Annotated in this window: 78 protein-coding genes, 1 tRNA gene, 1 rRNA gene, 1 pseudogene and 1 CRISPR repeat array; of the genes and pseudogenes, 41 read left to right on the forward strand and 40 right to left on the reverse strand. The window is 27.7% G+C overall.

From position 1 onward, the window contains the following. The 3 genes from fusA to rpsL all read right to left on the reverse strand — a co-directional run. A partial coding sequence (gene fusA, locus Q0K19_RS04010; protein WP_297245573.1) for an elongation factor G occupies positions 1 to 1,988 on the reverse strand: 1,988 nt, incomplete at its 3' end. Positions 1,989 to 2,007: 19 nt separating this feature from the next. Continuing rightward, positions 2,008 to 2,478: a 30S ribosomal protein S7 gene (gene rpsG / locus Q0K19_RS04015; protein ID WP_297245576.1), complete on the reverse strand. Its 471-nt coding sequence runs from the start codon at positions 2,476 to 2,478 to the stop codon at positions 2,008 to 2,010. A gap of 14 nt (positions 2,479 to 2,492) precedes the next feature. Further along, positions 2,493 to 2,867 carry a 30S ribosomal protein S12 gene (rpsL, locus tag Q0K19_RS04020; RefSeq protein WP_020064458.1) on the reverse strand — a complete coding sequence of 125 codons (375 nt, stop codon included), beginning with the start codon at positions 2,865 to 2,867 and terminating at the stop codon, positions 2,493 to 2,495. Positions 2,868 to 3,403: 536 nt separating this feature from the next. On the opposite strand from rpsL, the gene hisIE reads away from it, so the two are divergent. The 8 genes from hisIE (at position 3,404) to Q0K19_RS04060 (ending at position 9,009) form a co-directional block, all read left to right on the forward strand. After that, complete coding sequence (gene hisIE, locus Q0K19_RS04025; protein ID WP_297245581.1) at positions 3,404 to 4,066, forward strand: bifunctional phosphoribosyl-AMP cyclohydrolase/phosphoribosyl-ATP diphosphatase HisIE; 663 nt, start codon at positions 3,404 to 3,406, stop codon at positions 4,064 to 4,066. Between the two features lie 378 nt (positions 4,067 to 4,444). Then, the gene (locus tag Q0K19_RS04030; RefSeq protein WP_297245582.1) at positions 4,445 to 4,987 is read left to right on the forward strand and encodes a hypothetical protein; all 543 of its coding nucleotides are present in this window, start codon (positions 4,445 to 4,447) and stop codon (positions 4,985 to 4,987) included. 18 nt (positions 4,988 to 5,005) lie between these two features. Beyond that, entirely contained in the window at positions 5,006 to 5,914 is a 909-nt protein-coding gene (locus Q0K19_RS04035) for a hypothetical protein (protein ID WP_297245584.1), read from the forward strand. A 12-nt stretch (positions 5,915 to 5,926) separates the two neighbouring features. Further along, entirely contained in the window at positions 5,927 to 6,637 is a 711-nt protein-coding gene (locus Q0K19_RS04040) for a hypothetical protein (RefSeq protein ID WP_297245586.1), read from the forward strand. Positions 6,638 to 6,667: 30 nt separating this feature from the next. Next, complete coding sequence (locus Q0K19_RS04045; RefSeq protein ID WP_297245587.1) at positions 6,668 to 7,333, forward strand: cell envelope biogenesis protein OmpA; 666 nt, start codon at positions 6,668 to 6,670, stop codon at positions 7,331 to 7,333. Between the two features lie 5 nt (positions 7,334 to 7,338). Then, entirely contained in the window at positions 7,339 to 7,596 is a 258-nt protein-coding gene (locus Q0K19_RS04050; RefSeq protein ID WP_297245589.1) for a hypothetical protein, read from the forward strand. A gap of 12 nt (positions 7,597 to 7,608) precedes the next feature. Then, a complete protein-coding gene (locus tag Q0K19_RS04055) occupies positions 7,609 to 8,247 on the forward strand; it encodes an outer membrane beta-barrel protein (RefSeq protein ID WP_297245591.1) in 639 nt (212 codons plus the stop codon). A gap of 30 nt (positions 8,248 to 8,277) precedes the next feature. After that, positions 8,278 to 9,009 (forward strand): OmpA family protein, encoded by a 732-nt coding sequence (locus Q0K19_RS04060; RefSeq protein WP_297245593.1) that lies wholly within the window; start codon positions 8,278 to 8,280, stop codon positions 9,007 to 9,009. Between the two features lie 524 nt (positions 9,010 to 9,533). Here the strand turns inward: Q0K19_RS04060 and Q0K19_RS04065 are convergent. The 7 genes from Q0K19_RS04065 to Q0K19_RS04095 all read right to left on the reverse strand — a co-directional run bounded on the left by Q0K19_RS04065 (position 9,534) and on the right by Q0K19_RS04095 (position 19,674). Beyond that, on the reverse strand, positions 9,534 to 11,798 hold the full coding sequence (locus Q0K19_RS04065) for a BspA family leucine-rich repeat surface protein (protein WP_297245595.1): 2,265 nt from the start codon (positions 11,796 to 11,798) through the stop codon (positions 9,534 to 9,536). Between the two features lie 532 nt (positions 11,799 to 12,330). Further along, complete coding sequence (gene argH, locus Q0K19_RS04070) at positions 12,331 to 13,719, reverse strand: argininosuccinate lyase (protein WP_297245597.1); 1,389 nt, start codon at positions 13,717 to 13,719, stop codon at positions 12,331 to 12,333. Positions 13,720 to 13,725: 6 nt separating this feature from the next. Further along, positions 13,726 to 14,946 (reverse strand): argininosuccinate synthase, encoded by a 1,221-nt coding sequence (locus tag Q0K19_RS04075; protein ID WP_297245599.1) that lies wholly within the window; start codon positions 14,944 to 14,946, stop codon positions 13,726 to 13,728. Between the two features lie 602 nt (positions 14,947 to 15,548). Next, the gene (gene argF, locus Q0K19_RS04080; protein WP_297245601.1) at positions 15,549 to 16,490 is read right to left on the reverse strand and encodes an ornithine carbamoyltransferase; all 942 of its coding nucleotides are present in this window, start codon (positions 16,488 to 16,490) and stop codon (positions 15,549 to 15,551) included. Positions 16,491 to 16,698: 208 nt separating this feature from the next. Beyond that, complete coding sequence (locus Q0K19_RS04085; RefSeq protein ID WP_297245603.1) at positions 16,699 to 17,646, reverse strand: Rpn family recombination-promoting nuclease/putative transposase; 948 nt, start codon at positions 17,644 to 17,646, stop codon at positions 16,699 to 16,701. Positions 17,647 to 17,758: 112 nt separating this feature from the next. Then, positions 17,759 to 18,268 (reverse strand): flagellar export chaperone FlgN, encoded by a 510-nt coding sequence (gene flgN, locus Q0K19_RS04090; RefSeq protein WP_297245605.1) that lies wholly within the window; start codon positions 18,266 to 18,268, stop codon positions 17,759 to 17,761. A gap of 107 nt (positions 18,269 to 18,375) precedes the next feature. Continuing rightward, complete coding sequence (locus Q0K19_RS04095; RefSeq protein WP_297245607.1) at positions 18,376 to 19,674, reverse strand: hypothetical protein; 1,299 nt, start codon at positions 19,672 to 19,674, stop codon at positions 18,376 to 18,378. 192 nt (positions 19,675 to 19,866) lie between these two features. Here Q0K19_RS04095 and Q0K19_RS04100 point away from each other — a divergent pair. From Q0K19_RS04100 to Q0K19_RS04115, 4 genes are all read left to right on the forward strand, one after another. Continuing rightward, a tRNA-Val gene (locus Q0K19_RS04100) sits at positions 19,867 to 19,939 on the forward strand. A gap of 148 nt (positions 19,940 to 20,087) precedes the next feature. Next, positions 20,088 to 21,176, forward strand: a complete 1,089-nt coding sequence (locus tag Q0K19_RS04105; RefSeq protein WP_297245609.1) for a M15 family metallopeptidase — start codon at positions 20,088 to 20,090, stop codon at positions 21,174 to 21,176. Between the two features lie 23 nt (positions 21,177 to 21,199). Continuing rightward, entirely contained in the window at positions 21,200 to 22,897 is a 1,698-nt protein-coding gene (locus Q0K19_RS04110) for a 6-hydroxymethylpterin diphosphokinase MptE-like protein (RefSeq protein ID WP_297245611.1), read from the forward strand. Between the two features lie 115 nt (positions 22,898 to 23,012). Continuing rightward, the gene (locus Q0K19_RS04115; protein ID WP_297245613.1) at positions 23,013 to 23,552 is read left to right on the forward strand and encodes a hypothetical protein; all 540 of its coding nucleotides are present in this window, start codon (positions 23,013 to 23,015) and stop codon (positions 23,550 to 23,552) included. Positions 23,553 to 23,908: 356 nt separating this feature from the next. Here the strand turns inward: Q0K19_RS04115 and Q0K19_RS04120 are convergent, their stop codons facing one another. Continuing rightward, positions 23,909 to 24,541, reverse strand: a complete 633-nt coding sequence (locus Q0K19_RS04120) for a lactate utilization protein (protein WP_297245615.1) — start codon at positions 24,539 to 24,541, stop codon at positions 23,909 to 23,911. Positions 24,542 to 25,026: 485 nt separating this feature from the next. Between Q0K19_RS04120 and Q0K19_RS04125 the strand changes: the two genes are divergently transcribed. Then, a complete protein-coding gene (locus Q0K19_RS04125) occupies positions 25,027 to 25,866 on the forward strand; it encodes a hypothetical protein (protein ID WP_297245617.1) in 840 nt (279 codons plus the stop codon). 473 nt (positions 25,867 to 26,339) lie between these two features. Here Q0K19_RS04125 and Q0K19_RS04130 read toward each other — a convergent pair whose 3' ends face one another. Then, entirely contained in the window at positions 26,340 to 27,197 is an 858-nt protein-coding gene (locus Q0K19_RS04130) for a flagellin (RefSeq protein ID WP_297245619.1), read from the reverse strand. 1,331 nt (positions 27,198 to 28,528) lie between these two features. Between Q0K19_RS04130 and Q0K19_RS04135 the strand changes: the two genes are divergently transcribed. From Q0K19_RS04135 to Q0K19_RS04155, 5 genes are all read left to right on the forward strand, one after another. After that, entirely contained in the window at positions 28,529 to 28,909 is a 381-nt protein-coding gene (locus Q0K19_RS04135; protein WP_297245621.1) for a PepSY-like domain-containing protein, read from the forward strand. Between the two features lie 269 nt (positions 28,910 to 29,178). Further along, a complete protein-coding gene (locus Q0K19_RS04140) occupies positions 29,179 to 29,463 on the forward strand; it encodes a hypothetical protein (RefSeq protein ID WP_014488971.1) in 285 nt (94 codons plus the stop codon). 22 nt (positions 29,464 to 29,485) lie between these two features. Beyond that, positions 29,486 to 30,748, forward strand: a complete 1,263-nt coding sequence (locus tag Q0K19_RS04145; RefSeq protein WP_297245624.1) for a tetratricopeptide repeat protein — start codon at positions 29,486 to 29,488, stop codon at positions 30,746 to 30,748. A gap of 167 nt (positions 30,749 to 30,915) precedes the next feature. Continuing rightward, the gene (locus tag Q0K19_RS04150; RefSeq protein ID WP_297245626.1) at positions 30,916 to 32,895 is read left to right on the forward strand and encodes a GerMN domain-containing protein; all 1,980 of its coding nucleotides are present in this window, start codon (positions 30,916 to 30,918) and stop codon (positions 32,893 to 32,895) included. Between the two features lie 289 nt (positions 32,896 to 33,184). Further along, a complete protein-coding gene (locus tag Q0K19_RS04155; protein ID WP_297245628.1) occupies positions 33,185 to 33,502 on the forward strand; it encodes a rhodanese-like domain-containing protein in 318 nt (105 codons plus the stop codon). A gap of 124 nt (positions 33,503 to 33,626) precedes the next feature. Here Q0K19_RS04155 and Q0K19_RS04160 read toward each other — a convergent pair whose 3' ends face one another. Continuing rightward, positions 33,627 to 35,216 (reverse strand): peptide ABC transporter substrate-binding protein, encoded by a 1,590-nt coding sequence (locus Q0K19_RS04160; RefSeq protein WP_297245630.1) that lies wholly within the window; start codon positions 35,214 to 35,216, stop codon positions 33,627 to 33,629. Between the two features lie 164 nt (positions 35,217 to 35,380). On the opposite strand from Q0K19_RS04160, the gene Q0K19_RS04165 reads away from it, so the two are divergent. Further along, the gene (locus Q0K19_RS04165; protein WP_297245632.1) at positions 35,381 to 36,058 is read left to right on the forward strand and encodes a hypothetical protein; all 678 of its coding nucleotides are present in this window, start codon (positions 35,381 to 35,383) and stop codon (positions 36,056 to 36,058) included. A gap of 349 nt (positions 36,059 to 36,407) precedes the next feature. Here the strand turns inward: Q0K19_RS04165 and Q0K19_RS04170 are convergent, their stop codons facing one another. Together Q0K19_RS04170 and Q0K19_RS04175 are read right to left on the reverse strand one after the other, a co-directional pair. Continuing rightward, the gene (locus Q0K19_RS04170; RefSeq protein ID WP_297245635.1) at positions 36,408 to 38,006 is read right to left on the reverse strand and encodes a peptide ABC transporter substrate-binding protein; all 1,599 of its coding nucleotides are present in this window, start codon (positions 38,004 to 38,006) and stop codon (positions 36,408 to 36,410) included. A 21-nt stretch (positions 38,007 to 38,027) separates the two neighbouring features. Then, on the reverse strand, positions 38,028 to 39,635 hold the full coding sequence (locus tag Q0K19_RS04175) for a peptide ABC transporter substrate-binding protein (RefSeq protein WP_297245637.1): 1,608 nt from the start codon (positions 39,633 to 39,635) through the stop codon (positions 38,028 to 38,030). 162 nt (positions 39,636 to 39,797) lie between these two features. Between Q0K19_RS04175 and Q0K19_RS04180 the strand changes: the two genes are divergently transcribed. After that, a complete protein-coding gene (locus Q0K19_RS04180; RefSeq protein WP_297245639.1) occupies positions 39,798 to 41,051 on the forward strand; it encodes a DUF3298 domain-containing protein in 1,254 nt (417 codons plus the stop codon). A gap of 489 nt (positions 41,052 to 41,540) precedes the next feature. Continuing rightward, positions 41,541 to 42,692 carry an iron-containing alcohol dehydrogenase gene (locus Q0K19_RS04185; protein ID WP_297245640.1) on the forward strand — a complete coding sequence of 384 codons (1,152 nt, stop codon included), beginning with the start codon at positions 41,541 to 41,543 and terminating at the stop codon, positions 42,690 to 42,692. Here the strand turns inward: Q0K19_RS04185 and Q0K19_RS04190 are convergent. From Q0K19_RS04190 to Q0K19_RS04205, 4 genes are all read right to left on the reverse strand, one after another. Next, the gene (locus Q0K19_RS04190; RefSeq protein ID WP_014488980.1) at positions 42,689 to 43,552 is read right to left on the reverse strand and encodes a ribonuclease H-like domain-containing protein; all 864 of its coding nucleotides are present in this window, start codon (positions 43,550 to 43,552) and stop codon (positions 42,689 to 42,691) included. The two genes, Q0K19_RS04185 and Q0K19_RS04190, sit on opposite strands and share 4 nt — an antisense overlap. Positions 43,553 to 43,574: 22 nt before the next feature. Continuing rightward, positions 43,575 to 44,993 carry a cysteine--tRNA ligase gene (cysS, locus tag Q0K19_RS04195; RefSeq protein ID WP_297245643.1) on the reverse strand — a complete coding sequence of 473 codons (1,419 nt, stop codon included), beginning with the start codon at positions 44,991 to 44,993 and terminating at the stop codon, positions 43,575 to 43,577. 456 nt (positions 44,994 to 45,449) lie between these two features. Next, positions 45,450 to 46,025: a hypothetical protein gene (locus Q0K19_RS04200; protein WP_297245645.1), complete on the reverse strand. Its 576-nt coding sequence runs from the start codon at positions 46,023 to 46,025 to the stop codon at positions 45,450 to 45,452. Positions 46,026 to 46,205: 180 nt separating this feature from the next. Continuing rightward, complete coding sequence (locus Q0K19_RS04205) at positions 46,206 to 49,937, reverse strand: DUF2723 domain-containing protein (protein WP_297245647.1); 3,732 nt, start codon at positions 49,935 to 49,937, stop codon at positions 46,206 to 46,208. A 325-nt stretch (positions 49,938 to 50,262) separates the two neighbouring features. Between Q0K19_RS04205 and Q0K19_RS04210 the strand changes: the two genes are divergently transcribed. The 5 genes from Q0K19_RS04210 (at position 50,263) to Q0K19_RS04230 (ending at position 56,049) form a co-directional block, all read left to right on the forward strand. Continuing rightward, on the forward strand, positions 50,263 to 50,748 hold the full coding sequence (locus tag Q0K19_RS04210) for a hypothetical protein (RefSeq protein WP_297245649.1): 486 nt from the start codon (positions 50,263 to 50,265) through the stop codon (positions 50,746 to 50,748). 476 nt (positions 50,749 to 51,224) lie between these two features. Then, positions 51,225 to 52,439, forward strand: a complete 1,215-nt coding sequence (locus tag Q0K19_RS04215; RefSeq protein WP_297245653.1) for a colicin lysis protein — start codon at positions 51,225 to 51,227, stop codon at positions 52,437 to 52,439. Between the two features lie 9 nt (positions 52,440 to 52,448). Continuing rightward, positions 52,449 to 53,285 carry a hypothetical protein gene (locus Q0K19_RS04220; protein ID WP_297245656.1) on the forward strand — a complete coding sequence of 279 codons (837 nt, stop codon included), beginning with the start codon at positions 52,449 to 52,451 and terminating at the stop codon, positions 53,283 to 53,285. Positions 53,286 to 54,104: 819 nt separating this feature from the next. Next, a complete protein-coding gene (locus Q0K19_RS04225; RefSeq protein ID WP_297245658.1) occupies positions 54,105 to 54,683 on the forward strand; it encodes a hypothetical protein in 579 nt (192 codons plus the stop codon). A gap of 511 nt (positions 54,684 to 55,194) precedes the next feature. Further along, the gene (locus tag Q0K19_RS04230; RefSeq protein ID WP_297245660.1) at positions 55,195 to 56,049 is read left to right on the forward strand and encodes an Rpn family recombination-promoting nuclease/putative transposase; all 855 of its coding nucleotides are present in this window, start codon (positions 55,195 to 55,197) and stop codon (positions 56,047 to 56,049) included. Positions 56,050 to 56,106: 57 nt separating this feature from the next. On the opposite strand, the gene Q0K19_RS04235 is transcribed toward Q0K19_RS04230, so the two are convergent. The 4 genes from Q0K19_RS04235 to Q0K19_RS04250 form a co-directional block, all read right to left on the reverse strand. Beyond that, on the reverse strand, positions 56,107 to 56,730 hold the full coding sequence (locus Q0K19_RS04235) for a hypothetical protein (RefSeq protein ID WP_297245662.1): 624 nt from the start codon (positions 56,728 to 56,730) through the stop codon (positions 56,107 to 56,109). A gap of 137 nt (positions 56,731 to 56,867) precedes the next feature. Next, positions 56,868 to 57,257, reverse strand: a complete 390-nt coding sequence (locus Q0K19_RS04240) for a hypothetical protein (protein WP_297245664.1) — start codon at positions 57,255 to 57,257, stop codon at positions 56,868 to 56,870. A 131-nt stretch (positions 57,258 to 57,388) separates the two neighbouring features. Next, positions 57,389 to 57,817 carry a hypothetical protein gene (locus Q0K19_RS04245; protein ID WP_297245666.1) on the reverse strand — a complete coding sequence of 143 codons (429 nt, stop codon included), beginning with the start codon at positions 57,815 to 57,817 and terminating at the stop codon, positions 57,389 to 57,391. Positions 57,818 to 58,752: 935 nt separating this feature from the next. Then, entirely contained in the window at positions 58,753 to 59,262 is a 510-nt protein-coding gene (locus tag Q0K19_RS04250) for a hypothetical protein (protein WP_297245731.1), read from the reverse strand. A gap of 1,062 nt (positions 59,263 to 60,324) precedes the next feature. Between Q0K19_RS04250 and Q0K19_RS04255 the strand changes: the two genes are divergently transcribed. Further along, entirely contained in the window at positions 60,325 to 61,263 is a 939-nt protein-coding gene (locus tag Q0K19_RS04255; RefSeq protein ID WP_297245668.1) for an NADP-dependent oxidoreductase, read from the forward strand. 704 nt (positions 61,264 to 61,967) lie between these two features. Then, positions 61,968 to 63,491 (forward strand): YifB family Mg chelatase-like AAA ATPase, encoded by a 1,524-nt coding sequence (locus Q0K19_RS04260; RefSeq protein ID WP_297245670.1) that lies wholly within the window; start codon positions 61,968 to 61,970, stop codon positions 63,489 to 63,491. 336 nt (positions 63,492 to 63,827) lie between these two features. On the opposite strand, the gene Q0K19_RS04265 is transcribed toward Q0K19_RS04260, so the two are convergent. The 6 genes from Q0K19_RS04265 to Q0K19_RS04290 form a co-directional block, all read right to left on the reverse strand. Continuing rightward, positions 63,828 to 64,193, reverse strand: a complete 366-nt coding sequence (locus Q0K19_RS04265; protein WP_297245672.1) for a hypothetical protein — start codon at positions 64,191 to 64,193, stop codon at positions 63,828 to 63,830. Between the two features lie 98 nt (positions 64,194 to 64,291). After that, positions 64,292 to 64,723 carry a hypothetical protein gene (locus Q0K19_RS04270; protein ID WP_297245674.1) on the reverse strand — a complete coding sequence of 144 codons (432 nt, stop codon included), beginning with the start codon at positions 64,721 to 64,723 and terminating at the stop codon, positions 64,292 to 64,294. A gap of 70 nt (positions 64,724 to 64,793) precedes the next feature. Continuing rightward, positions 64,794 to 65,054: direct repeats of the CRISPR family, unit length 35 nt; unit sequence GTTTTCGTCCCCTTACGGGGAATGAGTTTAAAAAC. 519 nt (positions 65,055 to 65,573) lie between these two features. Next, positions 65,574 to 66,506 (reverse strand): thioredoxin-disulfide reductase, encoded by a 933-nt coding sequence (gene trxB, locus Q0K19_RS04275; RefSeq protein ID WP_297245676.1) that lies wholly within the window; start codon positions 66,504 to 66,506, stop codon positions 65,574 to 65,576. Between the two features lie 133 nt (positions 66,507 to 66,639). After that, positions 66,640 to 68,103 (reverse strand): helix-turn-helix domain-containing protein, encoded by a 1,464-nt coding sequence (locus Q0K19_RS04280; protein ID WP_297245678.1) that lies wholly within the window; start codon positions 68,101 to 68,103, stop codon positions 66,640 to 66,642. Positions 68,104 to 68,234: 131 nt separating this feature from the next. Next, positions 68,235 to 69,215 carry an acetylxylan esterase gene (locus Q0K19_RS04285; RefSeq protein WP_297245680.1) on the reverse strand — a complete coding sequence of 327 codons (981 nt, stop codon included), beginning with the start codon at positions 69,213 to 69,215 and terminating at the stop codon, positions 68,235 to 68,237. 92 nt (positions 69,216 to 69,307) lie between these two features. Beyond that, positions 69,308 to 70,309, reverse strand: coding sequence for an FAD:protein FMN transferase (locus tag Q0K19_RS04290; RefSeq protein ID WP_297245682.1), 1,002 nt, complete (start codon positions 70,307 to 70,309; stop codon positions 69,308 to 69,310). A gap of 285 nt (positions 70,310 to 70,594) precedes the next feature. Here Q0K19_RS04290 and Q0K19_RS04295 point away from each other — a divergent pair, with 285 nt between their 5' ends. Continuing rightward, entirely contained in the window at positions 70,595 to 71,026 is a 432-nt protein-coding gene (locus Q0K19_RS04295) for a PepSY-like domain-containing protein (protein ID WP_048593339.1), read from the forward strand. Between the two features lie 87 nt (positions 71,027 to 71,113). Here Q0K19_RS04295 and rsmD read toward each other — a convergent pair whose 3' ends face one another. Together rsmD and Q0K19_RS04305 are read right to left on the reverse strand one after the other, a co-directional pair. Continuing rightward, a complete protein-coding gene (gene rsmD, locus Q0K19_RS04300) occupies positions 71,114 to 71,677 on the reverse strand; it encodes a 16S rRNA (guanine(966)-N(2))-methyltransferase RsmD (protein ID WP_297245686.1) in 564 nt (187 codons plus the stop codon). 37 nt (positions 71,678 to 71,714) lie between these two features. Beyond that, positions 71,715 to 72,389 (reverse strand): hypothetical protein, encoded by a 675-nt coding sequence (locus tag Q0K19_RS04305; protein WP_297245688.1) that lies wholly within the window; start codon positions 72,387 to 72,389, stop codon positions 71,715 to 71,717. A 165-nt stretch (positions 72,390 to 72,554) separates the two neighbouring features. Here Q0K19_RS04305 and Q0K19_RS04310 point away from each other — a divergent pair, with 165 nt between their 5' ends. After that, positions 72,555 to 75,257 (forward strand): YidC/Oxa1 family membrane protein insertase, encoded by a 2,703-nt coding sequence (locus Q0K19_RS04310; protein ID WP_297245690.1) that lies wholly within the window; start codon positions 72,555 to 72,557, stop codon positions 75,255 to 75,257. A 506-nt stretch (positions 75,258 to 75,763) separates the two neighbouring features. Here the strand turns inward: Q0K19_RS04310 and Q0K19_RS04315 are convergent. Next, a 16S ribosomal RNA gene (locus tag Q0K19_RS04315) occupies positions 75,764 to 77,278 on the reverse strand. A 607-nt stretch (positions 77,279 to 77,885) separates the two neighbouring features. On the opposite strand from Q0K19_RS04315, the gene Q0K19_RS04320 reads away from it, so the two are divergent. The 4 genes from Q0K19_RS04320 (at position 77,886) to Q0K19_RS04335 (ending at position 83,136) form a co-directional block, all read left to right on the forward strand. Continuing rightward, positions 77,886 to 78,626 carry a hypothetical protein gene (locus Q0K19_RS04320; protein ID WP_297245691.1) on the forward strand — a complete coding sequence of 247 codons (741 nt, stop codon included), beginning with the start codon at positions 77,886 to 77,888 and terminating at the stop codon, positions 78,624 to 78,626. 4 nt (positions 78,627 to 78,630) lie between these two features. Further along, positions 78,631 to 81,207 (forward strand): hypothetical protein, encoded by a 2,577-nt coding sequence (locus tag Q0K19_RS04325; protein ID WP_297245693.1) that lies wholly within the window; start codon positions 78,631 to 78,633, stop codon positions 81,205 to 81,207. Between the two features lie 10 nt (positions 81,208 to 81,217). After that, positions 81,218 to 81,598 carry a YkgJ family cysteine cluster protein gene (locus Q0K19_RS04330; protein ID WP_157154194.1) on the forward strand — a complete coding sequence of 127 codons (381 nt, stop codon included), beginning with the start codon at positions 81,218 to 81,220 and terminating at the stop codon, positions 81,596 to 81,598. 86 nt (positions 81,599 to 81,684) lie between these two features. Continuing rightward, complete coding sequence (locus Q0K19_RS04335; protein ID WP_297245697.1) at positions 81,685 to 83,136, forward strand: HD domain-containing protein; 1,452 nt, start codon at positions 81,685 to 81,687, stop codon at positions 83,134 to 83,136. Positions 83,137 to 83,221: 85 nt separating this feature from the next. Here the strand turns inward: Q0K19_RS04335 and Q0K19_RS04340 are convergent, their stop codons facing one another. After that, on the reverse strand, positions 83,222 to 83,839 hold the full coding sequence (locus tag Q0K19_RS04340; protein WP_297245698.1) for a hypothetical protein: 618 nt from the start codon (positions 83,837 to 83,839) through the stop codon (positions 83,222 to 83,224). A 159-nt stretch (positions 83,840 to 83,998) separates the two neighbouring features. On the opposite strand from Q0K19_RS04340, the gene Q0K19_RS04345 reads away from it, so the two are divergent. Continuing rightward, on the forward strand, positions 83,999 to 84,367 hold the full coding sequence (locus Q0K19_RS04345; protein WP_297245700.1) for a heavy metal-associated domain-containing protein: 369 nt from the start codon (positions 83,999 to 84,001) through the stop codon (positions 84,365 to 84,367). A 260-nt stretch (positions 84,368 to 84,627) separates the two neighbouring features. Here Q0K19_RS04345 and Q0K19_RS04350 read toward each other — a convergent pair whose 3' ends face one another. Both Q0K19_RS04350 and xerD read right to left on the reverse strand, forming a co-directional pair. Beyond that, the gene (locus tag Q0K19_RS04350) at positions 84,628 to 86,898 is read right to left on the reverse strand and encodes a hypothetical protein (protein ID WP_297245702.1); all 2,271 of its coding nucleotides are present in this window, start codon (positions 86,896 to 86,898) and stop codon (positions 84,628 to 84,630) included. Positions 86,899 to 86,925: 27 nt separating this feature from the next. Further along, entirely contained in the window at positions 86,926 to 87,858 is a 933-nt protein-coding gene (gene xerD / locus Q0K19_RS04355; RefSeq protein WP_014489020.1) for a site-specific tyrosine recombinase XerD, read from the reverse strand. A gap of 289 nt (positions 87,859 to 88,147) precedes the next feature. Between xerD and Q0K19_RS04360 the strand changes: the two genes are divergently transcribed. Continuing rightward, entirely contained in the window at positions 88,148 to 89,131 is a 984-nt protein-coding gene (locus Q0K19_RS04360) for a histidinol-phosphate transaminase (RefSeq protein ID WP_297245705.1), read from the forward strand. Positions 89,132 to 89,497: 366 nt separating this feature from the next. Here Q0K19_RS04360 and Q0K19_RS15395 read toward each other — a convergent pair. From Q0K19_RS15395 to Q0K19_RS04390, 5 genes and pseudogenes are all read right to left on the reverse strand, one after another. After that, positions 89,498 to 90,126, reverse strand: a pseudogene (locus Q0K19_RS15395) (NAD(P)-dependent oxidoreductase). 27 nt (positions 90,127 to 90,153) lie between these two features. Next, complete coding sequence (locus Q0K19_RS04375; protein ID WP_297245712.1) at positions 90,154 to 90,453, reverse strand: hypothetical protein; 300 nt, start codon at positions 90,451 to 90,453, stop codon at positions 90,154 to 90,156. A gap of 406 nt (positions 90,454 to 90,859) precedes the next feature. Then, the gene (locus tag Q0K19_RS04380; protein ID WP_297245714.1) at positions 90,860 to 92,023 is read right to left on the reverse strand and encodes a restriction endonuclease subunit S; all 1,164 of its coding nucleotides are present in this window, start codon (positions 92,021 to 92,023) and stop codon (positions 90,860 to 90,862) included. Positions 92,024 to 92,227: 204 nt separating this feature from the next. Continuing rightward, positions 92,228 to 92,674, reverse strand: coding sequence for an Hsp20/alpha crystallin family protein (locus tag Q0K19_RS04385; RefSeq protein ID WP_014489025.1), 447 nt, complete (start codon positions 92,672 to 92,674; stop codon positions 92,228 to 92,230). 102 nt (positions 92,675 to 92,776) lie between these two features. After that, positions 92,777 to 93,232: an Hsp20/alpha crystallin family protein gene (locus Q0K19_RS04390; RefSeq protein ID WP_297245717.1), complete on the reverse strand. Its 456-nt coding sequence runs from the start codon at positions 93,230 to 93,232 to the stop codon at positions 92,777 to 92,779. Between the two features lie 367 nt (positions 93,233 to 93,599). Between Q0K19_RS04390 and Q0K19_RS04395 the strand changes: the two genes are divergently transcribed. The 5 genes from Q0K19_RS04395 to Q0K19_RS04415 form a co-directional block, all read left to right on the forward strand. After that, complete coding sequence (locus Q0K19_RS04395) at positions 93,600 to 94,583, forward strand: biotin--[acetyl-CoA-carboxylase] ligase (protein ID WP_297245719.1); 984 nt, start codon at positions 93,600 to 93,602, stop codon at positions 94,581 to 94,583. 17 nt (positions 94,584 to 94,600) lie between these two features. Continuing rightward, a complete protein-coding gene (bioB, locus tag Q0K19_RS04400; protein ID WP_297245721.1) occupies positions 94,601 to 95,602 on the forward strand; it encodes a biotin synthase BioB in 1,002 nt (333 codons plus the stop codon). A 34-nt stretch (positions 95,603 to 95,636) separates the two neighbouring features. Beyond that, complete coding sequence (gene bioD, locus Q0K19_RS04405; protein WP_297245724.1) at positions 95,637 to 96,302, forward strand: dethiobiotin synthase; 666 nt, start codon at positions 95,637 to 95,639, stop codon at positions 96,300 to 96,302. 333 nt (positions 96,303 to 96,635) lie between these two features. After that, on the forward strand, positions 96,636 to 97,976 hold the full coding sequence (bioA, locus tag Q0K19_RS04410; protein WP_297245726.1) for an adenosylmethionine--8-amino-7-oxononanoate transaminase: 1,341 nt from the start codon (positions 96,636 to 96,638) through the stop codon (positions 97,974 to 97,976). A 563-nt stretch (positions 97,977 to 98,539) separates the two neighbouring features. Beyond that, positions 98,540 to 100,073, forward strand: a 1,534-nt coding sequence (locus Q0K19_RS04415; protein WP_297245729.1) for a peptide ABC transporter substrate-binding protein, incomplete at its 3' end; no start/stop codon positions are given.

Raw genomic sequence — 100,073 nt, forward strand, 5'->3', positions numbered from 1 at the left:
CTACCTTGAGATACGTTTCTTATACTTGTTGTATAACCGAACATCTCTGCAAGAGGTACTGTAGCATTAATAGATTTATAACCAGATTTATCTGTAAATCCGTGAACCTGTCCTCTTCTTGAAGCTAAGTCGCCTATTATATCACCCATATAATCTTCAGGAGTTACAACTTCTACTGTCATCATAGGCTCTAACAAATAAGGATCTGCTTTTTTACATCCGTCTTTGAATCCCATAGAAGCAGCAATTTTGAATGCCATTTCTGATGAGTCTACTGGGTGGAATGAACCGTCAAATGCTGATACTACAACGTCAAGCATTGGATAGTTAGCAAGAACACCTGTATTCATAGATTCTACACAACCTTTTTCTACAGCTGGTATGTATTCTCTTGGTACTGCTCCTCCAACGATTTCATTATTGAATTTGAATCCAGCATTAGGTTCATTAGGTCCGATTCTTAGCCATACATCACCGTACTGACCTTTACCGCCTGACTGACGTACGAATTTACCTTGTACCTCAACTGTTTTCTTAATACCTTCTCTATAAGATACTTGAGGACGTCCAACATTTGCCTCAACTTTGTATTCTCTTTTCATTCTATCACAGATGATTTCCAAGTGAAGCTCACCCATACCTGCGATGATTGTTTGGCCTGTTTCTTCATCAAAACTAACTCTGAATGTTGGGTCTTCTTCAGCAAGTCTTGATAAAGCAATTGACATTTTATCTCTGTCGCCTTTTGTTTTAGGCTCTATAGCAACGTTAATTACTGGCTCTGGGAAGTTAATTGATTCTAAGATGATAGGAGCATTTTCAGGACATAATGTATCACCTGTTGTAGTGTCTTTAAGTCCTACTGCTGCAGCTATATCACCGGCATATACTTGTTCAATTTCTTCTCTCTTGTTAGCATGCATCTGAAGTATTCTTCCGATACGCTCTCTCTTACCTTTTGTAGCATTAAGTACATAAGAACCAGATTCTAATATTCCAGAATAAACTCTTAAGAATGCTATTTTTCCAACGTGTGGGTCTGTCATTATTTTGAATGCTAATGCACTGAATTTCTCATCATCAGCTATTTTTCTTTTTATAACATTACCATCTAAATCAGTACCTTCCACTTCAGGCTTATCTATAGGAGATGGTAAATAATCAACTATTCCATTGATTAATACTTGAATACCTTTGTTTTTGAATGCTGTACCGCAGAACATTGGGAAGAAGTCAGCTGTTAATGTAGCTGTTCTTATAAGTCTTTTTATAGTAGGAACATCAATTTCCTCACCTTCAAAGAACTTATTCATAGCATCATCATCATATTCAACGATTGCTTCTAATAATGAATTTCTATATTCTTCTGCTTTTTCTTTTAATTCAGGTCTGATTTCTCTTTCTTCCATTTTCATGCCGTCTTCAGAAACCCAAATTATTTCTTTCATATTTACTAAGTCAACAACACCCTCGAAATTACTTTCTGCACCTATAGGTATAACTATAGGGTGACTGTTAGCTTTTAATCTATCTCTAGTTTGATCTAAAACAGCGTAGAAATTAGCACCTATTCTATCCATTTTGTTAACAAAAATAGCTCTAGGGATTTTATAGTTACTTGCTTGTCTCCATACTGTTTCACTTTGAGGCTGAACACCACCTACTGAACAGAAAACACCTACTGCACTATCTAATACTCTTAAAGATCTTTCTACCTCAGCAGTGAAGTCAACGTGTCCCGGAGTGTCTATCAAATTGATTCTGTGACCATTCCAAAAACAAGTTGTTGCAGCAGAAGTGATTGTAATACCTCTTTCTCTTTCCTGTTCCATCCAGTCCATTTCAGCTGCACCTTCATGAACCTCACCTAATCTATGTGTTTTACCTGTAAAGAATAATATACGCTCACTTAAAGTAGTCTTACCAGCATCGATGTGAGCCATAATACCAATATTACGTGTGTTTTCTAACGAAATTTGACGTGCCACTTAAATATTCTCCTTAAAATTACCACCTGAAGTGTGCGAACGCTTTGTTACCTTCAGCCATTCTATGAACTGTATCTCTCTTAGCTACTGCCTGACCTTTACCATCTATAGCGTCTACTATTTCATTTGATAAACGTTCTACCATACTTCTTCCGCCTCTTTTTCTAGAAGCATCTATAAGCCATGTGAATGCTAAAGAATTTTGTCTGTCTGGTCTTACATCAACAGGAACCTGATATGTAGAACCGCCAACTCTTCTTGATTTTACTTCTACACGAGGCTTAATATTTTCTATAGCTTCATTAAAAGCCTCTAAACCATCCTTACCTGTTTTTTCTTTAACTAAATCCATAGCTTTATAAAATATATTTTCAGCTTTACTTTTTTTACCGTCATACATTAGCTTATTTATAAATTTACTAATAACAACGCTTCCATAAACTGGATCAGCATCTATTTTTCTAGTTTGTGCTCTTCTTCTTCTAGCCATATTACTTTACTCCATTAAGCCTTTGGTTTCTTAGTACCATATTTACTTCTAGCTTTCATTCTCTTTTCTACACCTGTAGCTTCACGGCTTCCGCGAACTATGTGATAACGACAACCAGGTAAGTCTTTGACCCTTCCGCCTCTTATAAGTACGCGGTTGTGTTCCTGTAATGTATGGTCTATACCAGGAATATAAGCTGTTACTTCCATACCGTTAGTTACTCTTACACGAGCAATTTTACGCATAGCTGAGTTAGGTTTTTTTGGTGTAGTTGTTGTTACACGAGTACAAACCCCTTCTCTTTGCGGACATTTCATTAATGCAGGCGACTTTGTTTTATTTATTATGCGCTTGCGACCTTTTCTTACTAATTGATTAATTGTAGGCATAAAATACAAAACCTCTAATTCTTTATTTTTTTACAAGCCAATCCGTTTCAAGGAATGACAATATTAATATTTTTTATTAAACTTCAAACACGAAACAGTATATCAACTGAGCAATTATAGTATTAAAACCTAATTAATAGTGAGAAAAACATACTATACGCTTTAATCGCTTTTATGAAAGTGAGAGCATTATAAAGCAACTATACAAAAAAATCAATAGTATTTAATAGTTTTTTTACTATTTTTTAATATTTTCACTAATATTTTCTTATTATTAGTCGCTAATAAATACTTCAAATTTATCACTTTGCAATTATTATATTTTTTAACTTTTTATATTTTTTAAATAAAAAATTATTAAAATCAAATTAATTATATAATTAAATATAACATTTTTTTAATAAATTATATATATTTTCAAATTATAAAAACAACATCTAAAATCTTAATTAAATGCAATATAATTCAATATAAAATATTGCAAAAAAATTATATTTATAGCATAATTACTATCAATAATATTTTAGGAATTATTTATGAACAATATAAATCAAAACGAAATATCAAAATTAAAATTCGATGATAAAGGTTTAATACCAGCCATAGTTATAGATTATTATACAAAAGAAGTTTTAACCCTAGCATATATGAACAAAGAAAGTCTTGAAATAAGCATCAAAGAAGAAAAGACTTGTTTCTATAGCAGAAGCAGACAAAAATTATGGAGAAAAGGAGAAACATCTGGAAATTATCAGCATATACAATCAATAAAAAGTGATTGCGATAATGATGCTTTAGTTATAGAGGTTATAAAAGATGGCCCTGCTTGTCATACAGGAAGCGAATCTTGTTTCTTTAATGAAGTGTTTTCAAAAGAAGATTATAAAGATTTTTCTATTGATAAACTTTATGAACTCATAAAGGGAAGAAAAATTAATCAAACAGAAGGCTCATATACAACTTATTTATTTAATAGCGGAATAGATAAAATATTAAAAAAAGTAGGTGAAGAATGTACAGAAGTTATAATAGGTGCTAAGAATGACAGCAATAAAGAAACTATATATGAATTGTCAGATTTGCTTTATCATAGTTTAGTTTTAATGGTGGAAAAAGGCATTACCATTAATGATATAAAAAATGAATTAGCCAGCAGGTCTATAATAGATAAAAAAGAAAAACAAAAAAGTATGAAATAATACAAAATTCTAATACATAATATTTTTAACCCTATAAAAATTTAATTATAAAAGAATCACTATTATACAAATATATACATAAAAAATTTTATTATATCACTAAAAATTACACAAAATATATGTTTTATTTTTCATTTAAAACAAATTTAAATACAATTTTAATAAAACTAACATACATTATAAAATTTGTAATCAAAAAAAAATAGAAAATGTAAAATAAATATTGTGTTTTTTTAAAAAAAACTAAAAAAAATAACAAAAATGTAAAAAAACACAAAAAAATATATAAAAACATATAATTTAAAATTGTAATATTTTACTTAGTGATTTATAATATTAAAATATTATAAAAAATATTTTAATTTATGGAAATATGCTATGAAAACACTATCAATTATTTCACTTATATCTATAATTTTAATGATATCATGTACAAAAGATTATGGAGTAAAGATTACTAAACCAGGAGCTGATTTAATACTTTCAAAAATGCAAAGCGGTAATTGGGCTGGTGCATCTGCTAATGGAAATAATCTTACTATTAATGGAAGTACCGGTAGTCTTAACGGAAGCTACAATTTTGAAGAACCTGTATTAGGTATAGGCGGAATATACAAAGATAGTAATGGCGGATACATAATGGCTGCTCCTGCAGGAGATGAACTTTATGTTGTAAAAATGAATGATGAAGCTAAAAAAGCAGTAGATGCTATACTTGATGTTCTAGATAAAGAAGGCGGAGAAGCTGTTGTTGGAAATTTGGTATCTGCTATTATAGATAAAGGTGCTGATAAAATAGATTTAAGCAATTCTGATGAAATATTAAAAGGTACTAATTTACCTGCTGATAAAAAAGCTGAAATTGAAAGTATATTAAAAAATTCTCAAGGCGGATTCACTGCCGGAGAAGCTATTAAATAAAATATATTGGTTCTTATTATGAAAAAAATTTTTATATTATTATCTGTTTTATTTTGTTTTAATGCCTATGCTTCTGCTAAAGGACTTCCTCTTTCTACAGAAGTAACAGGAGAGGATTACAGTTGGATAAAAGGAAGACAAATGATAAGCGTCAATTTAAATCCTGGCGGTGCTGTTTTTTATCCTTTATTATTCAATACTGCTGTAAATAATGCTGCAAATCTAAGCGGATTAGCCGGCATCAATTTAGGAGATATCAATAAATATTTTGATTATGCTGATGCTAAAGGTTCTGCTTGGTATATACCTGCTATTTCATATTCATTATTTGTTCATAATCAAATAGCCTTGGAAACAGGAATAGGTGTTTATTCAAGCACTTATGATTTGACTATAACAAAAGAAAATGCAGGAAAATTATTAGAAGCATTAGGACATGGAAGTTATACTAGTGTTGTTGGTAAAGATACAACTTTCAATGCATCATTTATATTTATGCCTGTAACATTCGGAGTAAAATTTTACGGGCCTAAAAGACAATTCTATAATGCATTTCGTTTCGGAATAGATGCTTTCTTCTATACTGTAACTACAGATAATGGACTTACTGGTATAAAGACAGAGCATACAGTTCATGATGCTGCTTTATATATTTCTTATGAGTTGGGCTGGAATATAGAATTATTCCCTACTAAAGAATGGAGAGTAAAACCAACTATAGATATAGCGATACTTGAAATAGGATATTATGTAAGACCTTGGACTCAGAATGTATATAATACTGTAACAGGCGGGGTTACTTCTTTGACTGCTGGTTTCTCTGCATTCAATATTCCTGCTTGGAGCAGTTTCCCAGATTGGGCAAAATATCTTGCAAATATAAGATTTGCATTATTTCCTAGAATTGGATTTAGTTTAAGATTTTAATGGGTTTGAATTATGAATATAAAGAAAATTATCATTTTTATATCTGTACTAATTTTTACATCAGTAAATATAGTTAATGCTCAGGATTATTTGAAGCATTCTTTAGGTATAGATTTTGGTACTACATTATTTGCTATGGGCACTATGCCTCTTATAACTGAACTAATATATAAAACTAAAGAAGGTGCCAGCGGTAAATTTTATGATGGTAAATTCGGAATAAGATTAACATATAACTATACTTATCTCCCTAAACAATCAATAGATGCTACATTAGGTTTTTATGCTTTTGATACTCATTATGGTGATTATTCTGAACCTGTTAGAGATGGTGCCGGAAATATTATAAACTCAGGTGCTATATCTAAGTTTTATAATGGAAGTACAATAGCTATACCTGCTTCTATAGGAGTAAGATTTTACTTTAATAAAAGTAATACTCCTAGCGGTTTTTTCCTTCTTCCTAAAGTTGGTATGACTACATTGATAGTTAATGGTAAAGAATTAAGATCTGATGGAACTACAAGATATAAAACTACTACTGTTTATGATTTCTATATATCCGGAGAAATGGGATTTAGAATAGATTTATTTTCTCAAATGGGTAGTGATTGGGAAGTTCGTCCTTTTATAGATATATCTTTACTTGATATAGGATATTCTTTTACACCAGGCATAAGATTAATACCTCTTCCTAGATTAGCTATAGGTATATCTTTTTAATAATTGATAATGTTTTGTAAGGTTTTTAGTATGAAAAAAATTTTATTAATATCAATAATAACTTGCTTTATGAGTTCATCTTTGTTTCCAATAATAGATGCATTTTATATAGCACCTAAAGTTATATATAATTTCAATGATTCTGGTTTTAAAAATCATAAGAATCAGAACATTATAAATAATTATCTTGGAGCAGGTTTTTCTACAGGCTTTGACTTCTATAGATACCAGAGAAACATACCTTTGAGATTAGAATTAGAATATACTTTCAAAGATGGTATGACTGGAAACTATCATGCAGGAAATATAGTAAAACAGTCTCAGCATTCTATATTAGCTGCAGCTTATTACAGCATGCATATATATCATATAAAAAAGAGTGAATTAAGAACTGTTACAGCTGAAGAAATATATAGCAGAACTCCAATAATGTCTTTATATTTAGGACTATTAATGGGTACAAAAATAAATGCAAACACTTATGACAGATGGTTTGAAGAAAATGGAAGAGTTAAAGCTACTGTAACAGTGCCTAGCCCTACATTTGCAATAGGCGGTGCTGTAGGAGTTGACATATATGTTACTAGCTTCCTTAACTTGGATATAGGATACAGAATATTATATGGTTTGGATAGTGTTTTATCACATGAATTTGCTATAGCAGCAAGATTTCCAATACCAGACCTTAGGAAATAATACTTATGAAAAAAATAGCTTTATTATTATTAATATTGATTGCACTTGCTTCATGCCAAACATCAACTATGATTATAATGCCGGTACAGAATGTTCAAATGCCTGCTTATCCTCCTCAAAGTCATTTAGGAGAAAAAAGCAAACTTAATTCTAACAGCTATTATAATTTTAATAATAGTTTAGGTATGAATAGCAGTTTATTTAATAACAGTATTTTTAATACTAATAATTTACTTAGAAAAAATTTTGTTTATTTAAAATAAAAGGGTTGTTATATGAAACGATTAGTAATTATATTATTATTTTTTATTGTTGCCTTTTCAAGTAAAAGTCTTTCTGCAGCAATTTTCTCAGGTGTTTATATAGCCCCTAAAATTAATTTTAAACATGAGGCTCTAAATAAAACAAATAGATTAGAGTTAGGAAAACTTCCTTTCCTTGAAAAAAATAATTATATAGGCGGCGGTTTTGCTGTTGGATATGATTTATTTAGAAAAACTAGATTAGTGCCTTTAAGACTTGACATTGAATATATGTTTCATGGAGTAATTGGTAAAAAAGAAACTTGGATGCAAAGTATAATGGCAAGCGTATATTATGATATAAATATATTTTTTGTAAGAAATAATGAATTAGATAATCTTAGCACAAGGGCTCTTTACAGCAGAGTTCCTAATATGAGTATATATTTCGGATTATCTTTCGGAAACAGATTATATCAAATGCATCATGTTTATGATGATATAGGAAAAGCTCTTATAACTAGAAGTTCTTTTGCATTTGGAATTAATGCAGGTTTGGTGTATAATATACTTGATTGGTTTGCTTTGGATTTAGGATATAGGTATTTATTGGGATTTGGTTTCAGTGATGCTCATGAGGTGCTTCTTGGAGCTAGATTTACAATAAGGTAAGTAAATAATTGTATTTTAAGAAGGTTAATTATGATAAAAAAATTTTTACCTTTAATATTTTTATTAATTTTTGCAGTTTCATGTTCTACTAATGACAAACATGTTGTGGTATTAGCTTTCAGTAAACAGCTTCATGCAGTACTTTATAATGATAATAGTCAGGCTACAAAAACAGCTTCAAAAACATATACACAAGAAAATGATATTACAACTGTAGCAGATTCTATAAAAGAAAAAGAAGAATATAGAAATAATCAAGAACAACAGATAATAGAAGAAAAAACAGAAGAAAAAGAACGCACAAATAACGATGTTATTGAAAAGGAAAAGCCTCAAATTATAAAGCAAACAGAAGTTGTAAAACAAGAAGATAATGAAATTCTTGTTACAGCTAATATAATAGCTTTTGATTTTGATTCTTATGAATTAAAAAATGAATATAATGAAGGCATAGATGAAATTTGTAAATATCTAAACAAAAATCAAGATATTAATCTAATCATCGAAGGACATAGCGACAGCAGCGGAGATTCTAATTATAATATATATTTATCTGAAAATAGAGCAAAAGCTATATTTGATAAATTAGTGGATAAAGGTATAGATAAAGATAGACTTAGATATATAGGATATGGTTCTACTCATTCATCTGAATATAATGATAAAGACAGAAAATGCCAATTCGTAATAATAAATAATTCAAATGAAGAGAAAGAATATAAAAAAGAAAATGAAACTGATATTATAAAATTAAAAAGATAATATAGTAAATTATTTTTCACATTTTCTAATTTGTTCAAAAATATTTTTAACATAAACTTTATATTTAAAGTATTAAAATTTTCAACGTCTCAAAAGTTTTTAATTTAGAATATTTAAATGATTATTAATATCGCTTATTAATCTAATATATACTGAAAATTTTTAAGTTTGTCAATTTTTATATTTTGTAAATATATTATCAACTTTTTTGTCGCTCAAAAAAGTTGCAAAAACGCATATACTACAGCTTAATATTTTAAGAATACATGTTAAATGTAATATAATACAGTAATTTTATGTCAAAAATCAGTTCTTCGCGAAATGTATCCGAGCCTGTCGAGGATATAGGTTCTCGCCTGCCGAAGGCACGCACAGCGAGGCGTACTTCCTATGTGTCACGCCAAAGGCGGACTTCGTCTGGTTCTTTTTGCTGCGGGAAAAAGAACAACAAAAAAATTGACAAACTTAAAAATTTTCAGTATATACAATTTATAAAGTATATTACAATCCGCTATAAATTATTTTTAACTTTTATACCAAGAAGGAGGATTACTTTCTATAGGAGAATTTGAAAAAGCATATTTCATATTAACATTTTCTCCTAATTTCCAAGATTCTAAATCCTGATTGAAATTAATACAGTTATCAAATAAAAATGATATATATTTAATATTAGACATATTCCATTTATCTAAAGGCTGATTGAAATTTGAAGCCCATTGAAACATTGAGGTTATAGATTCAGCATTACTCATATTCCAATCATTTAAAGGCTGATTAAAACTTTTTGCATACCTAAACATAGCATCTGCATATTTTAATTTGCTTATATTCCATTTAGAAATATCCTGATTAAAAGAATATGCACTTTCAAACATAAAGCTCATAATTTCTACATTACTAACATTCCAATTACTTAAATCATTATTAAAAATAATACAATGTGAAAACATAAAATTCATATATTTCACATTAGAAACATTCCAATTATTAAGAGGCTGATTAAATCTAGTACAGCCTTCAAACATATAAGCCATATCTTCTACTTTAGATACATTCCAATTTTCTATATTATGATTAAAATATACAGCTCCTTTAAACATATTATGCATATCTTCTACATTTGAAGTATCCCAAGTTTCAATACCGTCAAATTTTTTAACTTTTGAATTTTGAAATAATCCTGACATATCAGTTATTAAGCTAGTATCTATTTTATCATATTTTACTTTTTCTTTTATTAGTTTTAATAATTCTATTTTGTTTTTAGGTTTATATTTTTCATTATCTTTTAATTCTATTTTTTTAGCTTTTTTATATTCTAATATAATACTCTCTTTATTTTCAATTAGTTCCTTTAATTCATCATAATAAGTATTTTCAAGTTTCTTTATAAAATCTTTAAGTTTATTATATTTCAAAACTTCTTTATAAACTTCTTTTATATTGCAGTTTTCAAGCATAGCTAAAAGTTTTTTTCTATTATTTCCTTTAGATAAAAAATAAATATTTAATATAGACTTAACATTCTTAAAAGAAGAAGCACCAGAAAAAATATCATCAATAAAGCAAGCCTCATTAATAATCCAATTTTCTATAGATTTATTAAAACTTTCAGCACCGCTAAACATATATGACATATAAATTGCACTAAAAACATTCCAGCTTCCAATATCCTGATTAAAACTTTTTGCATTAAAAAACATATAGTTCATATATAAAACATTAGAAGTATCCCAATTATTTAAAGGCTGATTAAAATTATAAGCATTCTCAAACATACCAAGCATATTTTCTGTTTTACTTACATTCCAATTATTAATATCTTGATTAAAATTTTTTGCCTCAAAAAACATACATTTCATATTTACTACGTTTGAAGTATCCCATTTATCTAATGGCTGATTAAAACTTTTACATTTACAAAACATATTGCTCATATCTTTTACATTGCTTGTATTCCAATTATTTATATCAGAATTAAATCTCTCTGCCTCTTCAAACATAGAACGCATATTTTCAACTTTAGAAGTGTCCCAATTATTTAAAGGCTGATTAAAATTTTCAGCACATTTAAACATGCTGTTCATATCCGTAACATTAGAAACATTCCAATCATTCAAACTCTGATTAAAATTCTTACATCTCTCAAACATGCTATACATTTTAGTAACATTAACTACATTCCAATTACTAATAGATTGATCAAAATTTTCTGCCTCAAAAAACATGCAGCTCATATTCTCAGCATTAGATACATTCCAACTATTTAAATCCTGATTAAATTTTTTACATCCGCTAAACATTCCATACATATTTTTAACATTACTTACATTCCAATTATTCAAAGGCTGATTAAAAGATGATGCCCCATAAAACATAAAGCTCATATTTTCAACATTGGATACATTCCAGCTATTTAAATTTTTATTAAACTTCTTGCAATCAAAAAATATACTATTCATATCTTTAACTTTATAAACATTCCAATCACCTATATATTGATTAAATTCTTCAGCACCGAAAAACATACAAGCCATATTCTCAACATTAGATACATTCCATTTTGATATATCAATATTAAATGTTCTGCAATTAAAAAACATATCATGCATATCTATAACATTAGAAGTCTCCCAATTTTCAATACCGTCAAATTTTTTTCTTGTTGATTCTTTGAATAATATACTCATATCAATAATTAAACTTGTATCTATATCACCCAAGTAAACATTATTATTTTCTACTAACTTTTGTAACTCTTCTTTTGTTTGAGGCTTGTATTTCATTATTATGTTTCCTTGTTGTTTTTTATGATTCTATATTATTTTATATATTTTTCAATTTTAATACTAAATATAACAAATAGATTTTATATCAATTTGTTAATATAATACTAAAGATTAATTATCGTATAACATTTCAATATAACATTTGTCTTTTTGCAACTTTGGCGAAGCCAAAAAGTTGATATAATTTTTTAATTTATCTAATAATATAATAATTTTACTTTTTTGATTTATTTTGAAGCCCCGCCCTTTCAATTTTATAGTATTAATTTCAATTAAAAATTTTATTTATATTAAAAGCCAAATTAGAAAAAGCACACCCGCCCAAGTGTTATTTAAATTTATAATGCTCACTCCGCACGCTGAATTGATTTTGATATATGATGTAAATTGAATTGATAATTAAACTTATATTTTTAGATTTGCTCACCGTGCGTTAAAAATCATGTAATAAAAAATGCAATAAAAAAACAAGAGCACCATTTTTTTATAGTACCCTTGTTCTATATTTTTTATTTACTTAATAATAAATTTATCTTCCGTTTGATTTGAGCCACTCTTCGTTTATTTTTATTACTTCTAAAACAGCATTCTCACTAGGGCTTCCAATCATTGTCTTGTTAGAAACCTGAGCTTCTGGTGTTATACAAGCATAAATATCATCTTCAAAAAGATCAGACTCTTTTTTATATTCTTCTATTGAAAGAGTAGAAAGATTTTTATTGTTGTTTATTGAGTATACTACAAGACGTCCAGAAACAGCATGTGCATCTCTGAAAGGCATACCCTTTCTTACAAGATAATCGGCAACCTCAGTAGCATTCAAAAATCCTTCATTAACAGAATTAAGCATATTATCTTTATTAACTTTCATTGTTTTTAATACATTAGGAAGTATTGATAAACAATTCTTAACATTCTCTAAAGAATCAAATATACCCTCTTTGTCTTCCTGCATATCTTTATTGTATGCTAAAGGCAAAGACTTCATCACTGTCAATATAGAAAATAAATTTCCGTAAACCCTTCCAGTCTTTCCGCGAATAAGTTCAAGTATATCCGGATTCTTCTTTTGAGGCATTAAACTTGAACCTGTTGTAAACTCATCATCAAATTCTACGAATTTAAATTCAGAAGTAGAATATAATATCAGCTCTTCAGAAAAACGGCTTAAATGCATCATTATTATTGATAAAGCAGATTCCACCTCAATAACAAAATCCCTGTCAGATACAGCATCCAATGAGTTAAGCATAACATTCTTGAAATTGAGTGTTTCAGCAGTTTTTTTGTTGTCTATCTTGTAAGTGGAACAAGCCAAAGCACCAGCACCTAAAGGCATAACATCTATTCTTTTATAGGCATCAGTCAATCTGTCAAAATCTCTTTTAAACATCTCAACATAAGCACCTAAATAATGTGCAAATGTTATAACCTGTGCCCTTTGAAGATGTGTATATCCGCTCATATAGGTTTTTGTATGATCTTTTTGAATGCTTACCAATGTAGAAATTAAATCTAATATTAAAGATTTCATATTCTCTACTTTGTTTTTTAAATGCATTCTCAAATCAAGTGCCACCTGATCATTTCTGCTTCTTCCAGTATGAACTTTTTTTCCTACTTCACCTACTCTATCGATAAGCCATCTTTCAACTTGAGTATGTATATCTTCTAATTCAAAATCAAATTGAAGTTTATTATTTTCAATATCATCTAAAATCTGTTTTAGACCATTTATTATAGTTACGCTTTCTTCAAGAGGAATTATTGAGCATTCTCCAAGCATTTTTGCATGTGCTATGCTTCCTAATATATCCTCTTTGTACATCTTACAATCGAAAGATAATGAGGAATTAAAATCATTAGCTTCCTTGTTAAGCTCTTTAGAAAAGCGTCCCCCCCATAATTTTTCTTTCATAATTAATTATTTTAACCCCATTTTTTTAGCTTGCTCTTTCATTAAAGCATTAACTTTCAAAGGCAATCCGAATAATGTTATGAAGCCTTGAGCATCATGGTGATCATATAATTCGCCTGTAGTAAAGCTAGCTAAGCTCTGATTATAAAGTGAATAAGGAGAAGTAACACCAGCAGGTATAATATTACCTTTGTATAATTTTAATTTTACTTTTCCTGTTACAGTTTGCTGAGTGCTATCAATGAATGCACATAAAGCCTCTCTTAAAGTAGTAAACCATCTTCCGCTATATACTAAATCAGTTAATTTATGAGAAACTACATGTTTGAAATATAATGTTTCTCTGTCTAAGCATAAATGTTCTATTTCTCTATGAGCAGCATAAAGAATAGTGCCTCCTGGAGTTTCATATACGCCTCTGCATTTGATTCCTACTACTCTGTTTTCTAATAAATCAACTATACCAACTGCATGCTTTCCGCCTATCTCATTTAAGTATTTAACTAAATCAGAAGGAGAGAAAGTTTTTCCGTCTACTTTAGTTGGTATACCTTTTTCAAATTCTAATTCTACAAACTGACCTTCATTAGGAGCATTCTCTATAGTGTTTGATAATTTAAGAAGTCTTTCATAATTAGGCATATTAGCAGGATCTTCAAGCTCTAATCCCTCATGTGATAAATGCCAAAGGTTCTTATCTCTTGAATAAGAATCATCTTTCTTCATAGGAACTTCTATATTTCTGTCTTCCAAATATTTGATTTCTTCTTCTCTTGAAGATATATTCCATTCTCTCCAAGGAGCAATGATTTCAAAGTTAGGAGCTAATGCTTTAACAGTTAATTCAAATCTTACTTGGTCATTACCTTTTCCTGTAGCACCATGAGCTATAGCAGTAGCACCTTCCTCCAAAGCAACCTCAACAAGTTTTTTTGCTATTAAAGGTCTTGCTGCAGAAGTACCAAGTAAATATTTATCTTCATAAGTAGCTTCAGCTTTAACTATAGGATAAATATAATCTGTAACAAACTCATCTTCGCATTTAACTAATCTGTATTTTACAGCACCAGTTTTTAAAGCTCTTTCCTCTAAACCGTCAGTTTCTGTACCTTGACCAACATCTACACATACAGCGATTACATCATAATCATAATTCTCTTTAAGCCATGGTATAATAACTGTAGTGTCCAAACCGCCTGAATAGGCTAATACTAATTTTTTTTTCATGATAAATCCCTTATTATATAAGATATTTTTTTATTTATATTAAAAATCTTAAGTTTATTAATTTTTTATCGTTCTTTTTCCCGCCGCTTTATCAAATAAATACTTATCATTATTCCAACATCGCAAATGTACTTTGTAATGATAATATAATTTTATAAATTAAAAAGTTTTGGTATATACTTAAAAAATATAGTTCGTCAATTTATATATTTTTATAGATATATTATCAACTTTTTTGCCGCACAAAAAAGTTGCAAAAAACGCAAGTGCTACAACCTTATATTATTACAATATATATTAAATGTGTGATAATACCTAAAATTTAGGTTACCCCTTGCCACAGGCACGCAGAGCGAAGGCGGACTTCGTCAAATGCAGTCTTTCGCGAAGCGTATCCGAGCCTGTCAAGGATATAGGTTCTTTGTGCCAATACCATACCTAAAGGTACTCCTTTAAGTCGCAGTACTTCCTTCAGTCACAAAAGAACTGGGGGTGTGGGGGCTAGTCCCCACAAATAAATCTAATTTTTTAACAAATTATAGTCATTTAGTTATATACTACTTTCTAAATAGTAAAGTTGTATAATCAATTTAATATAAATATTATTCTTTTACTATACTGCTCATTATAGCCATTTGAGCATGCATTCTGTTTTCTGCCTCTTCATAAATATATTGAGAATTCATATTGAATACTTCTTCGCTTATCTCCTCGCCTTTATGTGCAGGCAAACAGTGAAGTGCTATAGCTCCTTTATTAGCAAGATCAAATAACTCTTTAGTAAGAGTAAAGCCCTTAAATACATTAAGTCTTTCTTCTTTCTCTTTCTCCTGTCCCATAGAAGCCCATACATCTGTATAAACTACATCGGCTCCGCTTACTGCCTCTTTTACATCATTAACAATATCAACGCTGCAGCCTGTATTTTTTGCTATGTTCTTAGCTACTTCTATAGTTTTTGCATCCGGTTCATAACCTTTAGGAACTCCTACTTTAATATTAACTCCTAAAGATGTACAGCCTGTTAAAAGACTATTACATACATTATTACCATCGCCTATATATGTTAATGTTAAGCCTTTCAATTTACCAAAATGCTCTTTCATAGTAAATAAATCTGCCATAATCTGACAAGGATGTGAAAGGTCTGTCAAAGCATTAATAACAGGCACTTTTGAATATTTAGCAAAATCTTCAACATCACTATGAGCAAAAGTTCTAATCATAATCAAATCGCAGTATCTTGAAATAACATTAGAACTGTCTTCAATACTTTCTCTTTGTCCTAATATAATCTCATCTTGTTTTAATACAAAAGCATCTCCGCCTAATTTCTTCATTCCTATTTCAAAACTTAAACGAGTCCTTAAACTAGGCTTTGAAAAATACATCACCATAGTTCTATTTTTCATTATATCAATTTCTTCTCTATTTCTTACCTTTGATTTTAACTCGAAGGTATAATCAATCAATGCTGATAACTCTTCGCTTGTAAAATCTTCCAAATTAATAAAATGTCTTCCTGATAAATTAACTTTTTTCATAATTTTTTCCCGTTTAAATTTTTATATTATTTTTTTGAGTAATACTATATATCGTTTTTATAATTTTGCAATATTTTTATTTTGATATTTTTTAAAAAATAAAATATATGAAAATACTTAATAGATATATTCAAAACTACAGATAAGCGTTTTAGAAGTTTAGTTATTATTTCAAAAATATATAAAAACTACAATCAAAACAAATTAATTATAATTTTTCTATTATATCAATACTTAAACCTGTTAATTCACTAATAAGTTTTACATCCATATTTTTATTTTTCATTCCTTTAGCTATTTCTATAGATTTGTTTATTTCACCTTCCTCTCTACCTTTTTCTATACCTATTTCAATTCCTTCTGACCTACCTTCTGCAAGACCTTGTTCCTTTGCTTTTTTCAAATCTAACTCTAAACTTTTATCAAAAAAATATGAATCTATTTCTCTTTTTTTATATTTATCTATTACAGGACTATCATTAACAAAAGTATTACATTTCTTTTCTACTTCTTCAAAAATGGTATTTTCTTTTATAAGTATTGACATATCTTCCCCCTTAAAAAATTTTACCCAAGAAATAAATTCTTTATTAAGTTTTTCAAAATCTTTTATTTTAGTTATATCTGTTAAATTAAATTTAGGCAATTCAATGAAATGTAATTGACAATGATCTGTCAATATTTTATTGTTATTTAATTCTTTTAAAACATAGCAACTATGAACCTCATCTGTTAATATAAAATTTGTAATATTTATACTAATAACTGCTTTTAATTCATCATAAATTCCGCCTCTGTTCAAACTGCTTGTGTAATTATAAGCCCAATAAAATAAAGCTCTTTTTACAAAATCTTCGTTTCCTCTAGCTTGAATCTCTATCAACACGGTTATTCCATTTTCGGTTGTAGCCTTTATATCAACTATAGATTCTTTTTCATCATAATTTTCTGCTATATTAAAAGGATTAAGTATTTCAATTTTTGAAAAAGTTTCAAAATCCAAATCTTTAAATACAGAATTAATAAAATGTAAAGCTATATATTCATTTCCAGTATGTGAAAATAGATAACGCACAAAATAATCATTAATCCTATTTAAATTATTTATTGTAATAGGTTCATTTAATATTTTTTTAAGCTTTTCTAAATCTTCCATATTTTTTATTATAATAAAATGTTTTTAGTTTGTCAAAATTTTCAGTATATATAAAAAAAACGTATAACATAAAACTATGCCATACGTTTAATTAAGATATAAATATTCTATATTAAACTTGCTTATTTACTAATACTGATAATTTCCTATTAACAACATGTTCTTTGCCTTTGTTGTTATAGCCAACTTTTTTGCTTTCATTTAAAACTTCTTTCATATTTGCAAATAAATCTAAAGCTTCATCGAAAAGTTTAGGAGCTAATTTATTTAGATGTTTTAATCTAGCCATTAAAGTAACTAATTCAAGGCGTAAAGCTGATATTCTAGCTGTTTTATTCAATGGTATTCTTCTAATAATATCAGATAATGTTGCTGTTTCTGATAAATGAGGGAATTTATTTAAAACTATCAAATCTATTACATTTTCTCTCATTTTTCTAAGCTCATTAGCTTCAGTCATTTTTTCATTTTGATGATCACAATATAAATGTATATCCTGTAATCTTGTATTGATTATAGAATTAACTTTTTTTTCTTCATCTTCTAATATTATTTTGTAAACTTCTATTTCTTTTGCTAAAAGAATCTCTATTTTTGTAAGTTCTTCGTATAAGTTAAACATAAATACCACCTTTAAGTTAAAGCAGATTAAAATTATTAATCAGCTATGTGATAAATTATCGGCAGTTATTATGATTACTTAACATATTTTTTTTAAAAAATATTATGTTAATTTTCTACATCTATGGATTTTATGGCTTCTATGCACATATCTCTATATTCAGGCTCAGAATAAGTGAACCAAGCAAGTAATGCGAGCTTTTTAGCTGCACAAGCTACTGTAATAATATGATCATTATCTTCTAATTCTTTTTCATATACTATACTTTCTATTTTACCGCTTTGAGATTTGATATCAAGTTTTTCACCTTTATCTTCTCCGGCAATATCTATTTGCTTTAGTACATATTCCATTATTACATCGATCTCTTCATTGGCAAAAGAGTAAACCTGCATAGCTATATATACATTAATATCTTTGAATTCTATTAAAGATTTATCATTTCTAAATACATTCATACGCATAGGCAGAATAATAGTAAATCCTGCTGCTATAGGGAAACGTGCCTTTTCAAGTCTGAAGCCTATTTGAAGAGTATCCTGCTGATGATGAGCAGTTTTTTTGCTTTCTATAAATTTAGCCAAATTTTCATCATCTAAATAATGAGCAATATCAATAAGAATGTCCCAAGGATATTTTAATGAAGCATCTTTTTTATATGATTCCTGAAAAGCATACATAATTTTTTTATACATAGTCTTTTCTTTGTTATCAATAGCCTCTCTGAATGGGAAATAAAGCCAAATCATACTAATAAAGCTTTTAAACCAAAATTTAGCATTCATCTCTTCAATATCCCATAGAAAGAAATCTGCTGCTAAAGTTAATCTATCCTCTTCACTAGCATCTATGAAGTCAGTAAACCAATTTTTACCCCAATATCCCAAAGAAGATAAAGCAAAATACTCTTTTTCAATTACAGGATAATTATAAGGCATAGATATCATAAAATTACTGAATCCATTATCATGATGAGTTATAAGCATTTTAGCATAATCAGCCAAAGAATTTACAAAAAACTTCTTTAAAGCTTCAAAATCCCTATTTCTAAAATAACCGCTAGGATCTTTATGAACTAAATCCTCTTTAAACTCTATATCAAGCCTTCTAGCTATTCTATCCAAAACACCTACTATAAATCTATGATATCCGGCTCCAAAAGAACCTGTAGTTATAGTTATATATAAAGTATCTGTTTTAAACTCAAAATATATAGGGTCAGCAGAAGGGTGAAAAGAATATATAAGTGTGCTTCCGTCTTCTATTATAGAAAACTCAGAAATCATTACAAGCGGATTAATATTAACTTCGTTTAAAGAAGAAACTATCGCTTTAAACAATCTATCTTGGTTAGGAATAACCCTTCTATTATCAAATGTTGCTGACAGCAAAAATTCTACATTCATTTTAATAAAATTCTACTTATTTTATAATATTTACATTGTACTATAATAACATTTTTTATTATTTTAGCAATATATATTTGATAAAGTTTTATATACAAATACTAAAAATATAAATTTTAACACATTTTAACGATATAAACACTTGACTTTTTTTAATGATATGCTATTATAAATACACATTTCAAAAAGAAAGGGCGATTAGCTCAGCTGGGAGAGCGGGTGCCTTACAAGCACTAGGTCGGCGGTTCGAGCCCGTCATCGCCCAATTTTTCCCCCTTTTACAAATAAATCTTTTTTGATAAATCTTCCTATTAAATATGATTTTTTTAACGATAATATATTTGAATTTAATATTAATACATGTTAATATTATGTAAACAAATAATTTTTTTATAGAGTAATGATAGAATAATATGACGGTTTTACAATATGTTTTAGTAATAACAACAATACTAGCAGTACTGGCACTGATAAGCTTTATAATAAAGGCAGGATCTAAATATAAAATATTTACAATAGTTCTTATGACAGTAATTGTATCATCTATATCTGCAGTAGGAATAATATATATAAATAATACAAAAGATATAATGTCCAGTTCTGATTTAAAGCAGATTCAGCTTGAAGAAGAGAAAAAGAGAATAAGAAAAGATATAATAATAAGACCAGGGGCAATAGAAACTATAGCTCTTCATTTAGCATATTCCAATAGAATATCCCCTCCTACTATAAAAAATAGAGAATTAGGATTTTATTTAGACGGAATATGGTTTAACTGGGCTAATGGCAAACTTTTAACCGATGAAGATATGACTAATCAGGATAATTATATACCTTTCGGATTTTATTCCTATACTGTAGATGGAATGCCTGAGGTACAGAAAGAAACTCCTGAAAGAACTAAAGAACTTCAGGAATATTACAAAAGAAGAGTTAATAATACAAAATATATCAATAATAAATTCTTAGATACTCTTTATGACGGAACAAGCGAAAGGAGTATGGTAAAGCATATAAGCACAAAAAGTATATTAGGATATAAAGTAAGAGTTCATGACTATGTATATGAACAGCTTTCTAATGTAAGCGTAGAAGTGAAGCTCATAGCTCAGACCAATCAGGAAGTTGAAAATTTCTTAGATTCTTTGAAAATAGTGAGCGGATATGTTTGGAAAATTATTTCAAAAAGTGCAAGCAGAAGCTATCATAGTTATGGTGTAGCATTTGACACTTTACCTAAAAAAAATAATGGTAAGCAAATATATTGGGCTTGGACTAGAGTTAATAATAAAGCTTGGTATGCTGTACCTTATGATAAAAGATGGCATCCTCCTAAAGAAGTTGTAAAAGTATTTGAAAAATATGGTTTTATATGGGGCGGTAAATGGCATAATTATGACACCATACATTTTGAATATAGGCCGGAACTCATCATATACAATAAAATTAAAAATGATGAAGATGCCACATATGAACTTATAGAAAAATACGGCATATTCTAAAAATAATCTGCAGAGAAAATAAAATGAATAATACTATATTCACTAAAAATATAGAGCTTTTAAATAAAAATAAATATAATTTTAGAGCTGTAAAAAAATTAATAGAATATAATGCAGCTAATAATAAATATCAATTAAAGCAGGCTAAAAATGATTTGTTTGCTGTTATGTACAATAATAAACCTTTAACTTCTCTATATAATCCTATGGAAGAAGCTAAAAGATTAATATCTCAATTCATAACAAACAACAATGAACATATAGGAATATTTTTATCTATTGCCTCATTCTTTCATATAGAATATTTTTTATCATTAAATGAAAATAACAAAGCAATCATAATAGAGAAAGATATAGAAATAGTTAAGCTTATTTTAGAGAATTTAAAGCTTTCAAATCAAAATATATTAAAGAATACCATACTCATTCTAAATGAAGATTTAGAAAATATATTGGCATTCTTTAATTTTTATATGAATGATAATGATTCTAAAAAAATAGTTTATATAAGACATATAAGAGCTTCAAATATAGATGATGAAACAAGAGAATATTATGATAATGTTAATATATCGCTTGCCAACAGTATAAAAGAAAAATTAATGTCATTAACATCTAATTATTATTTTGCTCCTGTATGGGCTAGAAATACATTATATAATATGCATTTCAATGAAGGATACTCGATAAAAACATTCTATAATATATTAAAAAGAGAAACACCTGTTTTACTAGTGTCTGCAGGAGCTTCGGCTGATGATTATATAGAAAATATTAAAGAATTATCAAAGACTCATTTTGTTATAGTATTATCGCATGCTTTTAATAGCTTAATAAAAAATAATATAAAGCCTGATGCTGTTGTATCTACTGACGGAGGTTTTTATTCATCGATACATTTAAAAGAACTTCTTAAAAAAGAAAATGAAAATATAAATATATTTACTACTCATACAGCATATCCTTTTCCTCTCACTCATATAGAAAACAAAAGAATATTTTATTTCTCACATGATGAAAGTTTTGAGAAGATATTATACCCTATAAATGATGATGATAATAACAATATATATTTCTATATGGAAGGAAGTGTTATAATGCCTGCTTTAAGAATAGCATATATGCTCAATCCTAAATATATATTGCTTGCAGGATGTGATTTTTGCCATATTGATGATAAAACGCATTCTAAATATTCAAATGCTTCAGCCCATGATTATATTAACAGTAGTAAATTAAAAACTTTTGAATCTGCTAAATATAAAAGGCTTAATGATAATCAAAAAATAAAATGCTATGATAATGTTTATAGAAATACTTCTTCATCACTTTTGAGTTATAAAAATCATTTTGAATCTTTAATTCAGGAGATTTCTGAAACTACTGATATTTTCACTTTAACAACACAATCTGCAAGCATAAAAAATGTAAAAATATACAATTATAATAACTCAATATATAATAATAAAAGTATAGAAATTAAAAACTATTTAAAAGAAAATATAGATAAAGAAAAATTAGTGAAAGAATTAGATAATTTTATAAAAAACATTAACAAAGAGAATATCAATAAAGAGAATTTTAATAATAATATGAAAAATATTGCTGATATAATATCGCCTTGGCATGTTGAAAAATTTGAGAAATCTGTTATAAGCTATGAAGAATTAAAAAACTATATGAATAAATGGTACAATGATATAAAATCACTTATTTATTAAAATAATAATAATTTTTTATTTCTAATACTTTACAAAAAATTAACGAGAATTATAATTAGTAAACATAATATATAGTAAAATAAAATTATTAAAATACAGGAGAAGTAAAAAATATATGAAAAAAATTGTATTTGTGTTTATAATATTATTAACAATATCAATACAGGCATTCTCTGCTGCTGTAACAACACATTATAATAATTGGAAAATAAGAAGAATAACATATAACAATACTGATACAAAAACTGTTACAATGACTATAAAAAACAATAATAGTTTAGAGGTATATATAGCAGCTAGAAATAATCAAGTCAGCGTAAGCATAAACTGGTATAAAGATAAAGTAGATGAAAATACTCCTGTAGTAGAATATAGTTTCAATAATTCACCTTATAAATCTGTAGAGCCTTTTATGAGATCTTCAAGTGATAATTTCGATATATTATACACAATATCACCTGCTTTCGGAATCATACAGGAGAAAGAAGTTATTGAGTTCTTAAGTAAATTAATAAACAGTAAAACTCTATCAATAAAACCTAATAGTGGCAGTCAGGCATATACTATTGATGTTACAGGATTAAAAGAGGCAATGCAGAAAACTGATTTCTCTGGAACTCTATTAGAAAAATATAAGAGTCAGATATTAAAATAATAAAACTAAAAATTTTTACTTTATCAACGCACGCAGAGCAAAACTAAAAATATAATTTTAATAATAATTCAAATTTTATTATATTATAAAATTCAGTTCATCGTGCGTTAAACGAATTTTAAATCTAATTAACACTTGGGCGGGTGCCAAAATTTATAATCAAGTTATAAATATAATTAATACTAAAATTCAAAATAAAGCAGAAAATTTTAAAGGGCGAGGTATGTAAGTAATTCTTTAAAGTTAATTTTATTCACTTCTATATTTAGAAAAATAATTAAACTATAAACATATTAAAGTTATACTGTACATAATAAATATTTTTTATAAGCACAATATAACTTTTAAATAGAAAATTAAAATCCTAATTCTTCATCTATAAATATAATATGTATTCTGTCTTTTATATGACATTTATTAACTATAATTGTATAAGAACATAATCTTTTTTCTATATCACAATTTTCCTCATCGCAAATCATATTTCCTGTACAGCAAGGATTATCTACTTTAAATCTTACCGAATTTTCTCCTGCTGCAATGCTTCTTACTCTTTTTACAGCATCTTCAACTGTATCACAAACCTTATTCCTTCCAACAATTAAAAATACTTTTTTAGGGCCATAAATAGTGGCAGCAACTCTGTTTCCGCCTCCGTCTGTTGATACTATGTCACCATTCTTTGTTATTGCATTAGCTGAACATAAATAAACATCACTGCTAAATGCTTTAATCTCTGCTTCAGCTTTTAATTCTTTATTATTTCTATCTACAAAATTTTTATAGTTTTTTAAATCCTCTAATATTCCCATTTGATTGACTGAAGTGCTTCCTCCGAAAGTAATAGTATCATCTTCTTTAATAAGAGATAATACAAACTTTTTAGCCTTTTCTTTATTAGAAAAATAATCAAATGCAAAGCCTTTTTTATTGAATTTATCTTTTAAAACTAAAGATAATTTTTGAAAATATTCTTCTTGTACTGTCATAAAAAATCCCTCACTTATTTTTAAACTTTAATTTAGTATAGTACAAGTAATATTTTTTTCAAGTAAATAAAATTTTATTCTAATCCCCCGCCCTCTATATTTTATTATTTAATTCAGACATTTTAACTTTATTATATTTACTAATTCAATTAGAAATTTTAACGCCCGCCCAAGATTTTTTTAAATTTTAAAATCTACAAACCGCACGCAGAGCAAAATTAAAAATATATGCTGATTTATAATTCAAATTTTATTATTTTTTTAAATTTCATTTACCGTGCGTTAAATAGATTTTAAATTTAATCATCACTTGGGCGTGAATGCTTTTTTATTTTGCATTAAAAAATATTTAAGGCTTATAAAATGAAATAAAATCAATGAAGTATGGAGGGCGGGATATGTAAAATAAATTTTAAGTAAAATACATTGACATAAGTTATTTTTTTTTTACAATATCTATATCAGTTTTTATTTAGGTTATTATTATGAAAATAGTATTATCAATTATATTAATTTTATTTAATATTAACATTTTATATTCAATAAGTCTTTATCCAGAAATTGGTATATTCATGAATATAGGAGGTTCACAAATTTTTACTAAAACAGAAGTAAATCAGAATGAATATTCATACCTAGTTGATTTCAAAACAATAAAAGGCGATATATTTGTAGATTTTGAAGCTATTTTTCAATTAGGTGTAAAAAATAATATTAATAATAATATAGTTACTGGCTTAACTTCTCTTTTAGAAATAGGATACAGCCCTTATATAATAAGCACAAAATATGAAGGTGAAAGTGATAGCAAATCTTATATATTCACTGATAGAGTTTATCTTTATAGTTTAGTTTTAGGAGCTTTAGAGAAAATAGTTTTTAACAATTTTTCTATAGGTATAGGAGCAGGTGTATTATTTCCAATATCTGGTTTTGCTGCATCTAATCATCCTAGGAATATAATATCAGTAATGCCTAGTGAAAATTTATCAATAATTTCACCATATAATAGTAAATTAGATTATGCATATATAAAAAAGCTATTTAAAGTTCCTGTTGCTCCGTATATAAAGATAACAGCAGAATATGCATTCAAGCCTTATAAAATGGATAATGCTGAAATGGATTTCGTACTTGGAGTATATTTGAATTATAACTTTGGTATGCAGTATGATGTTTCTGTATTGAATAGTAATATACCAAAGCAGGGAGATAATGGATTTATCATACCTGGTATATCTAGTAAAGATATGTTCTATAAATATGATTATTCCAATTTAGATTTTGGGTTTACATTGGGTGTTTCTTTTAGAGCTTTAGAATAATTTAATATTTGATAAAAACCGTTATGATAGTAAATATATCATGGCGGTTTTTAATTTTATTCTAATTCCCCGCCCTCTATATTTTATTATTTAATTCAGACATTTTAACTTTATTATATTTACTAATTCAATTAGAAATTTTAACGCCCGCCCAAGATTTTTTTAAATTTTAAAATCTACAAACCGCACGCAGAGCAAAATTAAAAATATATGCTGATTTATAATCATAATTTAAACAAAATATAAAATTTTACTCACCATGCGTTAAATAGATTATTAATCTAATCAAAACTTGGGTGGGTTCTAAAATTTTTAATTTAAGCTTAAAAAATAATTAATATTATAATTCAAAATTAAATCAGAAAATTTTAAAGGGCGGGATTTATAAAAAGCCATAAAACAAAAAAATAGCCAGTCCCATTATAAAAATGAGACCAGCTATTTTTAAATTAGTATGCTATAAACGTACTATATCACTGAACTAAACGTAAAGCACCTTGGTTCATAGTATTAGCTTGAGCCAACATAGCTAAATTAGCCTGACTTAAGATTTGGTCTTTAGCAAATTTAACAGAAGTTTCAGCCATATCAGTATCTCTGATTCTGCTTTCAGAAGCTGCAGTGTTCTCATAAGCGATCATCAAGCCTTGAGCAGTAAGCTCTAATCTGTTTTGGTAAGCACCAAGATTAGATCTTTGTTTAGAAACTTTCATTAAAGCTTCATCAACTAAACCTATAGCACTGTTAGCTTTGTCTATAGAAGAGATAGAAATACCATTACCTTCAGCAGTTTGTAATCCTAAAGCAGCAGCAGTCATAGTTCCTATATAAACTCTTCTTCTTTCATCCATGTTGGCACCCATATGAAACCACATAGAAGCAACAGGAGCACCGCCCTCATTAGGGTTAGCAAATCTACCAGTTAACATGTTAAGAGTATTGAACTGAGCTTGGCTAGCAATACGGTTAACTTCGTCTACTAACTGAGAAACTTCAACTTGAATAAGCATTCTGTCAGCATCAGTATAGATACCGTTAGCAGATTGTACAGCTAATTCACGAATTCTTTGTAAGATGTCTTGGCTCTCTTGAAGGTATCCTTCAGTAGTTTGAATGAAAGATATACCGTCTTGAGTATTTCTTTCAGCCTGACGTAAACCGCGGATTTGTGTTCTCATTTTTTCAGATACTGCTAATCCAGAAGCATCGTCGCCAGCTCTGTTAATTCTCATTCCAGAAGAAAGAGCAGCCATGTCTTTAGAAAGGTCTACGTTTCTAAATTTTAAAGTACGTTGTGCATTTATAGCACTAATGTTATTATTGATGATCATCGTCATCCTCCATGATATTTATTCAAAAAGGCATCCGTGCCTAATTGGCAAAAAATATTAAAGAGAATTTAAGGTATTCCGACAATCTAAGTAACTATATGAAGTTGCCAAAATACCATTAAATTCTATATAATGGATATATTTACGCCAATAAATATATCCCTACAAATTATATGGTATCAACTAAGCAAATAGGGAGTTCGAGACCGCCAAATACTTGAACTCTCATTTTGCTATACAATAATTTTCGGCCCTCTCGGCATAAAGTTTAATTTGGTTTAGCATTTTTTTCTCTTTTTTCTTAAAAAAAATCTAAAATAATCACTATACAATACATATACTACATAAAATATAAAAAAATTATAATTTATAGCTATTTATACCCAAAAATCATTCAATATAATCATAAAAATAATATATATTCTACCTATTTTCTGATTTTTAAAGCATTATATTTTTTATTCTTTAATCATTTTATCAATTTTTTTTAAAATTTTTGATAAAATTTTATTCTAACTCCCACCCTATAAGTTTTTTGCTATTTATAGTCTATAAAATATTAATTTGTTTGTTAATAATTTCTGTTATTTTAACTTCCCACCCTAATATTTTTTTAATTTTTGGCTCTTATACCGCACGCATAGCAAAATAATGAATATATGATCAATTATTAATTCAAATAATACTAAATATAAATAATTATCTACCGTGCGTTGAGCAGATAAAAAATTTAAATAACGCTTGGGCGGGTGCTATAATATCTAAGTAGGTAGAAAAAGAAAATAAAGTATAAATTTTATATTAATGCCTTGAAGAATAAAGGGCGGGTATGTAAATAAAGTTTTAAAACTTAAATACATTTGCCCACCCTCTAGGCTTAAAACTTTAATATGCAATATTAATTTTTATTTCATTTGTCATCAAATTAGAATTTTTTAGCTGCCCACCCAAGTTTTATTTAAATTTATAGCATATACTACGCACGCATAATAAAATTAGGAAATATAGTTCAAATGTAAATCTAAACTATGATATCTTATAAATTTTATTCACCGTGCGTTATATAAATCAAATTTAACAGAATATTTTCTAATTTTCATATAAAAATATTATATTTATAGCCAATTCTATAATATTTGTAAATATATTTTATACTAATTCTTTTTATGCAGCTAATTTATGTATTATATGTATTACAACAACCTATTTTTAAATTAGTTTTGTAAATTTATTGTAAATTATTTGTAAATAAATATTGCTTAATTTTTACATTCTGCTATAATTATAAATGTAAAGAGAATTTACAAACACCAACTGTAAGGAGATACAATATGACTAATAGCTTAAACCTTTTTATTAAAATTACACCTAGCCAATTACCTGAAAACATTAGAAGATTTATAACTTCTAACTATAGTAAGGCTAAAATCGTTTATATTGATAAAGTGAAAGATCAATATGAAATAAAATTAAGTAACGGAACTTATATCAACTTCGACAAAAACGGTGCTTGGAACTATATAAGCAGCGACGATAAATTATCAGAAAATATACTTCCAAAAACTATAGCAAACAAAATTAAAAACATAATGAAAAAATACAATAATGCTTATGTATTTGAAATCAGCAAAAGAATAGAGTTCTACAGAGTAAGATTAACTAACTCTTTAGAAATATGCATAAAAAATAACGGTCAATTAATAATGGCATAACTTTTAAATAAACATTTTGTATCTCTCTAAAGTAATTAATAAATAAGGCTTGAGTCTTTAATTAGATTCAAGCCTTTTATTTTACTATTTATATATATTTTACACTATTATGTTTTTTATAATCCGCAGAATATTTAAAAATTAACATAATAAATTAAATAATACTAAACATTAACTTTAATCATACGATAAGTTTTAACTGCATTTTATGAATAAATTCATTGCAATTTTTTTACTATATTTTATAATTCGATTAGAGGTATAACTCAATGCTTGAAAAAGTAAAAGATTTTTACAGAACGAAAAAGATTTTATTTTTCATAATTTTATTTGTTTGGTTATTATTAGTAGTAGTCTCTGGAGTATTAATAGGCTCTTGTTCAAGACCTAAAGTGATACCATTAACACCTGAAGAGGAAAATTCAAAAGCTATTAATATTCTTAAAGAAGACGAAGAAAAAATTTTAAAAGGCGAAATGCTATCTACAAAAGAAAATCTAAGTTTTGAAGATTTAGAACACTCAAGAAACTTTGTAGAAAGCCGAAAAAAATAATACTAACTTTTAGGAGAGAATTATGCGTGTTTTTTTATGTTCTTCTATAATGGCAATGTTCATTATAATTAATGCTGCATTCGCTCAGGAAACAATCACTGTACAGCCGGATGATAAAGTAGTAACTAATGCTTCTTCTGCCCGTGTAAAAAGCGGTCCTATAGAAGATGATTTAATTAAATCTGTATCTTTAGCTGAAAATACTCTTTTCTCAATAAAATTAAATGCTACTAATTTTGACAGATATATACGTATAACAAGCTATTCTACTAATCTTGATTTCGTAAGATTTACAAGAGATAAAACTAATGCTTTCCTTACTTTCAGAACATTAACAGCTGGTATAGGAAAACTTGATTTCCAAGTTGATAATGAAGAAAGCATCATAAGAAAATATTTCTATACAATAACTGTAACTAATAGTCAAGGCATAGCTTCTATGGAAACTAATGCTATATTAGACCCTGATAATGAAACTAACAATATGTCTACTAATAACATTATGACTAATGATGTTATGACTAATGATATGATGAATACTAATAATACAGCTACTAATATGGTTAATACAAATGAAGCAGCTACTAATAATGCTCAAACTTCAATAATAAAAAAGCCAGCTGATAAGCCTGCTAAAGTAACTGAAACTAATCCTGAAATAGTAGCATTATTTAATTCAGCAGAAGAATTAAAAAATATTAAAGATTATGATAATGCAGTTAATGCCTACAGCAATATAATAACTTCATATCCAAATTCTAAATATTCTGTATACAGCCATTTTAGAATAGGAGATATTTATAATCAAAAGAAAGACTATAATAATGCTTTTAATATGTATAATGAGGCTTCAAAATTAAAAAATTCAGGTAATAATGAAAAAGCAGCTGCTATATATTCTATGGGCGTTATGAAGAAAGCTGAAAATAAACATGATGAAGCTATTGTATACTTCAATGATGTAATGAATAATTACTCTCAAACTCCTTTATATGGAAATGCTGTTTATGAAATAGCTGACAGCTTAAAACAGCTTGGAAGAATATCTGAAGGTGCTGATATGTTAGAAAAATCTTTAGAAAAAAATGTAAAGTTTTCTAAACGCGGAGATTCTATACTTCTTTTAGCTGAAATATATGAAAAAGGTGATAACAATATAAGAAATTTTGAAAAAGCTTATAAAACTTATAATCTATATTTAGCTGAATACCCTACTTCTTCTAAAGCTAAATATGCTAATGACAGAAAAAATTTCTTATCTCGTAATGCAGTTCATTTACAATAAAATAATTAATTAAAAAAATAATACCCTTTTAGAAATATAACTTTTCTAAAAGGGTTTTTTATTAAAAAATATCAATATACTTCGCAATATTCCAATAAAATAAATTCTAATACCATTTTTATTTTTATCGATAATTTAAACGATACATAATACTCTGGAGTAAACAAGTGCCAAGATACGAGCAGCTTAAATCTAAATCTAAAAGTATTTCATATACAAGACAAATTAGAAATGAAAGCAAAGAAATAAATTTAAAAAAACCTATAATAATTTCAGCAGCTTTTATCATTGCAGCAGCTTTGATATTTACGGTTGTGAAAAAATATTCTCCTATGGTGGATATAGCAATAAAAGATTTCTTCTCTATAAATCATAAAGAAGCTTTAGTTTTGGAAAGTGATGGAATAACAGAGGATCAGAACAAAATGAGCTTCTTAAGCAATATACCATTATTCAACTTCTTTATAAAAACTGATACAAATGAAACTCTATCTGTAATGGCCTATGAAACAAATTCTAAAATAGAAACATCTTTAGATATGATGTCAGAAAACATTACAAATTCAAGTATAATAACAAAGGAATCCCTACTTCCTTTCTTTAATAATAGCGGAGTAAGTAATTCTATACTTTATGACAGCGGATATATAGATTATGGCAACAATCATGAATCAGTAATATTATCAAACAATATGAATACATTAAATAGAATACCTGAAAATGATATTGTAAACGACAATGAAGAAAATATCATTGTGGCAGATATTGAAAATACGCCTAATGCTGAAGAAGAAAAAACATATAATTATCTTGAGCAGATGATATTGGAAAATAGACAGAATGATAACACTCAGGATATTAAAACAACAAATATAATTACTAATAAGCAAAATAATACTGCAGCTAAAAAAAGTATATTTGATGATATCTTAAAACCAAAAGATAATACTACCAAAAGAGAAACTACTACTATGAAGCCGGCATCAACTACTACTTTCAGTACAAGACCTCCTGCCAGCTATGTAGAAAACACCACTAAAAAAGATAATTCAAGTACAAATTATGATTTTAATATTGATAAATATTTAAACAATAATGATAATAAAGAAAATGTAATAAATAACAATCAAGTTAATAATAATACTATAAATAATGATAGAAACATCAATAATAATAGAAAAGAAAATTTAAATAATAATATTAAAGAAAATATAAACAATAATACTGAAAATACTAAAAAAGATTTAAACAACAATGCCGTGAATAATAATAATGTAACACAAAATAGAAAAGATATAATGCAGAAATCTGTTTATACTATAACTAATTCTTTGGATAAATCTAATATTGATTATAACAGAGTAATAAATGATATGGTTAATCCAAATAATAATGTTGTAAGAGAAAACAATAATAATATAGTAAATGATAGTAAGGTAAATAATAATATTAATAAAGAAAATAATAACAATTCAATAATAAATAAACCTTCAGAAGAAAAAAATAATATAAAAGAAAATAAAGAAAGCAATATAGTAAAAGATAATGAATTAAAAGATAATATAAAAGAAACTGCTAATAATATAATAAAGAATAACACAATAAAAAATAATAATACAGAATATAAAAAAGAAATTATTAAAAAAGCTCAAACAGATATTAATAATTACAATATCAAAAAAGCTAATAATAATATAACAAGAGATTTAAAAGAGAGAAAACTTAAAGAAAACAGTAATGAAGGAATATATTTAGTTGAATACAGCGAATCAACAGGCTCTATAACATTAATATTCAGAGAAAGAAAATTTAATAATAAATCTTCTGTAGAGGAAGCTATAAAAGAATTATTAGTTGGTGCTACTGATGAAGAAAATAATAGAAATATAATAAGCTGCATACCTAAAGATACTGAACTGCTTGATATATTTATTGAGAATAATACAGTATATTTAAACTTCAATGAGAATTTTGAATTTAATCCTTTAGGAAATGAAGGAACCATGGTACAGATTTATCAGTTTGTATATACAGCAACTCAATTTGAAGGTATAGATAATGTTATATTCCTTATCAATGGACAATTAAATGAAACTATAGGTGCAGAAGGTGCTATAGAAAATATGCCTTTCAGCAGATTTGAGTAAATTTAATATGAGGTAGATTTCGTCGGTACGATTCATGAAAACACATATACTACAACTTAATATTTTAAAAATACATGTTTAAATGTAATATAAAACTATATATTTGTATAATAATAAGTAATCAGCCGCACGTATAGTTGGCATTTGATAAGATGAGACAGTACCGTGCGGGAAGGTGCCGCAGCTCGCAGTTGACAAACTTAAAAATTTTCAGTATATATTGATTTTTTATATATTTATGATAATATATATACCTATAGTATGTATATATAAAAAATAGGTGTTTATAATGTTAAAATCTTTAAATGTACAAGAGGCAGCTGATTTAATAAAGTCAGGTAATGATATAAAGCTATTAGATGTAAGAAGCAAAATGGAAGTTAATATGACAGGTGCAATAGAAGGAAGCATATTAATAGATTTAAATGATCCTAAAGCTGAAAATTTAGTTAATGGATTAGATAAATCAGAAAAATATCTTCTATATTGTGCTACAGGAGCAAGATCTGAGGCATTAGCTCATTATATGGATAGAAACGGATTTAAAGAAATATATTATCTAATCTATGCCGGACATAGTCAATTAGCGATGGCCTTAAAGAAATAATTAATAAAATATGATTAATTAATAAAATAATAAAGAAAGTTAGTATTCAAAAAAATCAAATACTAACTTTTTTTATTATTATGCTCTATTTAATAATCGAAAAAATATATATAAAATATAATTTTTATTCTATATATGCGTAAAAAAATCTTCTTATTTCCAAAGTATCAACTAGAACATTTTTCAATTTAGGACTTTGCATAGAACAAGATGTATAATGATAAAGCGGAATAAAAGCCATATCCTCGCCTATAAGTTTATCTTCAGCCTTATGCATATTATCCATTCTTATTTTATTATCAATAGTGTTTTTGGCCTCTAATATAAGTCTGTCATATTCAGGATCATTATACCCTACTCTATTTCCGGCACTTGTACTAACAAAAAGATCAGCAAAAGTCATAGGATCAAGATAATCTCCTATCCAATCAGCTCTGCATACTTCATAATTTCTTGTCTGTCTGTTCTTTTGAAATACGGCCCATTCTTCCTGAGTGATAGTCATATCTATATTAAGATTCTCTTTCCACATCTGCTGAACTGCCTCTGCTATAGTAACCCCCATTCCTGGATTAGTTTTAAACTCCAATACTGGAAAGTTTGCTCCATTAGGATAGCCTGCTTCTTCTAAAAGTTTTTTGGCTTCTTCAATATTTGCTTTATAATCTTCTTTTTTAACGCTGTAATATCCGCCTCCATTTTTTCTAAAGTCGCCGTCTACATCTTTTAAACCATAAGGTATGAAAGCAGCAGCAGGTATCTCTCCTGTTTTTGTTATATTTTCTACTATATAATTTCTATCTATAGCAAGAGCTAATGCCTTTCTTACTCTCTTATCTTTTAAAACTTCATTTGTATTATTCAAAGCATAATAGGCAGTTCCTAGAGAAGGTGTTATAACTAAATAGCCTTCCTTTCTTAGTAAATCTATATCTGCAGTAGGAACTTTATATGAATACAATATAGAACCTTCTTTCAAAGCTGCATAAGCTGTAGATACATCAGAGAACATAACGAAATCTATTCTCTTAGCTATCATCATATCTTTGTTCCAATAATTAGTATTTAATTCTAAAGATATTATCTGATCAGGCTTTCTATCTATCATTCTATACGGACCATTACCTATATATGTTTTAGGAGAAAAAGTCCAATTATCGCTTATGAATTCTTCTCTTAAAGGTGAAAATATAGGAATAGCTGCTAATTCCAAAAAGTAAGGTGTAGGACTTTCAAAATATACTTTTAAAGTTCTATCATCTAATGCCTCAACTCCAAGTTCTTCTGTTGATAATTCTCCTTTAAGAATTTTATCAGCATTTTTTACAGGTGTTATTAAAAAACTGTATGCCGATGCTGTATTAGGATCTGCTAATCTTCTAAAAGAATATACAAATTCATCAGCAACTACATTCTTACCATCAGACCATTTAGCATTCTCTCTTAAATGAAATGTAATGCTAAGTCCGTCTTTGGATATATCCCATCTTTCAGCAACTCCGCCTATTATATTACCGTTTTCATCTTTTGAGGTAAGACCTTCAAATACATGAACTGCATAAATCATACTATCTATTGCCGATAAAAATGAAGGATCTATACTTTGAGGTTCTGCCCCAATAGTTACCCTTATAGTTTCAACATAGCTTTTGTCATTACCACATGACAGCAAAAATAAACAAACTGTTATTAATAAAAAAATTATCTTTCTCATAGAAATTACCCAACATCCAAAACGTTATGTTAACACAATATTTATACTCTAATATAAATATTTGTCAATAAATTAAATATTTTTTTTATAAACTTATTATAAATATTGATTTTTTTTATTATTATATTAATAGTAGTATAAATATATTTATAGAGGGTGAAATTGTGGAAGATATTATAAATAATATAGAAGATAGTATAGTATATCAAGAAAGAGAAAAAGAATTAATAGATAGTTGGAAACAAATAAACGATCCTCTATATGATAAGATAATAGACGATTTAGAATCAATACCAGCATTGCAAAACCAAATAAAAGATTTAAATACAATTTTGGGAGAATTAGAAAAATCTAATGAAGAATTAAAATTATCTAATGAAAATTTAGAACATTCTAACAAAGAGTTAAAACTAACAATAGAAAAACTAAATAAGGAAAACTTAAAATTAAAATTATTAAATAATTTAGGATTATGCCAATATCCACCATATATGGTTTCTGATATGATAAAAGAAGTATATAATATATATATATCTAGTCATAGAATAACTTCAATAGCAGAAGAACATAACTTTTTCAATAATAAGAATATAGTTCTTAGAATACCAAGAAAAAAAGATAGTAAACAAAAATATTCTTCTACTGTAATTTTTTCTCTTCTTGGTGTCATAAAAACAATATCAATAGTTAAAAAAACTTTATCATATAATATTGATAAAATGATAGAAAAAAACAAAAACAATGATAAAGAACCTATTAATGTAGAAAAATATATTGAAAACATGAAAAATGGAATATTAGAAGATGAAGATTTGTTATACAAAATACGCAATTCAAAATAAAGAAGAATTAACTAAAGATCCTTACTTATCTTTAGTTTTGAATAGACTAGAAAAAGCAATAAAAAAGATCCAACTATAAAAAAATCTAGAAAATCTCCTCTAAAAATAGATGATGATAATAGTATAGATTTATATTATAGATCTTGTCCGTCAAATTATCCTAATGTTATGTATGTTTATTTTATAGTTATACAAGATGAAATAAATATTATAAGTGTAATTAATGATATTGAAAATCCAGATGATAATGAACAATTAAATTTATTTTAATTTAAAATCTGATTCATAAAAAAGAGGCTTATAATAAAGCCCCTTTTAAAATCAATAATATTTATAATTATTAAATTAATTATTCTATATAACAGTAATTAAATTTATGTTTTCCTAAAGCATTATACACAACATTTTTTAATTTAGGACTAACCATCAAAGTATATGATCTATGATAAAGCGGAATAAAAGGCATATCATCAATCAATAATTTTTCTGCATCCATCATATACTTCATTCTAACAGCAGGATCAGCAGTTTTTCTGGCATTGTTAACTAAAGTGTTGTAAGCAGCGTTATCGTATAAACCATAGTTGAATGTATTGCCTTTCACCATAATCTCAAGCATAGTCATAGGGTCTCTATAATCTGCATTCCAAGCCATAGAACCTATATCAAAGTTTCTTTCTAATAAATATTGAAGAACTAAAGGATATTCATCATTCTTTAATGTTACATCTATATTTAAATTAGATTTCCACATCTGCTGTATAGCTTCTGCAACTATTATATGAAGTCCAGGAGAAACTCTTATTTCTAATACAGGGAAACCCTCTCCGTTAGGATATCCAGCTTCAGCCATTAAAGCCTTAGCCTTTTCTACATTTGATGTATAATTATCAGTATCTATAAGTATTCCTGCTTCTTCTCTATAAGGACCATTAATACCATCCATAGAAGGAGGAACAAAACCCTGAGCTGCTGCCTGTCCGCCCATAGTTACATTTGATACTAAATAATTTCTGTCAATTGCTAAAGATAAAGCCTGTCTTACTCTTTTATCTTTCAAAGCATTGTTTGTAATATTAAGAGATAAATAGAAAGTACCTACTCCGTCCTTAAGAGCAATATAATTTTCTGCTTTTAATTTTTCTATTTCACTAGAAGGCGGTTCTAATGCTGAAAAATGTATAGTACCTCCTCTAATTCCAGCAATAGCTGTATTAGGATCAGCCATAGAAATGAATTTTAATTTCTTAGCAACTGTTTCATCATTATAATAATTAGTTCTAGCTTCAAAAGTGATGTACTCATCCATTACTCTTTCAGTCATTTGATAAGGACCATTACATATATAAGTTTCAGGTGATAAAGTCCAATCATCGCCATACTGTTCTATAATATCCTTTCTTACAGGTGCAAAAACTGAAACTGTAGTCATAAACTCCAAGAAATAAGCAGCAGGATCAACAAGCTCTACTTGAAAAGTATGATCATCTATAGCTTTTACACCAAGTTCATTATAATCCATATTACCGGCATTAATCTCTTTAGCATTTTTTATTATTTCTAATAAAGAAGCATACTGTGCAGCAACATCAGGATTAACAACTCTTTTCCAGCTGTATTCAAAATCATATGCTGTTACAGGTTTACCGTCAGACCATAATGCATTAGTTCTTATATGAAAAGTATATGTTTTTCCGTCCTCTGATATATCCCAGCTTTCTGCCATACCGCCTGTAAGTTTTCCGTCAGCTCCTATTTTTGTTAAACTTTCAAATGGATGATACAACATAGCAGAAACAACATTCAAACTATTTAAACTAGGGTCTATAGTTCTAGGTTCTGCCCCCATATTAATTACTATAGCATCATTATTATTTCCTCCGCTTCCGCCGCATGACAGAATAAATAATGAAGCAGCCATCAAAAATACAGTCATTATTTTTTTCATATTTTTTCTCCTAACATTTTATTATTTAATATATGAATAATTGAATTTATGTCTTCCCAAAGGATTCAATACTACACCCTGCAATTTAGGATTTTTCATAAAAGAATCTGCTCTATAATATAAAGGTATAATAGGCATTTCTTCCATAAGTATATTTTCAGCTTTAGCCATAGCAGCCATTCTTATTTTATTATCTTCAGTTTGTTTTGCTGTTAATAAATTATCATCATATTCTTTATTAGCAAATCCTGTATGATTTACTCCGCCGCCGCTTGTCATAACATCAAGCATAGTCATAGGATCATTATAATCGCCAGTCCAGCCCATTCTAGCCATTTGATAATCTTTTTCTACCAAAGTTTGAAGTGTTATAGGAAACTCTTCCTGTACTAAAGATACATTAACATTTAAATTCTCTTTCCACATCTGCTGCAAAGCCTCTCCAACTAATACATAAATACCCGGAGAAACTTTTAATTCTATTACAGGATAATTTGCACCGTCAGGATAACCTGCCTCAGCCATTAATGCTTTTGCTTTTTTTACATTATTCTCATAATCATTAACATTTATATATTCTTTATTCTCTTTTCTAAATGTGCTGTTTAATCCTCTTACTTCAGTAGGAACAAAAGCTCCTGCAGGAACCTGTCCGCCTTTAGTAACATTCTTTACTAAATAGTTTCTGTCTATTGCAAGAGATAAAGCCTGTCTTACTCTTTTATCTTCAAAAGCCTTATTAGTGATATTTAATTCTATATAATAAGTACCTATAGCATTATTTGCTACTATATAACCTTCATTATTCAATTTTTCTATTTCAGCTGAAGGAGGCTCTAATGCAGAAAAATCTATTGTACCGCCTCTTATACCGGCAATAGCAGTATTAGGATCGCTCATAAGTAAAAAATTAATCTGTTTAGCTATTTGCTTATCAGCATCATAATAATTAGTATTGATATCAAAAACTATTTTCTCATCTATTACCCTTTCTTTCATCTTATAAGGACCGTTTCCTATATATGTTTCAGGAGTCAAAGTCCATTTATCTCCATATTGTTCTATAATATCTTTTCTAACAGGCATAAATACTACTGTAGAAGCTATGAAGTCTATAAAATAAATAGCAGGATTTTCAAGCTGTACTTCAAATGTATAATCATCAATAGCTCTTACTCCTAAACTATTATAATCCATATTGCCCGCATTAATCTCTTTAGCATTTTTAACTATTTCCATCATATATGAATATTCAGCTGCAGTATTTGGATCAACAGCCCTTTTCCAAGAATACTCGAAATCTTGTGCTGTTACAGGTTTGCCGTCAGACCATTTTGCATTCTTTCTTATATGGAATGTATATACCAAACCATCATCTGATATTTCCCAAGTTTCTGCCATACCTGGTCTTACATTATTATTTGAATCTATCTTTGTTAAACCTTCAAAAGCATGAAGTATATAAGATGATACAACATTAATAGAATTTAATGTAGGATCCATAGTCTTAGGTTCAGGTCCCAAATTTATAGATATAGATGGGACTGATTCAGTATTTGTTTCTGATTTTTTATTGCATGATATTATAACCAAAAACATCATTAAAAAAACAATCAATATTCTTTTCATAATAAGCCCTTAAATATATTATATAAATTTTATTCATGTTATATCATAAACTTCATAATGTCAATAAAAAACTTCTTTATATAGTAATATTTTTTATATTGACAAAATCAATAATATAAAATATTATGTTTACTAACTTTTTTTAATTTTGGGAAAACAATTATGATTAGAAATATTCTCGCATTATCTTTTATACTTTTAATAATATCATGTTCAAATAATAAAAATAATAACAATAATCAAACCAATACTAATGCAATAGAAACTCAAACCAATGAAACAAAAACAAATGAATTAAAACAAGCCGAAGAATCAAACAATAATAATACAAAAAATGATACTTCTTATACGCAAAAAAATATAGAATGGATATCTCATCACTATTATATGAAAAATGATAAAGGAGATTTCTTTTCTGTATATTTAAATGACAGATGGCCTGATTATATAAATAGCGATTCTGAATTAATGCCTAATTATGAAAAAATAAAGGCAGCTTTTAATTATAAAAATTTAAATGATATATATCAATTCTATGATAAAAACAGCATTCTTGATATAACAAATAATAAAATATATGCAGAAGCTGAAAACGGCGACAGTATAGAAAGTACATATTCAAATATTACATCATTTAAAATGACTTCCAAATCATTAAATAGTTCATCAAAAAATATAAATACAACTTCATTATTAAAAGCAGCAGTATATAACTATGCATATTCAGATGTTTCTGAAACTAATGAATATGGAAGTGCATCAACATTCTCATATAAAGATTCTATATTTTTGCTTATACCTGATGACACTAACAAATTAGAAGTATATAATAAAATTTCTTTTGACATAAATGAAGGTTTCAATTTAAATAATATAAAAAGAAATGAAAATCTAGAATTTGAGGATAAAAAGGGAAGCATATCAAAATTATTTGAAAATAATATGAGTGATTTTTATAATGAATGGATAACAAATTCAACCTACAGCTATGAATCAAGTGAATCTATCAACATAACTTATTTTAATGATAAAACTATATCTATAAGAAGAACTTCAACACTATATTTAGGCGGAGCACATGGAGTGTATAATAATTATAATTTAGTATATTCATTGGAAACAGGTGAAAAAATAGAAGTTACTGATCTGATAAAAAATTTTGATGATAGTGAATTAAGAAGCATTATGAGAGATAAACTTTTATCGATAGAAGATAGAGATGAAGAAAGTTACTTAGTCCCTTTAGATGAAATAACTTTAGCTGATACATCTTTTTACATTTATGCTGACGGAATACATTTCGTATGGCCTATATATACTATAACAGCTTATGTTTATGGTGAAACAGAAATAGTTTTTGACTTTGATGAAATTAGACCGTTCATAAAAGATGAATATTTATACATAATAGAATAATTTTTTATTATTGCTAGCGATAAATTTATTATTACTAATAAAAATTTGTTCACTTGCTATGCAAAGGCTCTGTCAAGTAAACTAGCCAGAGTCTCACAATTTTTATTTTAAATATTGTTAGAGAACAATTTCCTTCGTCAGTTATCAGCTGCTCGTTTATCACTTTAAAACTTATAATATTACTAATATTTAATTTTTTATTATTGCTAATAAAAATATTATAGAATACAAAATAAATAAAATACAAAAAGCGATCCGAAGCCTTTCCCTCATAAACACATGTATGTAGATTAATCTATTAGGTTAAGCCTTTATGGTTAGATGAGCATAGCAATAATTTATATAAAAAAACAGTAGAGAAAATGGGATGACAAGTGTAAATATTACAAAATGTATAAAATTAATTTACTGTTAACATTAAAAATTAAGGCTAATATTTCCGAAGATATATAATAAGAAATATAAAAATACATATAACAGAAGAAGACTATGGCTATAATAGAATTTAATATACCAACAAAAATAACATTCGGAGTTGATTCTCTTGACTGCTTACCAGATACAATAAAGAAATACGGCGGAAGAACTGTATTGGTTACAGATGGAGCATCATTCAATCAAACCGGATTAATAGATCAAATAGTAAATAAACTTAATGACAGTTTTATCAATGTAATGGTTTATTCTGATATAAATTCTACAAGCACAAGCGATGCTGCAGATATCATTGCAAATTTGGTAAGATACAGCAGAGCAGAATCCATAGTAGCAGTAGGAGGATTCAAAATACAAAATACTGCTAAAGGAGCTGCAATTGTAGTAACAAACAGCGGCGAGGCTTCAGATTATATCAATGGACAGCCTGTATACCATAAACCTTTGCCTATTATAGCAGTGCCTACAATATTAGGTTCTTTATCTGAAATATCTACTGGAATGTGTCTTTATGATAAATATGAAGAAGTAAATAAACAGAATAGCGAATCTAATGTATATGCTTCAAATTGTATCATAGACCCTACTTTATATGCAACAGTGCCTGTTAAATATACTATAAGCAGTGCTCTATCAGTATTTGCATTATCATTCGACATATATATGAGCAATACTCTTACAAGCATAACAGAGCCTTTAATAGTGCATGCTATGAAGATAAGTATGCAGGGCTTAAAAAAACTTATAGCTGACAGTAATAATATAGATAATATAACAACTTTAGCAACTGCAAATATGTTATGTGCTACTTCAGCATGTCATAGCTCTTTAGGTGCTATAAGAGCTTTATCTATTGCTATAAACAGTGTATATGCAGTTAATAAATCTATGGTATGTTCTATATTGCTTCCGCATATTATGGAATATTATATTACTGTTGCCCCTAATAAATATGTTGTGCTTTCAAATGTTATAGACGGAATAGATCCTGAAATGACACCTTTTGAAATTGCTAACCAATCTGCACAGCATATAAAGCAATTCCTTCATAATATAAATTTACCTACAAGACTTAATGAAATAAATATAGACAGAAGTAAATTTGATAAAGTTGCAGAATTAGCATTAAAATATCCAGGAATGGATCAGCTTCCTAGAACTATGAATTTTGATTCAATAATGACAATATTGGATCAGGCTTATTAATCTTCGCTTTTAGGAGCATATTTATAGGGCTTTTTGTGTAAAGCATCAATCAATTTCTTGTTAGGTTTATAATGATCTACTGAAGGTAAAGTCTTATATTCTAAAAGCTGACAATTATAACTTTCTGCATATTTGTTATATGCCAAACGAAGCAAATGCTCCAAATTAATAGTATCTAATAAATTATAATGTATCAATGAATCTATAGCTGTTTCATCTTTAGTATCTTGATAATAATTCCAAAGTAAAACAGCAGTATATCCATTAACTCCTTCCATATCATCACCTCTGGAAATGCCTACATCCTGCTCTATTTTTTTAAGTCCGCCTGTATATCCTAAATCTTTAAGTACAAAACGCAAATCTATTTGAGCAGATTTTATAGTAGTAGCAAAATATCTCTCCAAAAATGGTATATCAAAACAAGAACCATTAAAAGTTACAATTATAGAATAATTCTTTATATAATCTAAAAATTCATGCTCATTTCTGCCATGCACAAAAACTTTCATCTCTTTGCCGTCATAACAGCCTATAACTGTAACATGTGCTTTGGACGGTTTTATGCCCGTAGTTTCTATATCCAAAAATACAGTTTTATCCATAAGAAGAGGATAAAGTCTATATATTATTGAATCAGGAAATCTCTTTAAAAAATAACTATAATTTTTTGAATTATAATTATAAATAGATTTAGGAAGCTCATTTTTCAAAGCCTCCCTCATACTGCTAGGCATAGCATAATAATTTATATTATTTAAAGCATCTTCCCAATCAACGGCACCTTCTTGCCATAAAAGACTTTCTTTTTTAGGGCCTATACCTTCTATATGCTGAAATGTTTTCTTTATTAAATCCACACAATTCCTTTATTTTTTCTATTTATTTTCTTTTCCATTTAACACCCTGAGGTGTATCCATTATCTCTATTCCCATAGACAATAACTGATTTCTTATCTCATCTGCTTTTTGATAATTCTTCTCTTTCTTAGCGAGAGTTCTTTCTTCTATTAATTTATTTATCTCATCTTCATTATCCGCTTTTTTATCAGTATCGCCTATATTAAAACAATTTATAATATTGTTTACTCTCTCTATAAATTTTAATATAGCATCTCTTGTACTCACATTAATAGAATCAAAAGATGTATTCACAGTTTTCACCAAAGTAAATAATACGCCAAGTGCCTCTGATATATTTAAATCATTATAAATAGAGTCTGAAAACTTTTCATTAGAAACTTCTAACTCTTTTAATAAATTTTCATTAACTTCATTAGATTCGGTATTATTTATATCTTTTAGTCTGAATATTAAATCATTAACTCTATCAATAGCACTTTGAGATTGTTTAATTCCTTCAATAGTGAAATTTAATTGCTTTCTATAATGAGAGTTAATTAGTGAGTATCTTATAGCTTCAGGAGAAAGCCCTTTATCAAGCAAATCTCTTAAAGTATAAAAGTTGCCTTTAGACTTTGACATTTTCTCACCATCAACTATTAAATGCTCACAATGAAGCCAATAATTAACGAACTTTTCATTGAAAGCAGCTTCATTCTGTGCTATTTCATTTTCATGATGAGGGAATTTATTATCAACTCCTCCAGTATGTATATCAAAATGCTTTCCTAAATATTTGCAGCTCATAGCAGAACATTCTATATGCCAGCCGGGTCTGCCCTTTCCAAAAGGAGAATCCCAATAAACTTCGCCGTCATCTTCTGTATACGCTTTCCAAAGTACAAAGTCGCTTGCATTTTCTTTATCATATTCATCATTAAGAACGCGTCCTGAAGCTCCGTCTAATAATTCCTGCTTATCCAAATTAGCCAATTCTCCATATTGAGGGAATGTACTTATCTTGAAATAAACAGAACCATCTGATTCATAAGTATGACCATTCTTTTTAAGAAGCTCTATAATATCAATCATCTCTTTTATATGATCTGTTGCTGCAGGGTTTACTGTAGCTTTTTTTATTCCTAATGTCTTTATATCTTCAAAAAATGCTTCTTTATATTTCTTTGTATAATCATTCAAAGATATATGATTTTCTTTAGAATTTTTTATAGTCTTATCATCAACATCAGTTAAATTCATTACAAGTTTAACATTATATCCGTAATCCTCTAATACTCTTCTAAGTAAGTCGCTGAATATATAAGCTCTAAAATTACCTATATGAGCATAGTTATATACTGTAGGTCCGCAAGAATACATACCAACTTCATTTGCATTGATAGGTTTGAACACTTCTTTTTCTCTAGTTAGTGAATTGTAAAATAGTATATCTTTCATATTAACTTTTATTCCTTAAAATATAATTAACATTTTACTTAAAAGACTTTATTTGTCAAGGCATATTATTCATTTTTTATTATCATTGTCATGCTCAGATTTGGGGCCATCTATAGCAAACTACTAAAGTACATATTTACAAATAAAAAATTTAGCGGATGACATAGATTAAAATAAGATTTTTCTATTATAAAATATAAAAAATAAGTTTATTAATAATAAAAAATCCCCTCTAAAATTTTTTAGAAGGGACTATCAAATTTTATTTATAATAAATAAATAAAATAATTTTCTAAATATAATACTTAAATAATAAAATCAAACTGCCTTGCTTTTTCTTATTACTACAGTAGCCTGCTCCTTATATTTAGATATTAGGCTTTTAAGGTCTTTTTTTACCTTGTCTTCTGTTTGTGTCATTATTTAATTCCTCCTTGAATAATGAATAATGTTTTTTTAGAAGCTGCCGTCTCTCCAAACTTTAAAGTCCGGATAGTCCAATTTCTTGGATTTATCTTCATACCATTTGCATACAGCTGCTGACATATTAATAACATAAAAATTAAATTCTGTCTTCCAACCGTCATTTTTAAATTCAGCAAATGATGGTATAAATTTATTATTAATAGAATTATATATATTATTCTGTGCTGATTCTGTAGGAATATTATTATCTTTGATAGCTATTCTCAATATTAAATGTATAGACATGCATGATAAAGTAGATGTAATTCTGCTGTATTCATTGAACATTTCATCTCTTGTATAATTTGCTGCTAAAGTGTCCATCCATAATTTAATTATACTTCCTAATGCCTCTAATTGATCAGGTGTAGCATTTTTATTCATAATAATAGAAGCATAATTTTCTGCCAATTCCTGAAATGTCATAGTAGAATTTTCATCAGATATTGATATATCTGCAACATCTTCTATTTGCATAGATTTTACCATAGAAGCTGCATTATCCTGACTATAGGCATTAATAGATATAAAAATAAATAAAACTAATAATAAATAGATTTTTTTCATAAAATATATTCCATTATAATTTTGTTTTATTTATTATCGTCATCAATTGATTTGACAATACATTTATTTTTCTTATTTATTTTTTAATAGAAATCAATAAAATTTGATTATACTAAAAATAAAAAAGGCCTGCCATTATAAGCAAGCCTTTTAATTTTTTATATTATATTATATTATAAATTAATTATTGTTCATAGTACCTAAATACTGCATTATCTGAAGTCTTCTGCTTTCAACATCTTTATTCAAATTAGCTACAACATCATTACTAGCAGCTAAAGGCGACATTATTCTTCTGAAATCATTATAAATATTTAATGCCTCTATAATTTTATTTTGTTCTATATATATATGACCTATAGCATATAAAGCAAATGCTCCGTCTTGAGTAAGCTCATTAGTATATTTTGAATATGTGCTTATAGCTTGATCATACATTTTATTGTTGAGATAAATATTAGCTAAATCGAACTCTAAGCCTCTTCTCTCATCTCTAGTTAAATCAGGCATTCTTAAAGTATCATTCAATATGCTTATAGAACTTGCTGTATCACCCAAATTAGCATAAAGTATTGATATATCTTTATTAACACCTATTATATGTTCTTTGCTTCTAGCTCTCTTCTTGGCTTCTAATTTAGCCCATAAAGTTTCTTCTATATCCTGTCTGTTTTGATATATATAATTAGCATAAGAAGAATAGCTTTCAAAAGTATCTTCTTTCATAGCCTGAGCTTTAAGATTATCAGCCTGCTGTCTTGTAGTTTTTAGCTGAGCATCTATTCTGCCAATAAATTGTTTTATTTGCTGATAAGTTTGATTCTGCTCTCTTGCAGCATCTCCCATATCTTTTCCTCTATGGAAAGTTTTTTCTGCTCTTTCAAGAGTTTCTTTAGCTTTATTTAAATATTCTGACTCTTTATCATAAGGAGTATCTTTTGAACGTGCTAAATATTCATAAGAAGCAGCTAAATTGAAATAAGCAGGATAAATAAGTTTTTCTAACTTTATAAGCTCTTCAAACATTAAAGCCGCTCTTTCATAATTGCCGTCCATAATAGCCTGATTTCCTACAGCAAAATATACATTGGACATATCAAAGCCTATTGTAAGCATTCTGTCTTCTTCTTGTTTCTTTAAATCCTGAAACTCTGCTATTTTTTGATTAGCTTCTATCCTAGTGATACCATTTTTAGCAACATCGCCATTACCCATAAAGCCTAGCAATTTCTGATAAGTTTTTATTCTTCTATTATATAAATCTATTCTAGCTAAAGAATAAGAACTAACGAATATCTCTCTTGTTAGGAAGTCATAATGTGATATTTCTTCAGCAGTTCCCTGCATAGTATAGCTGTTCCAATAATCCTCTTCTGTTTTGAATTGAGGGAAAGGAAGTTCATACATTTTTACGAAAGTTATCTCTTCATTTCCGTCATATATATTTTTTCTTGCAACCGAAATTAAACCTTCATCTAATAATGCATTTAAGTCCGCTGCTATTTTTTCATTCTCATAATCTCTTTTTAAATGCTCTTTAGCAATATCTTTATAGTCATTAACAGTAAGAACTTTAAAGAACTCTAATTCATCAACTAAAGCATATTTAATAGGCTGAACTTTGAATACCAAACCATAAGCTTTGAAATAATAATCTCCAAGCCTGTAAAGTCCGTCCCTTCTCCAAGCCATATAATAAGGTCTGCCTGATTCTATAAAGTCTTTATCAACAGCATCGCTAATATCTCCAAGCCATCTGCCGTCTGTTTTCATAAGGTTACCGTATATTCTTTCAAATACATTACCTTTCTGGTCATATATTTTCAAATCCGGTCTTCTTCTTTCTACCATAGTATAATATACAAGTCCGAATACCTGGTTATCTCCTCCCTCTGTGGCAAATATTGCATTATCAGGAAGTGAGTTCATCATATTGTATGAATAGTCATGGTTACTAAAGTCTTTTGAGTTATTGTTACGGCTTAAATTCATAACGAATATAGGTATCATTATAATAAGTATCGCAGCAAGTGATATAGCATGATAAGGCTTTAATGCAGTATCAGCAGTTTCTTCTGAAGGCTTTTTCAATATATTTTTTATATTAGTATTGAAATATTCCATATACCACTGAATACCGAAACCTATTATTACAAGCATATATAAAGTTGCTGGTAAGAAGAAAACTTCAACAAATGATAAAGTTCTTACACTTGGAGGAGGATTAGTATATGCCATTAAAGATACGGCAAAACTCAAAAGTCCGAATACTGAGAATATACCTATAAACTTATTTTTCTTGAATATCTGGAATAATCCGGGTATTAAGAATAATAAGCCTAATACTGTTAATTGAGTTTTGAATATATTTATTAAAGCAGACACCTGTTCTGGATGAAGTATGAAGGCTGCAGCAATATCATTTCCTGAAGCTCCATACTGTTTTCTATGTATCATACTAAATAAATAGCTTAAATTCTCCCAGCCTGAAGGTTCATTTAATTGTCCCCAGTTTAGAGGAGGCAATGCTCTAGCTCTTATAGGCATGTAAGCATATATCATAACGCCTACTGCAAGCATTAAAAGCATTTTATAATATGATATTGATATTCCTGTGATAAAGTCATTATCATTATTGAATTTATCTATTTTGCATAAGAAATATCTATATACTAAGCACCAAACAACTACTAAAAATAAAGGCCAGAATACTAAGAACATACCTTTATATAAAGTAGGATAGAATGGAGCTTTTAAATTCTGTATCATATCAGGTCTTAAATAAGAACCATTAGCAAGTGCTGTAAATATATCGCTCATTATATTCATATCAGCGAAAGGCTTGAATATTATAGAGAATATTGAATCATTTGAAGCTACTCCCGGAGGGAAATATAAATAAGCCTCATAATTCATAATAAATCTATAGTATCCGAAACCGCCTATAAATAACAACACTAAAAATACAAATATCGATATAAATGAAGTTTCTATATGATTAATATATCTATCTTTATGTACCAAAAATAAAACAACGGCTATAAACAAAAGAGGAGCAAAAGCGAAAGGCAAAGTTACATGGTGATTTGCAAGTGCCACACCATACAAAAAGCCGAAAGCCATTAAATATTTATTTCCATAATAAGGTACTTCATCATTGGCATGCTTCCATACATTTTCAAACCAGTAAACAAGTATTAAAAGCATAGAAGCTATTTGAAGTATATTCAAGCTGTAAACTTCTGCCATTGTAGCCTGTGCCCACATATTATCAGATATAGCAAAAGCAATGCTCGCAAAAAGTGCAGGTATCTGTACTATAGGAGAGAATCCTCTTTCAACTCTATTTTGTCCTAATACTTTTACCATAATAAGATAGAAGAAAATCATCGCTATTGCAGCACAAGTACCGGAAAATAAATTTGTTCTCCAAGCAATATTTCCAAAAGGTATATAAGTAAATAATTTGGACATCAAAGTATAGAAAGGATATCCCGGAGCATGCCCTACTCCCAAGAAGTAAGCAGCGGTTGTAAGCTCTCCGTTATCACCTGCTGAAAGTGAAGGAGTTAATGTAAATAAATACAAAAAGAATGTGAAAAGAAAAGCAGCAGCAGCAAATATAGCATCTATTTTTGAAAGATGATAAGGCTTTATTTCATATCTTTTGTAAATAGGTTCTTGATTTTCTTTCTTAGAGAAAAATTTAGAAAGTATATTTCCGCCGTTTTCTTTATTTACTTTTTCTTTCTTATTAGTTTTTGTATTATTTTTTTGACTATTTTGCAGATTATTAATATATTCTTCTATTAACTCTCTGTCTTTTTCTAATTTTTTTGTAAGCTCATCAATGCTTTTATTTTTATAATTAGCTTTGATGTACTCTTTTTCCAGATGCGAAAGTTTTGCCATTTAGTTATTTCCTCTTTTATTATAAATAGTTTTACATTATTTATTATATTTTGGATTATATGCGGCATAGAATTTATTTAAAATTGTACTTTTTCCCGCCGCAAAAAGTACCAAAAAGTGCAAAATTTGTATTATATTGAAGAACTTTACATAATATTTAAAATTCTTTAATATTACAAATATAATCAAATATTATATAATAAAATCGCTTATTATTCAAGGATGTAAAAAATATATTTTTATCTCAATTATCTTTTAGTATTGAAATAATACTTGTTTTAAATTATAGTAAAACTATATTTATCAGTTATATTCAGGAAATAAAATGAACTTCTTAAAAACGAATAGATTAACTATTATACTAATATTCATTATAATTTCTTATATATTTTATAATGAATTTATAAAAAATAATACCAATAAAGAAATTAACATTTATAATTTAAATTATATAGTAGAAGATAACTATATAATAGAATATAATTATAATACAGACTCTGATATTGAATATCAAGACATAAGAAGATACAGAAGTGATGTTGATCTTGACCTTGAAGAAGATAGAGTATTTATTATGTTCATAGGTTCTCTGATCATAGGTTTTTTACTTAGTTTTATATTATTATCAAAAAATAGATTACCTAAAAAAGAATTAATTGCTGCCAAAATAATACTCATTGTATTTGTTATAATTACAGGGCTAATTATTTTTATAAATTATGAGAATATAAAAAACATATTGGAGTATTTATCTTTACCTATAGGTTTTATAATAGGCTTTGTATTGGCAAAATTAATATTTAAAAAATAATATATTTACTTAAATTAAACTTTATTTTAATTACCGCCCTTTAAGATTTGTAAGCCTATTTTTTATTAATAATCTTTATCTGTATTTAAAAGTTACATTTATAATTTTTAACCCCCGCCCAATTTTTTTTAAATTTATTATTCTATTACCGCACGCAGAATTAAACTAAAAATATATATTTATTTATAATTCAAATTTTATCATTCTTTAAATTTCATTTACCATGTGTTAAATCTAATCAAAGCCTAATATATATTATAATTAATCTTTCAGATAAATATAAAATACAATTTCATAAATAATAACAAAAAAGTAACTATATATTGAAAAATCAAACTATTAAAATATATTTTTATACTTTTTTATACATAAATATATTTTTATAGTAAATAAACATTGACAAAAAATAAAACTCATAGTACTTTTTTTACAAAATATTATTTAAGAGGTTATAAAATGAAAAAAATTATTTATTTATGGTATTTTTGACAATTGTCAATTTTTGGGGATGTGCTAAAAATAACAATGTTACTGCTCCTTCTTCAAGTATTAAAAAAACTGAAATTTCGTTTTCATATTTAGATGATCAATATCAAATTTCAGAAAATAAAACCGATAATATTCTCATGAAAACAAAAGATATAGCAGAAAATTTTTCTTTAATATCAAAAAAAACAGGAGAAAACGAATATACTGCTATAATAACTGATGAACAAAATAATATATCTGTTGCTATGGTATATAAAGATAATAAAGAATTTCCAGATCATATTTCTTTTTCTAAAGATGATAATTTAATTAGAGGTACAGCTTCAGATCATGTTAATGGGGCATTTGATGTATTGTGGAGTATGAATGGTATAGAAGAAGTTTTTTATAATATTAAATTATCTGATGATATATATAATTATAATAATATTTCTTCTTTAGATTCAAAAGAAAATTATCAGGCTAAAACTCTAATTATAAGTTTAAAAATATGGGATGCTATTAATAATTATGTTCAGGATAGTAATAATCAGCCTAAAGGAAGATTTTTCTTTTTTATTTTTGGAGTAATAGCAGCAGTTGCCGCAGTAACAGCTGCAACAGTAGCCGTATTCGTTACGGCATTAGTAGTAACAGCTGTAGTATTAACTATAGGAGCAATAGTATCTACTCCAGTTGTTCCGCCAGCAATAAAACCAAATCCTGAAAACCCTACTTCATATCCTGATATTTCTACTTTTAATGTATTATATAATGGGGAAAAAATAGATAATAATACTACATTTACAATAGATTATGATACAGGAGAGATAAATGTGAGAAAATCAGTTATGTTAAATCCTGAGTATTATAAGAATGCAAGACTAACTTTAAATCTATCTCATTCTGGGGCTAAAAACTCTAATAATGAATTAGAAGTTTTTGTAAAAATGGATGGAAATCATGGAGATCCTATTTCATTAATAAATGCTTATTATAAATTTTCATTAAATGGTACATCAGGAGTTATAGAAAGCTATGATAAGAGTATTTACCAAACAATAGATTTAAAAGCAGGTGAAAGTAATTTTATGACATTAAATATAGATAAGATAAATAAAACTCCAGATAATCTTAATAATGTGGTTTTAGATTTAATATTTAAAAATAATATAAAAATTTTTGGAAGAATGGGAAATAAATTTACTTTGCAAATAAATTAAGGAATAGTTATGAAATTTTTATTATCTGCTATATTAATTTTATTTAATATTAATATTTTATATCCAATAAGTTTTTCTCCTGAAATCGGCATATTTATGAATATAGGGGCTTCAAAAATTTTTACTAAAACAGATGTGGGATTAAAAAAATCAGATAAATCTTATTATCAATTTGGAATATACAGTGCATATTATGATACTATAAAAGGCGATATCTTTTTAGATTTTGAAGCTGTTTTGCAATTAGGTGCAAAATATAATATTAATAATAATATTGTTACTGGCTTAACTTCCCTTTTAGAAATAGGATATAGTCCTTATATAATAAGCACAAAATATGAAGGTGAAAGCGGAATTAATAACTATATTTATACTGATAGAGTTATTCTTTATAGTTTAGTTTTAGGAGTATTAGAAAAAATAGTTTTTAATAACTTCTCTATAGGAATAGGGGGAGGATTGCTTATTCCTATAGCAGGCTTAGGAACTTCTAATAATATAGAATATGATAATAATTCATTAGTTATTCCATCAAAAAATAAATTAAGTTACTATGATATAAAAAGACTATTTAAAGTTCCTGTTGCTCCGTATATAAAGATAACTGCCGAATATGCATTCAAGCCTTATAAAATGGATAATGCTGAAATGGATTTTGTACTTGGAGCATATTTAAGTTATAACTTTGGTATGCAGTATGATGTTTCTATATTAAATGAATATACACCACAGCAAACTATACCTCCGACTATAGGACTTTTTAAAGGTGATATATATCATAAATATGATTATTCCAATTTGGATTTTGGGTTTACATTGGGTGTTTCTTTTAGAGCTTTAGAATAATTTGATATTTGATAAAAACCGTTATGATAGTAAATATATCATGGCGGTTTTTAATTTTATTCTAATTCCCCGCCCTTTAGAATTGTTAATCTGTTTTGCTATTAAACTTTATTTATATACTGAAAATTTTTAAGTTTATCAATTTTTTTATTGTTCTTTTTCCCGCCGCAAAAAGAACCAAAAAGTGCAAGTATAAAATTAGTACTAAATCATACTAAAGTTGTCTTACATTTAAGATAATTTATTAAATTTAAGATACAATATAGCCTTTCGCGAAGCGTATCCGAGTTTATCGAGGATATAGCTTCTTTGGGGCACGCCAAAGGCACTTCCTTCGGTCGCAAAAGAAGTGGGGTATGGGGCAAAGCCCCATATATAAAAACAAAAATATAAATTTATTTTTGACAAAGGATAATTGTTTAGGTATATATTAAAATTTTTGTTATCTTTTCAGCACCCGCCCTAGCTTTATTTAAAATTCAAAATTTACTAACCGCACGGTGAATAAAATTTTATAGTTAATAAGATTTGAATTATAATCAAATTTATATTTTTAGCTTTGTTCTGCGTGCGTAGAAATACGCTACAAATTTAAAAAAATCTTGGGTGGGCAGCTAAAATGACAGATAATATTAAAAAGAAAAACAATACAAAAATGACAGTGATAATAAAAAGCCTAAAGTGTGGGCAAATGTAATTAAATTTTAAAACTTATTTTAATAATACATTATATAGGTACTAACAAATAACTTGAAATAAAAATCAATTTATGATAAAAATGTATTAATTTGCTATAAGCATTTTTTTAAAGAGGTTTATATGAAGATTAGTATATTAGTGGTTGTAGTGATTATTATTTCTTTTATATTCTATACTGAAATGACAAAACATAATTATCATGTATCTAATACAATAGAAGAAAATGAAGAAAATAACATTTATAATGGAAACTATATAATAAGTAATAATGATATTATTTTAGAAAATAGTTATGATTTTAATAGTAGTATAGAAACTAAAGAAATTCGCCGCAACTACTTCAGATGGAGAGATAGAGAGCATCCTAACGTAGATTTTGAAGAGGATTCAAAAGATTTATATGTTAGATTAATAATAATATTTACGATGGGATGTGCTATTATAGGTGTTTTAATAGAGATAATCTTTTTTAGAAACTACTCTTATAAGTTTTATACTATTGTACTTGCAGTAATTCTTGTAATAAGTTCAGTTATTATTTATAAAATACATGAAAACTTAGCTATTTTTAATATGGCTGGAAGTACAGAAAGCATACTAGAATTATTAGCCTTCTTTTGCGGCGGTGTAATATCATTTGTAGGATTGTCAATTAGTAAATACCTTAGGGATAAGGATAATAAAAAAAATAATGAATAATTATAAAGATTTAACGCTTGTGTGACTAATGCAGAAATTTTTGTTAGATTCATTTTGTGTGTGCATAAAAAATTATAAAAATATAGAAGTTGATAAAATTAATTAAATATACAAAATTAATAGATTATATTTTTTGTCCTTATATTTTTTATTGTGTCTGTTTTCAATACTAATCCATAATTAATTGAAATTAGTTTATTTATACTGAAGAAAATATATATATGCCACCAAGCGAATATTAAAATTACAACTTCACTCAACGCACGTTTAGCCGATTTATTGATATAGTTCAATTTGTATTTATAATTTATTATTCATAATATTGTTCAGCGTGCGGGCAGAAGCAATAAATTTAAATAATACTTGGGCGGGGGTTTTTAATATCTGTTATAACTAAAAGACAAATATATACTATAACTGCAAAATAAAACTTTAAAGAATAAAGGGAGGGAATTAGAATAAAGCAAAAATATATTTTGACATTTATTAGTTATTTCATTATAATAGTATTATGAGTGAAAAATATTTTAATGTATTGAATGATTATTTTATGCGTTATATGTTTGCTAAAGAAGGACATGAGCATATATTAAAAAATCTTATTAATTCTGTTAGAATAGACTCTAATCAAGAACCTTTTGAACATATAGAAGTACTTAATACTTTTAATTTAAAAGAAAATGTATTTGATAAAGAATCAATAGCAGATGTTAAGGCAAAAACAAAATCAGGTGAAACTATCATTATAGAAATACAGAGAATAGGTAATCAATCATTTATATATAGAAGTTTATATTATTGGGCTAAAAATTATTTTACAAATTTAAAATCTAAGGATATATATTCAGATTTAACACCTGTAATAAGTATTAATATTCTTGATTTTAATTTGATAAAAGGTATAGATAAGCCTCATAGCTGTTATTTTATTAAAGAGTTAGAAACTAATCATATATTAACTAATCATTTAGAGCTTCATTTTCTAGAGCTTAGGAAATTTAGTAATTCTTATAATTTATATGAAGGTTTATCAGATTGGTTTGAGTTTTTAAATTCGAAAGATAAATTGGAGGATACTATGGAAATATTAGTAAAGAAAAATCCTATAATGAAAGAAGTATATGAAGAATATAATAAATTTGTAAAGAGTAATGATTTATATAATGGTTACAGTAATTATGAAAGAGATTACTTTAATGTTTTAATGCTTAATGAAGAGCGTATAAAGGGTATAGAGGAAGGAATACAAAAAGGTATAGAACAAGAAAAATATTCTCTAGCTAGAAATATGAAAAAAGAAAATATGGATATTAAACTTATAAGCAAACTAACAGGATTAGATGTTAAAGAAATAGAAAAATTGTAAATTTAAGCATAGTAAACTAATTATAAAAAATGGCTAAATTAAAATTATTAAAATACCTTATTTTGATTTTCTCTTTTCAATTTTTTTAATTATATAAATAATTACAACTGTAGATAAAATGAAAATTAATCCTATAATTATATAATCTTTTAATGTAATGTCCCCAAATAAAACTGAAGGAAAAAGATTGTTATATCCTAATAATAAGTCAGCAATATTTCTTTGAGTAGATAAAGTTGATTGCAAATCATTAGTATAATTATTTATAATGTTTTGATTATTGATAGCTGTAGCTGTAGTGGTATTAAAAAATGCTGCATATAAAAGTATAAGAAAAAATATCAAAGAAACAATTAATGTCTTTTTTATATTATTTTCGTTTATATTGAATAATGCCGTTATAATACCAATTGCTATAAATATATATTCATAAGTATTTTCAATGTATTTTATTATAAAAAATCCTGATACTCCAAAAAATGCTATTACTAATATTATAATTATTCCCAAACCTATACCATTACTATCACCAATGAATTCATCAAAGCTAAAATCTCCTTTAATCAAAAGTAATATTAAAAACACTATTATAAATGAGCATAAAAATAATGCCGACATTCTAAATAAATCATTTTCTGGTATGTTGATTTTGTATATTAAATTAAAAATAATATCTTTCATAAATATTTATAATATCTCCTTAATTATTAAATATCTTTGCGAGTAGTAGTTCATACTGCTATACTCAAATATTCTTTGGCAGTTATAATATTATCTTTTAAGATAATGAAAGCAAATATAGTAATTGCAATCCATATTTATGGAGAAAAATGAATTATCAACTTCTTCTTATTTAATCCTTCTTTTTTTATTTTATGAATTGCTAAATTACAAAACAGAGCCGATGCAAAGCTAAGAAAAAACATAATCGTAACTCTAAAAAATAAACTTTCGGCAGTCCATTCAAATTTTCTGTAATGAAGACGGCTAGTAGTTATAAAATTTATAATTGAATTAAGTAAATCATGTTTTTTAGAATATTTAGCCATTGTTTCTGATTTATTATTTACTGAATCATACTTAGTTAATATCGTAGGGGCATTAATAATAAAGAGCATCAACAATATCATTATTGCCATAGTAGGTACAATAAAAAGAATGTCTCTTATATAAATATTTTCTCCATTATGTTTTCTTTTTCTTATCATAATTGCCTTATATTTTACTCTATATATTTATGAATATTTTTCTAAGAAAGTATCTAGTATTTTTCTAAAAAATATTGCACTAAATGCTAAATATTCTATTTTACTTTTAGCATTAATAACACATAAAACTGTTATAGTAATAACATTTGCAAATAAAAAAAGTGTGAATAGCAAACTTTTTTATCCTCTTTCATTGTTCTGTAGAATTCCTTAATTTCATTCTTTGTATTTGGTATAATACCTGTAAATATAGCCAATATGGCATATAGCAAAGAAACTCTCATAAATATAGTATTAAAAAAAGCTTTTGACGTATAATATTTTATAAAGAAACTATTTTTTATATATGTTGTCAAGTTCTCTTTCTTTTCTTCTTTTGATATATTTTTTAAATAAGTTGTTTCTAAATAATTTTTTATATTTATTTCTACTTCTTTTGCAAATCCTATATTTGTATCTCTGTAAGAAAATAATATTATAAGAGCAGGAGGTATTATAATAGGTGAAAACAAAAATATTGCAAAAATTATTATAGATTTTGTAGATTCTTTTTTGCTCATTTTTAAGCCTTTATATATATATTATGATTAGAAAAATATAAAGACAATACTTTTTTATTATAAAATAGACTTTTTATATAGGAAATAAAACTGTATTGTGTAAATTAATAAATGTCTAATTAAATAGCATTTTATTTTTCATAATCCTAAATATATTTTATTATATATGCTTTTTTTGTCAATACGGTATATATGTTTATTGAATTAGATATATTGTGTAAATTTGACTTAGTTTATTGTAAGCGTAAAATTAAACTATTAAAGAAAAAATTGCAGTAAATATAAAAAGCAATAGAATTAATTTTATATATAAAAAAAATATAATTGTTAAAATAAAAAAATTTAGTATATACTGAAAATTTTTAAGTTTGTCAATCTAGGCACTTTATATAAAATTATCTACTTTTTTGCCGCACAAAAAAGTAGCAAAAAACGCAATTACTAGAACTTTATATTAAATATATACTTATTAAATATGGGATATAACCTAAATTTAGACTATAAATGCAGTTCTTTTGGTTCTTTTATACCAATAAAAGAACTGGGGTGCGGGGCAAAGCCCTGCAAATATTTTAAATTAAAACAATTATTTTGACAAAATATAATTGTTTAGGTATATACTGAAAATTTTTAAGGTTATCATTTTTATTCAACTTTTTCCAGCCGCATACGCTCTGCGGACTTCGTCAAAGTTTTTATCCTTCGGATACGCTATGCGAAAAACGCAATTGTTAGAACTTTATATTAAAAATATATGTATTAAATGTATGGTACAACCTAAATTTAGACTACACCTTGCCACAGGCACGCAGAGCGTCGGTAAAAGAACTGGGGTATGACACGTCTGTACGCTTCGCAGCAAAGCCCCAGATATTAAAAACAAAATATAACTTTATTTTTTGACAAAGTTAAAAATTTTTAGAATACTAATAAATTTATGATATTTTCCTAATGATAATACAGGCTATAAAACCAAAAATCACTCCGCTGAAAGCTAAATATTCTCTATTACTTTCCATATATATTGCTATTACTATTAAAATGAATGCTATTAATGCCAGAGTAATAAACACTACTAATATTGTTGTTATAGTCTCTCTAATATCTTCTTTTATTTTTATATCTTCATGATAATATTTTTGGGCTATAATTGCGGTAGTTGCAAGCGATAATACATAAGTCAGTGTATATACAATTAATACTCTCACACCAATAATTTTCAAATCCACTTTTGAGCCGCTATATTTAGATAATAAACTTCCTTTTAATAATATTGTTATTATTTTTTGAAGTACTTCTTCTTTGTCAAAATTTGATGCATTAGTTTGTTTATTATTATCTATTATTTCTTTTTTTTCTTGTATATTTTTATCAGCCTTAGCAAAAAATGATATTGCAGTAGGAGGTATAGTACAAGATAAGAAGATATATATTATTAAAGCTATTACATTAACTTTGCTGTCATTTTTTTCTTTTTAATTTTCATTTTTATTTAAGTACTCTTTAATTATCATATAAAGTTTTTCAATTCTAATGTATATAGTTTTTTTGTCAATACGGTATAGATGTTTATTGAATTATAAATTGAGTTAGTTTATTGTAAGCGTAAAATAAAAGTATTAAACAAAAAATTGCAGTACATATAAAAAAGCAATAGAATTAATTTGATATATAAAAAACTATAATTGTTAAAATAAAAAATTTAGTATATACCTAAACAACTATATTTTGTCAAAAATTATTTTATTATTTTTATTATTTGTGGGGACTAGCCCCACCGCTCTGCGTACTTCGTAACACCCCCACTTCTTTTGCGACCGAAGGAAGTACTGTTAAGTATTGCCACAAAGAAGCTATATCCTCGATAAACTCGGATACGCTTCGCGAAAGGCTACATTTTGTCTTTAATTTTATGAATTACATTACATTATATATTATTTCTTTTTTTTCTTTTATATTTTTATCAGCCATAGCAAAAAATGATATTGCAGTAGACGGTATAATTAAAGATAAGAAGAGATATAGTATAAGAACTATTACATTATCTTTGCTGTCATTTTTTTCTTTTTAATTTTCATTTTTATTTAAGTACTCTTTAATTATCATATATAGTTTTTCAATTCTAATGTATATAGTTTTTTTGTCAATACAGTATATATGTTCATTTAATTAATCACGGGGTGCATATTTTTTTAATTTAATAAATATATAATAGATTTAAAATAACATAGCAAAATAACTTTAATTAAGAAATAAAACTTATTCATTAATTTTTTATTAATTTCTAATATAGGCAATATATGTGTTGTATGTATCATTATTACATTTTTATATATAGAAACACTATCGTTATTACAACAAAATTTGTAAATGAACAACATTTTTATATTGATTTATACCTCACATAAATATATTTTTATAAAAAACAAAAAATGGAGATATTATGAAAGCTATTCAAATAAAAAAAATATTCAAAAGAAATAGATACAAATATTGCAGATATTCCTATGCCTGAGATTTCTGATAATGAAGTATTAATTAAAGTAAAGGCTGCAGCAGTAAATCCTCTTGAAATATTGATATTAACAGGTGCAGTAAGACTTATACAGGATTATAAAATGCCTTTAACATTAGGCAATGAATGTTCTGGAGTAGTTGAAAGTGTAGGTAAAAATGTAACCGGTTTTAAAACAGGAGATAAAGTTTATACTCGTTTGCCTACATCAAAAATAGGAGCTTTTGCTAAGTATGTAGCAGTAGACAGTAAGTTTATATCTCTTATACCTAAAGATTATGATTTTATTACATCTGCTGCAATACCTTTAACTGCCCTTACAGCATATCAAGCATTTAGAGAAGAATTAGAAGCAAAATCAGGACAAACTATTTTAATAACAGGAGGTTCTGGAAGTTTTGGAGAGCTTGCCGTTCCAATTGCTAAATATTTAGGTTTAAATGTTATAGTTTCTGGAAGTGAAAGATTAAAAGAACATTTCATGAATTTAGGTACTGATAAATATATTAGTTATAATAAAGAAAATTACTCAAAATTAGTTTCAAATGTTGATCATGTTATAGATACGCTTGGTGCAAATGAATTTGACAAAGAATTATCAGTATTAAAAAAGGGTGGACGTCTTTTAAGTTTTAGAACCAGCCCCAACAAAAAGTTTGCTGAAGATAATAAACTTCCTTTCTTCAAAAAATTATTATTTTCTCTTGCCGGTTCCAAATATGATAAAAAAGCTATGAAAGATCAAAAAGAATACCATTTTATGTTTGTGCGTGCTGACGGAGAACAGCTTCGTAAAATTACAAAAATTGTAGAAGATAAAAATATAAAGCCTAAAATATATTCTACTGTATTTAATATGGATAATGCATCAGAAGCTTTAAGAACAGTTCTAAAAAAACATACAGACGGAAAAATAATAATATCCATCTAATTAGTTTTTATTGCTTTACGCACGGTGTGCAGATTTTTATACATAATGAAAATTATAATTAAAAATAAGCAAATATTTATAATGTTATTATTCGTGCGGTGAATATATTTTTAAACTTAAATAAATTCAGGGTGGGTGTTAAAATAACAGGACAAAACTAAAAAGAAAGATAATACCAAAATAACAGTGAGTTTAAAAAGCCTAGAGGGGGGGCAAATGTAATTTAAGCTTTAAAACTTTATTTACATACCCCGCCCTTTATGCTTTATAATCTATTTTACAATTAAAATTTTATTTAAACTTTTTGCTTGATTAGAATTTTCAGTACCCGCCCAAGCTGTGATTAGATTTAAAAATTTATACAACGCACGTTTAACTGAATTTTATATATAATTTTAATTCGATTTATAATTAACTTATATTTATAATTTTATTTAGCGTGCGTAAAAAGAATAAAACAAAAATGCAATCACCCAAAATTGAAGCGATTGCATTTTTGTTTACTTTTTTTCATATATTCTCTTAGTTTTATTATTTTATTATATAACAGTTTTTTGTCAATACCCTACACCCCTTTATTTGATTTTTTCATAATAAATAATTTGTTTTATAAAATTTAAAAAATATTACAAATTTCGGGCTTAAAATGATAAAAAAATTTGTTTAACTATATGTATATAAAAATTAATATAACGGAGTTTTATATGCATACAAAAATATATTCAGAAGCTCTTTATGGAATAGAAGGAATACCCATTGTAATAGAAGTTAATATATCAGAAGGACTGCCTAAATTCGATGTTGTAGGCTTACCAGATCAGGCAGTAAATGAAGCAAAAGAAAGAGTAATTGCCGCAATAAATAATAGTGACAGATTTTTCCCGCCTAAAAGAATAACTATAAATCTAGCACCGGCAGATTTGAAGAAAACAGGAAGCATGTACGATTTGCCTTTCGCTTTGGGAATACTTTCATCAAGTGCCCAAGTATTTTTTTCTGACTTTATGGAAAAAACTATTATACTTGGTGAATTAGCATTGGACGGAAGTGTAAGAGATGTGAAAGGAATATTCTCAATGCTTTTAAATGCTAAAGAATTGGGTATAACAAATGCTATAATACCATTTAATAATATGGAAGAAGCTAATATCATTGACGGACTTAATCTATATCCAGTAAAAACTTTGAAAGACGCAATAGATGCCATCGAAGGCAAAAAAGCCCCTATTGTATCAGAAGGTAAATTTAATTTTAACAGCGAAGAAAATGAAAATATAGACTTTTCAGATGTTAAAGGTCAGGAATATGCTAAAAGAGCAGCTATGATAGCAGCAGCAGGAGGACATAACTTTATAATGATAGGCTCTCCCGGATGCGGTAAAACTTTAATAGCAAAAAGAATACCTACAATACTTCCTCCGCTAACTTTTGAAGAAGCTTTGGAAGTTACAAAAATTTATTCTTCTTATGGGCTATTATCAAAAAATATGCCTATAGTAAAAAAACGTCCTTTTAGAATACCTCATCATACTTCTTCTTATGTAAGTTTAGTAGGAGGCGGAAGAAATATAAAGGCTGGAGAAATCACATTAGCACATAATGGAGTTTTATTTCTTGATGAGTTTGTAGAGTTTCAAAGCTCAGCACTTCAAACTTTAAGAGAACCAATGGAAGAAAAAACTATAACTATAAGCAGAGCAAATGGAAGCATTTCTTTTCCTGCTAACTTTACTTTGATTGCCGCTATGAATCCTTGCCCTTGCGGATACTATGGAGATGAAAAACATACATGCAGATGTTCTGATATAGCTAGAAAAAAATACATTGCCAAACTTTCAGGTCCTATACTTGACAGAATAGATATATCAATAGAAGTACGTGCTGTTGAATATGCTAAAATGACTTCAAAAGCTGATGGTGAGAGTTCGGCCTCTATGCGTAAAATAGTTACTGAAGCTAGAAAAAAACAAGAAAAAAGATTCAAAGATAATGGACTTAAAATATTCTCAAATTCATCTATGGGTATAAAAGATACTGAAAAATTCTGCATATTAGATGATAAAGCTAAAAGCCTACTTAATATGGCTATGGAAAAATTTTCAATGAGTGCAAGAAGTTATAATAAAATCTTGAAAGTATCAAGAACTATAGCCGACTTAGATGACAAAGATATTATAGGAGTTGATCATGTTACAGAGGCCTTACAGTACAGATTTAATTTAAATTAATTTTAACAACTAAAAAGTATGCAAATAAAAAGAGTTTAACTTAATTAAAAGCTAAACTCTTTTTTAAATTTTAAAATTAACAATAATATTAAAAATAATGTATACTTGCACTTTTTTCTATGCGTACCTGTGATCGAAGAAAAATTTATGCATTGCATGTGGTACTACATTTTATTCCATAGAGAATGAATTTAAAACTGCTCACCTATACCCTCATCTTCGTTCGGGTACGCTTCGCGAGGGCTTCCCGCACCATATTGCTAAACATTCAAGACAGTCAACTATAGGTGCGGATGATTACCCAATAATTACCCATACTTATTATAAATAATAAAATTACCCTTTCATATCAGGGAATGAGTTTAAAAACGCTCTTCTAGATTTAGCAGAGCTCAAATTTTCCGAATCCAGTTTTCGTCCCCTTACGGGGAATGAGTTTAAAAACATTACATTTACATATACATTATCCTCACCAAAAATAAAAGAAATTTTTTCATTCATATTAATTTCTGAAGAAAATATTTCAAAAGAATTTTCTGTTTTTTCAACATACTCTAATGATTCTGGGTTATTTAATTTTGTGTTAATTAGAAAATTTATTCTCTCATCAATATTATCAGTTTTTATTTTTGATAAATAATTTAATATTTTATCTACCCCGTTTAATAATGTATTTGGTTTTGTTATTATGTAATCCTTCATATTGAAGCTCCTTTTAATATAATATTTATATTTTTATTTTAAAACCAAGTTTAATATTTGTAATAATTTATATCTTTTTTATTATAATTATATTTAAATTATCTATTACTTACTTTAGTTAATATTACAATACCATCATCTGTAAATTTTACATCTTTATAATTATTTGAATAATTATTTGGAAAATCTTCACTGATATTTACTATTAAAGTATTTGTTTTAGTTTTTTCAAAAGAATATACAATAATTAATTGATTATACGCATATTGATTATAAACTAATAAATTTTTATCTTTGTGAATTAATTCTGTTCTAATTGATAATAATTCACTAGTAAAATCATTGAAAGAATTCCAAAATTGTTCTTCTGATCTAATAATAAAATTAGTATCAGTAAAGATATAATAATTTATTCCTGGATCTTTCCATACAGTATCTGTTAACTCATTAGCTAAAGTTTTGTTATCACAAGAGATGATAACAAATAAAAATAAAATTGATAAAATAATTGTAAATAATTTTTTGAACATATAGTTCCTCCTTATTAATTTAATAAATTTTTAATTTTGTTTATTGTATCTTGTAATTCTAATATTTCTAGTTTTCGTCCCCTTACGGGGAATGAGTTTAAAAACTCTTATACAGTTTAATTCCTTTGTGGAAACAGACTAATTTTGTTTTCGTCCCCTTACGGGGAATGAGTTTAAAAACAAATACGATAGAGGCGTTTATGAGTTGGTTAGTGTTAGAGTTTTCGTCCCCTTACGGGGAATGAGTTTAAAAACGCTTTAAATTGAATTTCACCACCACCTGCAGGTATTCTAACGTTTTCGTCCCCTTACGGGGAATGAGTTTAAAAACCCGTAATTTTTTCTTAAATTTTTTGTAAAAATTTAGTAATTTTTATTTACAATACGAGATTTTTAAACTGGTTTCTTCCTATATATGTTTTTAAACTCATTATGTAATTATCAATTCTCTTTGTAAATTCACTTTACTTTCGCCTAGCTATGTAATTATCAAGTCATTTTCTATGTAATTATCAAAAAATAACACTCTCGTGCGAAATTGATATGTCAAAGAACTGATGCATATATTATAATACATTTTTTATCTATTTTCAACTATTTAATAATATTAAATAGTTTATATAAATTAAATAACTATATTCATTTTCTAGTAAAATAATATGCATATAAAGAATACCAAAAACAGTTTATACTGCACTTCGATAAAGCCCATACAAATTTATCTAGCATATAACCTTATTTGTATCTGTCAAGAGAAAAGTTCAAAGAGTTTAAAAATATTATATAAATAAAAAGAGCTTAACTTAATTAAAAGCTAAACTCTTTTTTATTAAAAATTATAAAATTAAAATCAAGCTTTGTTCAAATAATGAGTTACGCTCATAGCAGCAACTGCACCTTCTCCAACAGCATTTGCAACCTGACGAACTGGTTTTAATATAGAATCTCCGCAGGCAAATACACCCGGAATATTAGTCTCCATTGTAGACATGTCTGTAACTATATGTCCAGTTTCTTTTAATTCCAAGCCAGTATCTTTCAAGAAATGTGTTGAAGGCTCTTGACCTACGAATACAAATACACCGTCTACTGCCTGATCATGCATAGAACCATCTACAACATTTTTTATTTTTATGCTATTAACTTTGCCATCTCCGCAAATCTCATCTATTACTGAATCAAGTACATATTCTACTTTTCCAGTATCTGTTAAATGTTTTACGTTTATAGGCTCAGCTCTGAATTCTTTTCTTCTATGAACTAAATATATTTTATTAACGAATCTTGTAAGGAAATAAGCCTCATCAAAAGCACTGTTTCCGCCTCCAACTACAGCAACAGTTTTATTTCTGTAGAAAGCTCCGTCACAAGTAGCACAATATGAAACGCCTTTTCCAGCAAATGAATCTTCTCCTTTAGTACCTAATTTTTTAGATGATCCGCCCATAGCAAGTATTATTGTTTTTGTTTCATAAGTATTACCGTCAGCAGTAATGACTTTTTTTACTTCATCTTTGATATTTTCTACTTTTATAACTTCATCATAAACTATTTCATTTTTAGAAAATTTTTCGGCATGCTGCTGCATTCTAGCTACTAATTCAAAAGCACTCATCTCTTCCGGAAAACCTAAATAATTCTCAACAGCATCAGTACTCATCATCTGACCGCCTATACCTTTCTTTTCTATCAAAATAGAATTTGTTAAAGCTCTTCCTAAATAAAGCATAGCAGAAAGTCCAGCAGGACCTCCGCCTATTATAACACTATCATATACAGACATATATAAACACTCCTTTTTTATTATTAGTAACCATTATTATATAATATATATTTTAATAGTCAAGTTAGATACATCAAACATTTAAATATTTTGATTTAAAATGTTTTTTCAAGATTAAATCAAAACATTTTAATTACTTAAAATGTTTTTTTACATATGCTATTATCTCGCTAGCATTTGCAATCTCTCTAGAAGAATTTCCTACTCTTATATAGAATTTTTCTTCTTTAGCACCCTGTTTATTTGTAATCTTAGTATATACAGGCTCTCTTCCCTTTCTTATATAAACAATACATATATCTTTACCTTCATGAGTTACAAAATCAATCCTTATACCCTCAGCGGAGAAAGCATTACCATAGTATGTTTCTATAAGCGTTCTAAGATGAAGCTCAAAGAAATCTCTATTAGGCTGTCTTAATGTAGAATAATCATGCTCAAGCCCTATTATTTCTCCATCATTAGTAATACCTATGAATAATCTTCCGCCTTCAGTATTGCTGAATGCCGCAATAGACTTCATAATAACTTCTTCTAAAGCCTTATTTATTTTCTCTGTATTACTGTCATATCTTAATGTGGATTTAAACTCTACATTAGTATTTTCACCGTCTTCTATAATCTTAGTTATATTCATATGATTTCTTTTTAATTCTTCAATCATTCTAATATAATGTATAGCAAGCATTACTATTATCACTATAGTAACAATTACAAATACAACTAAGAATAGTATTATAGGTATTTGTATCTTATTTATTAAATCCTTTTCAGGAATGATTATACCTATTTGTATATTATTATTGGCTACTGCAAAAGTGCCTTTATATCCCCAATAATTATTATCCTTATATGAAACTTTTATCATATCCTCATTAGTTCCGTCAAATTCTTCTGTCATAATATCAGCTATAACATTATAATCTAAATTATCTCTTACAGCATTTGTATCAGAATATGATATAGGAAAAGTAATTTTACTGTTTCCTGTTATAAGGTATGCATGCATATTATCAATATCTCTAAGCTCTACATCGCTGAAGTTTACATTAAATTGAGAAATATATTCAAAAGCAACATTCTCATTAGCTATGTATATTAAATGTATATAAGGTTTTCCATCTTTTATATAGAAAGAATCAATACTAAGCTGTTCAAATGGTACAGATGAATATAGATTGCTGCTGCTGTTCGTTACAATATGCCCGACGACTTTATATCCGTTGCCTTCTTTAGTAATAGACATATAGTTATTACCAACCTGCATAGCTGCTTTTTCTATAAAAGTATGCTTTGGGAAGAAATTAGTTATTAAAATTTTATAAGCTTCAGGAGCCTGATTAACTATATCGAATATAGGAGTCATCTGCATAGAAAAATAGTAGGTAGGATAAAATATTTTAGAATATTCCTCTACTATTGAAGTTTTAACATCTTGAAAAAGAGATTTAAAAATAAATTTTATAGGTATAGGATTTCTAATTTGCATATAAACCAAAACGATTATAAATAAGAACAAAATAGAAATAACCACATCTCTCAATATTCTATTTCTTAATTCAGATTTAGAAAAAAATCTGCCAGATATAATCTTCATACCATATCCATTAATACCTATTATTGTATATAATAATATAACATATATACAAATATTATCAACCTATTTTATTTACATAAATAATAGCAGATAATATATGTATAATATGTAAAACACCATATATTTTAAAACTATAAATTTAAAGAATTCAAAAATTCCAATTTTCTTTCACTCTGCTCATTATCTCCGCCCTCATGTCCATTAAAAGTATAAACATTAATAGACTTATCACCGGAATAATTATTATAAGCAGCAAAAACTGTAGAAGGAGGACATAAAATATCCATAAGCCCCACAGAAAATAAAGCCTTAACTTTAGACCTTTTAGCAAAGAAAGCCCCGTCAAAATATGATAAAGTCTCAAATGCTCTATTTTCATACATTCTATTAGTTTTGCAAAATCTAGCTATTTCATTATAAGGCAGAGTATCTGTAATAGTGCATGCCCTTTTATAATCGCATAAGAAAGGCACATCTATCATAGCAGCCTCAATTTTTTCATTTTTTAGTGCTGAAAGTCCTAGAAGTGCAAGTGCTATGCCTCCGCCCTGACTAGTACCATTTACAGCAATTCTTCCTGTAAGAGGATGCTCCTTTGCAGCTTCAATGGATTTAAATGCATCTACAAAAACTCTTTTATAGAAATAGTCTTTTTTATCCAATATTCCCATAGTAAGAAAACCGTCAGCATGAGGAGTTGAACCTACAGGATCGGGAGTTGTTGCTCCGTTTCCGCCTTCTGCCCCTTGTCCTCTTACCTCCATAACAAATATGCTGTATCCTGCTGAAGGAAAAAGTAAATGGCTGTTTGGATAATCTCTTCCTCCGCCGTATCCTGGATAATGCATTATACAAGTTAATTTTTCATTATTTTCCCTTGCATATTTAGGTGCTATATACCAGCCATTTATAACATGCTTTGAATATCCTTTAAATGATACATTCCATACATCAAATAATTTTAAATATGTATCTATTAAAGTATATTCAGCCTCTGTTTTATGATTATTTTCATTTAAAGTATTAAGCCAAAATTCATCAAAATCCTTAGGCTCTTCGCCGCTTCCTTTATATTTATAAAGTTCTTCTAAACTTAAATCAAAAAAAGCCATATAAAACCTCTATAATAAAAAATCAAATTAAACATAATTCATTTATTATGCTCTATAGTATATATATATTTTTTGCAATTTAAAGTATATATTTAAAAATTATCATTAGTTACTATAAATAATTCACCTTGAGGGGTTACAATATAAGCCTCTTTATACTTAAATGCCTCATTTGTAAAGAAATTAGTACCCATCAAAAATGCTGTTGTTGATAAAGCATCAGCCTCTTCGGCATTAGTATGAACTATAGTAGCAGATATACTATTATAAGTAGGATATCCTATTTCAGCATCTATTATATGATGATAATTAGTTCCGTCCTGAGTAAAATACCTTTCATAATCACCGCTAGTTACTATAGTATAATTTGTAGATTCTAAAAGTCCCAAATATCCGTCAGCATCGTTTCTTGGATTTCTTATAGCTATTACCCAAGGCTTACCCTTACTATTAACCCCATTAGCATAAGTATCTCCGCCGTAATCTATTAAATAATTTTTTATGCCGTACTCTGCAAATACATTCTTTAATTTCTCTATTATATAACCTTTACCATAAGAACCGAAATCAAATGTTAATGGCTTTGATAATTTCAATATCTTTTTATTATCCTCATTAGTAATTATACTTGCAGCAGAATAATCTATATTGGCCAAAGCATTATCTATATCCTGTTTTAAAGGTACTGTTTGATTTTCCTTTACCCCAAATCCCCATAACTCTATCAAAGGTCTTACACTTATATCAAAAGAAGGATTTAATTTTGAATATTTTAATCCTGTAGTAAATATATGTGCCATTTCATCTGAAATTTCTATTTCAGTTTTTCCGGATAAACTTTCACTATTTATTTTTCCTATTTCGCTTGAAGTATTATACGGATTTACTATATTATCCATTCTGTTTATTTCATTTGTAATGCTGCTTATAAGCTTATCCATATTTTTATCAGAAGTTTCTGCAGTTATATTAAGTATAGTATCGCTTATTACTACTGTAGCTGTTACATATTTATCTTTTGCCCTATAAAATGAAATAGCTATTATTAATGCAACCGCTATTATTGGTATAGAAAAATAAATCTTCTTTTTCATGCTCTAATCTCTCATCATTCAAGTTAAATGTATTTAATTATAAACCATTCATAAAAAATAATCGTAAAAGTAAATAATATTTACCATAATGAGATTTTATTTTATACAAACAACTCTAAAGTACAATATGTTTTACAATATTCTTAATTTAATAATATTTTGTAAAAAAACTGTAAAATAATAGTAAATTCTATTGACATAAACCATTTTTCTGCTATACTTATAATTGTAAAGATAATTTACAGGAGATTATTAAAAAATACAATTAAATTAAGGAGATTCATTATGACAAAAAAATTATTAGCTTTATTAATATCTTTGACTATTCTTTCTACATCAAGCCTTTTTGCTGATTGGGTAGTACCAGCTTCAGCATTGCCTCAAAAAGCTAGGACTTTTATAAGAAGAGTTTATCCTAATGCTAAGATATGGAAAGTTGAAAGAGATGACGGCAAATTTGAAGTAAAATTGTCTAATGGAGCTTCTATAGATTTTATGCCTAATGGTAATTGGCTTAATATAGACGGAGAATATAACGGAGTACCTATGAGCGTTTTACCTCAGGCTGTAGCTAATACTGTTAGAAGAACTTATCCTCAGGCTAGAATGATAGATGTTGAAAAAGAATGGGGTAATTACAAAATAAAACTTAACAATATGATGGAAATATATGTAGCTGCTAATGGTCAGTTAATGGGTCAGCAATGGGACGATTAATATAGATTAAGGTTTATGAAAATATTTTACGGCTAAATGGTTTATGAAAAACTATTAAGAGATGCTTTTTAATAAGCATCTCTTTTTTTATATATACTTAAATATTATCAAAACACTTTCGCCATAAGTTTTTATATCATATTCCATAATACCGGATATTATATTTTTTAATTCTTCATTTTCTAAAAATTTCTTATAATAATCTGCCCCAAACTCTGTAGCTAAAACTCCATTATCATTTAATATATTTCTTTTTATTATATTATTTATAACATCAAAATATATCTTTGAATGGTATGGCGGATCTAAATATATAACATCGAATTTATCATTAGTCTTTTTTACATAATCTTCAGCCGATACTCTTTTTATTTTATATATATTTTCATTATCATTGAATATAGCTTTAGCATTGGAAAATATAGTTTTTACAGCCTCTCTGTCTATTTCTATAAAAGCAGCAAATTTAGCATTTCTGCTTAAAGCCTCAAACCCCATAGCACCGCTGCCGGAACATAGATCCAAAAAAGTTTTATTTTCTATATCGATTATATTAAAAAAAGCCTCTTTAACCTTACCCTGTGTAGGTCTGAAATCTCTTTTAGGGGTTATTATTTTTCTTCCCTTTTTATTTCCGGATATTATATGCATAAATAATTACTCTTTTACAATATTTCTAATAAAACATTTATTTATAAAGAACCCTGATTTGAGCAAATGCTGAACTTACATTTAAATAAAGTATTTTATCAGAGTTGCCAATAACAAAATTAGTTTCCCCAAAACTCACACTGTCGCCTGTAGGAAGAGAAACAGAACCAAAAGCACTTGAAGCCTTTATATGAACCTGCACCTTATCGCTTATAAAAACCACTGTATCTGAAAAAATTGTATTAATATCTATAGCTCTGTTTCTGTCTATTTCCAATTCGGATAAATCTATACTATCAGTTTTGAAATAAACATTATATTTAGTTTTTTTATTTTTTGGTATACTGTCTCTTACATAATGCATGCCGAATAGTATATAAACACCCAAAAATATTATTATCATACCTATAACCATTCTAAATATTGGCGTATATAATATAAAAGGCATATTGATATTAAAGCAGTATCTTATAAGTACATATATTCCTGTACCTATGACAAATAGTCCCAAAAGTATTTTAGATGCATAAAAACCTCTGGCCACAACTATAGCACAGCCCCAAGCCATTATCAAAATAGCAACTATTATAGTGAATACAGGAGTGTATGCAAGTGCCGGAATATAAATATGAAAGACATATTGCAGTAGAATATAAGCACCTATCAATATGACAATACTTCCTATCAAAAATCTGGAAAATATAAATTTCATAAATTAAAAACCTAAAATAATTTTATTTATCATTTATATAGTAACTAATATTAATAAAAAAACAAGAGTTTTATAAAAATTATTAATATTATGTTAATATACTTTTATAATATAAAATATATGTTATTATATTATTCTCTAATTTTTAAATTTTAAATAATATATATGATATTAGCAGATATATTTTTTGATATTTTTATATTTCCAATAGAATTTATTATAGAAACTCTATTTTTTCTATTTAAAAATATATTTAATTTATCTTATAGTACAAGTATATTCTTATTAAGTTTATCAGTAAATTTTTTATCTCTTCCTCTCTATAATGTAGCAGAAAAATGGCAGGAAAAAGAAAGAAACATTCAAAACAAAATGAAGCATATTATAGATAATATAAAAGCCGTTTATAAAGGTGATCAAAGATATTTACTAATAAGAACCTGTCATAGAATTAACGGATATAAAATAATTTATGCCTTCAGAGGAGTTTTAGGGCTTTTAATACAAATACCTTTCTTTATTGCAGCATATAATTTTATATACAGCCTATCCGATTTATCTCAGGGAAATTTATTTTTCATAAAAGATTTTTCAAAGCCTGATAATTTAATAAACGGTATTAATTTACTCCCATTTACTATGACTATATTCAGTATACTTGCGGGAATGGTTTACAGTAAAAAATTGACTATAAAAGAAAGTATGCCTCTATATATAACTTCATTAATATTTCTAATCATATTATATAATTCGCCTTCAGGATTATTATTTTATTGGAATATCAACTGCCTATTTTCTTTAATTAAAAATATTGTTTTGGAATATAAATTATATAAAGCATTAAATAAAGATAAAATATTAAAAATATGTAATATATCTATTATATTGGCTTTTATAATATTGATTGTGATGTCTTTTAAAAATAAAACAGATATAAAAAATATTTTAACTATTTTTGCAGTGATAATATTGACATTAAACTTTGATTATATAGAAAAATCATTGATTAAAAATAACAATTTCATTAAAAATAGATATAAACTGCTAATATTATCATGTTTGATTATAACGCTACTATCAGGGCTTTTTATACCTACATCATTGATAAATAATTCAGTATCAGAATTCAATAATCATTTAAGCCTAATAATAAATAATCTTTCAATGAGTATTGGAATATTTTTATTTTATCCTCTGTTTATATATAATATATTTTCAGATAAAACAAAAAATTATATAACATTAGCATTTATATTTTTATCTATAATATTCATAATAGATACATTTATATTCGCAGGCAATTATCCTAATATGAACTCTGATTTTATATTTGACAGTAATATAAAAATAATTAATAAAGATATAATAATAAATATTGTAATTATATTAATATCATCATCATTAATTTATTTTATAATAACAAGATCTAAATCATCTATATTGTTAAATATTGATTATATAATCATATTCGTTTTGATTGCCTCATCAATATTCTATACATATAAGATATTAAGCTATGATGATACATATACAAAAACATCATATAAATTAAAAAACGGAGAAAAAATATTTAATATCTCAAGAAATGGAGATAATATATTCGTTATAATATTGGATAGAGCCATACCTTCATATTGGTTTGATGCTTTTAATAGATATGAAAAATATAAAGATATGTTTGACGGCTTTACATTCTATCCTAATACTGTTTCATACAATTATAATACAATAACTATAGCTTCTATTTACGGAGGTTATGATTATTTACCTTATGAAATAAGCACTAATAAAAATAATAATATTACAAACATTCATAATAAAGCTTTATTAACATTGCCTTTATCATTAGAAAAATACGGATATAAATCCTATATGCTTGAGCCTGTTTATGCTAATATGTCTTTTAATGGAGATTTAAGCATATTTAAAAGCTACAGCAATATTAAAGCATACAATAAAGATTATATTTACGATTACAGTATAAATAAATATACAAATGAAAATAATATAATAACATCTAATTTGGATAATGATAAATTGATAAGATTTTCATTTTTTAGAATAATACCTGTATGGCTAAGAAAAACATTATACAGCGGAGGAAAATGGCTTATAAATGAAAATAATATCATGAATACGAGTATAGAAAATTATGCTTTATTAGACTCTATTAAAGATTTAATAAATATAGATGAAAATGGCAATAATTATAATATAATGCATAACAATACCACACATGAACCTCATTATTTTCTTCCTGATTTATTGCCTTCAGTATCTTTGAATTATATAGATACAAATGATTTAAAAATATATAAAGATACAAACAGCGTAAGACATTTTTATGCTAATGCTGCCTCAATGAAAAATATAGTTAAAATAATAGACTTTCTTAAAAAAAATAATGTTTATGATAATACAAAGATAATAATTATTTCAGATCATGGATATAGAATAAACTCTAAATATTTTGAAAAGCCTAATACAAAATTCATAGCTTTATATAATTCTTTATTAATGTACAAAGACTTTAATGCAAAAGGAAGATTAAATATTGATACCAATTTTATGACTGTAGCAGATATGCCCTATTTAGCAGTTAATCATATAAAAGATATAAAAAACATATTCAATAATAAAATAATAACTAATGATTATAAAACTAATGGTGCTAATATAATAAGAATAAGAAGTTGGAAGCCTGAAAATCAATCATCAAACACTTATGATTTTAATAGTTATTATCATGTAAATAATAATATATTTGATACTAATAATTGGAAATTTTACCGCTGGTATTATTCTAGTAATTACAGCAAGGAAACGGATTTATCATTAGGCTTTATTGAAGAAACCACTAACGATTAAATTAGTATATACTAAAAATTTTTAAGTTTGCAATTTTTTTATTCAACTTTTTCCCGCCGCTTACGCTCTGCGGGCTTCGCCAAAGTTGCAAAAAGTGCAAGTATAAAATTAATATTAATCATACTAAAATTATATTACATATAAAATAATTTATTAAATTTAAGCCAAATATAGCCTTTCTCAAAGCGTATACGAGTTTATTGAGGATATAAGCTTCTCTCCGCAGGCGTACTTCGTATGTGGCAATACCATACCTGCACTTACAGTGGACTTCGTCAGGTACTCCTTTCAGTCGCAGCACTCTCTACGGTCGCAAAAGGAGTGTGGGTAGCCCCACAAATAATACAAATTTAAATAGGTATATTAAATTTAATAAATAATAATATTTAAAAACAAAAAAACCAGCCGGATAGGCTAGTTTATTTAACGAGGTATAAAAAATATAATATGGAAAAATTCTTTCAAATATGAATAGCAGTAAGATTTAAGTCGGACAATCTCCGAATAAAGGAGGTGATCCAGCCACACCTTCCGGTACGGCTGCCTTGTTACGACTTCACCCTCATCATCAGTCCCACCTTCGGCGCCGCCCCCCTTGCGGTTAGGCTAACGACTTCAGGTAAAACCAACTCCGATGGCGTGACGGGCGGTGTGTACAAACCCCGGGAACGTATTCACCGTAGCGTTCTGATCTACGATTACTAGTGATTCCAACTTCATGGAGTCGAGTTTCAGACTCCAATCCGAACTGAGGCAACTTTTTTGAGTTTTGCTCCACCTCGCGGTCTTGCTTCTCTTTGTACTTGCCATTGTAGCACGTGTGTAGCCCTGGACATAAGGGCCATGAGGACTTGACATCATCCCCACCTTCCTCCTACTTGAACGTAGGCAGTCCCCTAAGAGTGCCCGACATTACTCGGTAGCAACAAAGGGTGAGGGTTGCGCTCGTTGCGGGACTTAACCCAACATCTCACGACACGAGCTGACGACAGGCATGCAGCACCTATGTAAAACGTCCTTGCGGTCTGACTTATCTCTAAATCATTCATCTTACAATTCAAACCCAGGTAAGGTTTTTCGCGTATCATCGAATTAAACCACATGCTCCACCACTTGTGCGGGGACCCGTCAATTTCTTTGAGTTTCACCCTTGCGGGCATACTCCTCAGGCGGTACACTTAAGACGTTAGCTACGGCACTCCTATTTAAATAGAAGCACCTAGTGTACAACGTTTACGGCTAGGACTACCAGGGTATCTAAGCCTGTTTGCTCCCCTAGCTTTCGTGATTCAGCGTCGATAAATGCCCAGATGACTGCCTTCGCTATAGGTGTTCCTCTCGATATCTGCGCATTCCACCGCTACACCGAGAATTCCATCATCCCCTACAATATCCAAGACTTACAGTATCCGAGGCGTTTCCGAAGTTGAGCTTCGGTCTTTCACCTTAGACTTATAAGTCCACCTACTCACCCTTTACGCCCAGTAAATCCGAGCAACGTTTGCCTCCTACGTATTACCGCGGCTGCTGGCACGTAGTTAGCCGAGGCTTACATTATCTACTGTCACTCATTCTTCGATAATTTCCGAGGTTTACAACCCGAAGGCCTTCATCCCTCACGCGATGTCGCTCCATCAGACTTTCGTCCATTGTGGAAGATTCTCAGCTGCTGCCTCCCGTAGGAGTCTGGGCCGTATCTCAGTCCCAATGTGGCCGGTCACCCTCTCAGGTCGGCTACCTATCGTAGCTTTGGTAGGCCGTTACCCCACCAACAGGCTAATAGGCCGCAGGCTCATCGTAAAGCGGATTGCTCCTTTCCTCTACTCTACTTATGTAGCAAGAGTATATGCGGTATTAGTCCATGTTTCCATGGGTTATCCCCCACTCTACGGCAGATTACCTACGTGTTACTCACCAGTTCGCCGCTAACTTATCCAGTTGCCCGAATAAGTCCGCTCGACTTGCATGCTTAAGACGCATCGCCAACGTTCGCTCTGAGCCAGAATCAAACTCTCCATACTCACTTTTTGTGAATCTGAAATGATTCTTTATTTTTCTATTCTACTGAATAGAGATTTACTTACTTAAAGAAATGTTACAAATTGTAACCGTTGGGTCATAGAACTTATTAAGTTCATTTACACCAGTTGTGTTTTGTTTTTCTTAAATTGCTTCTGCTATCCATATTTCAAAGAACTTTTATTTTTGTTTATGTCAGCTGATGTTTTGTTTTTTGTTTCTCATCAACTGTTTTATTATTATATCATACACCTAGAAAAACACAATAGCTAAAAAGGGTGTTTTTTATAAAATTTCAGGCTTTTTTATTAAAATATAGTATTTATAAAACATATAATACATATTAAAGCTAGCTAAAAATATATTTTGCCATTTTTGCTAAAAATGAGCCCCAAAATAGCCTAAAAATCTTGAAATTTGGGGAATTTTTGGATGATTTTTGGAAAATTTATTCTGAAAAATCCAAAATAAAATTATTAAAAACAAATCCGATAAGAAAAGTCTGATTTATATAAAATAAAGTATCAAAATATACAATGAATAAAATATTTTGTTAAAACTTGATTTTATATTAATTTAGATATATTATATACATACTGGAGTAGAATTTTGGAAAACATTATAGATATAATCAATAAAGCACAATTAAAAACAATAGATAAAGACACATTTTTGTCAATAGCATCAATGTGTTCGTTCATTCCAAAATCTATAACAGAAAATAATACTTGGAAGAAATTATCTTTATCTTCTAAAGAAGTATACAGAACTTTAGTAGCTAATTATGATTATGAGCTTGGAATAGCTAAAACAACTCATTCTCAAATATTAAATGAAGCCGGTATAGGCGGAAATGCTACTATAGTAAAATCATTGGATACTTTAGAAGAGAAAGGTTTTATTACTAGAGTAGAATCTAAGGCAAAAAGTCATCATTATCTTATGCCTTATCAAGAAAAGTTTTATGCTACTATATGTAATTTTGAAGCTAGAGACTTTTCTATACTATATACTGTAAATAAAAAAACTAAAAAAGATACGCAAATTAAACAAGTTACTAATAAACTTTTCTTTAAAGTTTGTTATAATTTAAGTTGTTTAGGTATAGATGAGCCTCAAAAATTAATAGATAAATATTCTTCTGATGGAAATCAGCTTAGAATAATTCTTTCTATGTGTAATTATGTTTATATAGCAAAAGAAAAAAATCTAAATAAAGATATAAATTTAAATAAATATCTTATAGATTCTTTAAAAAGAGGCAATATAACTGAAAACATATTCGATGAAAAGACAATGAATACTATAAAAAGTATATTAATAAACAGAAAACAAAATATAACAGAGTGAAAATATGGCAACAAAAAAAACTACAACAAACAAAAAAGACGAAACTAAAGAAACAAAGAAATCAGCAGCCGAAAAAACTACTAGCAAAAAAGAAGAACCTGTAAAGAAAACTGCAGCTAAAAAAACTGCTGAAAAAGCTGAAAAGAAAGAAGAGCCTGTAAAGAAAACTACAGCTAAAAAAACTGCTGAAAAAGCTGAAAAGAAAGAAGAGCCTGTAAAGAAAACTGCAGCTAAAAAAACTGCTGAAAAAGCTGAAAAGAAAGAAGAGCCTGTAAAGAAAACTGCAGCTAAAAAAACTGCTGAAAAAGCTGAAAAGAAAGAAGAGCCTGTAAAGAAAACCGCAGCTAAAAAAACTGTTGAAAAAGCTGAAAAGAAAGAAGAACCTGTAAAGAAAACTATAGAAAAAGTTGAAAAAAAAGAAGAACCTGTTAAAAAAGTTGCTGAAATTACTACAGCAGAAGAAAAAACAGTAGAAACTAAAGAATTAAAAGAAACTAAAACTGAAACAAAGCCATTAACTTCCATTCTGAAAAAAAATGATGATGAAAAAAGAGATTTAAAAGATATAATTAAAGAAGCTACATCTGAAATAAAAACAGCAGATAGAAAAATTGTTCTTAAAACTTCAACTCCAGTTAGAAAACTTGAGTCAATTAAGACAGAAAATACTGAAACTAAAACAGAAAGAGAGTCTATAACTCTTCTTAAAGAAGCTATAAAGGCAAAATCTAAGAATGTATCAAGACCTGTAAGCGTTAAAAAACGTATAGCTATAGTAGATGTAGATGATGATGATAATTTAGATAATACTAGAAATACTACTGAAGAAATAAGTACTTCTAAACCTGTTATAAGCAGTGTATTTGCTGCACATAATATAAAAACAGAAGAAGCTGAAAAAGCAGAAGAAAAAAATGAACAGATTGAAGATACTGCTGCTGCTACTGAAGAATCAAATACAGAAACTATAACATCATCAGCAATAGTTCATAATAATAATGCTTCATCTCCTTATTCTTTTGAAACATTTGAATCTAATAGAGAAAAAGAAGAAGAAAAAAACGAAGAAACTGAAAAAGCAGAAGAAAATAATTATACTCAAGATGAAAATACTGAAGCAATATCTGAAAATAAAGCTAGTGAAGAAAGTAAAGAAATAGAAACTAAAGAAGAATTAGCAGAAGAAGAAACAGCAGTAGAAGAAACTAAAGAACTTGATGTAATCGCCGAAGAGAAAACTGAAGCAGATACTGATGAAGTTGAAAAAATTGAAGAAACAGTGAAAGAGGAAACTGTAAAAGTAGAGGAAAAAGCTACATACAGTAAAAGCGATATATTTAAAAGACCTGTTATTATACCTACTGATGACGATCATATTCAGAAATCTAAATTCAATCAGGAAGAAATTGATACTGCTATAAAATCTGCTCCTACAATAGATGAAAATGCTTCTGTAGAAAACTATAAAGATTATTCTTCTTCAGCATCAGAAACAAAAATAGAAGAATTAAAAGAAACTATCAATGAAAAAATTCAGGAATTGAAAGATAAAGAAATAAAAATCATAGAAACAGAAGATGAATTAAAAACTTCTTCTTTACCTGAAATCGAGAAGAAACCAGCTGAACCTTATGTGGCTCCTGATCATTCTATAAGTGAAAATAAAAAATCTAATAAAATTGTTCCTATAGTGGGAATTATAATTATAATATTAGGATTATCATTCTTAGGCGTACAATTCTTCTCTGGAAGAAATAATGAAATAGATGATAATTTCTATGAAGAAATTACAAATAATAATACATTAAATACTAATGATTTAATAACAAATAATGTTATATCTGTTACTAACAATATAAACACTAATATTAATAGACCACAAACTAATAATATAAAAACTAATAATGCGGTAAACAATCAAACTAATGCTGCTAAACCTCAGACTAACAATGCATTAAATAATCAAACTAATGCTACTAGACCGCAAACTAACAATACAATAAATACTCAGACTAATACTACTAGACCGCAGACTAACAATACAGTAAATACTCAGACTAATATTACTAGACCTCAAACTAACAATGCGGCAAACAATCAGACTAATACTACTAGACCTCAAACTAACACTGCAACACCTCCTACTCCTCCGAAAGAGCCTGAGATAACACCGCCTACTCCTCCAACACCTCCGCCTAATCCGCCAACAGCAAATACAAATGCTGCTGCAAATAATACACAGGCGAATAATAATGCATTGGCATACGATACAGATACTTATAAAACAAAGTGGACTGATACATTATCATCAATAGCCACTGCAAAGCTTGGAGACAGCAGAAGATGGCCTTCAATAGCAGTACTTAATGAAAATATAATAAAAAATAATCCTGACAGTATAGTATTCAATATAGATATAAAAATCCCTAATGGGGGAAAAAAAAAAATTGAAGATATGAATGATTCAGAAAAGAGAGCTTTGTATAATGATTATATAAAAGTATCAGAAATGTACGCAAAAATGGGAAAACAAAATCTAGCTAATACAATAAAATCTCAAGCGAATTCTATACTTAAATAAAATCAATAAAATGAAAAAATACAGCAAATCAAATAATAAAAATTCTATACTAACATTTTCATGCACTGGATGCGGTATATGCTGCAAAGAAAAAGGATATGTATTTTTTAATGACGATGATATAAAAAGAGCATCTAAATTCCTAGAAATATCACCTTTAGTTTTTATAAATAAATATTTAGAATATGAAGAAGGATATGGTTATTATATAAAAGTAACCGATGATAAAGCCTGTACATTCTTAGATGAAAATAACAGATGCACTATTAATAGTGCTAAACCTAATCAATGCTCCACTTTCCCATATTGGAAGGAATATATGGACAAAAACGGCAATTTAATATCCGGCAAATTCAAAAGAGCCTGCCCAGGCGTCAAAATAAAAAAATAATTTTTTTATATTTATTTTTTTTCAAATATATTATATAATATAATCCGAAAGTATTATGTAATTTTTATTTGAGGTAATTTTTTATAATGAATGATTTGATTGAAAAATACGAAATTCTAACAGTAAAAGAGCTGAAAACCATAAAAGATCAATTAATAGCTCACAATATACCATTATTTAGATTAGACAAAGAAAGAAAAGTTATAGTATTTCCAACAGAACAATTAGGCTTAATAATTGATAATGAAAAATACAGCAATCTAAAAATATATATACCTAAAAATTTTTCTATCTTCATAGAAGAATTTAAATCTATAACTCAAACAAATAATTCAGATAATACTTCAGAAGAATCTACACCTTATGTATTTAGAACACCTAAAGAGTCAGAGAAAGAGATGGGTAAGAGAATATCTGAAATCTCTAAAATGACGTATAAGGAAAAAGTTAATACAATAAAAAATTATGATGAAAAACTAAAAGAAATAGCAGTAGATAAAGAAACAGGAATCAATAAAAATACAGCTCAGCAAATCGTAAATGTAGGTAATGATGTAGGACTTATAGCAAAAGTTACTATGTTTGAAAGTATTCAAAAGATTAAAGACGAAGAAATCACTCAGGAACAGGCTAAAGAAGAAAATCAGGAAATAACTGAAACTACTACAAATCTAGTTACTACTATAGTTGACATGCTCGCTGCTAATACTGAAACACAGAAGGTATTTGATGAACTTAGAAATTATTCTGACGGCGGAGTAATGTCGCACTCTAACAGAGTATTTATATCTTATGTGAATTTTATGGTATTCTATAACAATTTAATAAACAGAAGACATTTAGTACATAAAATAAGAACTTCATATACTAGTAAATATAAAAAATTCTATGAGCAAGTTGAAAATATGTTCAACAAAGAAGGAATTCATAAAAATTTAGCTACTGTTGAAGATTGTATAGATAAAGGTATCAAAATCATAGAAGAAAGAGAAATGAATCTTTATTCCGTAGGAGCTTTACTTCATGATATAGGAAAAGTTAAAGACTTAGACTATTTTGAGGGAGCTAATGGAAGAGATTATGAAAGAATAAAAAAACACTTATTTAACAGCTATGCTTTAGTAAGTCAAACTTCTGAATATCCTCTTGAAGTTATACTTACAGTGGCTTTACACCATGAATATTATGGATTAGGATACGGCCCTTATGAACATTTACATGCTTTGAAATTAAAAAAATATCCTAATTTCCAAATACAGAGAATAATGACTTATGATGCCAAAGCTATAGATGAATGCGAGGCTTTTGCCTATTTCCCTGCTAAAATGCTTGAAATTATAGATGTATACGATGCTTTAATAGACCCTGCTAGAAAATACAGAGGAGGAAAAACTTTCACTCCTGAAGAGGCTCTTAATATTATGAGAGAAGATTTTATAGAAAAGCATGTTAAATTAGACCCTATATTATACGATGTATTTGTAGAGTTTTTAAGCAACTCTATAGAACAGGATTTAATGTCCTGCAAATTAATATAAGAAAATTTTTATTATAATATAAAAGCCAATCAAAAGCATATTATATATACTGCTATGATTGGCTTTATTATTTTATTACTTATCTTTAATAATTATTATCATTTGTACCTTGTATTTCTTCTAAAGCATCAATACCATCTTTAAATGCTCTAAATATTTCCTGCCAATTACTTGTTGATAATATAGATATGCCTATATCTTCATAATCTTCTTCACCAAATTGATTTATAAAGTTAAATCTTATATTTGATATAGATTTATTTGCAAAACTTTCAAATTCACTGTCCTGATTGAATTTATATCTCACCTCAACATCATAATAGTTAATATCACCCATTAAATATAGATTATATATAACTTTTTGTATATTAGTAAGTTCAAGTGTGCTTCCATCATCAAATGTAAATGTTATAGGAGTACCATTATTAACATATAATTGACTAGGATATTTATATCTAAATTCTAATGTAAGAGTTCTGCCTGCTCTTTTATAAAATCTGAATCTATTATCCCTCAAATATTTATATGTTTCCTTCCAAGATGTATATATATTCATTTTGGAAGTGAGTTTATCTCTCTCTGTAAAAAATAATCTGCTCTTTAATGCATTAGTTGGGTTATCATCTAAATTATCCTGAGAATATAGAAAAGAAGAACTCAATGATATAATAAAAAATGAAATTAATAATATATATCTATTCATTTTAATTTCCTTAAATAGTTTATACTGTTAATAAATACGGAATTTAAAACTTAAAATTAAATGTAAGAAGTGTTTTTTTATAAAATTTTATTGACAAGCATATTATATTTGTTAGAATAGTATAACATTTTTTATACTAATAAAACTTTGGAGATAATAATGGAAAGCATAATAATATTATCAATTATAATTATAATAGCTGTATTCGCTGTGATAAATTATATAAAAAAGATTAAATCAGGAAACTGCTGTTCATCAGGAGGAGGATTTCAAACAATAGAAAAAGTTAAAGTAAAAGATAAAAACAAGAATAATTATCCATATAAACAAATAATTAAAATAGGCGGAATGACTTGTACGCATTGTGCTAAAATAATAGAGAATAATTTTAATAAAATTGAAGATGTATATGCAAGAGTAAGTTTTGATAATGAGGAAGCCATTATATTAACTAAAAAGCAATTAGATAATAAAGTATTTGAAGACGCTATAAAAGAATCAGGATACAGATATTATATAAAAGATTAAAAAACAAATCTAAGGGGCGGGTGGGCGGGCAGAATAAATCAAAAAGAAAAAGTATAATGTTTTTTTAAATAAACAATAAAACATAAAAAATTTTTAGTATATACTACCCTATAATTTTTTTATTTCATAGATATATAAAGATATTTTTAATATAAAAAGAAAAACATGCCAATCGAAGTTTATATTAAATAAAATAAGATTTAAATAAAAAAATAGGAAGTAAAAAATTACTCCCTATTTTTAATATTAATTATATTCTATTAATTATCTTTCACTTCTTCATTTTCTTTTTTATCATCAGTGCTTTTAGCTAAAGTAGGACTTTCTTCTTGTTTAGGTCTAGCCCTTAAAGAATTAAGTAAAGTATATGCAACCGCTACATTCTCCTCACCTGAAGAAGAAGCAACTCTAAATGCCATAAGTGAAGAATATCTGCTTCTGCCATAAGCATATCTGAATCCTACCTCAACAGTTTCCCCAGGCCCAATATCAACGGTTTCAGTATCAAGCACTATAGTAGATAAAGCCTGAGCCAAATCAGTTTTAATAGTTACATCACTTTGTCTTTTAGAAGTTCTATTAACTATAGTAAGTACTCCTGTTCTGTTTCTTTCATCCAATTTAACAGTAACATTAAATGGGTTTTCAGAATATTTTTCTTCTATTCTTGAAACAATAGAAGCATTTATATTAGCCCATTCTCTTATACCATTTCCTGAACCTCTAAATTTAGACCATAACATTCTTGATATATCATGGAAGAATATTCCTCTTATTCTGCTGCTTCTATTAAATTTAGCTTCAGATTCATATACTCTTCTCATATATTCAAGTTCCGGTCTTAAACTTCCGTCCTGAAGTCTGTTGTCTATCATATTTCCAACTAACACATTGTATTCGCCTGATAGATATTGAGGCCAAGCAGTAAGCATACTTACATGCTGAGGACGGCTAGCTTCATATATCATAACTGCATCATAATCTATACCAGCATCAAAGAACATATAAGGATCCTGTCCATGCTCCTGTCCATGATTCCAACCTAAAGTAAATGCCCATAATTTTTTTCTTATTCCAGAATCTTTTATGGCTTTTATTATTAAAGCTTCTTTATGAGCTCTAAACCATCTCCATTTCATACCTATTTCTTTTCTGCCTCTATTTATAGCAAGCCAACGCATACGAGCAGCTTTACTCATAGTAGACCAGTTAGCAGGTACATAAACTCCTGTAAGCTCTACCATTTCATCAACCATCTCATATCCATCAACCTCGCCTGTTCTTATGAAGTCAAGACCTAAATATGATATATTAGGATTAGAATCATATCTTTTTAATATATCTATAATATCCTGTACTCTTTTAGGATCGTCCAAAGATATATGTCTGCTCTCTACAAGACTTTGAGTAGCAGAATTGTATCCTATAGAAACCTCATAACCGCCTTTTCTAGCACCGCCGCCTGCAGCAAAATAACTCATAACATAAGCACCAAGCTCTACATTACCTTTAGCTTTGCTAGAAGCAAGATTTTCTATATTTTTAATCATATCCCTAGCCCAAGGCTCTTCAGGAGTGATTCCGGCAGTCCAGCCTGTAGTCTGTCCTCCTATAGCCCAGAACATATCGCATTTCATATATCTTATCCAATCATATATAGCATCATAAGTAGTAGGCTCTCCTGTTTCTACGCTAGGAATCTTTTTAGTTGTTAAATCTATTGCGTATTCTAAAGTAGCTATTTTTTTAGTTTCTTTAGCAGGAGGTGACTGTCTGCCTTTAACAGTAAAGTCTTTAGTATAACCATACACGCCATTTTTAGTTTGAACCAATACAACAGCCTGATATTCTCCTAAATCTCCGCCGAATGGATGTAAATAAGTTCCTTTATACTCTGAATTTTTAACTTTAAATACATTGATAGAATGTCTTTCATCTCCATTCATTCTAACTATTTTATCTTTTTTATACCTTACATATATACTTATATTTTTTACAACATCTTCAGTATATACAGAAGCATTAATAACTACCGGTTCATATCTGAATACTGATATTTTAGATAAATCTATTGCCACTCTTGGAGCTTCTCTGCTTCTTGCATTTTGTATAGCTAAATCTACAGCTACACTAAGCTTATCTGCAGTTCTATCTATATTATTAGCATTATATGCCATAGCAGGAAGTATATTAGGATTAGGCATTTCACTGCTCATCTCTTCATCGCTAAGAAGCATATTTTGATTCAAATATTCTATATCCGAATCTGCACTAATTTCTTCTTCAGTATATATATCTTCTAAATCTACTGATAAATCATAATCATATATAGGCTTTGAAGTAACAAGAGAAAGAGAATCAGGATTATACATATCTATTCTATGATTCTTTTCTGTTTCATCAAAAAGATAATCTGGAGTATTATCATTATAACTGACTATTGTCATTCGCTCACCTATACCGAAAGTCAATGCTACCAATGATATAGATATAAGTAATAATATTGTTGTGGCTATTATGCTTCTTTTCATTTACTATTTCCAATTCGTTATATTTTATTATATATTAGTGTTTTGTCTAGCATGTTTAGAATGTTTAGGGTGTTTTGCTATTTGCTTTTTTAGATGTGAAGAATCAACATGCGTATAAATCTCTGTTGTAGTAATATCAGAATGTCCGAGCATTCTTTGTACTGCTCTTAAATCTGCACCATGCTGTATAAGATGTGTTGCAAAACTATGTCTTAAAGTATGAGGATAAATATTTTTTTCTATTTTACTTTTTTTCATAGCCTCTTTAACTATTTTCCAAATACCTACTCTTGAAATTTTATCACCTCTGAAGTTTAAAAATAATTCGGAAGTCTTTTTACCCTTCACCATTATAACTCTACTGGTTTGAATATATCTTTGCAAAATATCTAAAGCTCTGTCATTAATAGGTACTATCCTCTCTCTCTTACCCTTACCGCATATCTTTAAATACTTTCCTTCAAAAAATATATCATCAATCTTCAAAGAACAAATTTCGCTTACTCTAAGTCCTGAAGAATACATAAGTTCAAATATAGCTTTATCCCTTAATCCTTTATCAGTTTTCTCATTATGAACTGCAAGCAAATCATCTACTTCTGTATCTGTAAGAGATTCAGGCAATACTCTTTTTAATCTTATAACTTCTAAATTATCTGTAGGATTCTTAGATATATAATTCTCCATTACTAAAAATTTATAAAGGTTAACTATACTTACTTTATTTCTTGCCACAGTTCTTGACTTTGAACCTTGCTCTTTTCTTTCACTTAAAAATTTTTCAATATCTTTTCTTGTAGCTTTTAAAATAGATTTTTTATTTCTGCTTAAAAAATCAAGATATATTACAATATCTCTTTTATAAGATTCTAAAGTATTGGAAGATAATCCTTTCTCCACTGCTTCATAATTTAAATACATTGATAATATTTCTTGATCGGAAACCTGTTTTACTGACATTGAAATCTGCCTCTTAATTTAAGATATAATATACAAAATTTAAGCTGATTTTGAATAATCAACCTAACATAATTATCGACAAAATTCTTCATTTATTTAAACATAATACATTACTTAATAAAAATATTACATTAACTAAACATAAAATTTAAAAGTGTAAACTAATTTAAAAATAATAAGATAATTATAAATGATATATTTTAAATATTAAAAAGCTAAATATAAGCGGGCTTAAGAATTGGTTTGATTTATTAAGTCAATCCTTTGGGCGTAGGCGAGCATAATAATAATGAACAAAGAAATTTTTTTAGACAAAAATGAAAATCCATACAAGCCGTCCAAAAATATTATTAAAGAGCTTGAAAAATTTGATATTGATTCTCTAAGATTCTTTCCTGAGTATAGTCCTCAGCAATTAGATGAAGAAATGTCTAAATATCTTAATGTGGAAAATAATAATATAATTTCTGTTAATGGTATGTATGAAGCTTTCGCCTGTATTATCAACTCTTATGATAAATACAAAATATTTATTCAAGAGCCTTACAGAGATTTATATACAAGAATTTTTCTATATTATAAAATGCATTATGAGGTAATTGAAGCTAGAGAAGATTATAATATTTGTCTGAAAAAACATATAAGAAATAAAAATTCTATAATAATAGCAAGCAACCCTAATGCTGAAACTGGAATGTTCATAAATATAAAAGAAATAGAAGAGTTCCTAAAACATTATGAAGGAATATATGTTATAGATGAATCATATATAAACTTTGCCGGAGAAAGTGCTATAAAATTAATTAACGAATATAAAAATTTAATTATAATAAGATCTATTGCACATTCTCATTCTTTATCAGGACTTAATATTAACTTTATAATATCCAATTCAGAAAACATAGAAAACATGTCAAAATTAAGACAAAAATACGGAATAAATAAAATATCTGAAACTATAACTCTTGCCGCTTTGAGAGATGAAAAAACTTCGTATAATAATATATTCGATATAGTTTTAGAAAGAGAAAGATTAGATACACTCTTAAGCAAAGAAGGTTTTATAGTAGTGCCTTCAAGAGCGAATTTCCTCTTAATAAAACATGTCAATAAAACTTCTGATTATATATACGAAGAACTTCTAAAAAGAAATATATTCGTAAAAAAATATGATAAAGAAAACATACTAGCTAATTTTCTAAGGGTTACAGTATCAACTCATAAAATAAATAACATGTTTTTAAATGAGTTAAAAGACATAATATATACCTAAACAACTATATTTTGTAAAAAATTATTTATTATTTGTGTGGACTAGTCCCCACCCCCCTAGTTCTTTTATTGGTATAAAAGAACCAAAAGAACTGCATTTTTAGTATAAATTTGTGGAATATTCTACATTTAATAAATATTTTTTAAATATAAAGTTCTAGAAATTGAGTTCTCTAGAATCGTACATGGCGGAGGCTTTTAACTGGGGAAGTGAGTATTTAAAGTTTTAAATATAATTGTGTAATGAGAAGTAATCAGCCGCACGTATAAAGGACATTCGTTAAGAATAAGCAATACCGTGCGGGTTGCTACTACGGCTAGTAGTTGACAAACTTAAAAATTTTCAGTATTTAATAATTAATAAATATCATTTAGTTAAAACATTGATAGGATTTCCTTCCAAAAATGCTTTTATATTCTCATAAACTTTATGCATAAGTCTAGTTCTAGCCTCTAAGGTATTGCCTGCAAAATGCGGAGTTATATAACAATTCTTAGCAGTAAGCAGAGGATTATCTTCTGTAGGAGGCTCTTTTGAAAGTACATCCAAAGCGGCACCGGCTATAATATCATTATTCAAAGCATAAGCCAAATCTTTTTCAACTATCACTCCGCCCCTTGAAGTATTTATTAAAAATGCTGTTTTTTCATCTTTGAAATCAAATCTATATTAACAATATTTTCTGTTTCTTTATTTAAAGGTGCATTAAGAGATAAAAAGTCGGATCTCTCAAAAAGTTCATCTATACTAGAAGCATTTTCAATATTTTCTTTTTTACTTCTTGAATAAACTAAAACTTTCATTCCCATTGCCTCAGCCATTTTTGCAACTTCTTTTCCTATATCTCCAAATCCAAATATACCCATAGTTTTATTTTCTATCTCCATTAAAGGATAAGAACTAAAAGAATAATCTTTGCATTTTATCCAATCGCCATTATGAACCTGATTATTATGTTCAACTATCCTAAAAGAAAGAGATAATACAAAAGCCATTACAAGCTGAGCCACAGACTGAGGTCCTTATCCTCTTACATTAGTAACAGTAATTCCTAATTCTTTAGCAGCTTCAATATCTACAACATTATATCCTGTAGCAAGCATTCCTATATATTTTAAATTTGGAAGCGACTGCATTAACTTTTTATCAATTACAACTTTACTGTTTAATATTCCCCAAGCATCTTTAGCTGCTTCATACACTTTATTATAATCGGTTCTATCATAAACAGTTAAATCTGATATGCTTTCTATTTCTCCCCAAGATATATCTCCCGGGTTCAATATAAATCCGTCAAGCACCACTATTTTTGGTTTATTCATGTTTAATTCCTTTTATCATTTTTATATATAGTATATACATAAATAACTATATTTTGTCAATTTCTATATTTTCTAAATATATTATCAACTTTTTTGTCGCTCAAAAAAGTTGCAAAAAACGCAAGTGCTGCAACCTCATATTATTACAATATGTATTAAATATGTGATAATACCTGAAATTCAAGTTAAAAATGCAGCCTTCCGCGAAGCGTATCCGAGTTTATCGAGGATATAAGGTTCTTTTTTGGCTAATCAAAAAAGAACGAAGAAAAAAAGATTTTATATACTAAAAAGCATTCCTTAAACCAAAAAGCGTACAAATAATATAAAATCAAAAAATAAATCAAACTTTAAAAAGCAATCCCATAAATAAAAGGCAAACAAATACCATAAAAACAAAACCTTCTTATATTCTAACTTCACCTGTTAATAATTTCTGCATAAGCCCTTTCTTCTGCTGTTTACGAAGTTCTAACTGCTTTTTAAGATTCTCTATCTCCTCATCTATAACCGAAAGCAGCCCTGCAATCTTTTTCTGTTCTTCTAGGCTTGGAACTTTTATTTTCATTGTAGACATAGCATCAAATGATAATATACTTCTTACACTACCTGCAGATAGTGATTTTATATAACCATTAAAATTATGTGATTGAATCCAATATTTTAAAAAATATTTATATATAATTTCATGGTTTATACTAAATACTACATACATAGGGCTAACTATACAAACATCAAAATTTTCTAACATTGATATTGAACCAACATTTACTCTTGCAGGATTATAGGCAAAATCCCATTTATCAACTATTTTATAATTAGATAAATCTTTACTTGCTATAGTTTTTCCAAAGAATTCATTCTGTATTACAAATCCATCTTTATTAGTTACACTCAAAACCAAATTTATTTTATTATTTTTATTTTTGACAGTTTTTTCTTTTATAACTTCATTTAAAGTAGTATTTTTCCACTCGTCCGTAAATTCTTTGAATCGCACTTCACCGCTTAGCAGTCTTTGCATTACGCCTTTCTTATACTGCTCTTTTTTCTCTATTAACTCCGTAAGGTTCTCTATAACTTCATCGCATAATGACAATACTTCTGCTATGCGTTTTTGTTCCTCTAGGGGTGGGATAATAAAATTTATTTCTGACATATAACTCCAATCTGCTCTTGGCATTTTAGTACCACAAGATATGTTAGCGATATGATCAAATTTATATGATTGAATAAAATAATATAAAAATTCATTAATTACTTTTTTACCTTTTAAAACCCATATTTCACTTGAACATACTCCGTTAAATTTAGCGTTATGAAATTTTCTCAAATATGGTCTTAATTTTCCATAAAGTATATCTCCATTTTCAAATATATTTTTTATACTAAGTTGATCATTAGAATTAATGTATCCTTTTAAAATTCCTGTATCGCTTTCTATATGTTCTAGTTCAATACATTTATAATTAGTTTTATTTTTTTGCGGATCATATTTTTTTGATGATATAAATAAAATGTCTCTTAATTTTGCTTCTTGCCAGCCTGTTGGAAGATGTGTATTTTTCATAAATATACCTTTATTAAATATAATATGTACTTCTTTACTATATTATACTATGATATATAAAAAAATTGAAACTATTTTAATATCACTTTTGATACTGAAAAAAAAATTACTATAAAATAAAAAAGACACAGGATATTTTATCTACCCTGTGTCCCTATTATTATGGATTATATCTTATGAATTGAATTTACATATAGGCTTTAATTATTCTCCTTTGATTTCTATCTTCTTCTCATATTTAAGTTCTTCTTTCTTTGGAAGTGTTACCATAAGTACGCCGTTATTCAAATTGGCAGCTATATTTTCAACATCAATTCCTTTTGTGCTGATATTAAAGCTTTGCTCATAGCTTGAAATAACTTCCTCTCTTGACTCTCCATTTTCTGATTTGAAAGTTTTTTTCCTTTTAGCAGAAATGGAAAGTATATTCTCTTTTATTCCTATTTCTAAATCTTCTTTTTTTACGCCCGGCATATCCATTTCTATAATGTAATTTTTATCATCTTCTTCTATTCTGTAATTTGATACTCTATTATGATAATCATTATAAGCATTGTAGCCGTTATAATGACCGCAGTTTCCTGTTGAATTACATCTATTAGCATTTGAAAAAATTGAATGTAAAGTTGGTACAAATATTCTTCTTGACATATTAAAACTCCTTAATTTATATTAACTTATCTCTTATTTTTTAATTTTTAATAATTTTCCATAAACCTCTATATTTTATAGCCTTCATTTAATTAATAACAATTAACCTATACTAATTTTTTTCTCATATTTTACTTCCTCTTTTTTAGGAAGAACTATTTTTAAAACACCGTCTGTCAAATTAGCTTCAATGTTCTCAACATCTATTCCTTTTGTGCTGATATTAAAGCTTTGTTCATATTTAGAAACAACCACTTCATTATCATTTTCTTTATTCTCACTATTTTCTGCTGAAGACTCAATAAGTTTTTGTTTATTAACTCTCTTTCTTTCAGCATATATAGAAAGTACATTTTCTTTTATACCTATTTCTAAATCTTCTTTTCTTACACCCGGCATATCCATTTCTATAGTGTAATTTTTATCATCTTCTTCTATATTGTAATGAGATAATTTTCTAACCTCATCATTGTTATATAAACTGCCGAATGCCTCGTCAAAACTTCTAAAATCATCTAACATAGAATGTAAAGCTGGAAAAAATAATCTTTTAGTCATAATTAAACTCCTTTTTATGTAAACTTTTATATTTCTAAATCTAATCAGCGATTAACTATCATTTGTTTTAACTCTCACCGAGTCATCATCGCTTACACTATTATATATGCAAGAAATATGCCAATTATTTTTAAAGTATTGTATATTTATAAAACACTATTAATAATTAAGACAGTGTATAGAGTATATAAATCATAAAAGATGTACAATATTGATACATTGAATTTTTATAGTATGTATATCAATTATACGATATGACTCCTAATCAAAAATAGATGTTCATACTTTATACAATTTAAATAAAAATTGTAAACTTATTATGTTTTTAAAGTTGACAATTATAGTTATTATGTTATTATTCTCAATTATGGGAAAAAATTTAAAAGAAAATATAATATCAATACTAGAATCAAATAAGGGATTATTCATATCAGGCGAAAAACTAGCAAATGATCTGAATGTAAGCAGGGCTGCCATTTGGAAAGTTATAAAATCTTTGAAAAATGAAGGTTATGATATTCTTTCTGTATCAAATAAAGGCTATGCTCTATCAAAAGAAACAGACATATTATCATCAAAAATAATAAAAGATAATATGCCTAAATATAAAGATAAATTCAACTTTGTAATATATAAAACTGTAGAATCTACAAATATTGTAGCAAGAGGCATGGCAATGAACGGAGCTGACAGCGGAACCGTAGTAATTGCAGAAGAACAAACAAGCGGATACGGAAGAAATGGAAAATCTTTCTTCTCGCCTTATGGTACAGGCATATATATGAGCATTATACTAAATCTAAAAAAAGAGAAAAAGATTTTTAATAGTTCATTCATCACTACTGCTGCAGCTATGGCTGTGTCAAAATCTATAGAAGAAATTTCAAATGAAAATACACAGATTAAATGGGTTAATGATGTATTTATAAATGGTAAAAAAGTATGCGGAATACTTACTGAAGGAGCTTTCAGTTTTGAAGACGGTAAATTGGATTATGCCGTTATAGGAATAGGTATAAATGTTAATTTCCCTAAAAATGGTTTTCCTGAAGAAATTAATAATATAGCTGTTTCAATAAATAAAATGCAAAATAACAAAGATATAAGAAATATTTTAATAGCTAAGATATTAGAAAGAATGTATGAATACTATTTTAATAATGTGGCATTCTATGATGAATACAAAAAACGTTCTTTTTTAATAGGAAAAAAAGTTTCGCTTAATATAGACAATGAAGAGCATATAGTAAAAGTATTGGATATAGATAAAACTTTTGCTCTTGTAGCGGAATTTCAGGACGGTAAAATAGACAGAATAGTTTCAGGGAGTGTAAATCATAGAGTATCATAAATAGGAGGTTATAATATATGAGTAATATAGATTTAATTATCAAAAAAGAAATATCTTTAGAAGAATTAAGAGAGAAAATAATAAAAGGTTATGATATAACAAAAGAAGAAGCCATGAAATTAGTAGAAGCACCATTAGAAGATTTATGCTCTGTAGCTAATGGAATAAGAAAATATTTCTGCTCTAATATATTCGATATGTGTTCAATAATCAATGCTAAAAGCGGAAAATGCTCAGAAAACTGTAAATTCTGTGCACAGTCATCTCATTATGATACAAAATGCGATGAGTACGATATTCTAGATAAAGAAAAAATATTAGAGCAAGGAAAAAGCGATTTTAATAAAGGTGTATTAAGATATTCTATAGTAACATCAGGAAGAGCTTTATACGGAAAAGAGATTGATGAAGTTTATGATGCAATAGAAACCATTAATAAAGAAACTGAAGGATATGTATGTGCATCTTTAGGTTTGCTTGATGAGAAAGTATTCAGAAAAATGAAGAATGCAGGACTTAAAAGAGTTCATAATAATTTAGAGGCTTCAAGAAATTTCTTCCCTAAAGTATGCACTACTCATACTTATGATGATAAAATCAATGCTATAAAATCAGCACAAAAAGCAGGAATGGTAGTATGCAGCGGCGGTATTATGGGAATGGGCGAAACTTGGGAAGATAGAATAGATATGGCAATAGAGCTTAGAGAATTAGGGATAATGTCAATACCTGTTAATATGCTTAATCCTATAGCAAGTACTCCTTTTGAAAATATTAAGCCTCTTACTGAAGATGATATGAGAAGAATAGTTGCTATTTATAGATTTATTAATCCTAGAGCATTCATAAGACTTGCAGGAGGAAGAGGACTTTTAGAAGATAAAGGAAGATCATGCTTTTTATCCGGAGCTAATGCCGCTATAACAGGCGACATGCTCACAACTGCAGGCATTTCAATAGAAACAGATAAAAAAATGGTTGAAGAATTAGGATATAAAATAGAGTTAAAAGAAGACTAACTCATAATAAAGATTAATTTATTAGGAAATATTTATGGCTAAAGCTATTTTTATAACAGCAACAGGTACTGATATAGGTAAAACTTATGTATCAGGATTAATTGCAAAACACATGAAAGATAAAGGATTGAATATAGGATACTATAAAGCAGCATTAAGCGGAAGCTCTGATATAACAGACAGCGATGCTTGGTATGTAAAACAGCAGGCCGATTTATTAGATTCTTATGATGAAATGGTGTCATACACTTATAAGCATGCCTATTCCCCTCATTTGGCAGCACAAATTGAGGGGAATCCTCCGGATATAAAGGTTATAAAAAATGCTTATAAAAATATAGATAACAGGCATGATTATATGATAGTAGAGGGAAGCGGCGGTATAATATGCCCTATTCGCTATGATAATAATCAAAAAATATTTTTAGAAGATATCATAAAAGAATTAAATATACCTTCTCTTATAATAGCAGATGCCGGACTTGGAACAATCAATTCTACAGTTTTAACTATAGAGTATATGAGAAGTAAAAATCTAAAAGTTAATGGTGTTATATTAAATAGATTTGAAATGGCAAATGAAATGCATGATGATAATAGAAAAATGATAGAGGAGATGACAGGAGTAAAAATTATAGGCGTTGTTATAGACGGTATTTTAAAACTAGATGAAAAAAATATAGAAAATCTATTTGAATAGAATAATATTTTTACTTAATATATACATAAAAAAATATACTTTGTCAAAAATAATTTATACTTTTGTTGTTATTCTGGGGCTTTGCCCCAGACCCCACTTCTTTTGTTGCCACAAAGAAGCAAAAAGGCTATATTGTAGCTTAAATTTAATAGTTTATATACATGTAAAATGAAATTAGTATTATTAGTACTAATTTTATACTTGCACTTTCGCGTAGCGTATCCGAGTTTATCGAGGATATAAGGTTCTTTGACGAAGTCGCTGGAAAAATAACAACAAAAAAATTGACAAACTTACAAATTTTTAGTATATGTACTTAATAAAGGACTAGTTATGACATTAGAAGAAAAGGATTTAAAATATATTTGGCATCCTTGCTCACAAATGAAAGATTATGAAGAGCTTCCTCCAATCATTATAGACAGAGGAAAAGGAATTTATTTATACGATAAAGACGGAAAAGAGTATATTGATATTGTAAGTTCTTGGTGGTGCAATTTACTTGGGCATTGCAATGAAAAAATAAATGCCAATATCAAAGCACAGCTTGACAGATTAGAGCATGTTATATTTGCAAACTTCTCTCATGAAGGAGCTATTAAATTATGCGAAGAGCTTATAAAAATAATTCCGAAAGGATTAACTAAATTCAATTTTTCTGATAATGGTTCTTCATCTGTAGAAGCTGCATTAAAAATGGCTTTTCAATATCAGCATCAAATAGGAAATACAAAAAGAACAAGATTCATGTGTTTTACTGACGGTTATCATGGTGAAACTATTGGAGCATTATCCGTTGGAAGTTTGGACTTGTATGCAAAAATATACAAACCGATGTTAATGGACACTATACATATAGAAGCACCTGACTGCTACAGATGTAAATACAATCAAAACAGAGAAACTTGCAAATGCGAATGTTTTGAAGATGCTGAAAAAAAGTTTAAAGAATACGGAGAAGAAACTTGTGCCGTTATAGTAGAGCCTTTGCTTCAGGCTTCTGCTGGAATGAGAATATATCCTCCCCTATACTTGAAAAAATTAAGGGAGCTTTGCGATAAATACAATGTAGTTTTTATAGTTGATGAGATAGCTACAAATTTCGGACGCACAGGAAAAATGTTTGCATGCGATCATGCTAATATAAGCCCAGATATAATGTGTATTTCAAAAGGCTTAACAGGCGGATACATGCCTATGGCAATAACAATAACCACCGACAAAATATACGATGCTTTCTATGCTGACTACAATGAAGGAAAAGCTTTTATGCATAGTCATACTTACAGCGGAAATCCTCTTGGCTGTTCTGCTGCTTTGGCTGTACAAAAAGTTTTAAGGGAAGATGATATTATAAACAAGGCTCAAGTAAGAGCGAAATATTTAAATAATAAATTAAAAGAAAAATTACTTGATCATAAAAATATAGGAGAGATTAGAAATATAGGGCTTATTAATGCTATGGAATTAGTCACTGATAAAAATACAAAAGAAGGATTTGACTCTAAACTTAGAATGGGTTATCAAATATATAAAAAGGCACTTCAAAGAGGACTTCTATTAAGACCTTTGGGAAATGTAATTTATTTTAATCCGCCTTTAATTATAAATGAAGATGAAATAGATAAGGCTGTTGATTTATGTGTATCTTCTATAAATGATATACTGAAATGATTAATTTTAAATGCACTATTTTAGAAATAATAATAAAGTATTATTTATGAGTAAAAAAAGCATATATTAAATTCATTACAGTATAAACTTAAAATTTATAGTATATACTAAAAATTTTTAAGTTTATAAAAATTTAGATTTTTAATTTTATTGCTTGTGGTGGCTTTGCCCCCACACCCCCAGTTCTTTTTGTGACCAAAAGAACCAAAAAGACTGCATTTTTACATAAAACTATGGTATTATATTACATTTAATACACATTCTTAAAATATTAAGTTGTAGTATATGCGTTTTTTGCAACTTTTTTGAGCGACAAAAAAGTTGATAATATATTTACAAAATATAAAAATTGACAAAATGTAATTGTTTAGGTATATACTGAAAATTTTTAAGTTTCTCAATTTTTACGTTGTTCTTTTTACCTCGACTTCGTCAGAGAACCATACTAAGTATGCCTCACGAAGCGTGACTTTGGCAGGCAAAAGTGCATATATTAATTATTTGTATACAAGTAATTATTAAATATAAGCTTACTTTTTATAAATTAATCAAAGGAAAAACAAATGTTCAAAAAAATAATTACTGCTGGTTTATTAATGCTGTTAATTGTATTCGTATCTTGTTCAAAAAAAGAAATGAGTGATAATGATATAGTTATAAATCTTGCTCCGGAACCTTTAACTATGGATCCCACTTTAAACACAGATAATCTTACTATGATATATATTCTTCATGCTTTTGAAGGTCTTACAAAAAAAGATGCCAACAATAAAATAATAGGCGGAGCTGCTGAAAGCTGGGATATTAATAAAGCAGGCAATATCTACACTTTTCATTTGAGAACCAATGCTAAATGGAGCGACGGTAAAGAAGTTAAAGCACAGGACTTTGTTTATACTTGGAAGAGAGCCGTTGATCCAAAAACTGCCAATAAATACAGCTATTATTTTGAAGTGATAAAAAATGCAAAAAAAGTTATAAGCGGCGAAAAAACTATAGAAGAGCTTGGAGTAAGAGCAATAGACGATTATACATTTGAAGTGGAATTGAACAGCCCTACTGCATACTTTTTAGAGCTTGCTGCTTATCCGCCTTTTTATCCTGTTCGTGAAAATATAATAAATGAATACGGAGATGATTGGACTTTAAAGCCCGCAACATATATTGGAAATGGTGCTTTTAAAATGACTGAAAGGAATTTCGATAAAAGCATAATACTAGAAAGAAATACCAACTATTGGAACAATGAAAATATAAAGCCTAATAAATTAACTTTTCTTTTGATGGAAGAGCCTAATACTTCTCTTGCAGGTGTGCTTAATAATTCAATTCATTTTGCAAAGCCTTTTCCTAGAAATGATATTGAAAACCTAAAGCAAAAAGGAATAGTTCATATTGTACCAGTTGCTGCATCATATTATTATAGATTCAATCTAAACAAAGAAGTTTTAAAAAATGAAAAGGTAAGAAAAGCTATATCTTTAGCAATTGACAGAGATTATATAGTAAAATCAATCACAAGATGCGGAGAGCGTCCTGCTGGAAGTTTGGTTCCTTATGGCATTAATGACATAAACGGAGATTTCAGAACTAAAGCAGGAGAGTATATAATATCTTCCAATTATCAGAAAAACATAGAAGAAGCTAAAAAATTATTATCTCAGGCAGGATACAAAAACGGAAGAAATTTTCCTGTAATTGATTTGCTTATAGCTACAAGGGAGTTTGACATAAATATTGCCGATGCTGTTCAAAGTATGCTTAAAGAGAATTTAAACATTGATGTAAGAATAGTTAAGCATGAATGGGCTTCTTATCTACAAAACATGTATGACAGAAATTTTGATTTAGCTGTTTATTTATGGTATGCCGATTATAATGATCCTATAAACTTTTTAAACATTTTTAAAAGTGATGCTCCAAACAATTACGGCTCATATTCAAACAAGGCTTTCGATGATTACATTGATATAGCATCCACAAACAAAAACAATCAAATAAGGATGCATTCACTTCATTTAGCAGAGAATGTTTTTATGAATGACAATGCTATAGTACCGATATATTTTTATTCTGAGGCACTTTTAGTATCTCCTA

Origin of the sequence: uncultured Brachyspira sp. (assembly GCF_944393015.1) — a bacterium.
Taxonomy (GTDB): Bacteria; Spirochaetota; Brachyspiria; order Brachyspirales; family Brachyspiraceae; genus Brachyspira.

Excerpts from the sequence above, each read along its gene's own strand:
- rpsG (WP_297245576.1), bottom strand. The coding sequence starts at position 2,478 with ATGGCTAGAAGAAGAAGAGCACAAACTAGAAAAATAGATGCTGATCCA.
- rpsL (WP_020064458.1), bottom strand. The coding sequence starts at position 2,867 with ATGCCTACAATTAATCAATTAGTAAGAAAAGGTCGCAAGCGCATAATA.
- hisIE (WP_297245581.1), top strand. The coding sequence starts at position 3,404 with ATGAACAATATAAATCAAAACGAAATATCAAAATTAAAATTCGATGAT.
- Q0K19_RS04030 (WP_297245582.1), top strand. The coding sequence starts at position 4,445 with ATGAAAACACTATCAATTATTTCACTTATATCTATAATTTTAATGATA.
- Q0K19_RS04035 (WP_297245584.1), top strand. The coding sequence starts at position 5,006 with ATGAAAAAAATTTTTATATTATTATCTGTTTTATTTTGTTTTAATGCC.
- Q0K19_RS04040 (WP_297245586.1), top strand. The coding sequence starts at position 5,927 with ATGAATATAAAGAAAATTATCATTTTTATATCTGTACTAATTTTTACA.
- Q0K19_RS04045 (WP_297245587.1), top strand. The coding sequence starts at position 6,668 with ATGAAAAAAATTTTATTAATATCAATAATAACTTGCTTTATGAGTTCA.
- Q0K19_RS04050 (WP_297245589.1), top strand. The coding sequence starts at position 7,339 with ATGAAAAAAATAGCTTTATTATTATTAATATTGATTGCACTTGCTTCA.
- Q0K19_RS04055 (WP_297245591.1), top strand. The coding sequence starts at position 7,609 with ATGAAACGATTAGTAATTATATTATTATTTTTTATTGTTGCCTTTTCA.
- Q0K19_RS04060 (WP_297245593.1), top strand. The coding sequence starts at position 8,278 with ATGATAAAAAAATTTTTACCTTTAATATTTTTATTAATTTTTGCAGTT.
- Q0K19_RS04065 (WP_297245595.1), bottom strand. The coding sequence starts at position 11,798 with ATGAAATACAAGCCTCAAACAAAAGAAGAGTTACAAAAGTTAGTAGAA.
- argH (WP_297245597.1), bottom strand. The coding sequence starts at position 13,719 with ATGAAAGAAAAATTATGGGGGGGACGCTTTTCTAAAGAGCTTAACAAG.
- Q0K19_RS04075 (WP_297245599.1), bottom strand. The coding sequence starts at position 14,946 with ATGAAAAAAAAATTAGTATTAGCCTATTCAGGCGGTTTGGACACTACA.
- argF (WP_297245601.1), bottom strand. The coding sequence starts at position 16,490 with ATGAAAAAAGTTAATTTATCAGGAAGACATTTTATTAATTTGGAAGAT.
- Q0K19_RS04085 (WP_297245603.1), bottom strand. The coding sequence starts at position 17,646 with ATGGAAGATTTAGAAAAGCTTAAAAAAATATTAAATGAACCTATTACA.
- flgN (WP_297245605.1), bottom strand. The coding sequence starts at position 18,268 with ATGTTTAACTTATACGAAGAACTTACAAAAATAGAGATTCTTTTAGCA.
- Q0K19_RS04095 (WP_297245607.1), bottom strand. The coding sequence starts at position 19,674 with ATGAATGTAGAATTTTTGCTGTCAGCAACATTTGATAATAGAAGGGTT.
- Q0K19_RS04105 (WP_297245609.1), top strand. The coding sequence starts at position 20,088 with ATGACGGTTTTACAATATGTTTTAGTAATAACAACAATACTAGCAGTA.
- Q0K19_RS04110 (WP_297245611.1), top strand. The coding sequence starts at position 21,200 with ATGAATAATACTATATTCACTAAAAATATAGAGCTTTTAAATAAAAAT.
- Q0K19_RS04115 (WP_297245613.1), top strand. The coding sequence starts at position 23,013 with ATGAAAAAAATTGTATTTGTGTTTATAATATTATTAACAATATCAATA.
- Q0K19_RS04120 (WP_297245615.1), bottom strand. The coding sequence starts at position 24,541 with ATGACAGTACAAGAAGAATATTTTCAAAAATTATCTTTAGTTTTAAAA.
- Q0K19_RS04125 (WP_297245617.1), top strand. The coding sequence starts at position 25,027 with ATGAAAATAGTATTATCAATTATATTAATTTTATTTAATATTAACATT.
- Q0K19_RS04130 (WP_297245619.1), bottom strand. The coding sequence starts at position 27,197 with ATGATCATCAATAATAACATTAGTGCTATAAATGCACAACGTACTTTA.
- Q0K19_RS04135 (WP_297245621.1), top strand. The coding sequence starts at position 28,529 with ATGACTAATAGCTTAAACCTTTTTATTAAAATTACACCTAGCCAATTA.
- Q0K19_RS04140 (WP_014488971.1), top strand. The coding sequence starts at position 29,179 with ATGCTTGAAAAAGTAAAAGATTTTTACAGAACGAAAAAGATTTTATTT.
- Q0K19_RS04145 (WP_297245624.1), top strand. The coding sequence starts at position 29,486 with ATGCGTGTTTTTTTATGTTCTTCTATAATGGCAATGTTCATTATAATT.
- Q0K19_RS04155 (WP_297245628.1), top strand. The coding sequence starts at position 33,185 with ATGTTAAAATCTTTAAATGTACAAGAGGCAGCTGATTTAATAAAGTCA.
- Q0K19_RS04160 (WP_297245630.1), bottom strand. The coding sequence starts at position 35,216 with ATGAGAAAGATAATTTTTTTATTAATAACAGTTTGTTTATTTTTGCTG.
- Q0K19_RS04170 (WP_297245635.1), bottom strand. The coding sequence starts at position 38,006 with ATGAAAAAAATAATGACTGTATTTTTGATGGCTGCTTCATTATTTATT.
- Q0K19_RS04175 (WP_297245637.1), bottom strand. The coding sequence starts at position 39,635 with ATGAAAAGAATATTGATTGTTTTTTTAATGATGTTTTTGGTTATAATA.
- Q0K19_RS04180 (WP_297245639.1), top strand. The coding sequence starts at position 39,798 with ATGATTAGAAATATTCTCGCATTATCTTTTATACTTTTAATAATATCA.
- Q0K19_RS04185 (WP_297245640.1), top strand. The coding sequence starts at position 41,541 with ATGGCTATAATAGAATTTAATATACCAACAAAAATAACATTCGGAGTT.
- cysS (WP_297245643.1), bottom strand. The coding sequence starts at position 44,993 with ATGAAAGATATACTATTTTACAATTCACTAACTAGAGAAAAAGAAGTG.
- Q0K19_RS04200 (WP_297245645.1), bottom strand. The coding sequence starts at position 46,025 with ATGAAAAAAATCTATTTATTATTAGTTTTATTTATTTTTATATCTATT.
- Q0K19_RS04205 (WP_297245647.1), bottom strand. The coding sequence starts at position 49,937 with ATGGCAAAACTTTCGCATCTGGAAAAAGAGTACATCAAAGCTAATTAT.
- Q0K19_RS04210 (WP_297245649.1), top strand. The coding sequence starts at position 50,263 with ATGAACTTCTTAAAAACGAATAGATTAACTATTATACTAATATTCATT.
- Q0K19_RS04215 (WP_297245653.1), top strand. The coding sequence starts at position 51,225 with ATGGTATTTTTGACAATTGTCAATTTTTGGGGATGTGCTAAAAATAAC.
- Q0K19_RS04220 (WP_297245656.1), top strand. The coding sequence starts at position 52,449 with ATGAAATTTTTATTATCTGCTATATTAATTTTATTTAATATTAATATT.
- Q0K19_RS04225 (WP_297245658.1), top strand. The coding sequence starts at position 54,105 with ATGAAGATTAGTATATTAGTGGTTGTAGTGATTATTATTTCTTTTATA.
- Q0K19_RS04230 (WP_297245660.1), top strand. The coding sequence starts at position 55,195 with ATGAGTGAAAAATATTTTAATGTATTGAATGATTATTTTATGCGTTAT.
- Q0K19_RS04235 (WP_297245662.1), bottom strand. The coding sequence starts at position 56,730 with ATGAAAGATATTATTTTTAATTTAATATACAAAATCAACATACCAGAA.
- Q0K19_RS04240 (WP_297245664.1), bottom strand. The coding sequence starts at position 57,257 with ATGATAAGAAAAAGAAAACATAATGGAGAAAATATTTATATAAGAGAC.
- Q0K19_RS04245 (WP_297245666.1), bottom strand. The coding sequence starts at position 57,817 with ATGAGCAAAAAAGAATCTACAAAATCTATAATAATTTTTGCAATATTT.
- Q0K19_RS04255 (WP_297245668.1), top strand. The coding sequence starts at position 60,325 with ATGCCTGAGATTTCTGATAATGAAGTATTAATTAAAGTAAAGGCTGCA.
- Q0K19_RS04260 (WP_297245670.1), top strand. The coding sequence starts at position 61,968 with ATGCATACAAAAATATATTCAGAAGCTCTTTATGGAATAGAAGGAATA.
- Q0K19_RS04265 (WP_297245672.1), bottom strand. The coding sequence starts at position 64,193 with ATGAAGGATTACATAATAACAAAACCAAATACATTATTAAACGGGGTA.
- Q0K19_RS04270 (WP_297245674.1), bottom strand. The coding sequence starts at position 64,723 with ATGTTCAAAAAATTATTTACAATTATTTTATCAATTTTATTTTTATTT.
- trxB (WP_297245676.1), bottom strand. The coding sequence starts at position 66,506 with ATGTCTGTATATGATAGTGTTATAATAGGCGGAGGTCCTGCTGGACTT.
- Q0K19_RS04280 (WP_297245678.1), bottom strand. The coding sequence starts at position 68,103 with ATGAAGATTATATCTGGCAGATTTTTTTCTAAATCTGAATTAAGAAAT.
- Q0K19_RS04285 (WP_297245680.1), bottom strand. The coding sequence starts at position 69,215 with ATGGCTTTTTTTGATTTAAGTTTAGAAGAACTTTATAAATATAAAGGA.
- Q0K19_RS04290 (WP_297245682.1), bottom strand. The coding sequence starts at position 70,309 with ATGAAAAAGAAGATTTATTTTTCTATACCAATAATAGCGGTTGCATTA.
- Q0K19_RS04295 (WP_048593339.1), top strand. The coding sequence starts at position 70,595 with ATGACAAAAAAATTATTAGCTTTATTAATATCTTTGACTATTCTTTCT.
- rsmD (WP_297245686.1), bottom strand. The coding sequence starts at position 71,677 with ATGCATATAATATCCGGAAATAAAAAGGGAAGAAAAATAATAACCCCT.
- Q0K19_RS04305 (WP_297245688.1), bottom strand. The coding sequence starts at position 72,389 with ATGAAATTTATATTTTCCAGATTTTTGATAGGAAGTATTGTCATATTG.
- Q0K19_RS04310 (WP_297245690.1), top strand. The coding sequence starts at position 72,555 with ATGATATTAGCAGATATATTTTTTGATATTTTTATATTTCCAATAGAA.
- Q0K19_RS04325 (WP_297245693.1), top strand. The coding sequence starts at position 78,631 with ATGGCAACAAAAAAAACTACAACAAACAAAAAAGACGAAACTAAAGAA.
- Q0K19_RS04330 (WP_157154194.1), top strand. The coding sequence starts at position 81,218 with ATGAAAAAATACAGCAAATCAAATAATAAAAATTCTATACTAACATTT.
- Q0K19_RS04335 (WP_297245697.1), top strand. The coding sequence starts at position 81,685 with ATGAATGATTTGATTGAAAAATACGAAATTCTAACAGTAAAAGAGCTG.
- Q0K19_RS04340 (WP_297245698.1), bottom strand. The coding sequence starts at position 83,839 with ATGAATAGATATATATTATTAATTTCATTTTTTATTATATCATTGAGT.
- Q0K19_RS04345 (WP_297245700.1), top strand. The coding sequence starts at position 83,999 with ATGGAAAGCATAATAATATTATCAATTATAATTATAATAGCTGTATTC.
- Q0K19_RS04350 (WP_297245702.1), bottom strand. The coding sequence starts at position 86,898 with ATGAAAAGAAGCATAATAGCCACAACAATATTATTACTTATATCTATA.
- xerD (WP_014489020.1), bottom strand. The coding sequence starts at position 87,858 with ATGTCAGTAAAACAGGTTTCCGATCAAGAAATATTATCAATGTATTTA.
- Q0K19_RS04360 (WP_297245705.1), top strand. The coding sequence starts at position 88,148 with ATGAACAAAGAAATTTTTTTAGACAAAAATGAAAATCCATACAAGCCG.
- Q0K19_RS04375 (WP_297245712.1), bottom strand. The coding sequence starts at position 90,453 with ATGAATAAACCAAAAATAGTGGTGCTTGACGGATTTATATTGAACCCG.
- Q0K19_RS04380 (WP_297245714.1), bottom strand. The coding sequence starts at position 92,023 with ATGAAAAATACACATCTTCCAACAGGCTGGCAAGAAGCAAAATTAAGA.
- Q0K19_RS04385 (WP_014489025.1), bottom strand. The coding sequence starts at position 92,674 with ATGTCAAGAAGAATATTTGTACCAACTTTACATTCAATTTTTTCAAAT.
- Q0K19_RS04390 (WP_297245717.1), bottom strand. The coding sequence starts at position 93,232 with ATGACTAAAAGATTATTTTTTCCAGCTTTACATTCTATGTTAGATGAT.
- Q0K19_RS04395 (WP_297245719.1), top strand. The coding sequence starts at position 93,600 with ATGGGAAAAAATTTAAAAGAAAATATAATATCAATACTAGAATCAAAT.
- bioB (WP_297245721.1), top strand. The coding sequence starts at position 94,601 with ATGAGTAATATAGATTTAATTATCAAAAAAGAAATATCTTTAGAAGAA.
- bioD (WP_297245724.1), top strand. The coding sequence starts at position 95,637 with ATGGCTAAAGCTATTTTTATAACAGCAACAGGTACTGATATAGGTAAA.
- bioA (WP_297245726.1), top strand. The coding sequence starts at position 96,636 with ATGACATTAGAAGAAAAGGATTTAAAATATATTTGGCATCCTTGCTCA.